Source organism: Escherichia sp. WS338, from assembly GCF_046486405.1.
Lineage (GTDB): Bacteria > Pseudomonadota > Gammaproteobacteria > Enterobacterales > Enterobacteriaceae > Escherichia > Escherichia coli.
The window spans coordinates 1-86,318 of sequence record NZ_JBJQLL010000018.1; the positions used below are offsets into that span (position 1 = coordinate 1).

Annotated in this window: 103 protein-coding genes, 3 tRNA genes and 2 pseudogenes; 57 read left to right on the top strand and 51 right to left on the bottom strand. The window is 50.2% G+C overall.

Going from position 1 to position 86,318, the window contains the following annotated elements; all coding sequences use genetic code 11:
- Positions 1 to 190: 190 nt before the first annotated feature.
- The 20 genes from ACJHWT_RS16190 to ACJHWT_RS16285 form a co-directional block, all read right to left on the bottom strand.
- On the bottom strand, positions 191 to 343 hold the full coding sequence (locus tag ACJHWT_RS16190; RefSeq protein WP_001139678.1) for a hypothetical protein: 153 nt from the start codon (positions 341 to 343) through the stop codon (positions 191 to 193).
- Positions 331 to 798: a lysis protein gene (locus ACJHWT_RS16195; protein ID WP_072795874.1), complete on the bottom strand. Its 468-nt coding sequence runs from the start codon at positions 796 to 798 to the stop codon at positions 331 to 333. The genes ACJHWT_RS16190 and ACJHWT_RS16195 overlap by 13 nt, the downstream gene beginning before the upstream one ends.
- Positions 795 to 1,292: a lysozyme gene (locus ACJHWT_RS16200; RefSeq protein ID WP_410232340.1), complete on the bottom strand. Its 498-nt coding sequence runs from the start codon at positions 1,290 to 1,292 to the stop codon at positions 795 to 797. Before ACJHWT_RS16200 ends, ACJHWT_RS16195 begins: the two co-directional genes overlap by 4 nt.
- A complete protein-coding gene (locus ACJHWT_RS16205) occupies positions 1,270 to 1,473 on the bottom strand; it encodes a phage holin family protein (RefSeq protein ID WP_000286100.1) in 204 nt (67 codons plus the stop codon). Before ACJHWT_RS16205 ends, ACJHWT_RS16200 begins: the two co-directional genes overlap by 23 nt.
- Before the next feature lie 244 nt (positions 1,474 to 1,717).
- Positions 1,718 to 1,793: transfer RNA gene (locus ACJHWT_RS16210), tRNA-Thr, on the bottom strand.
- A 5-nt stretch (positions 1,794 to 1,798) separates the two neighbouring features.
- A tRNA-Asn gene (locus ACJHWT_RS16215) sits at positions 1,799 to 1,873 on the bottom strand.
- 54 nt (positions 1,874 to 1,927) lie between these two features.
- The gene (locus ACJHWT_RS16220; protein ID WP_000658765.1) at positions 1,928 to 2,440 is read right to left on the bottom strand and encodes an HNH endonuclease signature motif containing protein; all 513 of its coding nucleotides are present in this window, start codon (positions 2,438 to 2,440) and stop codon (positions 1,928 to 1,930) included.
- A 194-nt stretch (positions 2,441 to 2,634) separates the two neighbouring features.
- Positions 2,635 to 3,153, bottom strand: coding sequence for an antiterminator Q family protein (locus tag ACJHWT_RS16225; RefSeq protein ID WP_000512805.1), 519 nt, complete (start codon positions 3,151 to 3,153; stop codon positions 2,635 to 2,637).
- Positions 3,144 to 3,815, bottom strand: a complete 672-nt coding sequence (locus ACJHWT_RS16230) for a serine/threonine protein phosphatase (RefSeq protein ID WP_001028837.1) — start codon at positions 3,813 to 3,815, stop codon at positions 3,144 to 3,146. Before ACJHWT_RS16230 ends, ACJHWT_RS16225 begins: the two co-directional genes overlap by 10 nt.
- Entirely contained in the window at positions 3,812 to 4,423 is a 612-nt protein-coding gene (locus ACJHWT_RS16235; RefSeq protein ID WP_001108028.1) for a recombination protein NinG, read from the bottom strand. The genes ACJHWT_RS16230 and ACJHWT_RS16235 overlap by 4 nt, the downstream gene beginning before the upstream one ends.
- Positions 4,416 to 4,586, bottom strand: coding sequence for a protein NinF (locus ACJHWT_RS16240; RefSeq protein WP_000567007.1), 171 nt, complete (start codon positions 4,584 to 4,586; stop codon positions 4,416 to 4,418). Before ACJHWT_RS16240 ends, ACJHWT_RS16235 begins: the two co-directional genes overlap by 8 nt.
- A complete protein-coding gene (locus ACJHWT_RS16245) occupies positions 4,583 to 4,765 on the bottom strand; it encodes a NinE family protein (RefSeq protein WP_000113771.1) in 183 nt (60 codons plus the stop codon). Before ACJHWT_RS16245 ends, ACJHWT_RS16240 begins: the two co-directional genes overlap by 4 nt.
- A complete protein-coding gene (ninD, locus tag ACJHWT_RS16250; RefSeq protein WP_000984218.1) occupies positions 4,732 to 4,905 on the bottom strand; it encodes a protein NinD in 174 nt (57 codons plus the stop codon). The genes ACJHWT_RS16245 and ninD overlap by 34 nt, the downstream gene beginning before the upstream one ends.
- A complete protein-coding gene (locus ACJHWT_RS16255; RefSeq protein ID WP_000611491.1) occupies positions 4,902 to 5,774 on the bottom strand; it encodes a phosphoadenosine phosphosulfate reductase family protein in 873 nt (290 codons plus the stop codon). Before ACJHWT_RS16255 ends, ninD begins: the two co-directional genes overlap by 4 nt.
- Positions 5,771 to 6,211 (bottom strand): recombination protein NinB, encoded by a 441-nt coding sequence (locus ACJHWT_RS16260; protein WP_000736913.1) that lies wholly within the window; start codon positions 6,209 to 6,211, stop codon positions 5,771 to 5,773. The genes ACJHWT_RS16255 and ACJHWT_RS16260 overlap by 4 nt, the downstream gene beginning before the upstream one ends.
- Positions 6,212 to 6,284: 73 nt before the next feature.
- Entirely contained in the window at positions 6,285 to 6,575 is a 291-nt protein-coding gene (locus tag ACJHWT_RS16265) for a protein ren (protein ID WP_000145926.1), read from the bottom strand.
- On the bottom strand, positions 6,572 to 7,273 hold the full coding sequence (locus ACJHWT_RS16270) for a replication protein P (protein ID WP_410232336.1): 702 nt from the start codon (positions 7,271 to 7,273) through the stop codon (positions 6,572 to 6,574). The genes ACJHWT_RS16265 and ACJHWT_RS16270 overlap by 4 nt, the downstream gene beginning before the upstream one ends.
- A complete protein-coding gene (locus tag ACJHWT_RS16275; RefSeq protein ID WP_410232337.1) occupies positions 7,270 to 8,169 on the bottom strand; it encodes a replication protein in 900 nt (299 codons plus the stop codon). Before ACJHWT_RS16275 ends, ACJHWT_RS16270 begins: the two co-directional genes overlap by 4 nt.
- A gap of 32 nt (positions 8,170 to 8,201) precedes the next feature.
- A complete protein-coding gene (locus ACJHWT_RS16280) occupies positions 8,202 to 8,498 on the bottom strand; it encodes a CII family transcriptional regulator (RefSeq protein WP_410232338.1) in 297 nt (98 codons plus the stop codon).
- 138 nt (positions 8,499 to 8,636) lie between these two features.
- Positions 8,637 to 8,870, bottom strand: a complete 234-nt coding sequence (locus ACJHWT_RS16285; protein ID WP_000064149.1) for a hypothetical protein — start codon at positions 8,868 to 8,870, stop codon at positions 8,637 to 8,639.
- Between the two features lie 113 nt (positions 8,871 to 8,983).
- On the opposite strand from ACJHWT_RS16285, the gene ACJHWT_RS16290 reads away from it, so the two are divergent.
- The 26 genes and pseudogenes from ACJHWT_RS16290 to ACJHWT_RS16415 all read left to right on the top strand — a co-directional run bounded on the left by ACJHWT_RS16290 (position 8,984) and on the right by ACJHWT_RS16415 (position 22,537).
- Positions 8,984 to 9,688, top strand: a complete 705-nt coding sequence (locus ACJHWT_RS16290) for a helix-turn-helix transcriptional regulator (RefSeq protein WP_112844291.1) — start codon at positions 8,984 to 8,986, stop codon at positions 9,686 to 9,688.
- Between the two features lie 123 nt (positions 9,689 to 9,811).
- Complete coding sequence (locus ACJHWT_RS16295) at positions 9,812 to 10,132, top strand: hypothetical protein (RefSeq protein WP_000433877.1); 321 nt, start codon at positions 9,812 to 9,814, stop codon at positions 10,130 to 10,132.
- The gene (locus tag ACJHWT_RS16300) at positions 10,132 to 10,815 is read left to right on the top strand and encodes a hypothetical protein (protein WP_001187007.1); all 684 of its coding nucleotides are present in this window, start codon (positions 10,132 to 10,134) and stop codon (positions 10,813 to 10,815) included. The genes ACJHWT_RS16295 and ACJHWT_RS16300 overlap by 1 nt, the downstream gene beginning before the upstream one ends.
- Before the next feature lie 250 nt (positions 10,816 to 11,065).
- A pseudogene (locus tag ACJHWT_RS16305) lies at positions 11,066 to 11,252 on the top strand (hypothetical protein).
- A gap of 10 nt (positions 11,253 to 11,262) precedes the next feature.
- The gene (locus tag ACJHWT_RS16310) at positions 11,263 to 11,535 is read left to right on the top strand and encodes a hypothetical protein (protein ID WP_000088201.1); all 273 of its coding nucleotides are present in this window, start codon (positions 11,263 to 11,265) and stop codon (positions 11,533 to 11,535) included.
- A 154-nt stretch (positions 11,536 to 11,689) separates the two neighbouring features.
- The gene (locus ACJHWT_RS16315; protein WP_231706837.1) at positions 11,690 to 11,761 is read left to right on the top strand and encodes an antirestriction Ral family protein; all 72 of its coding nucleotides are present in this window, start codon (positions 11,690 to 11,692) and stop codon (positions 11,759 to 11,761) included.
- 182 nt (positions 11,762 to 11,943) lie between these two features.
- Positions 11,944 to 12,312 (top strand): DUF2528 family protein, encoded by a 369-nt coding sequence (locus ACJHWT_RS16320; RefSeq protein ID WP_089571453.1) that lies wholly within the window; start codon positions 11,944 to 11,946, stop codon positions 12,310 to 12,312.
- 72 nt (positions 12,313 to 12,384) lie between these two features.
- Positions 12,385 to 12,549, top strand: a complete 165-nt coding sequence (locus tag ACJHWT_RS16325) for a protease FtsH-inhibitory lysogeny factor CIII (RefSeq protein WP_001198861.1) — start codon at positions 12,385 to 12,387, stop codon at positions 12,547 to 12,549.
- On the top strand, positions 12,518 to 12,682 hold the full coding sequence (gene kil / locus ACJHWT_RS16330; RefSeq protein ID WP_001702774.1) for a host cell division inhibitory peptide Kil: 165 nt from the start codon (positions 12,518 to 12,520) through the stop codon (positions 12,680 to 12,682). Before ACJHWT_RS16325 ends, kil begins: the two co-directional genes overlap by 32 nt.
- 53 nt (positions 12,683 to 12,735) lie before the next feature.
- Positions 12,736 to 13,032 carry a host-nuclease inhibitor Gam family protein gene (locus ACJHWT_RS16335; protein WP_000995441.1) on the top strand — a complete coding sequence of 99 codons (297 nt, stop codon included), beginning with the start codon at positions 12,736 to 12,738 and terminating at the stop codon, positions 13,030 to 13,032.
- A gap of 5 nt (positions 13,033 to 13,037) precedes the next feature.
- Positions 13,038 to 13,823 (top strand): phage recombination protein Bet, encoded by a 786-nt coding sequence (gene bet, locus ACJHWT_RS16340; protein ID WP_000100845.1) that lies wholly within the window; start codon positions 13,038 to 13,040, stop codon positions 13,821 to 13,823.
- A complete protein-coding gene (locus ACJHWT_RS16345; RefSeq protein WP_233337172.1) occupies positions 13,820 to 14,500 on the top strand; it encodes a lambda exonuclease family protein in 681 nt (226 codons plus the stop codon). Before bet ends, ACJHWT_RS16345 begins: the two co-directional genes overlap by 4 nt.
- Positions 14,497 to 14,679 carry a DUF1317 domain-containing protein gene (locus ACJHWT_RS16350; protein ID WP_000682318.1) on the top strand — a complete coding sequence of 61 codons (183 nt, stop codon included), beginning with the start codon at positions 14,497 to 14,499 and terminating at the stop codon, positions 14,677 to 14,679. Before ACJHWT_RS16345 ends, ACJHWT_RS16350 begins: the two co-directional genes overlap by 4 nt.
- A complete protein-coding gene (locus tag ACJHWT_RS16355) occupies positions 14,652 to 14,843 on the top strand; it encodes a DUF1382 family protein (RefSeq protein WP_000548531.1) in 192 nt (63 codons plus the stop codon). Before ACJHWT_RS16350 ends, ACJHWT_RS16355 begins: the two co-directional genes overlap by 28 nt.
- A gap of 76 nt (positions 14,844 to 14,919) precedes the next feature.
- Entirely contained in the window at positions 14,920 to 15,135 is a 216-nt protein-coding gene (locus tag ACJHWT_RS16360; RefSeq protein WP_000188870.1) for a hypothetical protein, read from the top strand.
- A 98-nt stretch (positions 15,136 to 15,233) separates the two neighbouring features.
- Positions 15,234 to 15,455: a TraR/DksA family transcriptional regulator gene (locus ACJHWT_RS16365; protein ID WP_000763378.1), complete on the top strand. Its 222-nt coding sequence runs from the start codon at positions 15,234 to 15,236 to the stop codon at positions 15,453 to 15,455.
- Entirely contained in the window at positions 15,452 to 15,859 is a 408-nt protein-coding gene (locus ACJHWT_RS16370; RefSeq protein ID WP_332129437.1) for an ead/Ea22-like family protein, read from the top strand. The genes ACJHWT_RS16365 and ACJHWT_RS16370 overlap by 4 nt, the downstream gene beginning before the upstream one ends.
- A gap of 1 nt (position 15,860) precedes the next feature.
- A complete protein-coding gene (locus ACJHWT_RS16375; protein ID WP_001014289.1) occupies positions 15,861 to 16,052 on the top strand; it encodes a hypothetical protein in 192 nt (63 codons plus the stop codon).
- A 1-nt stretch (position 16,053) separates the two neighbouring features.
- Positions 16,054 to 16,179 (top strand): annotated as a pseudogene (locus tag ACJHWT_RS16380) (DUF550 domain-containing protein); the annotation flags it as partial.
- 51 nt (positions 16,180 to 16,230) lie between these two features.
- Positions 16,231 to 16,692, top strand: a complete 462-nt coding sequence (locus tag ACJHWT_RS16385; RefSeq protein ID WP_241363819.1) for a dATP/dGTP pyrophosphohydrolase domain-containing protein — start codon at positions 16,231 to 16,233, stop codon at positions 16,690 to 16,692.
- The gene (locus ACJHWT_RS16390) at positions 16,692 to 16,976 is read left to right on the top strand and encodes a DUF4752 family protein (RefSeq protein ID WP_020231265.1); all 285 of its coding nucleotides are present in this window, start codon (positions 16,692 to 16,694) and stop codon (positions 16,974 to 16,976) included. Before ACJHWT_RS16385 ends, ACJHWT_RS16390 begins: the two co-directional genes overlap by 1 nt.
- Before the next feature lie 100 nt (positions 16,977 to 17,076).
- Positions 17,077 to 17,244 carry a hypothetical protein gene (locus ACJHWT_RS16395; RefSeq protein WP_000545733.1) on the top strand — a complete coding sequence of 56 codons (168 nt, stop codon included), beginning with the start codon at positions 17,077 to 17,079 and terminating at the stop codon, positions 17,242 to 17,244.
- Positions 17,245 to 17,283: 39 nt separating this feature from the next.
- On the top strand, positions 17,284 to 17,502 hold the full coding sequence (locus ACJHWT_RS16400) for an excisionase (protein WP_001303849.1): 219 nt from the start codon (positions 17,284 to 17,286) through the stop codon (positions 17,500 to 17,502).
- Entirely contained in the window at positions 17,480 to 18,553 is a 1,074-nt protein-coding gene (locus tag ACJHWT_RS16405; protein ID WP_000533666.1) for a tyrosine-type recombinase/integrase, read from the top strand. Before ACJHWT_RS16400 ends, ACJHWT_RS16405 begins: the two co-directional genes overlap by 23 nt.
- 94 nt (positions 18,554 to 18,647) lie before the next feature.
- Positions 18,648 to 21,392, top strand: a complete 2,745-nt coding sequence (gene torS, locus ACJHWT_RS16410; RefSeq protein ID WP_001054732.1) for a TMAO reductase system sensor histidine kinase/response regulator TorS — start codon at positions 18,648 to 18,650, stop codon at positions 21,390 to 21,392.
- Between the two features lie 71 nt (positions 21,393 to 21,463).
- Positions 21,464 to 22,537, top strand: a complete 1,074-nt coding sequence (locus ACJHWT_RS16415; RefSeq protein WP_000137002.1) for a 4Fe-4S binding protein — start codon at positions 21,464 to 21,466, stop codon at positions 22,535 to 22,537.
- Positions 22,538 to 22,585: 48 nt separating this feature from the next.
- Here ACJHWT_RS16415 and ACJHWT_RS16420 read toward each other — a convergent pair whose 3' ends face one another.
- Genes ACJHWT_RS16420 through cspG form a run of 4 tightly spaced genes read right to left on the bottom strand, consistent with a single transcriptional unit; the run spans position 22,586 to position 23,365 of the window.
- A complete protein-coding gene (locus ACJHWT_RS16420; RefSeq protein ID WP_001019197.1) occupies positions 22,586 to 22,759 on the bottom strand; it encodes a GnsA/GnsB family addiction module toxin in 174 nt (57 codons plus the stop codon).
- Positions 22,749 to 22,979, bottom strand: a complete 231-nt coding sequence (gene ymcE, locus ACJHWT_RS16425; RefSeq protein WP_001309400.1) for a protein YmcE — start codon at positions 22,977 to 22,979, stop codon at positions 22,749 to 22,751. The genes ACJHWT_RS16420 and ymcE overlap by 11 nt, the downstream gene beginning before the upstream one ends.
- The gene (locus tag ACJHWT_RS16430) at positions 22,954 to 23,142 is read right to left on the bottom strand and encodes a cold-shock protein (RefSeq protein WP_071524879.1); all 189 of its coding nucleotides are present in this window, start codon (positions 23,140 to 23,142) and stop codon (positions 22,954 to 22,956) included. Before ACJHWT_RS16430 ends, ymcE begins: the two co-directional genes overlap by 26 nt.
- Positions 23,143 to 23,152: 10 nt before the next feature.
- A complete protein-coding gene (gene cspG, locus ACJHWT_RS16435) occupies positions 23,153 to 23,365 on the bottom strand; it encodes a cold shock protein CspG (RefSeq protein WP_000066490.1) in 213 nt (70 codons plus the stop codon).
- 285 nt (positions 23,366 to 23,650) lie between these two features.
- Here cspG and cspH point away from each other — a divergent pair, with 285 nt between their 5' ends.
- From cspH to etk, 8 genes are all read left to right on the top strand, one after another.
- Positions 23,651 to 23,863 (top strand): cold shock-like protein CspH, encoded by a 213-nt coding sequence (gene cspH / locus ACJHWT_RS16440; RefSeq protein WP_000087763.1) that lies wholly within the window; start codon positions 23,651 to 23,653, stop codon positions 23,861 to 23,863.
- Positions 23,864 to 24,303: 440 nt separating this feature from the next.
- Positions 24,304 to 24,609 carry a threonine-rich inner membrane protein GfcA gene (locus ACJHWT_RS16445; RefSeq protein ID WP_001299283.1) on the top strand — a complete coding sequence of 102 codons (306 nt, stop codon included), beginning with the start codon at positions 24,304 to 24,306 and terminating at the stop codon, positions 24,607 to 24,609.
- Between the two features lie 106 nt (positions 24,610 to 24,715).
- Entirely contained in the window at positions 24,716 to 25,360 is a 645-nt protein-coding gene (gene gfcB, locus ACJHWT_RS16450) for a lipoprotein GfcB (protein WP_001316256.1), read from the top strand.
- Complete coding sequence (locus ACJHWT_RS16455) at positions 25,357 to 26,103, top strand: capsule biosynthesis GfcC family protein (protein WP_001038084.1); 747 nt, start codon at positions 25,357 to 25,359, stop codon at positions 26,101 to 26,103. The genes gfcB and ACJHWT_RS16455 overlap by 4 nt, the downstream gene beginning before the upstream one ends.
- Entirely contained in the window at positions 26,103 to 28,199 is a 2,097-nt protein-coding gene (locus ACJHWT_RS16460) for a YjbH domain-containing protein (protein ID WP_410232339.1), read from the top strand. Before ACJHWT_RS16455 ends, ACJHWT_RS16460 begins: the two co-directional genes overlap by 1 nt.
- 45 nt (positions 28,200 to 28,244) lie before the next feature.
- Entirely contained in the window at positions 28,245 to 29,384 is a 1,140-nt protein-coding gene (locus ACJHWT_RS16465; protein ID WP_001295357.1) for a polysaccharide export protein, read from the top strand.
- Positions 29,372 to 29,818 carry a protein-tyrosine-phosphatase Etp gene (gene etp, locus ACJHWT_RS16470; RefSeq protein ID WP_000057871.1) on the top strand — a complete coding sequence of 149 codons (447 nt, stop codon included), beginning with the start codon at positions 29,372 to 29,374 and terminating at the stop codon, positions 29,816 to 29,818. Before ACJHWT_RS16465 ends, etp begins: the two co-directional genes overlap by 13 nt.
- 19 nt (positions 29,819 to 29,837) lie before the next feature.
- Positions 29,838 to 32,018, top strand: coding sequence for a tyrosine-protein kinase (etk, locus tag ACJHWT_RS16475; RefSeq protein ID WP_000208682.1), 2,181 nt, complete (start codon positions 29,838 to 29,840; stop codon positions 32,016 to 32,018).
- 120 nt (positions 32,019 to 32,138) lie between these two features.
- On the opposite strand, the gene appA is transcribed toward etk, so the two are convergent.
- The 10 genes from appA to hyaA form a co-directional block, all read right to left on the bottom strand.
- On the bottom strand, positions 32,139 to 33,437 hold the full coding sequence (gene appA, locus ACJHWT_RS16480; protein WP_001317753.1) for a bifunctional acid phosphatase/4-phytase: 1,299 nt from the start codon (positions 33,435 to 33,437) through the stop codon (positions 32,139 to 32,141).
- Positions 33,438 to 33,516: 79 nt separating this feature from the next.
- On the bottom strand, positions 33,517 to 33,609 hold the full coding sequence (cbdX, locus tag ACJHWT_RS16485) for a cytochrome bd-II oxidase subunit CbdX (RefSeq protein WP_000270305.1): 93 nt from the start codon (positions 33,607 to 33,609) through the stop codon (positions 33,517 to 33,519).
- Positions 33,610 to 33,621: 12 nt separating this feature from the next.
- The gene (gene appB / locus ACJHWT_RS16490; RefSeq protein WP_000460803.1) at positions 33,622 to 34,758 is read right to left on the bottom strand and encodes a cytochrome d ubiquinol oxidase subunit II; all 1,137 of its coding nucleotides are present in this window, start codon (positions 34,756 to 34,758) and stop codon (positions 33,622 to 33,624) included.
- 11 nt (positions 34,759 to 34,769) lie between these two features.
- Positions 34,770 to 36,314: a cytochrome bd-II oxidase subunit 1 gene (gene appC / locus ACJHWT_RS16495; protein WP_000263563.1), complete on the bottom strand. Its 1,545-nt coding sequence runs from the start codon at positions 36,312 to 36,314 to the stop codon at positions 34,770 to 34,772.
- Between the two features lie 133 nt (positions 36,315 to 36,447).
- Positions 36,448 to 37,305 (bottom strand): hydrogenase expression/formation protein, encoded by an 858-nt coding sequence (locus ACJHWT_RS16500; protein WP_000004921.1) that lies wholly within the window; start codon positions 37,303 to 37,305, stop codon positions 36,448 to 36,450.
- Positions 37,302 to 37,700 (bottom strand): hydrogenase-1 operon protein HyaE, encoded by a 399-nt coding sequence (gene hyaE, locus ACJHWT_RS16505; RefSeq protein ID WP_000063991.1) that lies wholly within the window; start codon positions 37,698 to 37,700, stop codon positions 37,302 to 37,304. Before hyaE ends, ACJHWT_RS16500 begins: the two co-directional genes overlap by 4 nt.
- A complete protein-coding gene (hyaD, locus tag ACJHWT_RS16510) occupies positions 37,697 to 38,284 on the bottom strand; it encodes a hydrogenase 1 maturation protease (RefSeq protein ID WP_000003332.1) in 588 nt (195 codons plus the stop codon). The genes hyaE and hyaD overlap by 4 nt, the downstream gene beginning before the upstream one ends.
- The gene (gene hyaC / locus ACJHWT_RS16515) at positions 38,281 to 38,988 is read right to left on the bottom strand and encodes a Ni/Fe-hydrogenase b-type cytochrome subunit (protein ID WP_001186417.1); all 708 of its coding nucleotides are present in this window, start codon (positions 38,986 to 38,988) and stop codon (positions 38,281 to 38,283) included. The genes hyaD and hyaC overlap by 4 nt, the downstream gene beginning before the upstream one ends.
- An 18-nt stretch (positions 38,989 to 39,006) precedes the next feature.
- Positions 39,007 to 40,800: a Ni/Fe-hydrogenase large subunit gene (gene hyaB, locus ACJHWT_RS16520; protein WP_000107368.1), complete on the bottom strand. Its 1,794-nt coding sequence runs from the start codon at positions 40,798 to 40,800 to the stop codon at positions 39,007 to 39,009.
- Positions 40,797 to 41,915, bottom strand: coding sequence for a hydrogenase 1 small subunit (gene hyaA / locus ACJHWT_RS16525; protein ID WP_001058323.1), 1,119 nt, complete (start codon positions 41,913 to 41,915; stop codon positions 40,797 to 40,799). The genes hyaB and hyaA overlap by 4 nt, the downstream gene beginning before the upstream one ends.
- A gap of 426 nt (positions 41,916 to 42,341) precedes the next feature.
- On the opposite strand from hyaA, the gene ACJHWT_RS16530 reads away from it, so the two are divergent.
- From ACJHWT_RS16530 to tusE, 3 genes are all read left to right on the top strand, one after another.
- Positions 42,342 to 42,429: transfer RNA gene (locus tag ACJHWT_RS16530), tRNA-Ser, on the top strand.
- Positions 42,430 to 42,635: 206 nt separating this feature from the next.
- Positions 42,636 to 43,295 carry an FtsH protease modulator YccA gene (gene yccA, locus ACJHWT_RS16535; protein ID WP_000375136.1) on the top strand — a complete coding sequence of 220 codons (660 nt, stop codon included), beginning with the start codon at positions 42,636 to 42,638 and terminating at the stop codon, positions 43,293 to 43,295.
- Positions 43,296 to 43,386: 91 nt separating this feature from the next.
- A complete protein-coding gene (gene tusE, locus ACJHWT_RS16540) occupies positions 43,387 to 43,716 on the top strand; it encodes a sulfurtransferase TusE (protein WP_000904439.1) in 330 nt (109 codons plus the stop codon).
- Here tusE and yccX read toward each other — a convergent pair.
- Complete coding sequence (yccX, locus tag ACJHWT_RS16545; protein WP_000048228.1) at positions 43,713 to 43,991, bottom strand: acylphosphatase; 279 nt, start codon at positions 43,989 to 43,991, stop codon at positions 43,713 to 43,715. The genes tusE and yccX overlap by 4 nt on opposite strands.
- Positions 43,992 to 44,085: 94 nt before the next feature.
- Between yccX and rlmI the strand changes: the two genes are divergently transcribed.
- Together rlmI and hspQ are read left to right on the top strand one after the other, a co-directional pair.
- Positions 44,086 to 45,276, top strand: coding sequence for a 23S rRNA (cytosine(1962)-C(5))-methyltransferase RlmI (gene rlmI / locus ACJHWT_RS16550; protein ID WP_000116279.1), 1,191 nt, complete (start codon positions 44,086 to 44,088; stop codon positions 45,274 to 45,276).
- Positions 45,277 to 45,333: 57 nt separating this feature from the next.
- Complete coding sequence (hspQ, locus tag ACJHWT_RS16555) at positions 45,334 to 45,651, top strand: heat shock protein HspQ (RefSeq protein ID WP_001295356.1); 318 nt, start codon at positions 45,334 to 45,336, stop codon at positions 45,649 to 45,651.
- A 44-nt stretch (positions 45,652 to 45,695) separates the two neighbouring features.
- Here hspQ and ACJHWT_RS16560 read toward each other — a convergent pair whose 3' ends face one another.
- Positions 45,696 to 46,109: a CoA-binding protein gene (locus ACJHWT_RS16560; RefSeq protein ID WP_000665218.1), complete on the bottom strand. Its 414-nt coding sequence runs from the start codon at positions 46,107 to 46,109 to the stop codon at positions 45,696 to 45,698.
- 172 nt (positions 46,110 to 46,281) lie between these two features.
- On the opposite strand from ACJHWT_RS16560, the gene ACJHWT_RS16565 reads away from it, so the two are divergent.
- Together ACJHWT_RS16565 and mgsA are read left to right on the top strand one after the other, a co-directional pair.
- Positions 46,282 to 46,944, top strand: a complete 663-nt coding sequence (locus ACJHWT_RS16565) for a DUF2057 family protein (protein ID WP_000847791.1) — start codon at positions 46,282 to 46,284, stop codon at positions 46,942 to 46,944.
- Positions 46,945 to 47,039: 95 nt separating this feature from the next.
- Positions 47,040 to 47,498 (top strand): methylglyoxal synthase, encoded by a 459-nt coding sequence (mgsA, locus tag ACJHWT_RS16570; protein WP_000424181.1) that lies wholly within the window; start codon positions 47,040 to 47,042, stop codon positions 47,496 to 47,498.
- 31 nt (positions 47,499 to 47,529) lie between these two features.
- Here mgsA and helD read toward each other — a convergent pair whose 3' ends face one another.
- Positions 47,530 to 49,584, bottom strand: coding sequence for a DNA helicase IV (gene helD / locus ACJHWT_RS16575; protein WP_001317751.1), 2,055 nt, complete (start codon positions 49,582 to 49,584; stop codon positions 47,530 to 47,532).
- 122 nt (positions 49,585 to 49,706) lie between these two features.
- Here helD and ACJHWT_RS16580 point away from each other — a divergent pair, with 122 nt between their 5' ends.
- Together ACJHWT_RS16580 and yccS are read left to right on the top strand one after the other, a co-directional pair.
- The gene (locus ACJHWT_RS16580; RefSeq protein ID WP_001261236.1) at positions 49,707 to 50,153 is read left to right on the top strand and encodes a YccF domain-containing protein; all 447 of its coding nucleotides are present in this window, start codon (positions 49,707 to 49,709) and stop codon (positions 50,151 to 50,153) included.
- Positions 50,154 to 50,162: 9 nt separating this feature from the next.
- Positions 50,163 to 52,325, top strand: a complete 2,163-nt coding sequence (gene yccS, locus ACJHWT_RS16585; RefSeq protein WP_074413612.1) for a YccS family putative transporter — start codon at positions 50,163 to 50,165, stop codon at positions 52,323 to 52,325.
- Here yccS and sxy read toward each other — a convergent pair.
- Positions 52,288 to 52,917, bottom strand: a complete 630-nt coding sequence (sxy, locus tag ACJHWT_RS16590; RefSeq protein ID WP_000839153.1) for a CRP-S regulon transcriptional coactivator Sxy — start codon at positions 52,915 to 52,917, stop codon at positions 52,288 to 52,290. The two genes, yccS and sxy, sit on opposite strands and share 38 nt — an antisense overlap.
- Positions 52,918 to 53,135: 218 nt before the next feature.
- On the opposite strand from sxy, the gene sulA reads away from it, so the two are divergent.
- Positions 53,136 to 53,645, top strand: coding sequence for an SOS-induced cell division inhibitor SulA (gene sulA / locus ACJHWT_RS16595; protein WP_000288705.1), 510 nt, complete (start codon positions 53,136 to 53,138; stop codon positions 53,643 to 53,645).
- Between the two features lie 356 nt (positions 53,646 to 54,001).
- Positions 54,002 to 55,042 carry a porin OmpA gene (ompA, locus tag ACJHWT_RS16600; protein ID WP_001314606.1) on the top strand — a complete coding sequence of 347 codons (1,041 nt, stop codon included), beginning with the start codon at positions 54,002 to 54,004 and terminating at the stop codon, positions 55,040 to 55,042.
- 75 nt (positions 55,043 to 55,117) lie between these two features.
- On the opposite strand, the gene matP is transcribed toward ompA, so the two are convergent.
- Entirely contained in the window at positions 55,118 to 55,570 is a 453-nt protein-coding gene (gene matP / locus ACJHWT_RS16605; RefSeq protein ID WP_000877161.1) for a macrodomain Ter protein MatP, read from the bottom strand.
- Between the two features lie 185 nt (positions 55,571 to 55,755).
- Between matP and ACJHWT_RS16610 the strand changes: the two genes are divergently transcribed.
- On the top strand, positions 55,756 to 57,516 hold the full coding sequence (locus ACJHWT_RS16610) for a Lon protease family protein (protein WP_000156476.1): 1,761 nt from the start codon (positions 55,756 to 55,758) through the stop codon (positions 57,514 to 57,516).
- Between the two features lie 68 nt (positions 57,517 to 57,584).
- Entirely contained in the window at positions 57,585 to 58,103 is a 519-nt protein-coding gene (fabA, locus tag ACJHWT_RS16615; RefSeq protein ID WP_000227927.1) for a bifunctional 3-hydroxydecanoyl-ACP dehydratase/trans-2-decenoyl-ACP isomerase, read from the top strand.
- Positions 58,104 to 58,172: 69 nt separating this feature from the next.
- Here the strand turns inward: fabA and rmf are convergent, their stop codons facing one another.
- From rmf to rlmKL, 6 genes are all read right to left on the bottom strand, one after another.
- Entirely contained in the window at positions 58,173 to 58,340 is a 168-nt protein-coding gene (rmf, locus tag ACJHWT_RS16620; RefSeq protein WP_000828648.1) for a ribosome modulation factor, read from the bottom strand.
- A gap of 255 nt (positions 58,341 to 58,595) precedes the next feature.
- A complete protein-coding gene (gene pqiC / locus ACJHWT_RS16625; protein ID WP_000759110.1) occupies positions 58,596 to 59,159 on the bottom strand; it encodes a membrane integrity-associated transporter subunit PqiC in 564 nt (187 codons plus the stop codon).
- Positions 59,156 to 60,796, bottom strand: a complete 1,641-nt coding sequence (pqiB, locus tag ACJHWT_RS16630) for an intermembrane transport protein PqiB (RefSeq protein ID WP_000445541.1) — start codon at positions 60,794 to 60,796, stop codon at positions 59,156 to 59,158. Before pqiB ends, pqiC begins: the two co-directional genes overlap by 4 nt.
- Before the next feature lie 4 nt (positions 60,797 to 60,800).
- Positions 60,801 to 62,054 carry a membrane integrity-associated transporter subunit PqiA gene (gene pqiA, locus ACJHWT_RS16635; protein ID WP_000333176.1) on the bottom strand — a complete coding sequence of 418 codons (1,254 nt, stop codon included), beginning with the start codon at positions 62,052 to 62,054 and terminating at the stop codon, positions 60,801 to 60,803.
- A gap of 129 nt (positions 62,055 to 62,183) precedes the next feature.
- Positions 62,184 to 64,091, bottom strand: a complete 1,908-nt coding sequence (locus ACJHWT_RS16640) for an ABC transporter ATP-binding protein (protein ID WP_000053080.1) — start codon at positions 64,089 to 64,091, stop codon at positions 62,184 to 62,186.
- A gap of 11 nt (positions 64,092 to 64,102) precedes the next feature.
- Positions 64,103 to 66,211, bottom strand: a complete 2,109-nt coding sequence (gene rlmKL, locus ACJHWT_RS16645; protein ID WP_001086527.1) for a bifunctional 23S rRNA (guanine(2069)-N(7))-methyltransferase RlmK/23S rRNA (guanine(2445)-N(2))-methyltransferase RlmL — start codon at positions 66,209 to 66,211, stop codon at positions 64,103 to 64,105.
- A 243-nt stretch (positions 66,212 to 66,454) separates the two neighbouring features.
- Here rlmKL and ycbX point away from each other — a divergent pair, with 243 nt between their 5' ends.
- The gene (gene ycbX, locus ACJHWT_RS16650; RefSeq protein ID WP_000224263.1) at positions 66,455 to 67,564 is read left to right on the top strand and encodes a 6-N-hydroxylaminopurine resistance protein YcbX; all 1,110 of its coding nucleotides are present in this window, start codon (positions 66,455 to 66,457) and stop codon (positions 67,562 to 67,564) included.
- On the opposite strand, the gene zapC is transcribed toward ycbX, so the two are convergent.
- Both zapC and pyrD read right to left on the bottom strand, forming a co-directional pair.
- Positions 67,561 to 68,103, bottom strand: a complete 543-nt coding sequence (zapC, locus tag ACJHWT_RS16655; protein ID WP_001295353.1) for a cell division protein ZapC — start codon at positions 68,101 to 68,103, stop codon at positions 67,561 to 67,563. The genes ycbX and zapC overlap by 4 nt on opposite strands.
- A gap of 173 nt (positions 68,104 to 68,276) precedes the next feature.
- On the bottom strand, positions 68,277 to 69,287 hold the full coding sequence (pyrD, locus tag ACJHWT_RS16660) for a quinone-dependent dihydroorotate dehydrogenase (RefSeq protein ID WP_065203456.1): 1,011 nt from the start codon (positions 69,285 to 69,287) through the stop codon (positions 68,277 to 68,279).
- 236 nt (positions 69,288 to 69,523) lie between these two features.
- On the opposite strand from pyrD, the gene ssuE reads away from it, so the two are divergent.
- Genes ssuE through ssuB form a run of 5 tightly spaced genes read left to right on the top strand, consistent with a single transcriptional unit; the run spans position 69,524 to position 73,760 of the window.
- The gene (gene ssuE, locus ACJHWT_RS16665) at positions 69,524 to 70,099 is read left to right on the top strand and encodes an NADPH-dependent FMN reductase (RefSeq protein ID WP_001263945.1); all 576 of its coding nucleotides are present in this window, start codon (positions 69,524 to 69,526) and stop codon (positions 70,097 to 70,099) included.
- Entirely contained in the window at positions 70,092 to 71,051 is a 960-nt protein-coding gene (ssuA, locus tag ACJHWT_RS16670) for an aliphatic sulfonate ABC transporter substrate-binding protein SsuA (RefSeq protein ID WP_001226260.1), read from the top strand. The genes ssuE and ssuA overlap by 8 nt, the downstream gene beginning before the upstream one ends.
- Positions 71,048 to 72,193: an FMNH2-dependent alkanesulfonate monooxygenase gene (gene ssuD, locus ACJHWT_RS16675; RefSeq protein ID WP_000055997.1), complete on the top strand. Its 1,146-nt coding sequence runs from the start codon at positions 71,048 to 71,050 to the stop codon at positions 72,191 to 72,193. Before ssuA ends, ssuD begins: the two co-directional genes overlap by 4 nt.
- Before the next feature lie 11 nt (positions 72,194 to 72,204).
- Entirely contained in the window at positions 72,205 to 72,996 is a 792-nt protein-coding gene (ssuC, locus tag ACJHWT_RS16680) for an aliphatic sulfonate ABC transporter permease SsuC (RefSeq protein WP_000235189.1), read from the top strand.
- Positions 72,993 to 73,760 (top strand): aliphatic sulfonates ABC transporter ATP-binding protein, encoded by a 768-nt coding sequence (ssuB, locus tag ACJHWT_RS16685; RefSeq protein WP_001090524.1) that lies wholly within the window; start codon positions 72,993 to 72,995, stop codon positions 73,758 to 73,760. Before ssuC ends, ssuB begins: the two co-directional genes overlap by 4 nt.
- 205 nt (positions 73,761 to 73,965) lie before the next feature.
- Here ssuB and pepN read toward each other — a convergent pair whose 3' ends face one another.
- Positions 73,966 to 76,578 (bottom strand): aminopeptidase N, encoded by a 2,613-nt coding sequence (gene pepN / locus ACJHWT_RS16690; RefSeq protein WP_000193870.1) that lies wholly within the window; start codon positions 76,576 to 76,578, stop codon positions 73,966 to 73,968.
- 265 nt (positions 76,579 to 76,843) lie between these two features.
- On the opposite strand from pepN, the gene pncB reads away from it, so the two are divergent.
- From pncB to aspC, 4 genes are all read left to right on the top strand, one after another.
- A complete protein-coding gene (pncB, locus tag ACJHWT_RS16695; protein WP_001317750.1) occupies positions 76,844 to 78,046 on the top strand; it encodes a nicotinate phosphoribosyltransferase in 1,203 nt (400 codons plus the stop codon).
- A gap of 168 nt (positions 78,047 to 78,214) precedes the next feature.
- The gene (gene asnS / locus ACJHWT_RS16700; RefSeq protein ID WP_000117881.1) at positions 78,215 to 79,615 is read left to right on the top strand and encodes an asparagine--tRNA ligase; all 1,401 of its coding nucleotides are present in this window, start codon (positions 78,215 to 78,217) and stop codon (positions 79,613 to 79,615) included.
- 601 nt (positions 79,616 to 80,216) lie between these two features.
- Positions 80,217 to 81,305: a porin OmpF gene (ompF, locus tag ACJHWT_RS16705; protein WP_000977917.1), complete on the top strand. Its 1,089-nt coding sequence runs from the start codon at positions 80,217 to 80,219 to the stop codon at positions 81,303 to 81,305.
- Positions 81,306 to 81,489: 184 nt separating this feature from the next.
- The gene (gene aspC, locus ACJHWT_RS16710) at positions 81,490 to 82,680 is read left to right on the top strand and encodes an aspartate transaminase (RefSeq protein WP_000462684.1); all 1,191 of its coding nucleotides are present in this window, start codon (positions 81,490 to 81,492) and stop codon (positions 82,678 to 82,680) included.
- Positions 82,681 to 82,730: 50 nt separating this feature from the next.
- Here the strand turns inward: aspC and gloC are convergent, their stop codons facing one another.
- The 3 genes from gloC to ldtD form a co-directional block, all read right to left on the bottom strand.
- Positions 82,731 to 83,378 carry a hydroxyacylglutathione hydrolase GloC gene (gene gloC, locus ACJHWT_RS16715; protein ID WP_001109449.1) on the bottom strand — a complete coding sequence of 216 codons (648 nt, stop codon included), beginning with the start codon at positions 83,376 to 83,378 and terminating at the stop codon, positions 82,731 to 82,733.
- 26 nt (positions 83,379 to 83,404) lie between these two features.
- Positions 83,405 to 83,953, bottom strand: coding sequence for a YcbK family protein (locus ACJHWT_RS16720; protein ID WP_001295932.1), 549 nt, complete (start codon positions 83,951 to 83,953; stop codon positions 83,405 to 83,407).
- 180 nt (positions 83,954 to 84,133) lie between these two features.
- Entirely contained in the window at positions 84,134 to 85,981 is a 1,848-nt protein-coding gene (ldtD, locus tag ACJHWT_RS16725; RefSeq protein WP_000926012.1) for a L,D-transpeptidase, read from the bottom strand.
- Positions 85,982 to 86,318: the final 337 nt, after the last annotated feature.

The following is an 86,318-nucleotide window of genomic DNA, read 5'->3' on the forward strand; positions in this document are numbered from 1 at the left end:
CGACGATACAGCGCATGATGTGTCAGGCTTGAATACCTTTATCCTTTAAAAGGGATATCAGTTAAGTTATCCCGTGTAGGGTATAAGCCATTATCAAAGCCACTCTGTAGGAAGTGGCTTTTGTAATGGCAATAAAAAGCCCCGCGAATGCGAGGCTAAATCCTGGTATTTGTAATGACTGGCTCTTATCTCAACGCAGCCCCTTACCGCGCGCAAAATGCTCAATATCAAGCATCAGCAATGAGATGTTTAATCTGGATTCACTCCAGAAGTGAGCACCACCCTGTCTACAGAGCCAGATGTGAAGGATGATGAGTAAAATTATCGCTATCATCGAAGGCATTGCGTCCTGATGTATTCCTGAAGCGTTCTCAGTGCTGTTTGGTCGCGGATAATTCCGTCCCGGATACCGAGAACGTTTCGTCCAGCAACTGGAGAGAGTTCGACGGTGGCATCATTGCCCATGCCGGAGGCGCTGGAGGTTTCGTCTGAGGATGGCACAGGGCATTTTCCTTTGACGAGCACCCTGCCACCATTATCAAGCTTGCGCCGAAGAGCATCATTTTCAGCTTTCGCATCAGCTAACTCCTTCGTGTATTTATCATCGAGTGCATCAGCATCACGCTGGCGCTGCTGCATGTCAGTAATGGTGGCGTTCGCCTTCTCCAGTTCACTGGCCTTGTTATCGCGCTGTTCTTTGTAGGCGATTGCATTATCACGGTAATGATTAACAGCCCATGACAGGCAGACGATGATGCAGATAACCAGAGCGGAGATAATCGCGGTTACCCTGCTCATTGTTGCCCCCACAAACAGACCTCACGCTCAATCTCACGACGAGTCATCAGGCCTTTCCATTGCTTACCGCCAGCGTATGCCCAGCGACGTAGCTGGTCACATGCGCCCTTGATATCGCCCTGGTTTATTTTGCGAAGAAGAGTAGATGTTCTGAAATTGCCTGCGCCCACGTTATAGACGAACGAGTAAAGAGCGCCGCGCGTTGTTTCCGGTATATCGACTTTGATGTACGGGTTAATTTGTCTGGCTACCGTGGCAAGGTCTTTATTCAGGAGGGCTTTGCATTCTGCTTCGGTATACGTTTTACCGGGAATGATGTCTTTTCCTGTATGCCCGTAACATACAGTCCATACACCAACAATATCTTTGTATGGTATGTAGCTGACACCTTCCAGACCATCGTTACCACTTGGGCCAGTGATTAACACAGATGCTATAGCAATAGCCCCGCCACTTATCGCCGCTATTACGCTATTTCGTAGTGCCGGTGACATTGCCATTCAATCTGTCCTCGCGCTCTTTGCGCTTGTAGTACCAGTTGATGCCAAATGTGCCGACAGTACAAAGAATACCAATGATGACAGCCCAGTCATTCAGGGAGAGAATGCCACCCATCGCAGTCAGTCCTCCGAAGCTGTAACTGAACCATTCTCTGATTTTGTCCATACGGTACATGCTCTACCCCTTCATTGAGGGGATTTGCTCTATTTAATTAGGAATAAGGTCGATTACTGATAGAACAAATCCAGGCTACTGTATTTAGTAATCAGATTTGTTCGTGACCGATATGCACGGGCAAAACGGCAGGATGTTGTTAGCGCGACCTCCTGCCACCCGCTTTCACGAAGGTCATGTGTAGAAGGCCGCAGCGTAACTATCACTGATGAATTCAGGATAGCCAGTGGCTACGGCTCAGTTATGGTGCTGGTTAACGGACTTGAACCGCTACCCATTCGCTTACAAGGCGACTGCTCTACCATTGGAGCTAAACCAGCATGTTTGGCGGGACAGCGTGGACTCGAACCACGATAAGAAGGTTAACAGCCTTCCGTAATGACCTTTATACGACTGACCCAAATAAAAAAAGCCACCGTTGCAACTTAAGAGTCACTAACGGCAGCTTACATCTTTAAACGGTATGATATTTCATTCTGGCTGCCTCAAAAGCCGCAGCGGCAAGTTCGGCAGTGTCATGGTATCCAAGGTTAATACACTTTCCAGACGCATTAATTCTTGCTCTCCATTTCCCGTACTTAGCATCCCAAGACACGCCACGGTATCCAGATTTATTATTCTTCTGAATTTTCCTGTTTTGCATATTTTCGGAATGAGTGACAAGACGAAGATTTGATATCCGGTTATCTGTTCTTACCCTGTTGATGTGATCAATAAAACCATCGGGCATGGTGCCATAAACAATCAACCATGCCAGTCTGTGAGCAGGGTATGCTTTACCATTAATCATAATCATTAAATACCCATCAGAATTTATTGATGAGCATTTCTTGAAAGCAAAACGAGAGTTCCATGTCAAAGTGGTCCTCTCTCTCCCCTGCCTCCATCTCCAGTGAAAGTCGCCTGACGATGGATTGTAATCAACAACAGAAAGCACCATTTCTGGCGTTAATTTTATTTCTTTCATCGCTTTACCTTAGGGATAGAGCCTGTTCGCGTAGATATGACAGCCAAGAGCGGAGCGATGTTTCCACCACCATATCTCAGGCCCATATCACTAAGACTCTTGTTTTGATTGCACGCGAATGCAAAAAAGCCCACAGGAGGTGGGCTTGTGATGGTTGCTGAATGCAAAAGCAGCAGCATATGTGAATATTATGGCTAAATGGATAATTGCATGTCAAGGCTTTTAACAGCAACATGCTTAACTTTCTCAACACGTTTACGCATTTTGAAAGCATTTTGCATTGGCTGGTACAAAACAAATAACGATGCTTTCAGGATGTCGTCAATTTCGTTTCTACAGGTTGCCAGTGAAGGTTTTCTCCATCCCTCGCCACCACGTCCACACATCTTGCGTGGCTTTGCAGTCGCGTGATAGTAGGATGCAATTGCTCGCTTAGATGAACCATGAGCGTAGTAGCTGAGGAGGATGCCAAAGGCTTTCTTGTCAATGCACATGACGGAATCGACGACCTGAGAAATCAACATTCCATCATCATCATTGCACATTGGCCTTGTCATAACTCTTCCCGGCTCTACGCTCTCCATGAACTTCGCTATTACGCTGCTCATGCGCTTTTCCAGACGACCTGAATAAACCCATGCGCCCCACAGTTCAAGCCAGCCATTCAGCCACTCATGCTGTTCTTTGGTGAGGTTTAGTTCTCTTATGCCCACGCGCCTTCTCCCTGTACCTGAATCAATGTGAGGTTTCCGCAGAACACTGCGCCGGTATCGATATACATTTGGTTGGCAAATTTAAGTGGTTTCACTGCTGGCGTATGACCAAAGATAAACGTGTCCGCGCCTTTAATTTCTTTCACGATCCCGTCTTGTGAGTTGCTGATTCGTTCGCGGTTCCAGATTACCTGCTGATGATCAACTGGCTTTCCAAATTCGTATTCGTCACAAGGATAATCGGCGTGGCAGATGACATATTTTTTACCTTTGCTCACCAGTTCGATGATTAACGGAAGTTCTTCTGCTTTATGGGCAAGAGCTTTAGCCAGAATTTCTTTGTCGTAATCGAGATTAAAGAACCAGACACCGCCATTAAGCAGCCAGTGATTGACGTTTCCACGCTCTGATAAGCCATCAATCATCATGTGCTCATGGTTTCCACGTACAGCTCTGAACCAGGGGAATGTGATTAATTCCAGGCATTCAACGTTCTCTGCACCACGATCAACCAAATCGCCCACCGAGATAAGCAGGTCTTTTTTGTTGTCGAATCCAATCGTATCCAGTTTGTTCATAAGGTTCGTGTAGCATCCGTGCAGGTCGCCAGCTACCCAAATATTTCGGTATTTGCTGCCATCAATTCTTTCGTAGATATTCATGCAGCCTCACTTCTGCTGTTTCGCAGTTTTTTAAGTTTCTGTTGATACTCCGCCTTGATGGTCCTGCACTCTTCGACAGTCCAGCGATGGCGGTTATGGTTTGATTCGATTTCGTCTACTGCTTCCTGCCCGATGCGGTTAATCAGTTCGACGCGATACGGAACGAGATTTCCGCTTTTGTGCTGGTTGCACACCACGCATTGCTTGTGAATATTGCGTTCATCAAATCGGAGTTGAGGCGCCGCAGCAGTTGTCCGGTAATGCCCGGCATCCCACTGAGCAGACGTGAGCGTTCCGCACGAGATACATGGTAAGTCGCGGTCTCTTTCTCTGATGAAGGCGTTTACGGCTTGTTGGGCTTGTTTAATCCAGTAACTGCGGGGCTTTAAGGCGAGTTTTCGAATCTTAAGTTTATCTTTCTGTTTCTGATCCTCTCGTCGTCGTTTCTTCTCTGCTGCTTTTTCCGCTTTTTCGCGTTCTTTACTTCGTCGTTCGAGTGCTATCTTGGTTCCACACTCTGGAGAGCACCACCACTGATTAGCGAATGCAGGGTGAAACCATTCCCGGCATTCATCGTTTTTACATCGTCTTCGCGCTGGTTTAGCCATCATCTTCTTCCTCGTGCATCGAGCTATTCGGATCGCTCATCAGTTCTGCGCAGCAGTGCTCACACACGTGAACTTCCAGCACATGCAGCTTCTGACCGCAGTTAGCGCACGTTAAAGCTCGCTCGACACTTCCTTGTTCGTAACTTCGATTTTGGTCAATCACCTTGTTTTCCTCGCACGTTCTCTAAGCCACCGGATATCCCACAGGTGAGCCGTGTAGTTGAAGGTTTTTACGTCAGATTCTTTTGGGATTGGCTTGCGTTTATTTCTGGAGCGCTTCGTTGGAAGGTATTTGCAGTTTTCGCAGATTATGTCGGTGATACTTCGTCGCTGTCTCGCCACACGTCCTCCTTTTCCTGCGGTAGTGGTAACACCCCTGTTGGTGTTCTTTCACATCGGAGACACCATCGATTCCAGTAAGGTTGATTTGGTCGGAAGCGGTTATCTTCTTTGCATTCACCGCACCGATAACATCGCATCATGCAGCCTCCCTCCCGAAGTCGAAATCAAGCTGCCCTCCAAATATTTCGCATGACTCAGAACAAGAGCCGGTATCGAATCTTTTAGCTCGTACCATGTCCTGATACAGGGCTTGATAATCATTTTCTGAATACATTTTCGCGATACCGTCCAGCGACATTCTTCCTCGGTACATAATCTCCTTTGGCGTTTCCCGATGTCCGTCACGCACATGGGATCCCGTGATGACCTCATTAAAAACACGCTGCAATCCCTCCTCATCTTTGCAGGCAAGTCCGATTTTTTGCGTTGATTTTTTAATGCAGAATATGCAGTTACCGAGATGTTCCGGTATTTGCAAATCGAATGGTTGTTGCTTCCACCATGCGAGGATATCTTCCTTCTCAAAGTCTGACAGTTCAGCAAGATATCTGATTCCAGGCTTTGGCTTTAGCCGCTTCGGTTCATCAGCTCTGATGCCAATCCACGTGGTGTAATTCCCTCGCCCGAAATGGTCATCACAGTATTTGGTGAAGGGAACGAGTTTTAATCTGTCAGTGCAGAACGCGCCGCCGACGTATGGAGTGCCATATTTCTTTACCATATCGATAAATGGCTTCAGAACAGGCATTCGAGTCTGAATATCCTTTGGTTCCCATACCGTATAACCATTTGGCTGTCCAAGCTCCGGGTTGATATCAACCTGCAATACGGTGAGCGGTATATCCCAGAACTTCACAACTTCCCTGACAAACCGATATGTCATTGGATGTTCACAACCTGTATCCATGAAAACGTAATGCACGTCTTTACCTGCCCGTCGCTTTTGCTCCATTAGCCAGAGCAAATATGCTGACGTCCTGCCACCGGAGAAACTAACGACATTTATCATGCAGCCCTGTCTCCCCATCTCGCTTTCCACTCCAGAGCCAGTCGCGCTTCGTCTGACCACTTAACGCCACGCTCTGTACCGAATGCCTGTATAAGCTCTAATAGCTCCGCAAATTCGCTTACACGCATCCTGCTGGTTGACTGGCCTATTACCACAAAGCCATTCCCGGCAAGGTTAGGAACAACGTCCTGCTGCTTTAATGCTGCGGTAAACACACACTTCCAGCTTTCTGCATCCAGCCAGCGACCATGCCATTCAACCTGACGAGAGACGTCACCAAGGCAAGCCCAAAGCTTTCGGTTTTGGTCTAAGCTGCGGTTGCGTTCCTGAATGGTTACTACGATTGGTTTGGTTGGGTCTGGAAGAATTTGCTGTACTGCGTGAATAGCGTTTTGCTGATGTGCTGGAGATCGAATTTCAAAGGTTAGTTTTTTCATGACTTCCCTCTCCCCCAAATAAAAAGGCCTGCGATTACCAGCAGGCCTGTTATTAGCTCAGTAATGTAGATGGTCATCTTTTAACTCCATATACCGCCAATACCCGTTTCATCGCGGCACTCTGGCGACACTCCTTAAAAATCAGGTTCGTGCTCATCTTTCCTTCCCGTTCTTCCTTGGTAGCAAACCGGTAATACACCGTTCGCCAGACCTTACCTTCGATAACCAGAAGACCTGCCCGTGCCATTTTAGCCGCGGCCTGATTTATGCTGGTTACTGTTGCGCCTGTTAGCGCGGCAACGTCCGGCGCACAGAAGCTATTATGCGTCCCCAGGTAATGAATAATTGCCTCTTTGCCCGTCATACACTTGCTCCTTTCAGTCCGAACTTAGCTTTGATTTCTGCGATCTTCGCCAGAGCCTGTGCATGATTTAGAGGTCTACCGCCCATGACAGGAAGTTGTTTTACTGGTTCAGGGATCGCCTCACCACGGTTAATTCTCGCAGTCATATGGACAAGCTCATCTGCGGCCTTACGGCGTAATTCCGCATCAGTAAGCGCATTGGCCCGCATGTTCTGATACAGGTTGGTAATCAGCCAGTAGTGCGCGTTTGATTTCCACGGATAAGACTCCGCATCCGGATACAGGCCTCGCTTCCGGCAATACTCGTAAACCATATCAACCAGCTCGCTGACGTTTGGCAGTCCGGCGGTAACGGATGCTTCTTCCCGGCACCATGCAACAAACTGCCCGGGTGATGGCAGAAATGGTCGATTCTGCCGACGGGCTACGCGCATTCCTGCGTTAACCTGTTCCATTGTGGTGATCCCGTTTTCCCGGAAAGCCAGAACCCACTGGCGGCGGATTTCGTTCAGTTCGTTCTGGTCACGGTTAGCCAGGCTCGCCGGGAAAGTTGCCAGTAACTGGCTGAACACACCGTTGATGATCTGCGCTACCTGCTGTACCTGCGGCTTTTCGTCGTACTGTTCCGGCATGTTGTTGGCGATCCGACGCATCTGCTCACGGTCAAAGTTAACCATCTGTGCGGCGATGTTTTTCATAGATCCACCCCGTAAATCCAGTCTGTGTTTGTCAGGTCGAGTTTTGGTTTGCTGGCTGTCACGACTGCCTGTTGCTTGTTACGGTTGATTTCGAGCTGGGTCCACTTGTCGCGGAGTTTGGCCGGGCTAAGCACGTTACCGGACCAGAAGTTGTCCTGGCATGCCCAGCGGAACAGCACGCACATGTCGCGGTGGTTACGTCCGTCACGTTCACGCATCAGGCGGATATCGTTAGCCCACCCTGCAAAATTCGGTTTTCTGGCTGATGGCGCGATGGTCTTCACCATGTCAAACATCCACTCTGCGGCGGTCAGGTCTTCTGCTGTCCCCCACTTGCTGCCGCTCTGAATTGCAGCATCCGGTTTCACCACAGAAAGGTCGTTTTCTGGCTGGTCAGAGGATTCGCCAGAATTCTCTGACGAATAATCTTTTCTTTTTTCTTTTGTAATAGTGTCTTTTGTGTCCCCCTGTTTTGAGGGATAGCAATCCCCTAATTTGAGGGATGTTTTATCCCTCGTTTTAGGGGATTTTCCCTCGTTTTGAGGGATGCACCATTCTGAGATGTTTTTGTTTGGTCCAAACATGCCGCCTTGCTGCTTGATAATATTCATTCTGACGAGTTCTAACTTGGCTTCATTGCACCGTTTGACGGGTAACTTTGTAATCTCGCTAAGTTGAGAATCGGTGATTCTGTCTATTGGTTTATTCCACCCATAGGTTTTACGCAGAATGGCAAGCAGCACTTTAAACTGTCGCTTGGTCAGATCTGCGCCCGAATAAGCCTCAAGCAGCATATTTGATAGTCTGGCGTAACCATCATCGAGATCTGCCACATTACGCTCCTGTCCGGCAAAGTTACCTCTGCCGAAGTTGAGTATTTTTGCTGTATTTGTCATAATGACTCCTGTTGATAGATCCAGTAATTCCCTCAGAATTGCATATCAATTTGCTTAAAATCCTCGGTGGCGGCCGGGGATTTTTTCTTTGTGATTTCAGCAAGCGCATACTTAAAAGCCCTGCTAATCGGACTGATGTCTGATGCCATTCCGAAAGCACACAAGACCGAAGCAATAAATCTCCAGTCCGTTCTGCTTATCTTCGATTCATGACAGCCAATCATCTTTGCCAGACCGCGCTGGGTAATAGCTGACAGATTGATAAGTAAATCTGTTTCTGCGCGATCAACGTCACGCTGTGATAGTTTGCTGTAACTTGTTCTTTCCATTTCTTAAGATTTCCAATAGTGAATAGTTAGTTGAAAGGTATGCGTGGAAACGCATATGGCCTTAGTTGATCAGATATTCTGGGATTCGCTTTTCAGCGACGTAGGACGAATGTCCGTTGTTACAAAGAGCGGGGTTACTTATGCTGCTGATGCTCTACGCGATACGAACACCAGATTTTCCTTTTTCACAGGTTTATAACCCGTGAAATTACGAGTGGCTTCTTCGATTGCATTCGCTTTATCTGGGGAAGCTCTTCGAAACCCATATGCAATCTGATCAAGATAGCCAACTGAAGTATTCGCTAATGCGGCGAGTCGCTTCCATTCCTCACTAGAAGCCTCTTTTCGCCAGCGTAGTAGTTCATTACTCATTAGTGCCTCCGTTTATCACACAGAGCAACTTTACCATTTTGATAAATAAACTGCAATGGAGATTTATCAAAATGCGTATTTATCCATTTGCTAAATAGAGGGAGAATCGTGGGATGGAAAACAAAGATATTCGCAAATCGAATCTGGCGTTTTTGCTAGATGAGCATAAAAAAATCGCGGGTAACACTAATGCAAGCTTTGCCGATAAGCTTGGAGTTAGCCCTTCTCAACTCACGCAAGTCTCCGGTGAAAAAAGCACTCGAAACATAGGGGATAAACTAGCAAGAAAATTCGAAGCCGCACTTGGGTTACCTAATGGGTGGCTTGATTTGGTACATGATGTAACACCAATTGCATCATGCTCAGATTCTTTAACTTTTGTCGGTCAGGTAAGAAAAGGGTTAGTGCGCGTGGTTGGTGAGGCAATTCTTGGTGTTGATGGTGCCATCGAGATGACCGAAGAGCGCGATGGGTGGCTCAAGATTTATAGCGATGATCCAGATGCCTTTGGTCTTCGTGTGAAAGGAGACAGCATGTGGCCTAGAATAAAATCAGGAGAATATGTACTCATTGAGCCTAACACCAAAGTATTCCCGGGTGATGAGGTGTTTGTCAGAACCGTTGAAGGACACAACATGATCAAAGTTCTTGGCTATGACAGAGACGGAGAATACCAGTTTACAAGCATCAACCAGGACCATAGGCCAATAACGTTGCCTTATCATCAAGTAGCAAAGGTGGAGTATGTGGCTGGTATTCTGAAGCAATCTCGCCATCTGGATGACATCGAGGCAAGGGAGTGGCTGAAAAGTTTGTGACTTCAAGTACGCGACAAGCCCCGTCCTTCAGGGCGTGGAGGATGTCAAAATAACTTTAAATAACACACCACCAACATTTAACACATTGAATTAAAAAACCTACAATATTTGATGAGAGGCGTTATGGAACCGGTCAAAATTAAACCATCTGTGGATTATATTGAAACCTATGCGGACTTCGCTAGTTTTGCTCCACTACCGGGAGCGGAAAAAAATCTCATTTGTATACATTTTATCGCAAACAAGTCAATACCTGCGGTACTATCCCAAAATGATATACCAGATCAACCAGGTAGAGCGAATATGCAGATAGGCTCTGTAAATGAACTCAATCAGCAATGCACTGTGATAATGCCAATGGCACAACTAAAGGCTCTTCAAGAGAATATAGTTCTTCTTTTCGAACAATTAGAGGCACAAAACTCTAATGGAGCGAAGTCGTAATGCAACAACCGGAAGAAGTAGGTGATTTAACTATTACTTACAAAACATCAAGTATTGTTAAACCACTGCAAGTTTCCCTGAATAACGTTAATACTCGCGATTTCATGATGTTCATGGAAACAGCAAAAGGTAATCTGTTTTCTACGCCTATTTCCTCTTATTCACCAAAAAACATGGTGGATGATGCGACCAATTCCCAGCTAACTGCTACAATCGTAGATAAAGGAGGGGTTGCCGATTGTAAAGGACAATCTAATGTTATCCCACCGTACGAGGAAACTCCTATACAGGGAACCGCAATGTCCGATTTGAGCAGAAACGAAATACAGGCACTTCTGAAGGCAAATAAAGCTGAAGTGGATGCAGTGGCCTCAAAAATGCAGGCTGATATGGCCAAATGGCGTGAACTAATGGCTTCAGATATAAAGGAGATGAAGCATTTAGTTGTTACTCAGCACGAACAAATCAACAGTCGTCTGGACATACAATCGAGTAGAATTGAGAGTGCCCTTGACTCCCAATCAAAAAAGATCGATGCAGCTCTTTCTGTTCAAGAGGCAAAGTTAGAAGGTAAGCTTAGTGATGTTAAGCTTGATATAATCAAATGGGCCCTTGGCTTGCCAGCATTAGCATTTGCTGTATATAAAATCTACGGATTGCTCTCTGGAGTCTCAACCCCCTAATACACACCCGGCCTCAGCGCCGGGTTTTCTTTGCCTCACGATCCCCACACCTAATAACACCATAACCAATTGTATTTGTTGAAAAATAAACAGATACAACTCACTAAAACGCGCAATTCTGATCCCCCTCAAGTCTCTTTATTCCTTCTGATAAAGTCCTGCAATCAAATAAAAAACCATAATAATCAACAGGATATTTGAAAACCAAAACAATTTATCATTTTGCTATTGCCATTAATTTATCATTTCGATAAAGTTAACTCATCAGCAGGACGCTGTAAGCCAAACGGAACAGACTGGCAGGCTCTTTAAACAACGTCGAACACTCGACTACGTGGCTGAAAAGCCAGCTCACCCAACCACATGAGCTGTGGGATGAAATCCAGAAGCAACCGTCTCAGGAGTAGCTTCGGGATTGCATCACCAGAGTTTATTAGGGAGGAATCTATGTCCAGAAAAACAGAATTTAAAGGCACTGCAGCTTCTCGACGTAGAGCTCGTCGAGCAAACCTGCAAAGTCAGGAGGCGATCAGCTCCGACAAGCTACACAGGCCAACCCCTTCACGAGTGGTCTTGCAATGCAAGCGCAAACCAGCAATGAGAGCAGAAGTAATAACACTGACAACGCTGACCAGAAAATATGAAGGTTCAACTTGTCTTCCGAACGTAGCCATTTACGCGGCAGGCTACCGGAAATCCAAACAACTGACAGCAAGATGACTTGTGTTGGTCGCCAGAAAATGAAATTAGGCAGCAAACCACTTATTTGAGGTGATATATGGAAGAAGAATTTGAAGAGTTCGAAGAGCATCCTCAGGATGCGATGGAACAATACCAGGACTATCCGTATGACTACGACTATTGATAAAAATCAATGGTGTGGACAATACGAACGACGGCAATGATTTCCAGAGAACTTGGTAAACAGAACAACAAGGCTGCCTGATGGCAGCTTTTATTTTTGCCATAAAAAACAGAATAAACACTGCTCTGTGTATTCATTCCAACGAGTGAATACACGGAGCAATGTCGCTCGTAACTAAACAGGAGCCGACTTGTTCTGATTATTGGAAATCTTCTTTGCCCTCCAGTGTGAGGGCGATTTTTTATCTATGAGGATATGAATAGATGTCAAACATCAAAAAATACATCATTGATTACGACTGGAAAGCATCAATAGAAATTGAAGTCGACCATGACGTAATGACAGAGGAAAAACTTCACCAGATTAATAATTTCTGGTCAGACTCTGAACACCGACTCAATAAACACGGCTCTGTATTAAATGCTGTATTAATCATGCTGGCGCAACATGCTCTGCTTATAGCAATTTCAAGCGACTTAAATGCATATGGTGTTGTGTGTGAGTTCGACTGGAATGATGGAAATGGTCAGGAAGGATGGCCTCCAATGGATGGTAGCGAAGGAATAAGAATTATCGATATCGATACATCAGGAATATTTGATTCAGATGATATGACTATCAAAGCCGCCTGAGCGCGGCGTTACCGCATACCAATAACGCTTCACTCGAGGCGTTTTTCGTTATGTATAAATAAGGAGCACACCATGCAATATGCCATTGCAGGGTGGCCTGTTGCTGGCTGCCCTTCCGAATCTTTACTTGAACGAATCACCCGTAAATTACGTGACGGATGGAAACGCCTTATCGACATACTTAATCAGCCAGGAGTCCCAAAAAATGGATCAAACACTTATGGCTATCCAGACTAAATTCACTATCGCCACTTTTATTGGCGATGAAAAGATGTTTCGTGAGGCCGTCGACGCTTATAAAAAATGGATATTAATACTGAAACTGAGATCAAGCAAAAGCATTCACTACCCCCCTTCCCTGTTTTCCTAATCAGCCCGACATTTCGCGGACGATATTTTCACAGCTATTTCAGGAGTTCAGCCATGAACGCTTATTACATTCAGGATCGTCTTGAGGCTCAGAGCTGGGCGCGTCACTACCAGCAGATCGCCCGTGAAGAGAAAGAGGCAGAACTGGCAGACGACATGGAAAAAGGCCTGCCCCAGCACCTGTTTGAATCGCTATGCATCGATCATTTGCAACGCCACGGGGCCAGCAAAAAAGCCATTACCCGTGCGTTTGATGACGATGTTGAGTTTCAGGAACGCATGGCAGAACACATCCGGTACATGGTTGAAACTATTGCCCGCCACCAGGTTGATATTGATTCAGAGGTATAAAACGGATGAGTACAGCACTCGCAACGCTGGCAGGGAAGCTGGCTGAACGTGTCGGCATGGATTCTGTCGACCCACAGGAACTGATCACCACTCTTCGCCAGACGGCATTTAAAGGTGATGCCAGCGATGCGCAGTTCATCGCATTGTTGATCGTTGCCAACCAGTACGGCCTTAATCCGTGGACGAAAGAAATTTACGCCTTTCCTGATAAGCAGAATGGCATCGTTCCGGTGGTGGGCGTTGATGGCTGGTCCCGCATCATCAATGAAAACCAGCAGTTTGATGGCATGGACTTTGAGCAGGACAATGAATCCTGTACATGCCGGATTTACCGCAAGGACCGTAATCATCCGATCTGCGTTACCGAGTGGATGGATGAATGCCGCCGCGAACCATTCAAAACCCGCGAAGGCAGAGAAATTACGGGGCCGTGGCAGTCGCATCCCAAACGGATGTTACGGCATAAAGCCATGATTCAGTGTGCCCGTCTGGCCTTCGGATTTGCGGGTATCTATGACAAGGATGAAGCCGAGCGCATTGTCGAAAATACCGCATACACTGCAGAACGTCAGCCGGAACGCGACATCACTCCGGTTAACGATGAAACCATGCAGGAGATTAACACTCTGCTGATTGCCCTGGACAAAACATGGGATGACGACTTATTGCCGCTCTGTTCCCAGATATTTCGCCGCGACATTCGCGCATCGTCGGAACTGACACAGGCCGAAGCAGTGAAAGCTCTTGGATTCCTGAAACAGAAAGCCTCTGAACAGAAGGTGGCTGCATGACACCGGACATTATCCTGCAGCGTACCGGGATCGACGTGAGAGCTGTCGAACAGGGGGATCATGCGTGGCACAAATTACGGCTCGGCGTCATCACCGCTTCAGAAGTTCACAATGTGATAGCAAAACCCCGCTCCGGAAAGAAATGGCCTGACATGAAAATGTCCTACTTCCACACCCTGCTTGCCGAGGTTTGCACCGGTGTGGCTCCGGAAGTTAACGCTAAGGCGCTGGCCTGGGGAAAACAGTACGAGAACGACGCCAGAGCCCTCTTTGAGTTCACTTCCGGCGTGAATGTTACTGAATCCCCGATCATCTATCGCGACGAAAGTATGCGCACCGCCTGCTCTCCCGATGGTTTATGCAGTGACGGCAATGGCCTTGAGCTGAAATGCCCGTTTACCTCCCGGGATTTCATGAAATTCCGGCTCGGTGGTTTCGAGGCCATAAAGTCGGCTTACATGGCCCAGGTGCAGTACAGCATGTGGGTGACGCGAAAAGATGCCTGGTACTTTGCCAACTATGACCCGCGTATGAAGCGTGAAGGCCTGCATTATGTCGTGATTGAGCGGAATGAAAAGTATATAGCGAGTTTTGACGAGATGGTGCCGGAGTTCATCGAAAAAATGGACGAGGCACTGGCTGAAATTGGTTTTGTATTTGGGGAGCAATGGCGATGAAACATCCTCACGATAATATCCGCGTAGGCACGATCACTTTCGTCTACTCCGTTACGAAGCGAGGCTGGGTATTTCCAGGCCTTTCTGTTATCCGAAATCCCCTGAAAGCACAGCGGCTGGCTGAGGAGATAAATAATAAACGGGGAGCTGTATGCACAAAGCATCTCCCGTTGAGTTAAGAACGAGTATCGAGATGGCACATAGCCTCGCTCAAATTGGAGTCAGGTTTGTGCCAATACCAGTAGAAACAGACGAAGAATTTCATACGTTAGCCGCATCCCTTTCACAAAAGCTGGAAATGATGGTGGCGAAAGCAGAAGCAGATGAGAGAGACCAGGTATGACAACCACGGAATGCATTTTTCTGGCAGCGGGCTTCATATTCTGTGTGCTTATGTTTGCCGACATGGGACTTGTTCAATGACACCTCAGCAGGAAAACGCCCTTCGCAGTATTGCCCGTCAGGCTAATTCTGAAATCAAAAAAGCCAGACAGCAGTTTCCGGATAAAAACGTCGATGACATTTGCCGTAGCGTACTGAAGAAGCACCGCGAAACGGTAACGCTGATGGGATTCACACCGACTCATTTAAGCCTGGCGATCGGCATGTTAAACGGCGTCTTTAAGGAACGGTGAGCATGAAAAACAAAATCATCATGGAGCTACAGGCTCCTTTTTTATTATTCGCATTCACCCCCAAGCGTATTAACCAACAATTCAGGGATTAATGAAAGATGGCAGACATCATTGATTCAGCATCAGAAATTGAAGAATTACAGCGCAATACAGCAATAAAAATGCGTCGTCTGAACTACCAGACTATATCCGCCACTCATTGTTGTGAGTGTGGCGATCCCATAGATGAACGAAGACGCCTGGTCGTTCAGGGTTGTCGGACTTGTGCAAGTTGCCAGGAGGATCTGGAGCTTATCAGTAAACAGAGAGGTTCGAAGTGAGCGAAATTAACTCTCAGGCACTGCGTGAAGCGGCAGAGAAAGCCGGTGAAGATAAGTGGCAGGCTAAAAAAATAAATGGTGATTTTTTCGTTATTCGTCACGGTAGTTATACAAGACAGCATGGCTACACATCGTATCAACCCATTGCGGAGATTGATTGTAAGCCAGTCCGGGATTTTGTTGCCAAGGCTAATCCGGCTACCGTGCTGGAATTACTGGATGAACTGGAAGCAGCAAAAAAGCGCATTGCAGAACTGGAAGCGCGGGAAATACTGCTCCCGGAACGTAGCAGCATGCTTCATCGAACAGATTTTCACGATGATTACCAAACGGTAATGGCATACAAAGTTTCTGAAGTCATCGATGCAATCCGCGCCGCTGGCATTCGCATCAAAGGAGAGTGAGATGAATGGACAAATATCAATTGTTCGACCTGGAGCATGTGACGATTGCGAGATACGAATGATTATTCGTCTGGCAATGGGGAAAACAATAACTGCTCTCATTACTCCAGAAAATCTCGCATTGGCATTAACCGGAAAGTCAGACCTGCCAGTAGAGCTAAAGCTGCGAAATGTTGAGATTAAGGTGAAATAGCATGAATTCTATTACCAAAGAACGTATTGAATTGTTCATTAAAAATCCGCTTGAAAACGGACTTACCCGTGGCGAACAAATGGAACTGGCACGGATTGCACTGGCATCACTGGAACGCGAACAGATTCGCCACGAGCATGCCAAATGGTCTGACTCCACATTTGGCTGCGTTGGCCCCATTGGTCCACTGAAACACCTCTCAAAAGAGGCTCTGGAAGCCGCAGCCAAACCTGACGATCTCAGCGAGTGGGCTGATATGCAGTTCCTGTTGTGGGATGCACAGCGCCGTGCTGGTATCAGTGATGCTGAAATTACCGCTGCTATGGAAAATAAATTGAAGATCAACATGGAACGCCAGTGGCCTGAACCAAAAGATGGTGAGCCTCGCTTGCACATTAAAGAACCCGGCAACTCTCCGGTAATTCCGGATGGTTGGATAAGCTGTAGTGATCGAATGCCGGAAGACACCAAAATGTTACTGGCATTTAGTCAAGGTGAAATCGTGGCCGCATATTGGAACTGGGTTGTAAATCCAATTGATTACAAAAAATATAGAGCTTTCACGTATTTATCAGGAAATATCTTGGATGACGTAACTCACTGGATGCCACTACCAGAACCGCCGCAGGAGGTGAAGTGATGGACTCCTTCGCGAAATATACGATTATTGACTGGATAGCATTCCTTCAGGTTTTGCTCATCTGGTTTTATATGGCTTACAGGAGTGGACAGTGGATTGTCAGTGTAGCCTGTAGCAAGGGATGGCGTTGGTGGAACCGAAAGAATAAAAAAGCACTGGCATTGGATTCGTTTTACGAAGCATTCAATCTTAACAGCCTTCAGCCTGGTTCTGTCATTGTAGTCACCACTCAAAGCGGCATGACGATACAAATTCACAAGCCAAAGGAGGAAGGTCGTGGCTAACCTGCAACTTGCCGTTAAAGGTGAATAACAATCCTCGCACTCGCGGGGATTTCTTTTATCTGAACTCGCTACGGCGAGTTTTGTTTTATGGAGATGATAAATGCACTTCCGAGTCACAGGTGAATGGAATGGAGAACCATTCAACAGAGTTATCGAAGCGGAGAACATCAACGACTGCTACGACCACTGGATGATATGGGCGCAGATAGCACATGCAGACGTAACCAATATTCGAATTGAAGAACTGAAAGAACACCAAGCCGCCTGATGGCGGTTTTTTCTTGCGTGTAATTGCGGAGACTTTGCGATGTACTTGACACTTCAGGAGTGGAACGCACGCCAGCGACGCCCAAGAAGCCTTGAAACAGTTCGTCGATGGGTACGCGAGTGCAGGATATTCCCTCCTCCGGTTAAGGATGGAAGAGAGTATCTGTTCCACGAATCAGCGGTAAAGGTTGACTTAAATCGACCAGTAACAGGTAGCCTTTTGAAGAGGATCAGAAATGGGAAGAAGGCGAAGTCATGAGCGCCGGGATTTACCCCCTAACCTTTATATAAGAAACAATGGATATTACTGCTACAGGGACCCAAGGACGGGTAAAGAGTTTGGATTAGGCCGAGACAGGAGGATAGCAATCACTGAAGCAATACAGGCCAATATTGAGTTACTCTCAGACAGCGGACGCAAATCACTGATAGACAGAATTAAAGGCGGTGACGCAATCACTCTTCATGTGTGGCTTGACCGATATGAAACAATCCTCACCGAAAGGGGGATCAGGCCGAAAACTCTACTCGACTACGCCAGCAAAATCAGGGCAATCCGAAGAAAATTGCCGGACAAACCGCTCACTGACATATCAACGAAAGAAGTGGCAGCAATGCTAAACACCTACGTAGCAGAAGGTAAAGCAGCTTCCGCAAAATTAATCAGGTCAACCCTTGTTGACGTTTTTCGTGAAGCAATAGCCGAGGGGCATGTGGCAACGAATCCGGTAACAGCAACCCGTACAGCAAAGTCAGAAGTAAGGCGCTCAAGGCTGACAGCTAATGAGTATGTCGAGATTTACCATGCAGCCGAACCTCTCCCTATCTGGCTAAGGCTGGCGATGGATTTGGCCGTCGTTACAGGGCAGAGAGTCGGCGATTTGTGCAGAATGAAATGGTCAGACATAAACGACAACCATCTTCACATTAAACAGAGTAAAACAGGGGCTAAACTCGCCATTCCGCTAACGCTAACGATTGACGCGCTCAATATCTCATTGGCTGATACACTACAGAAATGCAGGGAGGCCAGCAGCAGTGAAACTATAATCGCATCAAAGCATCACGATCCGCTTTCCCCGAAAACAGTATCAAAGTATTTTACAAAGGCGAGAAATGCATCTGGCCTCTCATTTGATGGAAACCCGCCAACATTCCATGAACTGCGTAGCCTGTCAGCGAGGCTATACCGGAACCAGATTGGCGATAAGTTTGCTCAACGTCTTCTCGGGCATAAATCAGATTCAATGGCGGCGCGGTATAGGGACAGCCGTGGACGGGAATGGGACAAAATTGAAATCGACAAATGATTTTATTTTGACTAATAATGACCTACTTACATTAATTTACTGATAATTAAAGAGATTTTAAATATACAACTTATTCACCTAAAGTGCACCGACCGTGAATTTAACCCTGACCCGAAGACTCTGGATGGGCTTTGCCCTGATGGCGCTGTTAACCCTGACCAGTACCCTGGTGGGATGGTACAACCTGCGCTTTATCAGCCAGGTGGAAAAAGACAACACTCAGGCATTGATTCCTACCATGAATATGGCGCGCCAGTTGAGCGAAGCCAGCGCCTGGGAACTTTTCGCCGCGCAGAACCTGACCAGTGCCGATAACGAAAAGATGTGGCAGGCGCAGGGGCGAATGCTCACCGCACAAAGCCTGAAGATTAATGCGTTGCTGCAAGCGTTACGGGAACAAGGTTTTGATACCACCGCTATTGAACAACAGGAGCAGGAGATTTCCCGTTCGTTACGTCAACAAGGAGAGCTGGTGGGGCAGCGTTTGCAACTGCGCCAGCAACAACAGCAACTCAGTCAGCAGATAGTCGCCGCCGCTGATGAAATCGCACGCCTGGCGCAAGGTCAGGCGAATAATGCGGCAACCTCCGCCGGAGCGACCCAGGCCGGGATTTACGATTTGATCGAACAACATCAGCGTCAGGCCGCAGAAAGTGCACTCGATCGGCTGATTGATATCGATCTTGAGTATGTTAACCAGATGAATGAACTGCGCCTTAGCGCCCTGCGGGTGCAGCAAATGGTGATGAATCTGGGGTTGGAACAGATCCAGAAAAATGCGCCAACGCTGGAAAAGCAGCTCAATAATGCGGTGAAAATTCTGCAACGTCGGCAAATACGCATTGAAGATCCGGGAGTTCGTTCGCAGGTCGCAACAACGTTAACTACCGTTAGCCAATATAACGATTTGCTGGCGCTGTATCAGCAGGACAGTGAAATCAGCAATCGCCTGCAAACTCTCGCCCAAAATAACATCGCCCAATTCGCGCAGTTTAGTAGCGAAGTCAGTCAGCTGGTCGACACCATTGAGCTGCGTAATCAGCACGGACTGGCGCATCTGGAAAAAGCCAGTGCACGCGGGCAATACAGCCTGTTATTGCTGGGGATGGTTTCACTTTGCGCACTGATACTGATCCTCTGGCGCGTGGTTTATCGCTCAGTCACGCGTCCACTTGCCGAACAAACACAGGCACTGCAACGACTGCTGGACGGTGATATTGACTCCCCTTTCCCGGAAACCGCTGGCGTACGGGAGCTGGATACCATCGGGCGGCTGATGGATGCGTTTCGCAGCAGTGTTCATGCACTGAATCGCCACCGTGAACAGTTGGCGGCGCAGGTCAAAGCGCGTACAGCTGAATTGCAGGAACTGGTGATAGAACACCGACAGGCACGGGCGGAAGCAGAAAAAGCCAACCAGGCAAAATCAGCGTTTCTGGCGGCGATGAGCCATGAGATCCGCACACCGCTGTACGGTATTCTCGGTACCGCACAGCTACTGGCAGATAACCCCGCACTTAACGCTCAGCGTGATGATTTGCGGGCAATTACCGACTCTGGCGAATCGTTGCTGACCATCCTCAACGATATTCTCGATTATTCGGCTATCGAAGCAGGCGGCAAGAATGTTTCGGTCAGCGATGAACCCTTTGAACCGCGCCCGTTGCTGGAAAGTACCCTGCAATTAATGAGCGGACGGGTGAAAGGTCGCCCGATTCGCCTGGCAACGGCAATTGCCGACGATGTACCGACTGCGTTAATGGGCGATCCGCGGCGTATTCGTCAGGTCATTACCAACCTGTTGAGCAACGCCCTGCGTTTCACCGACGAAGGGCACATTATCCTGCGTAGTCGCACTGATGGCGAACAATGGCTGGTCGAAGTGGAAGACAGCGGCTGCGGTATTGATCCCGCGAAACTGGCTGAAATCTTCCAGCCATTTGTTCAGGTTAGCGGCAAACGCGGCGGCACCGGGCTGGGGCTGACTATCAGTAGCCGTCTGGCCCAGGCGATGGGTGGCGAACTGAGCGCCACCAGCACGCCGGAGGTTGGAAGCTGTTTTTGTTTACGCTTGCTGTTACGTATTGCCACTGCACCCGTGCCAAAAACAGTCAATCAGGCGGTGCGTCTGGACGGTTTACGTTTGCTGTTAATTGAAGATAACCCGCTAACCCAGCGGATTACCGTTGAGATGTTGAACAGCAGTGGGGCGCAGGTCGTTGCCGTAGGAAATGCCGCGCAGGCTTTAGAGACACTGCAAAATAGTGAACCATTTGCTGTCGCACTGGTGGATTTTGATCTGCCGGATATCGACGGCATTACGCTTGCCCGGCAACTGGCACAGCAATATCCGTCGCTGGTTTTGATTGGCTTTAGCGCCCATGTCATCGACGAAACGTTGCGCCAGCGTACCAGTTCGCTATTTCGCGGGATTATCCCTAAACCGGTGCCGCGTGAAGTGCTCGGTCAGTTACTGGCGCACTATCTCCAACTGCAAGTCAATAACGATCAACCGCTGGATGTATCGCAACTCAATGAAGATGCTCAGTTAATGGGGACGGAGAAGATCCACGAATGGCTGGTATTATTTACACAACATGCCCTGCCGCTTCTCGATGAAATCGACATTGCCCGCGCCAGTCAGGATAACGAGAAAATAAAGTGTGCCGCACATCAGCTAAAAAGCAGTTGCTCGAGTCTGGGAATGCGTAGCGCCAGCCAGCTATGCGCACAACTGGAGCAGCAGCCATTATCTGCCCCCCTTCCACACGAAGAAATTACACGCAGTGTTGCCGCTCTGGAAGCATGGTTGCATAAGAAAGACCTGAACGCGATTTGAATCAATATCAGCCAGTTAAGAACAACTAGAATAGTGGCATTTGGTATGCAACTTAACGGACTGGCAAAATCATGACAGAGAAAAGAAGAACCCGCTGGCAGCGGCGGCCAGGCACGACGGGCGGCAAATTACCGTGGAATGACTGGCGCAATGCCACGACCTGGCGTAAAGCGACGCAATTATTACTGTTGGCAATGAATATTTATATTGCCATCACGTTCTGGTATTGGGTGCGCTATTACGAAACGGCAGGTAGTACGACATTTGTCACCAGACCGGGAGGTATCGAAGGCTGGCTACCGATTGCCGGTCTGATGAATCTGAAATATAGCCTTGCAACAGGCCAGTTACCGTCCGTCCACGCCGCCGCGATGCTGTTATTGGTCGCTTTTATCGTCATCAGTCTATTATTAAAAAAGGCCTTTTGTTCATGGTTATGCCCGGTTGGTACGCTTTCTGAATTAATCGGCGATCTCGGTAACAAACTGTTTGGTCGGCAATTTGTCCTTCCCCGCTGGCTGGATACTCCTCTGCGCGGCGTGAAGTATTTGCTGTTGAGTTTTTTTCTTTATATTGCGTTATTGATGCCCGCTCAGGCGATTCACTATTTTATGTTGTCGCCCTACAGCGTGGTGATGGACGTTAAAATGCTCGATTTCTTTCGTCATATGGGGACCGCGACATTAATCAGCGTGACCGTTTTGCTGATTGCCAGCCTGTTTATTCGCCATGCCTGGTGTCGTTATCTTTGCCCATATGGCGCGCTGATGGGCGTGGTTTCGCTATTATCGCCGTTTAAGATTCGTCGCAATGCCGAAAGTTGTATCGACTGTGGCAAATGCGCAAAAAGTTGCCCATCACGGATCCCGGTCGATAAATTAATTCAGGTACGAAGCGTGGAATGTACCGGCTGTATGACTTGCGTAGAGTCATGTCCGGTAGCCTCAACATTGACCTTTTCACTGCAAAAACCTGCGGCAAATAAAAAAGCCTTTGCGTTGTCTGGCTGGTTAATGACGCTACTGGTTCTGGGGATTATGTTTGCGGTGATTGGTTACGCAATGTATGCGGGAGTATGGCAAAGCCCGGTGCCGGAGGAATTGTACCAACGCTTAATTCCGCAATCGCCAATGATTGGGCACTAAATTAGCAACAAGCGGAACATCACCTCGCACGGGGTGATGTTCACAAAATCACATTATTTTGATTTTGACATCATAACTTTCAAGCCCGGTCATTTTTTCTCGTGCGGTGAAGCGAATTTCAGAGACTTCTTTCCCTGTATTCTTGTTCAGCTCGGCGATTTTTTGCGCGATAAAGTCGGCGATTTCCGTTTCGGCTTGTTTTTTTAACTCTTCAATATTCACTGTTAACCTCTTCTGGTCTTAAAAGACAGCAACACGCCAGTAAGGTGTTGGTTCCCGGTACCCTGGTCAGGTAAGAAATGTTATAAGCCATCTCCCCGAAAGATTCAATAATCAACAGGTTATCGCTTACTATACATACAGCGTTGAAGAAAAATAAGGCAGATATAAAAAAGGCTCCACGAGGGAGCCTGATATTATTTTGTGAAATCCAGCGGCGCATGGTCAGTGCGTATTTGCAGCGCGACGTTATCAAAGGTGATCATCGTCGATTTACAAAAAATACACTTAGCGCCCAAAGGGTTTCGCTCCGTCACATCGAATGCCGATGTGCGGTACTGTGAACCATGACAACATGGACAGCGGAAATGGAGATGTTGAGTAATAACGGCAACCTTAGAGCGTAACAACGTTCGCTGCCGCGGGGCCACGTTGCCCCTGCTCAATAGAAAATTCAACTTTCTGATTTTCGTTCAGTGTGCGGAATTCATTGCTCTGAATGGCGGTGAAATGGACGAAAACGTCTTTGCTGCCATCATCAGGAGTGATAAAGCCAAAACCTTTATCTGCGTTAAACCATTTTACTAAACCAGTCATTTTATTAGACATATTTTACTTCCTTCATTTTGGGCCTTTCGGCAAACAGGGCTTTAATACAGAAACTACTTAGTGTTCAGGAGAGAGACTCAAAAGAAGGGGATAATGCCTGATAATGAGAACTGCTTTAGTAAACTACTTTGTATGCTGTCTGTCTTTCAAACCGACGCAGCTATTAACGCATGATAATTGAGATTAAGCAAATTTTATTTTAGCCGTCCGGCGGTCTTAAATATCGCTGGCTTTATTTTATTAACCCCGTATAGTGCAGCGCAGTATTTTCAGTAAGGAATTTGTTTGTCCCGTAAAATGACAGGAATTGTCAAAACCTTTGATCGCAAAAGCGGCAAAGGATTCATTATCCCCTCCGACGGTCGTAAAGAAGTCCAGGTCCATATTTCCGCATTCACTCCCCGCGACGCAGAAGTGCTTATACCAGGATTACGCGTGGAATTTTGCCGCGTAAATGGCCTGCGAGGACCAACAGCGGCAAATGTATATCTCTCTTAATATGAGTTGCTTGTTTAAAGCTGACTGGTTTTATTGGAATAGCTCAATAGTCAACACTACACATTATAACGCAAGTTACTTTTTCACAAAGAAACTAATCCATTTAAGCGAATATCTCTGCACCTAATAGTTATAAATGCCACTTAACAGCCAGTTATAGTACCACATGAAACTATATTACCAACAATAGTTAATAGCTTTCTTAACAATTTTCTTATCTTTAATTTGTATTTTGCTAAGATTTATCTTATGCTCACAAGTCGTATTTCCAGAGGGGAATAGTTAACAATCTTATATTTCCCTCTGCGCGCCTTTCCCACCCGCAGTATATAGTGCTGGCGGTATGAGGAAAGGGAGATTTCACAAGGATGTTATACTCAAAGTAGATAATCCTGATCTCAAGCGTACGTATTGTCCATGCGATGAATAAAGGAAAAGTTATGAAACACAAGCTTTCTGCAATCCTTATGGCCTTCATGTTGACGACGCCAGCTGCATTTGCTGCCCCTGAAGCAGCAAACGGGACCGAGGCAACGACGGGTACTACTGGCACCACAACGACCACTACAGGTGCAACCACGACTGCTGCTACCACTGGTGGCGTGGCTGCTGGCGCTGTCGGCACGGCGACGGTTGTCGGTGTGGCAACGGCTGTTGGTGTGGCGACGTTGGCAGTTGTTGCAGCAAATGACAGTGGCGATGGCGGTTCTCATAACACCTCAACCACCACGTCCACTACACGCTAATACTGCTTTAACGCGTCGAAATTAAAGTTAAATGATACCCGGTTGCGATATTCGTACCGGGCTTTAGAGATTTGCATTTTTTTAATTAACCTTTCAAGGATTAAAGGTGCGCCCTCTTATTTTATCGATTTTCGCACTATTTCTTGCGGGATGTACACACAGCCAGCAAAGTATGGTCGATACATTTCGCGCCAGCCTTTTCGATAATCAGGATATCACCGTAGCGGATCAGCAGATCCAGGCGTTGCCTTATTCCACGATGTATTTACGCCTTAATGAAGGGCAACGAATCTTTGTGGTACTGGGATATATAGAACAAGAACAAAGCAAATGGTTATCCCAGGATAACGCCATGCTGGTTACCCACAATGGACGTCTTTTAAAGACCGTCAAACTTAATAATAATCTGCTGGAAGTGACAAATTCCGGGCAGGACCCTCTGCGTAACGCGCTGGCAATAAAAGACGGCAGCCGTTGGACGCGCGATATTCTCTGGAGTGAAGACAACCATTTTCGCTCTGCGACCCTGAGTTCCACTTTTTCCTTTGCTGGATTAGAGACGCTGAATATTGCGGGTCGCGATGTGCTGTGTAATGTCTGGCAGGAAGAGGTGACTTCCACGCTGCCAGAAAAACAGTGGCAAAACACATTCTGGGTCGATTCGGCTACTGGCCAGGTTCGTCAAAGTCGGCAAATGTTAGGCGCAGGGGTTATTCCCGTAGAAATGACGTTTCTTAAACCCGCACCATGAATAAATTACAGTCGTATTTCATTGCCAGCGTACTTTACGTAATGACACCCCATGCCTTTGCGCAAGGAACGGTGACTATTTATCTGCCTGGCGAACAACAGACACTTTCCGTTGGCCCCGTGGAAAATGTTGTCCAGTTGGTGACACAACCGCAACTGCGCGATCGCCTCTGGTGGCCTGGTGCCTTGCTGACCGACTCTGCGGCGAAAGCTAAAGCGCTTAAAGACTACCAACATGTCATGGCACAGCTTGCTTCCTGGGAAGCAGAAGCTGACGACGATGTGGTGGCAACGATTAAATCCGTGCGCCAGCAGTTACTCAATCTCAAAATCACTGGTCGCTTACCGGTCAAACTGGACCCTGATTTTGTACGAGTGGATGAGAACAGCAATCCCCCGCTGGTCGGGGACTATACGCTCTATACCGTACAGCGTCCGGTGACTATTACTCTGCTGGGTGCGGTTTCTGGGACTGGGCAATTGCCCTGGCAGGCAGGCCGTAGCGTTACCGATTATCTGCAAGATCACCCCCGCCTTGCAGGCGCGGACAAGAATAACGTTATGGTGATTACGCCTGAGGGTGAGACTGTCGTCGCCCCTGTTGCCCTGTGGAATAAAAGACATGTGGAACCACCGCCTGGCAGCCAGCTTTGGTTGGGCTTTTCTGCGCATGTACTGCCCGAAAAATATGCTGATTTAAATGACCAGATTGTGTCTGTTTTAACGCAACGTGTTCCTGACTGATGAAGAAGAACTCTTATCTTTTAAGCTGCCTGGCCATTGCCGTCTCCAGTGCCTGTCATGCTGAAGTATTAACCTATCCGGATCCGCTGGGTTCGTCGCAATCAGACTTTGGCGGCACAGGATTGTTGCAGATGCCAAATGCGCGCATCGCACCGGAAGGTGAATTCAGCGTAAACTACCGGGATAACGATCAATACCGTTTCTACTCCACCTCCGTGGCGCTGTTCCCATGGCTGGAAGGCACCATTCGTTATACGGATGTGCGCACACGCAAATATAGCCAGTGGGAAGATTTCAGCGGCGATCAGTCATACAAAGACAAATCTTTCGATTTTAAACTTCGCCTGTGGGAAGAAGGTTACTGGCTACCGCAAGTGGCATTTGGTAAACGTGATATTGCTGGTACGGGTCTGTTCGACGGTGAATATCTGGTCGCCAGCAAGCAAGCGGGCCCGTTCGATTTCACCCTCGGGATGGCCTGGGGCTACGCCGGTAATGCGGGCAATATTACCAACCCGTTTTGTCGGGTAAGCGATAAATATTGCCATCGCGCAGAGTCTCACGATGCGGGAGATATCAGCTTTAGCGATATCTTTCGTGGTCCAGCCTCTATTTTTGGCGGTATTGAGTATCAAACGCCGTGGAATCCTCTGCGTCTGAAACTCGAATACGATGGCAACAATTACCAGAATGATTTCGCTGGCAAACTGCCTCAGGCAAGCCATTTCAACGTCGGCGCAGTCTATCGCGCTGCCAGCTGGGCAGATCTCAACCTGAGTTATGAACGCGGTAACACGTTGATGTTTGGCTTCACGTTACGGACCAATTTCAACGATCTGCGCCCTGCCCTGCGCGATACGCCAAAACCGGCATATCAACCTGCGCCGGAATCTGAAGGATTGCAGTACACCACGGTAGCAAACCAACTTACCGCCCTGAAGTATAACGCGGGCTTTGACGCGCCAGAAATTCAGCTACGCGATAAGACGCTGTATATGTCTGGTCAGCAATACAAATACCGTGACTCTCGCGAAGCGGTCGATCGTGCCAACCGGATTCTGGTGAATAGCCTGCCGCAAGGCGTTGAGAAGATTAGCGTGACGCAAAAGCGCGAGCATATGGCGATGGTGACTACCGAAACCGACGTAGCCAGCCTGCGCAAACAACTGGCCGGTACAGCGCCTGGTCAATCAGAGCCACTGCAACAACAACGTGTTGAAGCTGAAGATCTTTCTGCCTTTGGTCGGGGCTACCGTATTCGTGAAGATCGCTTTAGCTACTCTTTCAACCCAACACTTTCACAGTCGCTGGGCGGCCCGGAAGATTTCTATATGTTCCAGTTAGGGCTGATGTCCAGCGCCCGCTACTGGTTTACCGACCACCTGCTGCTTGATGGCGGTATTTTCACCAATATTTACAATAACTACGACAAGTTTAAGTCTTCGCTATTACCCGCGGACTCTACCCTGCCCCGCGTGCGCACGCATATCCGTGATTACGTTCGCAATGACGTCTATCTCAACAACTTGCAAGCGAACTACTTTGCCGACTTAGGCAACGGTTTCTATGGCCAGGTGTATGGCGGTTATCTGGAAACGATGTATGCCGGTGTCGGTTCCGAGCTGCTTTATCGCCCGCTAGATGCCAGCTGGGCGCTGGGTGTGGACGTTAACTACGTGAAGCAGCGTGACTGGGACAACATGATGCGCTTCACCGATTATTCCACGCCAACAGGTTTCGTGACGGCTTACTGGAACCCGCCGACGCTCAATGGCGTACTGATGAAACTTAGCGTTGGGCAATATCTGGCAAAAGATAAAGGTGCAACGATCGACGTCGCCAAACGCTTTGACAGCGGCGTGGCAGTAGGGGTATGGGCGGCAATCAGTAACGTATCAAAAGATGACTACGGCGAAGGCGGCTTTAGTAAAGGTTTTTATATCTCGATTCCGTTCGACTTGATGACCATTGGACCTAACCGCAACCGCGCGGTGGTTTCGTGGACACCATTGACGCGTGATGGTGGACAAATGCTGTCACGTAAATACCAGCTCTATCCAATGACGGCAGAGCGAGAAGTACCGGTTGGACAATAACCTGACGTAATTCATAACATTACATTGACTGATAAATATAAACCAATGAAAAAGAACATTTTTAAGTTTTCGGTACTGACATTGGCTGTTCTGTCTTTGACAGCATGTACCCTTGTTCCTGGTCAGAATTTATCGACCAGTAACAAGGATGTCATTGAACTACCTGACAATCAGTATGACCTGGACAAAATGGTCAATATCTATCCCGTCACGCCAGGATTGATTGATCAGCTGCGCGCCAAACCGATTATGTCGCAGGCTAATCCGGAGCTGGAGCAGCAAATCGCGAACTATGAATATCGTATCGGCATTGGGGATGTGTTGATGGTTACGGTCTGGGATCACCCGGAACTAACCACACCCGCAGGGCAATATCGTAGCGCCAGTGATACCGGCAACTGGGTTAACGCTGATGGTGCAATTTTCTACCCTTATATTGGCCGCCTGAAAGTGGCCGGGAAAACGCTTACCCAGGTACGCAACGAGATTACAGCGCGTCTGGATTCAGTCATTGAAAGCCCGCAGGTCGATGTCAGCGTCGCGGCGTTCCGATCGCAAAAAGCGTACGTCACCGGCGAAGTCAGCAAATCGGGTCAGCAGCCGATTACCAATATTCCTCTGACCATCATGGATGCGATTAACGCCGCGGGCGGTCTGACCGCAGATGCAGACTGGCGCAACGTGGTGCTCACCCAGAATGGCGTAAAGACCAAAGTGAACCTCTATGCGCTGATGCAGCGTGGCGACTTGCGCCAGAACAAACTGCTGCACCCGGGCGATATTTTATTTATTCCGCGCAACGATGATCTGAAAGTCTTCGTGATGGGTGAAGTGGGTAAACAGAGCACGCTGAAAATGGACCGCAGCGGTATGACCCTGGCGGAAGCGCTGGGTAACGCTGAGGGTATGAATCAGGATGTCGCTGATGCGACGGGGATTTTTGTTATTCGTGCAACGCAAAACAAGCAGAATGGCAAAATCGCCAATATTTATCAGCTGAATGCGAAGGACGCATCGGCAATGATACTCGGAACGGAATTCCAGCTTGAACCTTACGACATTGTTTATGTCACTACCGCGCCGCTGGCTCGTTGGAACCGTGTGATTTCTCTGCTGGTACCGACGATTTCCGGGGTGCACGACCTGACAGAGACTTCACGGTGGATTCAAACATGGCCCAACTAAAATTTAACTCAATCCTGGTGGTTTGTACCGGCAACATTTGCCGTTCGCCCATTGGCGAGCGCTTGCTGCGTAAACGTCTGCCAGGCGTAAAAGTCAAATCGGCAGGTGTTCATGGTCTGGTAAAACACCCTGCAGATGCGACAGCAGCAGATGTTGCCGCAAATCATGGCGTATCTCTTGAAGGACATGCCGGACGTAAGCTCACTGCTGAGATGGCACGAAATTACGATCTGATTCTGGCAATGGAGTCGGAACATATTGCTCAGGTTACCGCAATCGCTCCCGAGGTCCGCGGGAAGACAATGCTGTTTGGGCAATGGCTGGAACAGAAAGAGATCCCGGATCCCTATCGTAAAAGTCAGGACGCATTTGAACATGTCTACGGTATGTTGGAGCGCGCCAGTCAGGAATGGGCGAAGCGCCTCAGCCGGTAATTTGAGTTTATAAAATACGATGACAACTAAAAATATGAATACGCCACCAGGCAGCACTCAGGAAAATGAGATCGATCTGCTTCGTCTGGTCGGCGAGTTATGGGATCACCGTAAGTTTATTGTCAGCGTGACTGCGTTATTCACGCTGATCGCTGTCGCTTACTCGCTGTTAAGCACACCAATTTATCAGGCAGATACTCTGGTCCAGGTTGAGCAGAAACAGGGCAACGCCATTCTCAGCGGCCTGAGCGATATGATCCCTAACTCATCGCCCGAGTCTGCACCGGAGATACAACTGCTGCAATCGCGCATGATTCTCGGTAAAACCATTGCTGAACTGAATCTGCGCGACATGGTTGAGCAGAAGTATTTTCCGATTGTGGGTCGCGGCTGGGCGAGATTAACCAAAGAGAAACCTGGTGAGCTGGCGATCAGCTGGATGCATATTCCACAACTGAATGGTCAGGATCAGCAACTGACACTCACGGTTGGGGAAAACGGCCACTATACGCTGGAAGGTGAAGAGTTCACCGTCAATGGTATGGTCGGTCAGCGTCTGGAAAAAGATGGCGTTGCGCTGACTATCGCGGACATTAAGGCCAAACCAGGAACACAGTTTGTCCTGAGCCAGCGTACCGAACTGGAAGCGATTAACGCGTTGCAGGAAACCTTTACCGTTAGCGAACGCAGTAAAGAAAGCGGGATGCTGGAACTTACCATGACCGGTGATGATCCCCAGTTGATTACCCGTATTCTGAACAGCATCGCTAACAACTATTTGCAACAGAATATCGCTCGCCAGGCGGCGCAGGATTCACAAAGCCTTGAATTCTTACAGCGCCAGTTGCCTGAAGTGCGCAGCGAGCTGGACCAGGCGGAAGAAAAACTCAACGTTTATCGCCAGCAGCGCGATTCGGTTGACCTTAACCTGGAAGCCAAAGCCGTTCTTGAGCAGATTGTTAACGTTGATAATCAACTCAATGAGCTGACCTTCCGCGAGGCAGAGATCTCCCAGCTGTATAAGAAAGATCACCCAACTTATCGTGCGCTGCTGGAAAAACGCCAGACGCTGGAGCAAGAACGCAAACGCCTGAATAAGCGGGTATCGGCAATGCCTTCCACCCAACAGGAAGTATTGCGTTTAAGCCGTGACGTAGAAGCGGGCCGTGCGGTATATCTGCAATTACTTAACCGCCAGCAGGAGTTGAGTATTTCGAAATCCAGTGCGATTGGTAACGTGCGGATTATCGACCCGGCAGTCACTCAGCCGCAGCCAGTGAAACCGAAAAAAGCGTTGAATGTGGTGCTTGGTTTTATTCTTGGCCTGTTTATTTCGGTGGGTGCCGTGCTGGCGCGTGCGATGTTGCGTCGTGGTGTAGAAGCACCAGAACAACTGGAAGAGCACGGCATCAGCGTTTATGCCACTATCCCGATGTCCGAGTGGCTGGATAAGCGTACCCGTCTGCGTAAGAAAAATTTATTTTCTAATCAGCAGCGCCATCGTACTAAAAATATCCCCTTCCTGGCGGTGGATAACCCGGCAGATTCTGCTGTGGAAGCCGTACGTGCGCTACGAACCAGTCTGCACTTCGCTATGATGGAGACAGAGAATAACATTCTGATGATCACCGGTGCGACGCCAGACAGTGGTAAAACGTTCGTCAGTTCAACTCTGGCGGCGGTGATCGCCCAGTCCGATCAAAAAGTGTTATTTATTGATGCCGACTTACGTCGTGGTTATTCGCATAACCTGTTTACCGTGAGTAATGAACATGGCTTGTCGGAATATCTGGCAGGGAAAGATGAGCTCAACAAAGTGATCCAGCATTTTGGCAAAGGAGGCTTTGATGTGATTACTCGCGGTCAGGTGCCACCTAACCCGTCTGAACTGCTGATGCGCGATCGGATGCGTCAATTACTGGAATGGGCGAACGACCATTACGATCTGGTGATTGTCGATACGCCGCCGATGCTGGCGGTGAGCGATGCTGCGGTCGTGGGGCGCTCTGTCGGCACCAGCCTGCTGGTTGCGCGTTTTGGCCTGAACACCGCCAAAGAGGTGAGCTTGTCAATGCAGCGTCTGGAACAGGCTGGCGTTAATATTAAAGGCGCAATCCTCAATGGTGTGATTAAACGCGCCAGCACCGCTTACAGTTACGGCTATAACTATTACGGTTATAGTTACTCCGAGAAAGAGTAAAACTGAAGGTAAGGTGGCCGGATGCGGCGTGAACGCCTTTTCCGGCCTACGCATCAGACAGTTCTTCGTTTGTCATCAGCTTCAGAGCATTCAGGTAACTGAATGCTCTTTTTTTATGCATTACAAACTGCACGCCGGTATGCGTGCTTCATTCACGATTTGCGTAAAACCGGCCAACGAACACATGCCCTGCGCATTTCGCTCTTCACATCCTGCCAGGGTCAGTTTCACCTCTCCGGGCGGCGTATTTAATGACAGCGGCGTTTTATCACGCATCTGCTGTAAAGTCTGGAAGACCAGCGAAACCTGAATCCACTGGCTGTTATCGCTTAGCCGACGCCAGCGTTCAAACACCAGTTCACCCCCTGGCGGCGTGTTATCCGGCTGAGCTGGAAGCGTCCAGTTGAGCTCCAGTGCGCCGCCGAGATTTGCCAGATTAGTATCGTGTCCGGCGATAAACAGCACTGAAGTGGGTAATGTCACACCATACGCCTGTTTTTGCGGTGGATGGGGCGTCAACGCTGTCTTGATCAAATCTAATAACGGGGTGGCGCGGCTGCGGGCAACCTCTGGCGTGCGTTGTAGCAAATAAAATTGCGCGTTATGCAAACTTAGCAAGGTGTTCCACTGGTGTGAATCGGTGATCCTTCCCCACCCCGGCTCCGGCATTCCCTGTGCCTGTTGCAGGAGAAATATCTCCGTCAGCATTGATGCGAGGCTTACCGCACCGGTTAATGAGACATTGTCGGCGCTCACCTTGAGTTCCGATGGTAATGCCTGCGTTAATGAACAACTTTTGTCCTGTTTCTCACGGTTAAGGCACAAGTTTGATTGTGGGAAATTAAGCACCTGTTCCAGTTCGCGAAACGCCGTTTGCCGATGCCCGGTAAAGTCAGCAATTGACCCTCCTGCCCTGCTGAGGATCGCGTCAGTCACGTTCGCATTATCCAGTTGGCAAACGCCAGTTTTTAGGGGATTAAATAACGGATCGGGACTGGACGTATCTGCCTGGGTATGTACGGTTATTGCACAGTCAGGTGCCAGCCCGGCGGCGAAGGCTTCGCCTGTTTTACGGGTACGCTCGTCGACATCAGCAATAATCGCGACCTGACCAGGCTGCGGGCAGCCCTTTTTCGCCAGCAATCCGTCAGCCACCAGACGCTGGCGTTGGTAATGTCCAAGATAAGCGATTAGCTCACCACCGCGCGGTGTCAGCCAACCCAGTTTTACCGGCCAGGTTGGCCATGCGTCTGGGGTGACATCCTGCATCAGTTGCGTGGCCTTGGTTGGAGCACGCACACCATGACGACTGACAATCACCACACTTTCCAGCTTCAGCTCCGGCTCACTCTGAGCGAATGCAGATTGCGGGGTTAACGGAATCAGAAGAGATAAAAATGGGATTAAGATCGCTTTCATCGATATGTTTCCGCTTTTCATATCTGACATTATTGATTGCCTGATGAGATGCTAATGCGCCACATCAGGCTTACGTTCGTTAACTTTTCAGACGCGGGTCCAGCCATACCAACACAAGGGTGGAGAGCGAACACATCAACAAAATGCCGACGAACCAAAGTAAATACCACATTGTTCCTGCTCCTTAGTACAGCTCGTTTTCGTTACGGCGGAGAGTTTCTGTCGTCATGCGCCCCCACATTTTGTAGTAGCTCCAGAGAGTGTAGAGCAACACAATGGGCAAAAATATCAGCACGATTACCAACATAATGCTCAGCGTCAGCTGACTGGAAGTGCTGTCCCACAACGTCAGGCTGGAGATCGGACTCACGCTTGACGGCATGACAAAGGGGAACAGCGTGATGCCTGCCGTGAAAATCACGCCAAATTGCATCAATGACGCCATCAAAAATCCCCAACCCGGGCGACCACGATAAATCGCCATCACCGTCAGCAATGGGCAGAAGAACCCCAGCAGCGGGAAGATCCACAAAACGGGCGATTCGACGAAATTATTCATCCAGGCACCAGGTAGCACTGCCACCAGTTTCATTAGCGGATTGGAAGGACCGTTAGCATCCTGGGCGAGCAGTACAAAGCCATCAATACCAACCCACAGCCAGTAACCCGCCAGCAAAAAGCACAGCATCACCAGTAGTGCGGCGCGTTTGGTCGCCAGCTGTGAACGCAGATGAATCACACCAACAGTTTTCAGTTGTAACCAGACGCCACCTTGCAAAATCACCATCCCAAGACTGAGCAATCCACACAATAAAGGGAATGGCGTCAGCAGTTGCCAGAAGCTGCCGAGATATTCCACGCGTAATTGCGGTGTGAAAGCAAACGGCACGCCGAGCAGCAAGTTGCCGAAGGCAATACCGAAGACTACCGGCGGCACCAGACTGCCGATGACCAGTCCGGCATCCCACATTTTACGCCAGCGTGCATCGGCGATTTTTCCGCGATAATCAAAGGCCAGCGGGCGGAAGAACAGCGAGCACAGCACCAGAATCATCGCCACATAAAAGCCGGAAAACGCCGCTGCATACACTCTGGGCCAGGCGGCAAATAATGCCCCACCTGCGAGGATCAACCAGACCTGATTGCCTTCCCAGTGCGCGCCAACGCTGTTTATCACTATCCGACGTTCATCATCATTACGCGCCACCAGCGGCAGCAAACAGCCAATCCCCATGTCAAATCCGTCGGAGATCATAAAGACCACCAGGATCACGCCAATCAGCAGCCACCAGATGAAGCGCAATGTTTCATAATCAAACATGATTTTCTCCTTTACCCCTGTTGCTGCGTCGGTTGTTCACTCTGCATCGCGCTCGGCCCCAGACGGGCATATTTCTGCATCAGGTAGACTTCGGCGATTAAGAACAGGGTGTAAAGCCCTACGATCATGATCAGTGAGAAAGCCAGTTGTCCTGTGGTTAAGGCGGAGTGCGCGGAGTATGTCGGTAAGATGTCCTGTATCGCCCACGGCTGACGACCAAACTCGGTCATAAACCACCCGGCTTCAATCGCAATCCACGGCAGCGGCAAACTCCAGAGCGCCATTTTCAGCACCCAGCGATGCTGGTCAATTTTGCCACGCAGCGTCTGGACAAGCGCAATCAGCATCACCAGTAGCAGCAGAGAACCACAGCCCACCATGATGCGGAAACTCCAGAATACCGGCGCAACCTGAGGTATCGCGCCACGCATCGCCGCCTGGTACTGTGCAGCTGTGACATGGTTCATATCCGGCGCATAGCGGGAGAGCAACATGCCGTAACCAAGGTCGCCTTCCAGCTCCCGAAATGCCTGCAACACATGCGGCTCACGATTGCCTTGCGATATTTCCTGCATTAACAGCCAGGCCATACGTCCGCGTTGCAAGCGTGGGTAGGTTTCAGCCATCAAATTCTTCAGACCCGGCACGGGTTTATCTAATGAGTGAGTGGCGAGGATCCCTAGCAGCGCGGGAATTTTGATAGCAAAGGCGTTACGCTCTTGATCCTGTTCCGGCCAGGCAACCACATGGAACGGTGCAGGTGCAGGTTCCGTTTGCCACTCCCCTTCCATCGCCGCCAGTTTTACCGGTTGTACTTGCGCGACTTCATACGCAGAACTGTCTCCGAGTTGCAGCGTGCCGATAATCGCCAGAGTACCGAAGACGGAACCGATGGCAAACGAGCGTAATGCAACATCGCGCTCCCGTCCGCGCAGTAAATACCAGGCGCTGATCGCCATAATAAACATGGCCCCGGTCACGTAGCCCGCCATTACGGTGTGCACAAATTTCACCTGGCTGACCGGGTTAAAGACCAACTCGCTGAAACTGGTCATCTCCATACGCAGGGTGTCGATATCAAAATGCGCACCGGTCGGGTATTGCATCCAACCGTTGGCATTCAATATCCACAATGCAGAGAGATTTGAACCGAACGCCACCAGCCACGTCACCAGCAGGTGCTGGTATTTATTCAGCCGCTGCCAGCCGAAGAAGAACAGCCCGACAAAGGTGGATTCGAGGAAGAAGGCCATTAATGCTTCCATCGCCAGCGGTGCGCCAAAAATATCGCCCACATAGTTGGAATAGAATGACCAGTTAGTACCAAACTGAAACTCCATGGTCAGGCCGGTAGCCACGCCAAGAGCAAAGTTGATACCGAAGAGCTTACCCCAGAAGCGCGTCATATCGCGGTAGATTGTTTTGCCGGTGACCACGTAAATGGTTTCCATGATAGCCAGCAAAAAAATCAGCCCCAGGGTAAGGGGTACAAATAAAAAGTGATACAGCGCGGTCAGAGCAAACTGCCAGCGCGATAAATCAATGACATCCCACATGCGCACTCCTGTAGGCGAAGAGAGAAAAATAACCCGTTAATGGTAGATCTCCCTCTTTATCCTGAAACTCTACGACCAGAGGTATTCGCCGATTGCGATATTCATAAGCCTGAAAGCGATACTTACCGTCTTTTTACGAAGGTGCCCCTTCCGCCAGCCACTGACATACCTCGCTAAGCCGCTGCGCTGAGTCGACCAAATCTTCTGGCGCTGCCAGCACCACTTCCGGTATTGGGCAGATTTCATAACTTTCCAGTAACGGGCCTTTTAAGGTGTCCGTGCAACGTAAATGCCAGACATGGCGTAACCCCGTGGCGTTGATATAGCTCTCGCCATAGCCAATGGTGCGAATCTGAATATTTCCCGGCCCACAGAGACGTGAGAGAAAAAGCCGATCAGCCTCGCTGATGGGTAATTGCGTCAGATTAATGCTGTGCGGCTGCGCGTCGGGGTTACGTACATGCGCCAGTAACTCATGCGCCAACGGTAGGCCATTCATCAGGCCATCAATGGGCGGCGGTAACAGCGAATCTGTCGGCAAGACGTTTTGCGTTGCCGCCTGCCACAATGCCAGCGGCGCGCAGCCAGCCTCCAGTTTGTCCTCCAGCAACTTGTCGCCGCGACGTCTGCGCACCCGCCATAATCCGCAGAAGATCGCCTCCTGTATTTCACTTTCACTACCATCAGCCTGCTGAATGCGCACTGACACTTCCCCTTCCCCGAGAAGCGTATTGATAAAGTGACGATCGTCGGCGTTGAGATTTAACAGATCGACTGCCAGCACCTCGCCCAACGGTGGCTGGCGTTCGCTTAGTTGTTGTTGTAACTCGTTTAACAGCGCAATCACCTGCGGGCTGTGAGCACATTGCTCCAGGGCCGCCATACTCGGTTCATCATTCACCTGACAGGTGATCGGCAGTGGATTCATGCTGAAACTGTCATCGTTCGGTTGCGTTCCTGGCCCCAACAGATGGAAAAAAGTTTCGCTCATGAGGCACGCTCCTGTTGTGGTTCGACAAGCCCACGCATCAGGTTTATCAGTTCCGCCCACGGGTGAATACCATTCAGCACGCCGCGATAGCTACCACCGGTAAACACCAGTGTGGCGGGAAAACGAAATACGCCAAAACGATCACCGATGGCTTCGCTCTGCTCAAGATCAGCAATCGCTACCTGCCATGTATAGTCGGGAAACTCGCGCAGTAATTCGCCAATCATTACCGGGTTATCGCTGACTTCTGGCGTGCGTTTCGGGTCACTACTTAATAACACCACGCCGTCTGGCGCTTGCGTAAGCCAGTCGTCAAGACGGCATTCACTGACCGGCGTCCAGCCGCGCGCCAGCATTCGTTGCCACAACGCATTAAATGGTGTGTCGTTGCTCATCCCTGTTCCTCCAGCCTCATCCTGTACTGACGCAAGCGAACGCCTTCGTAATTTTCCATCGACAGACAGTCATAATTGAGACAGCGCGATTCATTAGCCGGTTGCGGCACAATTCCCCACGCAGCCAGCTGCGCCAGCGCCGCCTGTTCCGCAGCGGGCAGTTGCTCCCGCGCCAGTTCGCTCAGGCTGCCGCCGTAGTCGTCGAGCATTGCGGGTTGCAGACCGACGAGGGCAATATGTGCTGGCAGATGTCCGCGGATATCTGCCAGCGCCAGCACTTCGGAGAAACTGTTCTGATGCAGGCTCATTTTCTTCGCGCTGAGATAAGCCGGAATGCGTTCTCCGGCATATGTTCGCAGCGTTCCAGGTTCCAGCCCGTAGTCAATGGCATCGAGAATCAACAGATGACTGGCGCTTTCGACATACCCCAGCAAGTTCAGTCCCTGAGTACCGCCATCGACAATCTCCACATACTCGGGCCAGTGGTAATGGGCATACAACCGTTCCGCCACCCGCACGCCGAAGCCTTCATCGGCCCACAGCAGGTTGCCCAGCCCCATTACCACCACGAGTTGCTCGCTCATGAACGCTCCTTGTTACTTATTTTGCCAAATTTGTGGCTACGGTAGCCGTTGACCATGGTGGAGATCACCGTGTCGTCGGACATGATGTCTTCACGCAGCGCCATGTAGACATGGCCGATCACAAATGCGCCAATCAGCCACATCCCCAGCCGATGCCAGCTGTGAATGTCCATTGAGTTGCCGCCCGTCCAGTAGAAAAATTCCACCACATAACGGAACGGCGCAAAAATAGCGTACTGGCTGTGTTCGCTGTATAGCGCAAAGCCGGTGATGATCATAAAAACTGACATCAGGAAATAGCCGAACATCGCCGCCTGGGCGATGGGGTTATGGCCAATATCGGCACTCGGACGTTTTGCCAGAAACAGATACCAGCGGACTTCATACCACACGCCCTGCCACCAGCTTTTACGCCATACTGGCACGATGAAAAGCTCGCGTGAGTAGCGATTGCCGACAAAAGCCCAGTAGATCCGCATCAGCAAGACCACGGTAAAAATCATCCCGGCGCTGAAGTGAATCAACCTGATATAGCCCATGTAAAACAGATACGTCGCCTCGCCGCTGACGGAAGGTAGCGGCTTGCCGATAAAGTATCCGGTGACCATCAACACCGCCATGCATAACACCGTCAGCCAGTGCCAGATACGCACTGGCGCTTCAAAGACATAGTGGCTGACAACGTTGTCGCTTTTCTGTTGCATGATGATTCTCCTTCGCTGTTAACGCACCTGCACGGAGATAAGCTCGCTACCGTCGTCGCCCAGCACGTGTGTTGAACAGGCGAGGCACGGATCAAAGCTGTGCAGAGTACGCAGGATCTCCAGCGGTTGCTCGGGGATCGCCATTTTGGTGTTCATCAGCGCCGCTTCATAAGCGCCAATTTGCCCTTTAGGATCGCGCGGGCTGGCGTTCCAGGTGGTCGGCACCACGCACTGGTAGAGATCAATCTTGCCATCGCGAATGGCGGCCCAGTGGCCTAACGCTCCGCGCGGCGCTTCGGTAAAGCCGACACCACGGCACTCTGTCGGCCAGGTTGCTGGTTCCCACTTCTCAGTGGAGGCGGTGGCGAGATTGCCGTTTTTGAGATTGGTCATCAGCTTGTCGAAGAAATATTGCAACTTGCCTGCGGCCCACTGCGCTTCGTGCGCGCGACACAAAATGCGGCCTAACGTTGACTGGATGCCGGAAAGCGGCAGGTTCAACGCCGACATCATGCGATCGACCGACTCAACGGTCGCAGCATCGCCTTTGTGATAAGCGATTAACGTGCGTGCCAGCGGCCCCACTTCCATCGCATTACCGCGCCAACGTGGCGCTTTGATCCACGAGTAGCGTTCCTGTTCATTCAGCTGCTGAATGTTGGTATCGCTGCCTTTGACATCGCCGGGGTTGTACCACGGGTCGGTAATGCCATCGAACGGATGACGCCCAACCTGATCGTTGGGATAACGATACCAGGCATGGTCAACAAACTCCTGCACCTGCTGCGGATCAACTAAATCCACTGGCAGCACATTTTTGAAGTCGCCGTTAATCACCGCGCCGCCAGGCATCAGCAGACTTTTCTCGCCAAAGTCGTTGGCAATATCCGGGAATGCGCCGTAGCTGAGAACGCATTTATCCGAAAGGCCAGTGCCGATTTCGCTCCACGGCTTGTTGAACTGACCGATGGCTAAGGCGTCGGGGATCATCACGTTGTTAATGAAATCCGCCGTACGGGTAATGATTGACTGCACCAGGTTCAGGCGTTCCATATTGACCGCCCCGACCGCGCCGCTTTCGTCAATGTTAATGGCACAAGGCATCCCGCCGACAATCCAGTTTGGATGCGGGTTTTTACCGCCAAAGACCGCGTGGATTTTGACAATTTCACGTTGGAAATCGAGAGCTTCAAGATAGTGGGCAAAGCCCATCAGGTTGGCTTCTGGCGGCAGTTTGTACTGCGGGTGCCCCCAGTAGCCATTGCGGAAGATCCCCAACTGCCCACCTTCAACGAATTTCTTCAGGCGGTTTTGTACGTCGAAGAAATAGCCAGGGGATGATTTCGGCCAAGAGGAGAGACTTTGCGCCAGTTCGGAGGTTTTCCGCGGATCGGCTTTCAGCGCATCTAACACATCGATCCAGTCCATCCCGGCAAGCTGATAGAAGTGCACCAGATGATCGTGGCACCAGAGCGTTGCCAGCATAATGTTGCGGATGATATTAGCGTTGTCCGGCACTTTAATACCGATGGCATCTTCGATGGCGTAAACCGAAGCCAGAGCGTGTACGCCAGTACAGACGCCGCAGATACGTTCAACGAACGCCCACGCATCGCGCGGGTCGCGCCCTTGCAGGATGATCTCCAGCCCGCGAAACATGGTGCCGCAGGAGACGGCATTGGTGATCACATTCTGATCGTTAATATTCACTTCGCAGCGCATGTGGCCTTCAATGCGCGTAATCGGGTCGACCACCAGGCGGCGTCCGGCATTATTGATGGTGTATCCCTGAGTTTCGTACTGAGTGCTCATGCCTGTTTATCCTCATTGCCTGGCTGATGTTCGGTTTCTGTAGGTTGCTGGTTATGGCGTCTGCGCTGGTCAACGGCGCTGGCGACTGCGTGCACACCAACAGCCGCTGCCACCACGCCAAGTGCGGTTAAACCGACGGTATCGGCGGTGGAATGGGTACCCATTTGCGGAATATCGACCACGCGGCTGTAGAACGAACCGCGATCCCAGAAACCATTTTCCGCACAACCCAGGCAGCCGTGACCTGACTGGATCGGGAAGGAAACGCCATCGTTCCAGCGTGTGGAGGAACAGGCGTTATAGGTGGTAGGCCCTTTGCAGCCCATTTTGTACAGGCAGTAACCTTTGCGGGCAGCGTCATCATCCCAACTCTGGACGAACTCTCCGGCGTCGAAGTGAGCGCGGCGATAGCATTTATCGTGGATACGCTGACCATAGAACATCAACGGACGGCCCATTCTGTCGACATCTGGCAGACGATCAAAGGTCACCATGTAAGTAATGATGGCGCTCATCACATCCGGGATCGGCGGGCAGCCAGGTACTTTGATAATAGGTTTGTCGGTGATGACTTTGTCGATAGGCGTTGCCTGCGTCGGATTGGGTCGCGCGGCCTGCACGCAGCCCCAGGACGCGCAGGTTCCCCAGGCGATAATCGCACTGGCTCCGGCAGCGGCACGTTTGAGTTTCTCAATAAACGGTCGTCCGCTGCTGATACAGAACATCCCCTGCTCGCCCAGCGGCGGATTACCTTCTACTGCGAGGATATATTTGCCATTGTATTGCGTGATGATGTCTTCAAAGACTTCTTCCGCCTGGGTTCCGGCGGCAGCCATCAAAGTATCGTCATAATCGAGGGAAATCAGGGAAAGGATGACGTCCTTCGCCAGTGGGTGAGCGGAGCGGATAAAAGATTCGGTACAGCAGGTGCATTCCAGACCGTGGATCCATACCACCGGAATGCGCGGTTTGTTCTCCAGCGCCCAGGCAATCTTTGGTGCCATTCCCGCGCCTAATCCCAGCGACGTGGCAGCCAGACTACAATATTTGAGAAAGCTGCGCCGGGTAACGCCCTGACGCCGCATGGCCTGGTAAAATGTTTCCTCGTTATTCATATCGCACGTCTCTTCTCCTTGCGACACCGGCAGGACACCGGGCGCTTATGGTCGGCAAGCGACGTCCCTGTAGCAAGGCAAACCATCGCTTCACGTGAGATGCTGAAAACGAAAGCTCATCCTTCTGCACTGGCGCACGTCGCCAGAAAGTAATGTTAATAAAGCGTAGTGAAACTTTTGCACAAAACAATACAAACTGTGTGGATTTATCTTTTAGCGATAAAAATGGACCTATTTTTCTTTTTGCCGGGCAGTGGGGATGTTTAGCCGGTTGCTAAACGAGTAAAAGAGAAGGAATTCATGGTGATGAAATGAGCAATCTGCTGTTATTTCACGCTAACAATGCACTTTTGGCTGTTTTTCAGGCAAACAAACAAATTAGGGGTTTACACGCCGCATCGGGATGTTTATAGTGCGCGTCATTCCGGAAGTGTGGCCGAGCGGTTGAAGGCACCGGTCTTGAAAACCGGCGACCCGAAAGGGTTCCAGAGTTCGAATCTCTGCGCTTCCGCCAAATAAGATAAGGGGTTAGCTAAATGCTAACCCCTTTTTCTTTTGTCTGTCGAAATTCTCAGAGCGTTATATTTGCTTAATGACCTGATAATCCGCTGTTAAACCTGTTCCAGATCAAATGCGTAAAGATGGGTAAAACTTCTGGGTGCCCTTACGCATTATCATTATGCTGCTTAATTAATTACATCTGTCATAGAGAGTGACTCAATGGATCGTATTGTTAGTTCTTCACATGACCGTACATCACTGCTTAGCACCCATAAGGTGCTGCGTAATACCTATTTTCTGCTGAGCCTGACGCTGGCCTTTTCGGCGATTACCGCAACTGCCAGTACGGTGCTGATGCTGCCATCTCCGGGTCTGATTCTGACGCTGGTGGGTATGTATGGTTTGATGTTCCTGACCTATAAAACGGCGAATAAGCCGACCGGGATTATCTCCGCATTCGCCTTTACCGGTTTTCTGGGATATATCCTCGGACCAATTCTGAACACCTACCTGTCTGCCGGAATGGGTGACGTAATCGCTATGGCACTGGGCGGAACGGCGTTAGTGTTCTTCTGCTGCTCTGCGTATGTGCTGACCACCCGCAAAGATATGTCGTTCCTTGGCGGTATGCTGATGGCGGGTATTGTGGTGGTGCTGATTGGTATGGTTGCTAATATCTTCCTGCAACTGCCTGCTCTGCATCTGGCGATCAGCGCGGTCTTCATTCTGATCTCCTCTGGCGCTATTTTGTTTGAAACCAGCAACATCATTCATGGCGGTGAAACGAACTATATTCGTGCCACGGTTAGCCTGTATGTTTCGCTGTACAACATCTTCGTCAGCCTGCTGAGCATTCTGGGCTTCGCCAGCCGCGATTAATCTCACCCGCTAACACTTTCATAGCCTCGCTTTATGCGGGGCTTTGTTTTTTGTTACACTGCCGCCAGTCTGATTAAGGTAGTAAAGAATTATGCTGATCTTCGAAGGTAAAGAGATAGAAACGGATACCGAAGGCTATCTCAAAGAAAGCAGCCAGTGGAGTGAGCCACTGGCGGTGGTGATTGCAGAGAACGAAGGGATTGCGCTGTCGCCAGAACACTGGGAAGTGGTGCGTTTTGTGCGTGATTTCTATCTGGAATTCAATACTTCTCCGGCGATTCGTATGCTGGTAAAAGCGATGGCGAATAAATTTGGCGAAGAGAAAGGCAATAGCCGCTATCTGTACCGACTGTTCCCGAAAGGTCCGGCAAAGCAAGCCACCAAAATTGCTGGCCTGCCTAAACCGGTAAAATGCATTTAACGGATACGAAAATCCGTTAACTCCCCGGAGGGATGATGCGGCTCGCTAAGCACCCGTTCCACACGCGCTGAACGCGGGCCGCCACTTTTTAACCACTGCATTAATTTTTCCACCTGCCCTTCTTCACCGCAGGCAACCACTTCCACGCTGCCATCGTCAAGATTTTTGGCGTAGCCGCTTAACCCGAGTTTTTTCGCTTCGTACTGCGTGGTATAGCGAAATCCTACGCCCTGAACTCGCCCGTAAACCCAGGCAATTATGCAGACTTTCGACATTGCTGCTCTCCTTATCCTTAATGGACGCGTTGCAAATCCATGGAAAACTCCGGACAATGACGCCCATTTCTTTGCATCGACAGAAAAGTAAATTATGAGTGTACGTTTAGTGTTAGCCAAAGGGCGCGAAAAATCATTACTTCGTCGCCATCCGTGGGTCTTTTCCGGGGCCGTTGCCCGCATGGAAGGTAAAGCCAGCCTCGGTGAAACCATCGATATTGTTGATCATCAGGGAAAATGGTTAGCACGCGGCGCTTATTCGCCAGCTTCGCAAATCCGGGCGCGCGTCTGGACGTTTGACCCGAATGAATCTATCGACATTGCTTTTTTTACCCGCCGTTTACAGCAAGCACAAAAATGGCGTGACTGGCTGGCGCAAAAAGATGGCCTCGACAGCTATCGTTTAATCGCCGGAGAATCTGATGGCCTGCCGGGTATTACTATCGATCGTTTCGGTAATTTTCTGGTGCTGCAACTGCTGAGTGCTGGCGCAGAGTATCAGCGCGCGGCATTAATTAGTGCCCTGCAAACGCTGTACCCGGAATGTGCTATTTACGATCGCAGCGACGTCGCGGTACGTAAAAAAGAAGGGATGGAGCTGACTCAGGGCCCCATCACCGGCGAGTTGCCGCCTGCCCTGCTGCCGATTGAAGAACACGGCATGAAGCTGCTGGTGGATATTCAGCACGGACACAAAACGGGCTACTACCTGGATCAGCGTGATAGCCGCCTGGCTACCCGCCGCTACGTTGAAAATAAACGCGTACTGAACTGTTTCTCCTATACCGGTGGTTTCGCCGTATCGGCACTGATGGGCGGTTGCAGCCAGGTTGTCAGCGTTGATACCTCCCAGGAAGCCCTGGATATTGCACGGCAGAACGTTGAGCTGAACAAACTGGATCTGAGCAAGGCTGAGTTTGTCCGTGATGATGTCTTTAAATTGCTGCGTACTTATCGCGATCGCGGTGAAAAATTTGACGTTATCGTGATGGACCCGCCGAAGTTTGTTGAGAATAAAAGCCAGTTGATGGGCGCGTGTCGTGGTTATAAAGACATCAACATGCTGGCGATTCAGCTGCTGAATGAAGGCGGTATTCTCCTGACTTTCTCCTGTTCCGGTCTGATGACCAGCGATTTATTTCAGAAAATCATCGCGGATGCCGCAATTGATGCCGGTCGTGATGTACAATTTATAGAGCAGTTCCGTCAGGCAGCCGATCATCCGGTGATCGCTACCTACCCGGAAGGGCTATATCTGAAAGGGTTTGCCTGTCGCGTCATGTAACTTGAAATGTGGAATTTTACCCTTATATCAAAGGTAAAGATTTCCCGGGAGGTGACTATGATTGCCAGCAAATTCGGTATCGGCCAGCAGGTCCGCCATTCCCTGTTAGGTTATCTCGGAGTGGTCGTGGATATCGACCCGGTTTATTCGCTCTCTGAACCGTCGCCTGATGAGCTGGCGGTGAATGACGAGCTTCGCGCCGCTCCGTGGTATCACGTGGTGATGGAGGACGATAACGGCCTACCGGTTCATACCTACCTGGCTGAAGCCCAGCTAAGTAGCGAATTGCAGGATGAACATCCTGAACAGCCATCCATGGATGAGCTGGCGCAGACCATCCGCAAACAACTCCAGGCCCCGCGTCTGCGTAACTAATCCCTGAACAAATCCCCGGAAGGTTTTTGCCTTCCGGGGATTTTTTATTTGGCCAGGCCCAGGCGAGGGATCTCAATAGCCGGGCAGCGATCCATCACTACATTTAATCCGGCATCCCGAGCCAGTACTGCCGCTTGCTCATTAATCACCCCCAGTTGCATCCAGAGGGTTTTCGCGCCGATGGCGATCGCTTCCTGCGCTACGCCCCACGCTGCTTCTGAATTCCGGAAAACATCGACCATATCGACTTTTTCAGGAACTTCTGCCAGCGTGCCATACCCCTGCTGGCCCAGCAGTGTTTTGCCGGCAACTTTTGGCGAAACCGGAATGACGTGATACCCCTGGTCGAGTAGATATTTCATCACGCGATAGCTGGGACGATCGGGTTTGTCGCTTGCCCCCACCAGCGCAATGGTGTGAGTGGACGTTAAAATGCCTGCAATATCGGTTTCTTTCATTATTTCCTCCAGACTGTTTAACAAAGTGTACGACAAAGCCGACATGCCAACCATGCAGCTAATACGAATGAATGAGAGCAAAAGCGGGAAATATGTCTATATGTTAGTAAGTATGATTAAAGAAAAATTTTGACACATTATTATTCGGGCGGTCTTTTGACAGGAGCTACCTATGAAAACCGGCATCGTGACCACCTTGATTGCATTATGTTTGCCGGTATCCGTTTTTGCCACCACGCTGCGGCTTTCAACCGATGTCGATCTTCTGGTGCTCGACGGCAAGAAGGTTTCCAGCTCTCTGCTGCGCGGTGCGGACAGCATTGAACTGGATAACGGACCGCATCAGTTAGTGTTTCGCGTTGAGAAGACGATTCATCTTTCCAATAGTGAAGAACGGCTGTATATCTCCCCACCGCTGGTGGTCAGTTTTAATACCCAGCTCATCAACCAGGTCAATTTTCGCCTGCCTCGTCTGGAGAATGAGCGGGAAGCTAACCATTTTGATGCCGCGCCGCGCCTTGAATTGTTGGATGGCGATGCGACGCCGATTCCGGTAAAGCTGGATATTCTCGCCATTACCTCAACGGCAAAAACGATTGATTATGAGGTCGAGGTTGAACGCTATAACAAATCCGCGAAACGCGCTTCACTACCGCAATTTGCCACGATGATGGCAGATGATAGTACGCTGCTTTCGGGTGTTTCCGAGCTGGATGCTATTCCACCGCAGTCTCAGGTGCTCACAGAACAACGGCTGAAGTATTGGTTTAAACTGGCTGACCCACAAACGCGAAATACTTTCCTGCAATGGGCGGAAAAACAACCATCTTCCTGAGATTTTTGTGCCTGTGCGCAGGCTTTTTCGGTCTTTATCTTGCAGCGATAAGTGCTTACAGTAATCTGTAGGAAAGTTAACTACGGATGTACATTATGGAACTGACGACACGCACTTTACCTGCGCGGAAACATATTGCGCTGGTGGCACACGATCACTGCAAACAAATGCTGATGAGCTGGGTGGAACGGCATCAACCGTTACTGGAACAACACGTACTGTATGCAACAGGCACTACCGGTAACTTAATTTCCCGCGCGACCGGCATGAACGTCAACGCGATGTTGAGTGGCCCAATGGGGGGTGACCAGCAGGTTGGCGCATTGATCTCAGAAGGGAAAATTGATGTATTGATTTTCTTCTGGGACCCACTAAACGCCGTGCCGCACGATCCTGACGTGAAAGCCTTGCTGCGTCTGGCAACGGTATGGAACATTCCGGTCGCCACCAACGTGGCAACGGCAGACTTCATTATCCAGTCACCGCATTTTAACGACGCGGTCGATATTCTGATCCCCGATTATCAGCGTTATCTCGCGGACCGTCTGAAGTAATATTGCACAGGTGGCAAACGCCACCTGTTTCTTACGGTTTTCTCGCCACCGGCACATCAAGATTTTTCAGTATTTCGACAAATGGAGAGGGATTCTCTTTGTTAAACAGTGCCCATACCCGATGGCGTGCCCGGGTCAGCGCCACGTACATTAACCGCCGTTCTTCAGCGTCCGGGAAATCCTCAACCGATGGCAGTAGCGCCTCTTCCATAATCGACTCCCGCGCCGCAGCCGGAAAACCATCACTTCCCTCCTGCAAGCCAACGATGATGACGTAATCCGCCTGTTGCCCTTTGCTGGCATGAATGGTCATAAAGTCGATTTGCAACTTCGGCCAGCGTGTTGCCGCTTTTTCCAGGCTGGCAGGCCTCATGTGATGGTAACGCGCCAGGATCAGAATGCGCTCTTCCGGTTTGGCATAACCAGAGAGCTTATCCAGCAAAGCGTCAAGATGGCTCTCATCCAATAACGTGACGGCTTTTTTGTCTCCATTGGTTAAGCTGTTTAGCGGCTTTTTCAGCTGGCCTGGGTTCTGCTGAATAAACCGGTTTGCCACCTCACCGATACGACTGTTAAAACGGTAAGTCGTGTCTAAATCGCAGCGATCACCTTCACCAAAGTTTTCATGGAAAGCGGTGGTGAGCGACATTTGCGCACCGCTGAAGCGATAAATCGCCTGCCAGTCATCACCAACGGCGAACAACGTCGTCTGACTGTTTTGCTTGCGTAATGCCGCTAACAACGCTGCACGCTGCGGCGAGATATCCTGAAATTCATCAACCAGAATATGCTTCCACGGGCTGATAAAGCGACCTTTCTCCAGAATCACAATCGCCTGGTGAATAAGGCCCGAAAAATCGACAGCGTTTTCTGCCTTCAGCGCACCTTTCCAGGCTTTTAATAACGGAGCCATCAACTTGATACGTTTACTGAACAGATCGCGAATCACTTCGGGTGCACTGGCAATCATTTCTGCCTGTGCACCACCGTGCATCCGCATCAGACTTACCCAGCGATCGAGGCGAGAGGCAAGACGACGCTGTAATTTTTCATCATCCCAGAAATTACCTTCTGGCACTGACCACTGCATTTCTTCCGTCAGCCATTGCCGCCAGCCCTTCGCCTGCGCTTTCTTTTCGCTGCATTGCTTGCGCCACTCAGCAATAAAAAGTTCATGACGGGCAGCGGTATCATTTTCCAGTTTGCTGACTATCGGAACTTTTTTGCTGCCCTGCTGAATAATATGCAGCGCCAGCGCATGAAATGTGCGTGCGGTAATGTCTTCGGTATGTAGTCGTTCTCGAATACGCTCGTCCATCTCTTCAGCGGCTTTGCGACCAAACGCCAGCAATAAAATTTGCTCAGGGGACGCTTCACCACGCGCCAGCAACCAGCCTGCACGGGCCACCAGCACCGACGTTTTTCCGCTTCCTGCACCAGCCAGCACTAACAGAGAATGCTCGCCATTAACGACTGCCCGGGCCTGCGCCGGATTCAGCGGTGAAGACTCGACCTGGCGGAAAAAATCCGCATACTCGGTAAGCATGGCTTCGGTATACGCCTGATTATGCTGCAACCGAGCGCTTTCAATATCTTTCAACCAGGCCTGACATTTACGCCACGCCTCACGGCAGTTATCGAATTCTTCCAGTCGGTTAACCGGCAACGGCAACGCCGACAAAGCCTGGCGGATTTGTTGCTGCACGCCAGAGGTTTGCTCACGCGTCAGCCATTTATTTTCTCCGGTGCGCGTGGCAATTAAATCCAGTTGCTGCTGTAAAACACCAGATGCAATTTCGCTCATCTCGCTACTCCACCGCCGCCAGTGAGCATCAAGATGATGGTAAAAACGCTGCGTCTCGCCCCATTCGGTGCCGTGCAGACGCACCACTTTTTCGTCCGGCAGTACAAACTCCAGTTCGCCCCATACCAGACCGCGCTTACAGTGAATCGCCAGTAATTGATTGAAAGGAATAAGGTATTCGTGGCGATCGCCGGAGACTTTAATCCCGGCATTGAGGATCACCGCCCGATCGTAAGGGTGCTGTGCCAGACGTTTTCCAAGCGTTGTCGCTTTCAGTTCCATGACTCTGTAGATCCACACGAAATTATTTCTTATCAGTGTAACCGTCAGAGAAAACGTGCTCCAGCCCAAAAAAACGTTACAATTGCCGCCCATTACTGAAAACCACAGTAAAGCGAGGTTTTATGCGTACCGTTTTGAACATTCTGAACTTTGTGCTTGGCGGATTTGCCACCACTCTGGGCTGGCTGTTGGCGACTCTGGTCAGTATTGTGCTGATTTTTACCTTACCACTGACACGATCCTGCTGGGAGATCACCAAACTGTCTCTGGTGCCTTATGGCAATGAAGCTATTCATGTCGATGAACTGAACCCGGCTGGCAAAAATGTGCTGCTAAATACTGGCGGTACGGTATTGAATATTTTCTGGCTGATTTTCTTTGGCTGGTGGTTATGCCTGATGCACATTGCAACGGGCATCGCACAATGTATTTCCATCATTGGCATTCCTGTCGGTATTGCGAACTTTAAAATTGCCGCTATTGCACTATGGCCGGTCGGTCGTCGCGTGGTATCGGTAGAAACAGCGCAAGCTGCGCGCGAAGCCAATGCACGTCGTCGTTTCCAATAATCCACTAATATGGCCTTTATGCTAAGTCCTTTGCTCAAACGCTATACCTGGAACAGCGCCTGGCTGTATTACGCGCGTATTTTTATTGCGCTTTGTGGAACCACAGCGTTTCCGTGGTGGCTGGGTAATGTAAAACTGACGATTCCGCTGACGCTTGGGATGGTGGCAGCGGCGCTGACCGATCTCGATGACCGACTGGCGGGACGTTTGCGTAACCTCATCATTACGCTGTTCTGCTTTTTTATCGCCTCGGCCTCAGTAGAATTGCTGTTTCCCTGGCCCTGGCTATTTGCGATTGGCTTAACGCTCTCTACCAGCGGCTTCATTTTGCTCGGCGGTCTGGGTCAACGCTATGCAACAATTGCCTTCGGTGCATTGCTGATCGCCATTTACACTATGTTGGGAACATCACTGTATGAGCACTGGTATCAGCAGCCGATGTATCTTCTGGCCGGTGCCGTCTGGTACAACGTCCTGACACTTATTGGTCATCTGCTGTTCCCGGTCCGCCCGCTGCAGGACAACCTGGCGCGTTGCTATGAACAACTGGCGCGTTATCTTGAGCTCAAGTCGCGCATGTTTGATCCTGATATTGAAGATGAAAGCCAGGCACCGCTGTACGATTTGGCTCTCGCCAACGGTCAGCTGATGGCGACATTGAATCAGACGAAACTCTCGCTGCTGACCCGCTTACGTGGCGATCGTGGTCAACGAGGAACGCGTCGCACACTGCATTATTACTTTGTCGCACAGGATATTCACGAGCGTGCCAGCTCTTCTCATATTCAATATCAAACATTGCGTGAACATTTTCGCCACAGCGACGTGCTGTTCCGTTTTCAGCGGCTGATGTCGATGCAGGGCCAGGCGTGCCAGCAACTGTCACGCTGTATTTTGCTGCGTCAGCCTTATCAACATGATCCGCATTTTGAGCGCGCTTTTACGCATATTGATGCTGCGCTGGAGCGGATGCGCGATAACGGCGCTCCTGCTGATTTACTCAAAACACTGGGATTTTTACTGAACAATTTACGTGCCATTGATGCCCAACTGGCAACAATTGAATCAGAACAGGCCCAGGCACTGCCCCATAATAATGACGAAAATGAGCTCGCTGATGACAGCCCGCACGGATTGAGTGATATCTGGCTGCGTCTTAGCCGTCACTTCACGCCGGAATCCGCCCTCTTCCGTCATGCGGTAAGAATGTCGCTGGTGTTGTGCTTCGGCTACGCCATCATTCAGATAACCGGAATGCATCACGGGTATTGGATCTTGCTGACAAGTTTGTTTGTCTGCCAGCCAAACTATAACGCCACGCGCCACCGCCTGAAGTTAAGGATTATTGGTACGCTGGTAGGTATCGCGATTGGTATTCCTGTGCTGTGGTTTGTGCCATCACTGGAAGGGCAGCTGGTGCTGCTGGTTATTACCGGCGTGCTCTTTTTTGCCTTCCGTAACGTGCAATACGCCCATGCAACGATGTTCATCACACTTTTGGTGCTACTGTGTTTCAACTTGCTGGGTGAAGGTTTTGAAGTGGCGTTACCTCGCGTAATCGATACGCTGATTGGTTGTGCCATTGCGTGGGCGGCAGTGAGCTACATCTGGCCTGACTGGAAGTTTCGCAATCTGCCGCGAATGCTCGAACGCGCCACCGAGGCCAACTGCCGGTATCTCGATGCCATACTGGAGCAATACCATCAGGGGCGTGATAACCGTCTGGCGTATCGTATTGCCCGCCGCGATGCACACAACCGTGATGCTGAACTGGCGTCGGTGGTATCAAATATGTCCAGCGAACCGAACGTTACCCCGCAAATTCGCGAAGCCGCGTTTCGGTTGCTGTGCCTTAACCATACGTTTACCAGCTATATCTCAGCCCTCGGTGCTCACCGGGAGCAGTTAACTAATCCTGAAATTCTGGCGTTTCTTGATGACGCAGTTTGCTATGTTGATGACGCGTTACATCATCAACCTGCTGATGAAGAACGCGTCAATCAGGCATTAGCTGGCCTGAAACAGCGGATGCAGCAACTTGAACCACGGGCAGACAGCAAAGAACCTCTGGTCGTACAACAAGTTGGGTTATTGATTGCATTACTGCCAGAGATTGGTCGTCTGCAACGCCAGATTACTCAAGTTCCGCAGGAAACTCCTGTTTCGGCGTAAGAGAGTCAGCCCATTCTGCAAGCTCCTGGCGGCGTGCCACCGGGAGCGCAGCTTCATGAATGCCGATAATGGCCCCTTCAAGCATAAACAGAATCTTTTCTGTCACCAGACTGTTTTGCTGCCGCAGTCGCAACCAACACATTTTTGCCCCAAGTATACGTAACGCCCGTACATCCTTAATCCCCACCTCCCCGAGAATCGCTTCCAGATGAAAAGACATATTGGGCAAATCTTTCAGTCTTTCCCGGGTATTGCGCGTGCTTTTCTCTTTCAGCGCAGCATCGAGAGAATATTTCGACAGACGCACCAGCTTCAGTTGATTTCGCCATAGACTTTCATCAACCCGATAGTAATTGAGGGTAACGGATCGGCCACACTTTTTATATGTCAGCCAGACAGGCGGATGTTTTACACAGTACTGTGCACTTTGCTCACAAGCCCGAAGATACAACTCACCATCAGAAACCATCGCAAACACCGTGTCGTCAACGGTCAGGCTGTAACTGCCAAACAATGATCGGTATTCAATTGTGCCCAACGTTGCCAGGTATTCTTGTGATTTATAGATCCGCTTATAGGAGAGGCTTTTCATAAAATTCCTTTTAAAATCATAACATAAAAGAATGATTCACATTAACGGATCCGTTAACTACGAAAATAGGCAACTTATTCTTAAGGGGCAAGATTAATTTATGTTTTCCCGTCACTAACGACAAAATTTGCGAGGCTCTTTCCGAAAATAGGGTTGATCTTTGTCGTCACTGGATGTACTGTACATCCATACAGTAACTCACAGGGGCTGGATTGATTATGTACACTTCAGGCTATGCACATCGTTCTTCGTCGTTCTCATCCGCAGCAAGTAAAATTGCGCGTGTCTCTACGGAAAACACTACAGCCGGGCTTATCAGTGAAGTTGTCTATCGCGAAGATCAGCCCATGATGACGCAACTTCTACTGTTGCCATTGTTACAGCAACTCGGTCAGCAATCGCGCTGGCAACTCTGGTTAACACCGCAACAAAAACTGAGTCGGGAATGGGTTCAGGCATCTGGGCTACCCTTAACGAAAGTAATGCAGATTAACCAGCTCTCCCCTTGCCACACCGTGGAGTCAATGGTTCGCGCTTTACGCACGGGCAATTACAGTGTGGTGATCGGTTGGTTGGCAGATGATTTGACTGAAGAAGAGCATGCTGAACTTGTTGATGCGGCAAATGAAGGTAACGCTATGGGGTTTATTATGCGTCCGGTAAGCGCTTCCTCTCACGCAACGAGACAACTTTCCGGGCTAAAAATTCACTCTAATTTGTATCATTAAGTAAATTTAGGATTAATCCTGGAACTTTTTTTGTCGCCCAGCCAATGCTTTCAGTCGTGACTAATTTTCCTTGCGGAGGCTTGTCTGAAGCGGTTTCCGCGATTTTTTTCTGTAAATTGTCGCTGACAAAAAAGATTAAACGTACCTTATACAAGACTTTTTTTTCATATGCCTGACGGAGTTCACACTTGTAAGTTTTCAACTACGTTGTAGACTTTACATCGCCAGGGGTGCTCGGCATAAGCCGAAGATATCGGTAGAGTTAATATTGAGCAGATCCCCCGGTGAAGGATTTAACCGTGTTATCTCGTTGGAGATATTCATGGCGTATTTTGGATGATAACGAGGCGCAAAAAATGAAAAAGACAGCTATCGCGATTGCAGTGGCACTGGCTGGTTTCGCTACCGTAGCGCAGGCCGCTCCGAAAGATAACACCTGGTACACTGGTGCTAAACTGGGCTGGTCCCAGTACCATGACACTGGTTTCATCAACAACAATGGTCCGACCCATGAAAACCAACTGGGCGCTGGTGCTTTTGGTGGTTACCAGGTTAACCCGTATGTTGGCTTTGAAATGGGTTATGACTGGTTAGGTCGTATGCCATACAAAGGCAGCGTTGAAAACGGTGCATATAAAGCTCAGGGCGTTCAGCTGACCGCTAAACTGGGTTACCCAATCACTGACGATCTGGACGTATACACTCGTCTGGGTGGTATGGTATGGCGTGCAGACACTAAATCCAACTTTGATGGTAAAAACCACGATACCGGCGTTTCTCCGGTCTTCGCTGGCGGTGTTGAGTATGCGATCACTCCTGAAATCGCTACCCGTCTGGAATACCAGTGGACCAACAACATCGGTGACGCACACACCATCGGTACTCGTCCGGACAACGGCATGCTGAGCCTGGGTGTTTCCTACCGTTTCGGTCAGGGCGAAGCAGCTCCAGTAGTTGCTCCGGCTCCAGCTCCGGCACCGGAAGTACAGACCAAGCACTTCACTCTGAAGTCTGACGTTCTGTTCACCTTCAACAAAGCAACCCTGAAACCGGAAGGTCAGGCTGCTCTGGATCAGCTGTACAGCCAGCTGAGCAACCTGGATCCGAAAGACGGTTCCGTAGTTGTTCTGGGTTACACTGACCGCATCGGTTCTGACGCTTACAACCAGGGTCTGTCCGAGCGCCGTGCTCAGTCTGTTGTTGATTACCTGATCTCCAAAGGTATCCCGGCAGACAAGATCTCCGCACGTGGTATGGGCGAATCCAACCCGGTTACTGGCAACACCTGTGACAACGTGAAACAGCGTGCTGCACTGATCGACTGCCTGGCTCCGGATCGTCGCGTAGAGATCGAAGTTAAAGGCATCAAAGACGTTGTAACTCAGCCGCAGGCTTAAGTTCTCGTCTGGTAAAAAACCCCGCTGCTGCGGGGTTTTTTTTCGTCTTTAGAAAATTGAACTGACTTTCGTCAGTTATTCCTTACCCAGCAATGCCTGCAGATCCTGCTTCAAAGAAGACATTTTATTCGCGTATTTCTCTTTGTTTTCCGCATCTTCAATCAGCTGAACAATCGTTTCAGAAAGCGTTTTACCGCGACGCTGCGCAAGACCAGCCAGACGTTGCCAGACAATAAATTCCAGATCGATCGATTTTTTGCGCGTATGCTGGTGTTCCGCATTAAAATGGCGCTTCCGTCTGGCCCGAATGGTTTGCTTCATGCGATTGACCAGTTCCGGATTCATATGCTTGTCAATCCAGCCATTTACCAGCACGGGTTCATTTTCCAGCGAGAGCAACACATCGACGGCTTCCTGGGCGGCACTGGCTTCTATGTAACGGGTGATTAACTCCCCTTCGCGGTGCTTCTTCACCAGATACTTCCATTTCCAACCGCTTTCAAGATTTTCAAGTTGTTGATATTTCATAGCGATCTCAATGTTACCGTGTAACTCTTTACAGAATATCAGCTTTTTGGGCCAGTGAAGAAAAGAATCTCCATCCTGTGAGCTTTAACGCCCATGCCAGGAGTATTGTCGGTGCTTTCTACGTGTGCTGTAGTGCCGGTTACGGTATAATCGCGGCTTTGACAACAGACTAAAAAACATCAACTTTGACCATTACGAAACTTGCATGGCGTGACCTGGTTCCTGATACCGATAGCTATCAGGAAATATTTGCTCAGCCACATTTGATTGACGAAAACGATCCTTTATTCAGTGATACTCAACCGCGACTGCAATTTGCGCTGGAGCAGTTGCTGCATACGCGAGCATCCTCCTCTTTTATGCTGGCGAAGGCCCCGGAAGAGTCTGAGTATCTGAATCTTATTGCCGATGCCGCGCGTGCGCTACAAAGCGATGCAGGCCAACTGGTGGGCGGTCACTATGAGGTTTCCGGGCACACCATCCGCTTACGTAACGCAGTGAGTGCAGATGATAATTTTGCGACTTTAACGCAAGTTGTCGCTGCCGACTGGGTAGAAGCGGAACAACTCTTTGGCTGCCTGCGCCAGTTTAATGGCGACATTACCCTGCAGCCAGGTCTGGTGCATCAGGCAAATGGCGGTATTCTCATCATCTCTTTGCGTACACTGCTGGCGCAACCTCTGCTGTGGATGCGGCTGAAAAATATCGTTAACCGCGAGCGTTTTGACTGGGTTGCGTTTGATGAGTCGCGCCCTCTCCCCGTCTCTGTGCCTTCGATGCCATTGAAGCTGAAAGTCATTCTGGTAGGCGAACGCGAATCATTGGCTGATTTCCAGGAGATGGAACCAGAGCTTTCAGAGCAGGCTATTTATAGCGAATTTGAAGATACTCTGCAGATTGTCGATGCGGAGTCAGTAAGCCAGTGGTGTCGCTGGGTAACATTGACCGCAAGACATAATCACTTACCTGCACCGGGAGCGGATGCCTGGCCGGTACTTATCCGCGAAGCAGCCCGCTACACCGGTGAACAAGAAACACTTCCGCTTAGCCCGCAGTGGATCCTCCGCCAGTGTAAAGAGGTCGCCTCCCTGTGCGATGGCGACACCTTCTCCGGCGAGCAGCTAAACTTAATGCTGCAGCAGCGTGAATGGCGTGAAGGTTTCCTCGCTGAACGCATGCAGGATGAGATCCTTCAGGAGCAAATCCTGATTGAAACCGAAGGCGAACGCATCGGGCAAATTAACGCCCTTTCGGTCATTGAATTTCCGGGTCATCCACGCGCTTTTGGCGAACCTTCTCGCATTAGCTGCGTTGTGCATATTGGCGATGGTGAGTTCACCGACATCGAACGCAAAGCGGAGCTTGGCGGCAATATCCATGCGAAAGGGATGATGATCATGCAGGCGTTCCTGATGTCGGAACTACAGCTTGAGCAACAGATCCCCTTCTCAGCATCGCTGACATTTGAGCAGTCATACAGTGAAGTGGATGGCGATAGTGCCTCGATGGCTGAACTCTGCGCCCTGATAAGCGCCCTCGCCGATGTGCCGGTGAATCAGAGTATCGCTATCACAGGTTCAGTCGATCAGTTCGGTCGTGCCCAGCCGGTCGGTGGTTTAAATGAGAAAATCGAAGGCTTCTTTGCTATTTGCCAGCAACGTGAGTTAACCGGGAAACAAGGTGTCATTATCCCCACTGCTAACATTCGCCATTTAAGTCTTCACAGTGAACTGGTGAAAGCGGTAGAAGAAGGCAAATTCACCATCTGGGCAGTAGACGATGTGACTGACGCACTGCCGTTATTATTAAATCTGGTGTGGGATGGCGAAGGCCAAACGACGCTGATGCAAACCATCCAGGAACGTATCGCGCAAGCATCGCAACAGGAAGGACGTCACCGTTTTCCATGGCCATTGCGTTGGCTGAACTGGTTTATTCCGAACTGATCGGACTTGTTCAGCGTACACGTGTTAGCTATCCTGCGTGCTTCAATAAAATAAGGCTTACAGAGAACATGGTAGATAAACGCGAATCCTATACAAAAGAAGACCTTCTTGCCTCTGGTCGCGGTGAACTGTTTGGCGCTAAAGGCCCGCAATTGCCAGCACCGAACATGCTGATGATGGACCGTGTGGTCAAAATGACCGAAACGGGTGGTAACTTCGACAAAGGGTATGTTGAAGCAGAACTGGATATCAATCCGGATCTGTGGTTCTTCGGATGCCACTTCATTGGCGATCCGGTTATGCCGGGATGCCTGGGCCTGGACGCAATGTGGCAGCTGGTAGGGTTCTACCTCGGCTGGCTGGGCGGCGAAGGTAAAGGCCGCGCGCTGGGCGTTGGCGAAGTGAAATTCACCGGTCAGGTACTGCCGACAGCGAAAAAAGTGACCTACCGTATTCACTTTAAACGCATTGTTAATCGACGTCTGATTATGGGTCTGGCAGATGGCGAAGTGCTGGTTGATGGTCGTCTGATCTATACCGCCAGCGACCTGAAAGTCGGTCTGTTCCAGGATACGTCTGCCTTCTGATTATAATCAGACAGAGTATCAAAAGGCGAAACCTCCGCAATGCGGAGGTTTCTTTTTAAAGAGACAGAATCAGGCCATTACTACCCTGTCCGCCATGGCTTCTCGCCAGCCTCCCAGCCATTGTGACCTTTGATTCAGCGTCTGATAGGGACACATTTCTTTTGAGCGTCCGGCGATGCCGGCCTGATAACCACGTTGATGTGCCCGTTCCAGGCGATCTCGTTTTTGTCTCTTCATGCCTCGTTTCCCTCATACTGGTTTCTGGTGGAAAAGAAAACAGTGATTACTAAATGTGCAATCACAGTTAAGCAATACCGCGAATCATAACTGCCGTCAATGCGCAAAATTCACGCCACTGTCATATTTGTGAGCTACACGGGCATGTCAGTTGTACAAAAAATGTGAAGAGGAACAACTTTTTCCGCACCTTAGAAACAAAAAAACCGCCTCAGGCAACATACCGGAGACGGTTATATTTACAAATCTTTATGATTACGGTAGACGCTTTATCTCTTGCGCAATAGAAGCGGCTTCCTGACTCCAGACACTAGCCAGCACTTTAACCATTTCATCGTAACCATCCTGAGTTTGCACCCCTTCCAGACGGAACGGACGTTTGATCAGTTGTCCCTGGTGGTTCAACAGCCACTCACCACTGACAATGACCTTGCCATCATATCGCCCGTTAAACTCCGTTACGGTAACATTGAGCGTATCCTGGGCGCTTCCCAGAGGCTGGGAGGCAACCACCCAGCCGGGCAGTTGCGTGCTCAGGTTGGCAACCAGAGTGTTGCGCAACTGTTGATCCAACGGGCTGGCCCACAGGTTGTTGTTGGCAATCACATACTTCACATCACTGGTTTGATAAACCACACCATTCCCCGCCAGATAGTCAGGAACAGCGACCTGCTCAACCCATAACAGGCGATTACCCTGGCTGGCGGTGCTTTGTGTACCGCTCTGCACCACAGGTAACTGGTAATAGTTTTTATTAATTTCGCCGGAGCTGCATCCGGCCAGCCACAGTGCCGCAATCGTCACTAGCCACTTTTTCATTGTTTCGCCCTCTTCGGCTCTGGATCTTTTTTGTCCTTCGCTTCAAATACCAGCGCGTTACTCTTCTCGTTGAGCGTTTTCAGCACCGGTTGCAGTTCTCGCAACACCTGATCAAGGCGCTGCATATCCGCCACCATCTTGTTGTAGGCTGCGGAACCAGGCTGGAAGCCCTGCATGCTGCGATTCAATTCACGCAACGTTGACTGCATATCCGTCGGTAACTGCTGCATCGACTGGCTGGCAAGGATCTTGTTCATGCTATCCAGCGTCGTTTGCAGGTTTTTCATTGTGCGCTGACTTTCAGAAAGCGTACTGGTTGCCTGTTCAATCATCGGATTCAGTGGCAGTTTGTTGATCTTATCCAACGCTTCCATCAGTCGTTGCTGGATTTGCGCTAGGCCGCCGCTGACGGTCGGGATAATCTGATAACCATTAAATTCACGAATACCGGTTATTGCAGGCGTATTTGGATAGAAATCGAGATCAACATACAGTGCGCCAGTGACCAGGTTTCCGGTTTTCAGCGATCCGCGTAAACCACGTTTCAACAATTCGCCAAGGTGCTCAACAACATCCGCATTTTCGCCAAGCTGCATTTTCAGCCGCTCTGGCTCGATACGAATCAGTACCGGAATACGATAATCATCGTTAAATGTCTGACGCATATTCGGCGCAAAGAATGGCACTTTGCTTACGGTACCCAGGCGAATACCCCGGAATTCTACCGGAGCTCCCGGTTGCAGACCGCGTACCGAATCTTTAAAGAACATCAGATAATCAATGTGATCGGTGTACAACGAATCCTGAATGCTCTTCTGATCATCATACAAAACGAAAGCTGTTTTCGGTGCCACTGGCTGCCCTAAATCCAGACCTTCCGGCACATCAAAGCTGACACCGCCACTAAGCAGCGTTGTCAATGAGCCCATCTCCACACGCATTCCCGCTGACGTCAAATCAACCGCAATGCCACTATCTTTCCAGAAGCGAACATTGCTGGTCACCAGTCGGTCATAAGGTGCATTGATGAACAGTTGATAGCTGATATTGCGTTTTTGCGTATCGAAGGTGCTGGTTTCAACCGAACCTACCCGATAGCCACGGAACAGCACGGGATCTCCTGGCGAGAGCTGCCCGGCTTTTTTGCTATCGAGAATCACACGGATACCTTTCGCATCAGGCGGGGCCAACGGTGGCGAGTCCAGCAAATCGTATTTATCCATTTTGCTGCCTTTCGCGCCTGGCTGCAGTTCGATATAAACCCCAGACAGCAGCGTTCCCAGGCCGCTAATCCCTTCTCGACCAATCTGCGGTTTCACCACCCAAAAGACGGTATCTTTATGCAGCAATTTTTCCATACCGGAATTCAGCCGCGCTTTGATTTCAACGTGCGTCAAATCATCAGCCAGTGTGGCGCTTTCAACCACGCCGACGTCAACGCTACGGCTTTTAATGGTGGTTTTACCACCTTCAATTCCTTCCGCATTCGCGGTGATCAGGGTCACTTCCGGCCCCTGATGGCTGTAATGATAAAATAGAACCCAGGCCCCAATGAGCGCCGTGACGATAGGAAATATCCACACGGGAGACCAGTTCTTCACTTTCTGGATTTTGGCTTCCCCATTATTAGATTCCATACTGTCAGGACTCCTCATGCTCTGATTCAGGTTGACGATCCCACGACAAACGCGGGTCAAACGTCATAGCAGAAAACATTGTCATTATGACGACTAAAGCAAACATTAATGCACCCATTGCCGGATAAATACTCATTAAACCTCCCATACGCACCAGCGCCGAGAGCACCGCGATAACGAAAACGTCAATCATCGACCAGCGGCCTACAAACTCAACAACTTCATAAATCAAATGCATTCTTTCACTGTCGCGCTTGCCATGCCCTTTGGCATCCCAACACAACCACGCTATGGCGATCATCTTTAACGTTGGCACCATAATACTGGCCAGAAAGATAACCGCAGCGACGGGATAAGATCCTTCGCTCCATAACAGAATGACCCCAGCGAGAATCGTCGACGGCATCTTCGAGCCTAATAAATCCGTCACCATAATGGGCAAAATATTAGCCGGAAGATACAACATGATGGACGTTACAAGCAGCGCGAGTGTCCACTGCAGGCTGTTTCTACGCCGAACGTACCCTTTGGTACTACAACGCGGGCACACGGGTTCATCAGCAGGAAGGATTGCCGTACAACAGGAGCACGAACGCAGCCCCTGACGTATCCCCGTGACGCCTGGTTTTAGCGGCTGGCGCAGTTCTGGCATCGGGGCGATGTCGTCCCATAACCAGCGACGATCAACGCACTGAAAAGCGCGCAGTTGCAGGACACAAAATAAACACCAGGGGAGAAAGCTGCTGCCTACCCCAATGCTGCCGTAGGCCATCAGTTTAACGAAACTGACCAGCACACCCGCGAGGAAAATCTCCGCCATTCCCCAGGTTTTGAGTTGAAAAAGCACCCGTGCCAGTTGCTCTTTTAAACGGACCGGTAATTCTGCGCGATTCACCAGTAACAGAATGGTTATCAGACAAAACGCGGGAACCAGTTGCACAAACAACAGGAAAAAGGTGCCGAGGCTGGCGTAGTCCTCAGAAAAAAGCACGCCGGGAATTTCCAGTAATGTAATTTCACTGGTGACTCCTGCAACGTTCATATTCACAAAAGGAAACAAGTTGGACAGCAACAGCATGAACAGTGCAGCCAACGCATAGGCGGTGGGACGCTGCCGAGGGGCATCCCACGCCACGGTTAACGTTGTGCCACACCGGGGACATGCCGCTTTCTGACCATGCTCAAGGCGCGGTAACGCCACCAGCATGTCACACTGCGAGCACAGGATGTGCTTCGCGGCATGATGATGTTCGCACATTGGTACTCCTTAATGATGCGCTATTTTACAGATGACTAACAAAGTGTTGGTTTTCATGCCTGATAAACCCAGTTCATCAGGCAATTTTACCGTTGTCAGCTGTCTCTGTTTAAATCGACTATTTTGCGATCAGCCACCATTTTTTAACGCTTCAAGATACTCCCAGCGTTCAAAGGCTTGCTCCAGCTCCTGCTCTGCAGCAGCCATATCGGCGAGCACTTTTTGCGTCTGCTCATGCGGCTGACTGAAGAAGGAAGCATCCGCCACCTGCGTCTGTAGGGCTTCCAGCTTCGCCTCCAGATCTTCGAGCAATTGCGGTAGCTGCTCCAGTTCGCGCTGCAATTTATAGCTTAGTTTGCTACTGCTGCGTTTTACAGTTTCTGCTTTTGGCGCGGCGGCTTCTTCGATTTTTTTCACCGCAGGCTGTTTGAGCGCCACATACTGTTCTTGCTGACCACGGGCATCATGATAACCGCCGACATAACGACCAATTTTACCGCCGCCTTCGAAGATCCAGCATTCTGTAACGGTGTTATCGACAAACTGACGATCGTGGCTCACCAGCAATACCGTGCCCTGGTAGCTGTCGATCAGTTCTTCCAGCAGTTCCAGCGTTTCAACATCAAGATCGTTGGTCGGTTCGTCAAGAATCAATAAGTTGCTTGGTTTGAGGAACAAACGCGCCAACAGCAAGCGGTTACGCTCACCGCCAGAAAGCGCACGTACCGGCGTCATCGCCCGTTTCGGATGGAACAGGAAGTCCTGCAAATAGCCCAAAACATGACGTGGCTTGCCGTTAACCATCACCTCTTGCTTACCTTCAGCAAGGTTATCCATCACCGTTTTATCGGGATCCAGTTCCGCACGGTGCTGATCGAAATAAGCCACTTCCAGTTTGGTGCCAACGTGAATACGCCCGCTGTCCGCCTGAAGCTGACCGAGCATCAGTTTCAGCAGCGTGGTTTTGCCGCATCCATTCGGACCAATCAGGGCAATTTTGTCGCCACGTAGAACCTGGGCAGAAAAATCTTTCACCAGTTGCTTACCGTCGACCTGGTAGCAAACGTCTTCCATTTCGAAAACGATCTTACCGGAGCGGCTGGCCTCTTCCACCTGCATCTTTGCGGTACCCATCACTTCGCGACGTTCGCCACGCTCGCGACGCATTGCTTTCAGGGCGCGTACGCGGCCTTCATTACGGGTACGGCGTGCTTTGATCCCCTGGCGGATCCACACCTCTTCCTGCGCCAGTTTGCGATCGAACTCGGCATTTTGTAGTTCTTCCACACGCAAAGCTTCTTCTTTTTCCAGCAGGTACTGGTCGTAATTCCCTGGATAGGTCACAAGTTTGCCGCGATCGAGATCAACAATGCGCGTCGCCATATTGCGGATAAACGAACGGTCGTGGGAGATGAAAATTATCGTCCCATTGAAGGTTTTAAGGAATCCTTCCAGCCAGTCGATGGTTTCGATATCCAGGTGGTTAGTCGGTTCGTCGAGCAGCAATACGCGCGGATTGCTCACCAGCGCGCGTCCTAATGCCGCTTTACGCAACCAGCCGCCGGAAAGCGACGACAGCGCAACGTTAGGATCTAACCCCAGTTGCGCCAGCACTTCGTTAATGCGGTTTTCCAGCTGCCACAGGTTGTGGTGATCCAACTGTTCCTGAACCTTCGCCAGTTCGTTGAGATTTTTCTCGCTCGGGTCGTTCATCACCAGGCGCGAAATATCGTGATAGCGTTTCAGGTATTCCGCTTGTTCTTCAATGCCTTCGGCAACGAAATCATAAACACTCCCCTCAACGTTACGCGGCGGATCCTGTTGCAGACGAGCTACAATCAAATCTTGCTCGTAAATAATGCGACCGTCATCCAGCCCTTGTTCACGGTTGAGGATTTTCATTAACGTCGATTTGCCTGCGCCGTTACGGCCTACCAGACAAACACGTTCGTTATCTTCGATATGCAGTTCTGCGTTATCGAGAAGCGGCGCGTCGCTGAACGACAGCCATGCGCCATGCATACTGATTAATGACATTACTATTCCTTTCAGGCTGCGGTAATCAGCCAGCAGTTGTGGATCTGGCGGTTACGGGCAAAATCCTGGGAGAGCGTTTTTTGCGTAATTTCTTGTGCTTTCAGTCCCAGTTTTGCCAGTCCGTCAAGATCCATACGGAAGCCACGTTTGTTGTTCGAGAACATGATCGTCCCACCAGCACGTAGCAGACGTTTCAAATCTTTCATCAGCGCCAGATGATCGCGCTGAACATCAAACGCATCTTCCATTCGTTTTGAGTTAGAGAAGGTTGGCGGATCGATAAAGATCAGATCAAACTGTTCATTTGCCTCACGCAGCCACGCCAGGCAATCGGCCTGAATCAGGCGATGCGCACGCCCGGTTAGGCCATTCAGACGCAGGTTGCGTTCTGCCCACTCCAGATAAGTACGCGACATATCCACGGTGGTGGTGCTGCGTGCACCGCCTAATCCCGCATGCACGGTGGCACTGCCGGTATAAGAGAACAGGTTGAGAAAATCTTTGCCTTTGCTCATCTGACCGAGCATACGACGGGCGATGCGGTGATCGAGGAACAGACCAGTATCGAGATAATCCGTCAGGTTCACCCACAAGTGAGCGTTATATTCGGTAACTTCCAGAAACTCGCCCTTCTCGCCCAGTTTCTGGTACTGATTTTTGCCCTTCTGACGTTCACGGGTTTTCAGCACCAGTTTGTTTGGCGCAATCCCCAGTACCGAAATGGTTGCAGCGATAATATCGAACAGACGCTGACGCGCTTTGTGCGCATCAATAGTTTTTGGCGGCGCATACTCCTGCACCACCACCCAGTCGGCATAACGATCAACGGCAACGTTATATTCCGGCAGATCGGCGTCATACAGGCGGTAACATTCAATCCCTTCCTGGCGAGCCCACTTCTCGAATTTTTTGAGGTTCTTACGCAGGCGGTTAGCGTAGTCTTCCGCTACCATCGCCGGTTTGCTGTCTGGAGTGCTTTCGGCAACGTGGTAATTTTTCTGTACGCAGTCCAGCGGGCCGTTTTTCGCCTTGTACTGTTTGTCTGCACGCAGCTGCAGGCAGCTGAGCAGATCCGGCGAGGCACTAAACAAAGAGAGATTCCAGCCACCGAACTGGTTTTTCATGATTCGGCCCAGCAGACTATGTAGCGCAATCAGCGCCGGTTCGCTGTCCAGACGTTCACCGTATGGCGGGTTGCTCAACACTGTACCGTACGGCCCTTTCGGCAGCGGATTGGTCAGTTGCGCGACATCTTTCACCTCAAAGGTGATCAGTTCACCAATCCCCGCAAGACGGGCGTTAGTGCGCGCACGTTGAATCACCCGTGCGTCGCTGTCCGAACCGTAAAAATGAGAGCTATACTCAGCCAGGCCTTTACGGGCGCGAGTTTGCGCTTCCGCTTTCACTTCCTGCCAGATAGCTTCATCATGCTGCGCCCAGCCGCTAAAGCCCCAACGCCCACGGTGCAAACCTGGTGCGCGATCGGTCGCCAGCATCGCAGCTTCAATCAGCAACGTACCAGAACCACACATTGGATCGAGCAGCGGTGTTCCTGGCTGCCAGCCGGATCGCATCACAATAGCGGCTGCCAGGGTTTCTTTGATCGGCGCAATACCAGCACGATCGCGATAGCCACGCAGATGTAAACCATCACCACTGAGATCAAGGGCGATACTGGCAGTTTCTTTATGCAGCCAGACGTTAACGCGGATATCCGGCGCATCGCGATCAACATTTGGACGCGGCAGATTTTTCCGCGTGAAAGCATCGACGATCGCGTCTTTCACTTTCATCGCACCGTACTGACTGTTGCGGATGGTGTCATTCAAACCACTGAAGTGGACAGCGAAGGTCGCACCAGGATTAAACATCTCTGTCCAGTTGATCGCCTGAACACCGAGATAGAGGTCTAAATCGCTGTAAACCTTACACTCGCCCAGCGGCAACATAATACGCGAGGCCAGGCGGCTCCACATCAGGCTCTGGTAAACAAGCCGTGTGTCGCCCTTGAAATGGACCCCACCCTGAACCACCTGGCATTCAACGGCCCCCAGGTTTTCCAGTTCAGTTTTTAACAGCTCTTCCAGCCCACGGGCCGTACTGGCAAACAGAGAATTCATATCGTCACTTTTACTCTAAGAGCCTACCGCAGTAGGCGTAATTGTTGCAGTCAGTCTGGACATGGACAGCGCGGAGAAACCGGAGCGTACACAAGTACGTGAGGATTTCGAGCACAACCCAGGGCCAAACTGACAAATAAAATAGCCTAATGGGACAGGCGCTAAGAAAATTGTTGCGCATTATAGCTAATAAGCGCGTCATGTCATAAAGTTGAGGGCTTATTTTCATTTGAGGACCGCACCGTGGCGACATTAACCCGGCTTTTTATTCATCCTGTTAAATCGATGCGCGGCATTGGTCTTACACATGCTCTGGCTGATGTCAGTGGTCTGGCCTTCGATCGCATCTTTATGATCACGGAACCTGACGGTACGTTTATTACCGCTCGCCAGTTTCCCCAGATGGTACGGTTTACTCCTTCACCTGTGCATGATGGCTTGCATCTCACCGCACCAGATGGCAGTAGCGCATATGTTCGTTTTGCTGATTTCGCCATACAAGACGCACCAACCGAAGTTTGGGGCACACATTTTACCGCGCGAATTGCGCCAGACGCGATCAACAAATGGCTAAGTGGATTTTTCTCCCGCGAAGTGCAGTTGCGCTGGGTGGGGCCACAAATGACGCGGCGCGTGAAACGCCACAACACTGTACCCCTGTCATTTGCTGATGGCTATCCTTACCTTCTTGCTAACGAAGCTTCCTTACGTGACCTCCAACAACGTTGTCCGGCCAGTGTAAAAATGGAGCAATTCCGCCCTAATCTGGTGGTTTCCGGCGCGTCCGCCTGGGAAGAAGATAGCTGGAAAGTGATTCGCATTGGTGATGTGGTATTTGATGTGGTTAAACCTTGTAGCCGCTGTATTTTCACCACCGTCAGCCCAGAAAAAGGGCAAAAACATCCGGCAGGCGAACCATTAAAAACATTGCAATCTTTCCGCACTGCCCAGGATAACGGCGATGTCGATTTTGGTCAGAATTTAATTGCCCGTAATAGCGGCGTGATTCGCGTTGGCGATGAGGTAGAAATACTGGCAACGGCTCCGGCTAAAATTTACGGCGCAGCTGCCGCTGATGATACTGCCAACATCACGCAACAACCGGACGCAAACGTAGATATTGACTGGCAGGGACAGGCATTTCGTGGAAATAACCAACAGGTGTTGCTGGAGCAATTAGAAAATCAGGGAATTCGTATCCCTTATTCTTGCCGCGCGGGCATTTGTGGAAGTTGCCGTGTTCAGCTTTTAGAAGGCGAAGTCACGCCGCTGAAAAAATCAGCAATGGGCGATGATGGCACCATTCTTTGCTGTAGCTGTGTACCGAAGACTGCACTTAAGTTGGCGCGTTAGACTGCCTGTTCGAGGCTGAAGCTGTCAACATTCACCTGCGGTTTCAGCCTGTCGTTCATGATTTTAATGGCGTCGCCCAGCTGCATCGCGCGACCCGCAATAACAACGCAGGGTTGGGCTAGCAGACATAGCGCGGCATTTTCGCCAGATTCAACGACCAGCAAATTGACTTGCTCGTGAGTGTCGCTCAACCAAACGCAGGCCGCATCGCCCGGCATGGGCACCCACATTTCACCATGGGAAACAAAATGCCAGCTTTTCGGCATTTGCGGTTTGAGATAACGAATTGCTACCAGTGCATTAAGCACCAGTTCGGCTTTTTGTTCTTTAGATAAATTAAAATCGCGGCATTTTTCTTCAAATGAGAAATAGAGCGCGGCGTCGTCAACGCAAAAGCCTGCGGGAGAAAAGGCATCTGGAGTCAACATTTTGCGCGCAAAACGTGAGCGAAATAGCATACCATTGGCTAAATCGAGCATCATTCGATCGTGCTCTTCATCGTAATACCAACGCCAGTTATCGTCTGGTTTAATTCGCATTTGCCTCTCCCCTACCCTATAAAACCGCAGCAACACAATCCATTGTCGCTTCGCTTAATAACCTCAACAATAAAAGTACAAAATGTCTAAATAAGCAACAGCGATGAATATAAAACAACCAGGGCTTAAAATAAAGCCCTGATTATCTTATAAAGAGGAATTCGAAGAAATAATTAGATATGGGTAACGATTTCTTTAATCAGCGGCGGACCTTTAAAAATAAAACCAGAATAAATTTGCACCAGTGAGGCCCCCGCAGCAATCTTTTCACGCGCAGCGATAACCGAGTCAATGCCGCCAACACCGATGATCGGTAAGCGACCGTTTAATTCCTGTGACAAGCGGCGAATAATTTCTGTGCTTTTTAACCGAAGCGGACGACCACTTAAGCCACCGGTTTGATCGCAATTTTTCATTCCCTGAACCAGAGAACGATCGAGAGTGGTATTGGTTGCAATAACGCCATCAATATTATGGCGAACTAAACTATCGGCAACCTGGATCAATTCTTCTTCAGAAAGATCCGGCGCGATCTTCACTGCGATCGGCACATATTTATGGTGCATCGCTTGCAAATCATTTTGCTTATTTTTAATCGCGGTTAAGAGATCATCCAGCGCTTCGCCATATTGCAGTGTGCGTAGTCCTGGGGTATTCGGCGATGAAATATTGATGGCGATATATCCCGCATAAGCATAGATTTTTTCCATACAAATCAGATAGTCATCTTTACCCTGCTCCACCGGCGTATCTTTATTTTTGCCGATGTTAATACCCAGGACGCCATCATAATGGGCTTTTTTTACGTTCTCTACGAGGTTATCAACGCCAAGATTATTAAAGCCCATACGGTTGATCAAACCTTCGGCATCTACCAGACGAAAGAGACGCGGCTTGTCATTACCTGGCTGTGGACGTGGCGTGACGGTACCGATCTCGATCGATCCAAATCCCATCGCGCCTAACGCGTCAATGCACTCCCCGTCTTTATCAAGACCGGCTGCCAGACCAAGCGGATTTTTAAACGTCAGGCCCATGCAGTTAACAGGTTTCGCAGGCACTTTCTGCCGCACCAGTGCTTCAAACGGCGTTCCTGTAATACGGCGTAATTGCTGAAAAGTAAACTCATGAGCGCGCTCTGGATCGAGCTGGAAAAGGGCTTTACGAACGAAGGGGTAGTACATGAACTCTCCTGGATTCCCGGTGTGCAAACCGGGGGCGTATTATGTGCGAGTTCGGACCAAAAGGGAATTGACCTGCGGCAATAAATAGCAAACGTTTTCTTATTGCGCTTTTTTTATGCTTTTTTTGGCTTTTCTTCCTCAGATAAATCATTTCGACTCGCGGACGCCCTCTGTCAGACTGACCGAATTGTTATCAATGTTAACAAAACAAGAACAATTGGTTATAAGGAGAGAGTATGCGTGTCATCACCCTGGCGGGTAGTCCTCGCTTTCCTTCTCGCTCCAGCTCCTTGCTGGAATATGCGCGGGAAAAACTAAATGGCCTGGATGTAGAGGTTTATCACTGGAATTTGCAAAACTTCGTCCCGGAAGATCTGCTTTATGCTCGTTTCGATAGTCCGGCACTCAAGACCTTCACCGAACAGCTGCAACAGGCCGATGGGCTGATTGTCGCCACGCCTGTGTATAAAGCCGCCTATTCCGGCGCGCTGAAAACCCTGCTCGACCTGCTGCCAGAACGTGCGTTGCAAGGCAAAGTGGTGCTGCCGCTGGCGACAGGCGGCACCGTGGCCCATCTGCTGGCGGTCGATTATGCCCTTAAGCCAGTTTTAAGTACGCTGAAAGCCCAGGAGATCCTGCACGGCGTGTTTGCCGATGACTCGCAAGTAATTGATTACCAACACAAACCCCAGTTCACGCCAAATCTGCAAACTCGTCTTGATACCGCGCTAGAAACTTTCTGGCAGGCGTTGCACCGCCGCGATGTTCAGGTTCCTGACCTTCTGTCTCTGCGAGGTAATGCCCATGCGTAAGATCATTAAACTGGCGCTGGCGGGTTTACTTAGCGTCTCTACACTTGCTGTTGCCGCGGAGTCTTCGCCAGAGGCGTTACGTATAGGCTATCAAAAAGGCAGTATTGGTATGGTGCTGGCAAAAAGCCACCAGTTACTGGAAAAACGCTATCCGCAAACAAAAATCTCCTGGGTGGAGTTCCCCGCTGGCCCACAGATGCTGGAGGCGTTAAACGTTGGCAGTATCGATCTCGGCAGTACCGGGGATATTCCGCCAATCTTTGCCCAGGCTGCCGGGGCTGATTTGGTATACGTGGGCGTCGAGCCACCGAAACCCAAAGCCGAAGTGATTCTGGTGGCAGAAAACAGCCCGATCAAAACCGTAGCCGATCTTAAAGGTCACAAAGTTGCCTTTCAGAAAGGTTCCAGTTCGCACAATCTTTTACTGCGAGCCCTTCGCCAGGCCGGGCTTAAATTCACGGATATTCAGCCCACTTACCTGACGCCTGCCGATGCCCGCGCCGCGTTCCAGCAAGGTAACGTTGACGCCTGGGCTATCTGGGATCCCTACTACTCCGCTGCATTATTACAGGGCGGCGTGCGGGTGCTGAAAGACGGCACCGATCTCAATCAAACTGGATCGTTTTATCTGGCAGCTCGTCCGTATGCAGAAAAAAACGGCGCTTTTATTCAGGGTGTGCTGACAACCTTTAGTGAGGCCGATGCGTTAACCCGCAGCCAGCGCGAACAAAGCATCGCTTTACTGGCAAAAACGATGGGCTTACCGGCACCGGTTATTGCCTCATATCTGGATCATCGTCCTCCCACCACCATCAAACCGTTGAGCGCTGAAGTTGCCGCCTTACAGCAGCAAACGGCAGATCTGTTTTATGAAAACCGTCTGGTGCCGAAAAAAGTCGATATTCGCCAGCGCATCTGGCAGCCCACTCAACTGGAAGGAAAACAATTATGAGTCTGAATATGTTCTGGTTTTTACCGACCCATGGTGACGGGCACTATCTGGGAACGGAAGAAGGTTCACGTCCGGTTGATCACGGTTATCTGCAACAAATTGCGCAAGCGGCGGATCGTCTGGGTTATACCGGTGTGCTGATCCCAACAGGACGATCGTGTGAAGATGCGTGGCTGGTTGCCGCGTCGATGATCCCGGTGACGCAACGGCTGAAGTTTCTTGTCGCCCTGCGTCCCAGCGTAACCTCACCTACCGTTGCCGCCCGCCAGGCCGCCACGCTTGACCGTCTCTCGAATGGTCGTGCGTTGTTTAATCTGGTCACAGGCAGCGATCCACAAGAGCTGGCAGGCGACGGCGTGTTCCTTGATCATAGCGAGCGCTACGAAGCCTCGGCGGAATTTACCCAGGTCTGGCGGCGCTTATTGCTGGGGGAAACCGTCAATTTCAACGGTAAACATATTCATGTGCGCGGAGCCAAACTGCTCTTCCCGCCGATTCAACAGCCGTATCCTCCGCTTTACTTTGGCGGATCGTCAGATGTCGCCCAGGAGCTGGCGGCAGAACAAGTTGATCTCTACCTCACCTGGGGCGAACCGCCGGAACTGGTTAAAGAGAAAATCGAACAAGTGCGGGCGAAAGCTGCCGCGCATGGACGCAAAATTCGTTTCGGTATTCGTCTGCATGTGATTGTTCGTGAAACCAACGACGAAGCGTGGCAGGCCGCCGAGCGGTTAATCTCGCATCTTGATGATGAGACTATCGCCAAAGCACAAGCCGCATTCGCCCGGACGGATTCCGTAGGACAACAGCGAATGGCGGCGCTACATAACGGCAAGCGCGACAATCTGGAGATCAGCCCCAATTTATGGGCGGGCGTTGGCTTAGTGCGCGGCGGTGCCGGGACGGCACTGGTGGGCGATGGTCCGACGGTCGCTGCGCGAATCAACGAATACGCCGCGCTTGGCATCGACAGCTTTGTGCTTTCGGGCTACCCGCATCTGGAAGAAGCGTATCGGGTTGGCGAGTTGCTGTTCCCGCATCTGGATGTCGCCATCCCGGAAATTCCCCAGCCGCAGCCGCTGAATCCGCAAGGCGAAGCGGTGGCAAATGATTTTATCCCCCGTAACGTCGCGCAAAGCTAAGGAATACGATAATGGCAACGCCAGTGAAAAAGTGGTTATTGCGCGTTGCCCCCTGGTTTTTACCGGTGGGCATCGTGGCGGTGTGGCAACTGGCCTCCTCAGTTGGCTGGCTGTCAACGCGTATTTTGCCCTCACCGGAAGGAGTGGTGATGGCGTTCTGGACGCTCTCCGCCAGCGGCGAATTGTGGCAGCATCTGGCGATCAGCTCCTGGCGGGCGCTCATTGGCTTTTCAATTGGCGGATCGCTGGGGTTGATTTTGGGACTGATTAGCGGGCTATCTCGCTGGGGAGAACGACTGCTGGATACCTCCATTCAGATGTTGCGTAACGTGCCGCATCTGGCGCTGATCCCGCTGGTGATTTTGTGGTTTGGCATTGATGAATCCGCAAAAATCTTTCTGGTGGCGCTCGGCACGCTATTCCCCATTTATATCAACACCTGGCACGGCATCCGTAATATCGATCGCGGTCTGGTGGAAATGGCGCGTAGCTATGGATTATCCGGCATACCGCTGTTTATCCATGTGATCCTGCCTGGCGCCCTGCCCTCAATTATGGTCGGCGTGCGTTTTGCTTTGGGCCTGATGTGGCTGACGCTGATCGTTGCCGAAACTATTTCTGCCAATTCCGGCATTGGTTATCTGGCGATGAATGCGCGGGAGTTTCTGCAAACGGACGTGGTGGTAGTCGCTATTATTCTTTACGCCCTGCTCGGCAAACTTGCTGACGTCAGCGCGCAGCTGTTAGAGCGTCTCTGGTTGCGCTGGAACCCGGCTTATCATTTGAAGGAGGCCACGGTATGAATACTGCTCGTCTGAACCAGGGCACACCATTGTTGCTCAATGCAGTAAGCAAACAATACGCGGAAAATATCGTCCTGAACCAACTGGATTTACATATTCCGGCAGGTCAGTTTGTGGCGGTGGTGGGCCGCAGCGGTGGTGGCAAAAGTACCCTGCTGCGCCTGCTGGCAGGTCTGGAAACGCCAACCGCAGGCGACGTGTTAGCGGGCACCACACCGCTGGCTGAGATTCAGGAAGACACGCGAATGATGTTTCAGGATGCGCGTCTGCTACCGTGGAAATCGGTGATTGATAACGTTGGGTTAGGCCTTAAAGGCCAGTGGCGCGATGCCGCGCGTCGGGCGTTGGCTGCAGTAGGACTGGAGAACCGCGCAGGGGAATGGCCTGCCGCACTTTCTGGCGGGCAGAAACAGCGTGTGGCGCTGGCAAGAGCGTTAATTCATCGACCGGGTTTATTATTGCTTGATGAACCGCTCGGGGCGCTGGACGCCCTGACTCGGCTCGAGATGCAGGATTTGATTGTGTCACTTTGGCAGGAGCACGGCTTTACCGTACTGTTGGTGACGCATGATGTGAGCGAAGCGGTAGCAATGGCTGACCGGGTATTGTTAATTGAAGAGGGAAAAATTGGTCTGGATTTGACGGTGGATATCCCCCGTCCGCGCCGGTTAGGGTCGGTGCGATTAGCGGAGCTGGAAGCGGAAGTTTTGCAACGGGTGATGCAGCGTGGGCACTCTGAACAACCGATTCGGCGTCATGGTTAATATGCCGGATGTGGCACACAAAACCAGCAGTTTCAACGGATTGTAGGCCTGATAAGACGCGTCAAGCGTCGCATCAGGCATTTGGGCACGGCTGCCGGATGCGGCGTGAACGCCTTATCCAGCCTACAAAACCAGCATTTTCAACGGACTTGTAGGCCTGATAAGACGCGTCAAGCGTCGCATCCGGCATTTTGGCTCAAAAGTATCAAGCCAGTGCTTTAGTTATCTTCTCGTACAGATCGCCAGAGAGATTTTCCAGCCCTTTCAACTGCTCCAGCGCCGCGCGCATTTTCTCCTGACGTTTGGCATCGTAACGTTTCAGGCGAATCAGCGGCTCAATCAGGCGTGAAGCCACCTGCGGGTTACGGCTGTTGAGGTCGGTAAGCATTTCCACCAGGAACTGGTAACCGCTGCCATCTTCGGCATGGAACGCTGCCGGGTTGCTGCCCGCAAACGCACCAATCAACGAACGAATACGGTTCGGGTTGCTCATGGTAAATGAGCGATGCTGCAACAGGCCACGCACCGTCTCCAGCACATTCGCCGCCGGGCTGGTGGCTTGCAGGATAAACCATTTATCCATCACCAGACCATCCTGATGCCACTTGTCGTCGTACTCCTGCATCAGCGCGTCACGGCAAGGCAGCTGTGCAGCAACCGCCGCAGAAAGCGCTGCCAGCGCATCGGTCATATTGTTTGCTTCATGGTATTGCTTGCTCACCAGCACGTCAGCCAGATGCGTTTCACCAAAAGCAAGGAAGCGCAGGCAGGCATTACGCAGAGTGCGTTTTGCAATATCTTCATGCTCAACACGGTACTCGCTCTGGTAATTCGCGTTGTAAATAGCCAGTAGCTCATCCGCCAGTTCAGTCGCCAGAGTACGAGTGAGTGCTTCGCGTACTTCGGCAATAGCAATCGGGTCGATGATATCGAACAGTTCAGCCATTTCATTGACAGAAGGCAGCGTCAGGATTTCTGCCGCCAGCGCTGGATCAATCTTCTCATCGAGCAGCACCGCGCGGAAAGCGTCAGCCACATGCACCGGCAGAGACAGCAGCTGCCCTTGCTGATGACGGGCGACGTTTAGCTTGATGTAGGTTGCCAGCAGGCTTTGCGCCGCATCCCAACGGGAGAAATCATTACGCGCATGACGCATCAGGAAGGTCAGTTGCTGATCGCTCCACTTATATTCCAGTTTCACTGGCGCAGAGAATTCGCACAGCAGCGCAGGCACCGGCTGGAAGTAGACATTATCAAAAACAAAGGTCTGTTCAGCCTGGGTGACGTTCAGCACCGAATTCACCGGATGACCGCCTTTCTGCAACGGGATCACTTTGCCTTCGTTATCATACAGTTCGATGGCAAACGGAATATGCAGCGGCTGTTTTTCTGCCTGATCCGGCGTAGCTGGCGTGCGCTGGCTGATGGTCAGGGTGTACTGCTCAGTTTCCGGATTGTAGTCGTCTTTGACAGTCACAACCGGCGTGCCGGATTGGCTGTACCAACGGCGGAAATGGGAAAGATCGACATTCGACGCATCTTCCATCGCCTGCACAAAGTCGTCACAGGTCGCTGCGCTACCATCATGACGCTCGAAATAGAGCTGCATCCCTTTCTGGAAGTTTTCTTCGCCAAGCAGAGTGTGGATCATACGAATCACTTCCGCGCCCTTCTCGTAAACGGTCAGGGTGTAGAAGTTGTTCATTTCAATGACCATATCCGGGCGAATTGGGTGCGCCATCGGGCTGGCGTCTTCTGCAAACTGCAATCCGCGCATGGTGCGCACGTTGTTGATACGGTTTACCGCGCGAGAACCAAGGTCAGAGCTGAATTCCTGATCGCGGAAGACGGTTAAACCTTCTTTCAGGCTGAGCTGGAACCAGTCGCGGCAGGTCACACGGTTACCGGTCCAGTTGTGGAAATATTCGTGACCAATAACACGCTCAATATCGAGGTAATCTTTATCGGTGGCGGTGTCGGTACGGGCCAGCACATATTTGGAGTTAAAGATATTCAGACCTTTATTCTCCATTGCGCCCATATTGAAGAAGTCCACCGCGACGATCATATAGATGTCGAGGTCATACTCCAGGCCGAAGCGTTCTTCATCCCATTTCATGGAGTTTTTCAGCGAGGTCATCGCCCACGGCGCGCGGTCGAGGTTGCCGCGATCGACGTACAGCTCCAGCGCCACTTCGCGACCAGAACGCGTGGTGAAGGTGTCGCGCAGCACGTCGAAGTCGCCTGCCACCAGCGCAAACAGGTAGCACGGTTTCGGGAACGGGTCCTGCCACTGTACCCAGTGACGTCCGTTTTCCAGTTCGCCTTGCGCAACGCGGTTACCGTTGGAAAGCAGGAAGGGATATTTGGTTTTATCGGCAATAATTTTGGTGGTAAAACGCGCCAGCACATCCGGGCGGTCGAGATAATACGTAATATGGCGGAAACCTTCGGCTTCACACTGGGTGCAAAGCGCATCGCCTGACTGATAAAGCCCTTCCAGCGCAGTATTCGCCGCCGGGCTAATTTCATTAACGATCTTAAGCGTAAAACGCTCCGGCAAATTACTGATGACCAGTGCGCCCTCTTCTTCTTTCCAGGCGGTCCACGGCTCATCATTAATATAAACAGAAACCAGTTTGAGGTCTTCGCCGTTGAGACGAAGCGGAACATCTGATGCACCATGACGGACAGCCTGGCTGACCGCGGTAACGACCGTCTTTTGCGCGTCCAGGTCAAAGGTCAAGTCAATATCAGTAATCTGGTAATCCGGCGCACGATAATCGTGACGGTATTTGGCTTGTGGCTGTTGAGTCATAAATAACCTTTAGCATCTTTTATAGAGTCTGGTGTTCAGTCTATTCCTGTTGCGTAAATCGCGCTATGCAGAATCTTCATCTTTTCAGGTACAAACGCCTTTATTGCTACATTTTTATAACATACACCGCGTAATGCCATCGACCAGAAAGGTGGCATATGGTGTGATCGGGGTTCAATAAATTGCGAAACAAGGTATACTCCAGCAGTTCCTGAAGATGTTTATTGTACTAAACGCTCCTGTACGAGGACGCTACTGCGCACCTATGACACAATTCGCTTCTCCTGTTCTGCACTCGTTGCTGGATACAGATGCTTATAAGTTGCATATGCAGCAAGCCGTGTTTCATCACTATTACGATGTGCATGTCGCGGCGGAGTTTCGTTGCCGAGGTGACGATCTGCTGGGTATTTATGCCGATGCTATTCGTGAACAGGTTCAGGCGATGCAGTACCTGCGCCTGCAGGATGATGAATATCAGTGGCTCTCTGCCCTGCCTTTCTTTAAGGCCGACTATCTTAACTGGCTACGCGAGTTCCGCTTTAACCCGGAACAAGTCACCGTGTCCAACGATAATGGCAAGCTGGATATTCGTTTAAGCGGCCCGTGGCGTGAAGTCATCCTCTGGGAAGTTCCTTTGCTGGCGGTTATCAGTGAAATGGTACATCGCTATCGCTCACCGCAGGCCGACGTTGCGCAAGCCCTCGACACGCTGGAAAGCAAATTAGCCGACTTCTCGGCATTAACCGCCGGTCTTGATATGTCGCGCTTCCATCTGATGGATTTTGGCACCCGCCGACGTTTTTCTCGTGAAGTACAAGAAACCATCGTGAAACGTCTGCAACAGGAATCCTGGTTCGTGGGCACCAGCAACTACGATCTGGCGCGTCGGCTTTCCCTCACGCCGATGGGAACACAGGCACACGAATGGTTCCAGGCGCATCAGCAAATCAGCCCGGATCTAGCCAACAGCCAGCGAGCTGCACTTGCTGCCTGGCTGGAAGAGTATCCCGACCAACTTGGCATTGCGTTAACCGACTGCATCACTATGGATGCTTTCCTGCGAGATTTCGGTGTCGAGTTCGCCAGTCGCTATCAGGGCCTGCGCCATGACTCTGGTGACCCGGTTGAATGGGGTGAAAAAGCCATTGCACATTATGAAAAGCTGGGAATTGATCCACAGAGTAAAACGCTGGTTTTCTCTGACAATCTGGATTTACGCAAAGCGGTTGAGCTATACCGCCACTTCTCTTCCCGCGTGCAATTAAGTTTTGGTATTGGGACTCGCCTGACCTGCGATATCCCCCAGGTAAAACCCCTGAATATTGTCATTAAGTTGGTAGAGTGTAACGGTAAACCAGTGGCGAAACTTTCTGACAGCCCAGGCAAAACTATCTGCCACGATAAAGCGTTTGTTCGGGCGCTACGCAAAGCGTTCGACCTTCCGCATATTAAAAAAGCCAGTTAATATCATCAGGGAGCTAATCGGCTCCCTTTTTTTACCTTTAATTCCGAAATCTTTCGCTGCATTTGCGAATTCTGCTTGTCTGATTGCAGATGCCAGGTAACATAGGTATCCCCCCATTTACGGGTGGACAAGTGTTTATTTTTTCCGACTATTAACAGAGAGAATATTATGAGCGTTGTGCCTGTAGCCGACGTACTCCAGGGCCGCGTAGCCGTTGACAGCGAAGTCACCGTGCGCGGATGGGTACGTACCCGCCGAGATTCAAAAGCTGGCATCTCCTTCCTCGCCGTTTATGACGGTTCCTGCTTTGATCCTGTACAGGCTGTCATCAATAATTCTCTGCCCAATTACAATGAAGACGTCTTGCGTCTGACCACCGGCTGCTCGGTCATTGTGACGGGTAAAGTCGTGGCGTCGCCGGGCCAGGGGCAACAATTTGAAATTCAGGCCAGCAAGGTTGAAGTTGCTGGTTGGGTTGAAGATCCAGACACTTACCCGATGGCGGCAAAACGCCACAGCATTGAGTATCTGCGTGAAGTCGCTCACCTGCGTCCGCGCACAAACCTGATTGGTGCCGTCGCGCGCGTTCGCCATACGCTGGCGCAGGCGCTGCATCGCTTCTTTAACGAGCAGGGATTTTTCTGGGTTTCAACGCCACTGATTACCGCATCTGATACCGAAGGTGCAGGCGAAATGTTCCGTGTTTCTACGCTGGATCTGGAAAACCTGCCGCGTAACGATCAGGGCAAAGTGGATTTCGACAAAGACTTCTTTGGTAAAGAGTCTTTCCTGACCGTATCTGGCCAGTTGAACGGCGAAACCTACGCTTGCGCATTGTCCAAAATTTATACCTTCGGCCCGACTTTCCGTGCTGAAAACTCCAACACCAGCCGTCACCTGGCGGAATTCTGGATGCTGGAGCCGGAAGTGGCGTTTGCTAACCTGAACGATATCGCGGGTCTGGCTGAAGCCATGCTGAAATATGTCTTCAAAGCGGTTCTCGAAGAACGCGCTGACGACATGAAATTCTTCGCTGAACGCGTAGATAAAGATGCCGTTTCACGTCTGGAACGCTTCATTGAGGCCGATTTCGCGCAGGTGGATTACACCGACGCAGTGACCATTCTCGAAAACTGCGGCAGGAAGTTTGAAAACCCGGTTTACTGGGGCGTCGATCTCTCTTCTGAGCATGAGCGTTATCTGGCGGAAGAACACTTTAAAGCACCGGTAGTGGTTAAAAACTATCCGAAAGATATTAAAGCGTTCTATATGCGCCTTAACGAAGACGGTAAAACCGTTGCGGCTATGGACGTTCTGGCTCCGGGCATCGGTGAGATCATTGGTGGCTCCCAGCGTGAAGAACGTCTGGACGTGCTGGACGAGCGTATGCTGGAAATGGGCCTGAATAAAGAAGATTACTGGTGGTATCGCGATCTGCGTCGCTACGGTACTGTTCCGCATTCAGGTTTCGGTCTTGGTTTTGAACGCCTGATTGCTTACGTAACTGGTGTGCAAAACGTGCGTGATGTGATTCCGTTCCCACGTACTCCGCGTAACGCCAGCTTCTAATTTAGCGTCTTCAAGAGCCAGCACCCGCTGGCTCTTTTTTTATCCTTTCTGTCAAGTTATCTGTTTGTTAAGTCAAGCAATCTATTTGCAACCCCGCCATAACGATCATCCTGTTACGGAATATTACATTGCAACATTTACGCACAAAAAATAACCCGCATTCTTATTGCGGATTAGTTTTTTCTTAGCTGATAGCACAATTTTCATACTATTTTTTGGCATTCTGGATGTCTGAAAGAGGATTTTGTGCCAGGTCGATAAAGTTTCCATCAGAAACAAAATTTCCGTTTAGTTAATTTAAATATAAGGAAATCATATAAATAGATAAAAATTGCTGTAAATATCATCACGCCTATATGGAAATATGACGATGTTCACAAAGTTCCTTAAATTTTACTTTTGGTTACATATTTTTTCTTTTTGAAACCAAATCTTTATCTTTGTAGCACTTTCACGGTAGCGAAACGTTAGTTTGAATGGAAAGATGCCTGCAGACACATAAAGACACCAAACTCTCATCAATAGTTCCGTAAATTTTTATTGACAGAACTTATTGACGGCAGTGGCAGGTGTCATAAAAAAACCATGAGGGTAATAAATAATGATGAAGCGCAATATTCTGGCAGTGATCGTCCCTGCTCTGTTAGTAGCAGGTACTGCAAACGCTGCAGAAATCTATAACAAAGATGGCAACAAAGTAGATCTGTACGGTAAAGCTGTCGGTCTGCATTATTTCTCCAAGGGTAACGGTGAAAACAGTTACGGTGGCAATGGTGACATGACCTATGCCCGTCTTGGTTTTAAAGGGGAAACTCAAATCAATTCCGATCTGACCGGTTATGGTCAGTGGGAATATAACTTCCAGGGTAACAACTCTGAAGGCGCTGACGCTCAAACTGGTAACAAAACGCGTCTGGCATTCGCGGGTCTTAAATACGCTGACGTTGGTTCTTTCGATTACGGCCGTAACTACGGTGTGGTTTATGATGCACTGGGTTACACCGATATGCTGCCTGAGTTTGGCGGTGACACGGCATACAGCGATGACTTCTTCGTTGGTCGTGTTGGCGGCGTTGCTACCTATCGTAACTCCAACTTCTTTGGTCTGGTTGATGGCCTGAACTTCGCTGTTCAGTACCTGGGTAAAAACGAGCGTGACACTGCACGCCGCTCTAACGGCGACGGTGTTGGCGGTTCTATCAGCTACGAATACGAAGGCTTTGGTATCGTTGGTGCTTATGGCGCCGCTGACCGTACCAACCTGCAAGAAGCTCAACCTCTTGGCAACGGTAAAAAAGCTGAACAGTGGGCTACTGGTCTGAAGTATGACGCGAACAACATCTACCTGGCAGCGAACTACGGTGAAACCCGTAACGCTACGCCGATCACTAATAAATTTACAAACATCAGCGGCTTCGCCAACAAAACGCAAGACGTTCTGTTAGTTGCGCAATACCAGTTCGATTTCGGTCTGCGTCCGTCCATCGCTTACACCAAATCTAAAGCGAAAGACGTAGAAGGTATCGGTGATGTTGATCTGGTTAACTACTTTGAAGTGGGCGCAACCTACTACTTCAACAAAAACATGTCCACCTATGTTGACTACATCATCAACCAGATCGATTCTGACAACAAACTGGGCGTAGGTTCTGACGACACCGTTGCTGTGGGTATCGTTTACCAGTTCTAATAGCACACCTCTTTGTTAAATGCCGAAAAAACAGGACTTTGGTCCTGTTTTTTTTATGCCTTCCAGAGCAATCTCACGTCTTGCAAAAACAGCCTGCGTTTTCATCAGTAATAGTTGGAATTTTGTAAATCTCCCGTTACCCTGATAGCGGACTTCCCTTCTGTAACCATAATGGAACCTCGTCATGTTTGAGAACATTACCGCCGCTCCTGCCGACCCGATTCTGGGCCTGGCCGATCTGTTTCGTGCCGATGAACGTCCCGGCAAAATTAACCTCGGGATTGGTGTCTATAAAGATGAGACGGGCAAAACCCCGGTACTGACCAGTGTGAAAAAGGCTGAACAGTATCTGCTCGAAAATGAAACCACCAAAAATTACCTCGGCATTGACGGCATCCCTGAATTTGGTCGCTGCACTCAGGAACTGCTGTTTGGTAAAGGTAGCGCCCTGATCAATGACAAACGTGCTCGCACGGCACAGACTCCGGGTGGCACTGGCGCACTACGCGTGGCTGCCGATTTCCTGGCAAAAAATACCAGCGTTAAGCGTGTGTGGGTGAGCAACCCAAGCTGGCCGAACCATAAGAGCGTCTTTAACTCTGCAGGTCTGGAAGTTCGTGAATACGCTTATTATGATGCGGAAAATCACACCCTTGACTTCGATGCACTGATTAACAGCCTGAACGAAGCTCAGGCTGGCGACGTGGTGCTGTTCCATGGCTGCTGCCATAACCCAACCGGTATCGACCCTACGCTGGAACAATGGCAGACACTGGCACAACTTTCCGTTGAGAAAGGCTGGTTACCGCTGTTTGACTTCGCTTACCAGGGGTTTGCCCGTGGTCTGGAAGAAGATGCTGAAGGACTGCGCGCTTTCGCGGCTATGCATAAAGAGCTGATTGTTGCCAGTTCCTACTCTAAAAACTTTGGCCTGTACAACGAGCGTGTTGGCGCTTGTACTCTGGTTGCTGCTGACAGTGAAACCATTGATCGCGCATTCAGCCAAATGAAAGCGGCGATTCGCGCTAACTACTCTAACCCACCAGCACACGGCGCTTCTGTTGTTGCCACCATCCTGAGCAACGATGCGTTACGTGCGATTTGGGAACAAGAACTGACTGATATGCGCCAGCGTATTCAGCGTATGCGTCAGTTGTTCGTCAATACGCTGCAGGAAAAAGGCGCAAATCGCGACTTCAGCTTTATCATCAAACAGAACGGCATGTTCTCCTTCAGTGGCCTGACAAAAGAACAAGTGCTGCGTCTGCGCGAAGAGTTTGGCGTATATGCTGTTGCTTCTGGTCGCGTAAACGTGGCCGGGATGACACCAGATAATATGGCTCCGCTGTGCGAAGCGATTGTGGCAGTGCTGTAAGCGTTAAAAACAATGAAGCCCGCTTAAAAAGCGGGCTTTTTTATGCGCCTTTACCAGACGGGCATTTCGTCTTGCAGGAAGGGATTATGCAGGCGCTCATAACCAAGTGTGGATAATGGTCCGTGACCCGGAATAAATGTCACGTCATCCCCCAGTGGCAGCAACTTATCTTTGATTGAAGAAATCAGTTGATTATGATCGCCACGCGGGAAGTCACTGCGCCCTACTCCGCCTTTGAAAATAACGTCGCCAGAAATCAGCAGCTTTGCCCGATCATCAAAAAACACGACATGACCCGGCGTATGCCCAGGGCAATGTAACACCTGTAAAGCCACATTCCCTATGCTGATGGTATCGCCTTCGTTCAGCCAACGATCCGGCGTCAGCGGCTGGCACTCTTCCAGACCAAACATACGACTTTGCGCAGGCAAGCCTTGCAGCCAGAACTCATCTTCTTTTTCCGGGCCAAAAACCGGCACGCCGTAATGTTGCGCCAGTTCCGCCGCTGCACCAACGTGGTCCAGATGACCATGCGTCAGCAGGATCTGCATCAGTGTCAGGCCGCTGGCGTCAACTTCCTGTTTGATTTTTTCCGCATCGCCGCCAGGATCGACCAGTGCGGCCAGGCGGGTTTGTTCACACCAGATCAATGAACAGTTCTGGGAGAATGCGGTGACCGGAATAATACGATAGTTCATACTGCCCCTGTTTCGTTAAGCAATTGCTACCAGTGCCGTGCTGGCCCGGTATCAATATGCACAAAGTTACTACGTGGGTAATATCCTACACCACCTGCGCGCATAGATAACGCGGCTTTGCGAATATTGCTTAACGCGATACCTTCAATATGGAAATCCATCGCCTGCCCTTTCGTGTGATAGCTTTTCTTCGCTACTCCACGGCTGCGGGCGCGTAGTTCATTGTTGGTATCAATGGAACGATAACCGGAAATGAGTTGCACCGGTTTGCGGGTACCTAACAACCCTTGCAGGCGATACAACTGGTCGAATAATCCTGGGTCGATGGACTTTATTTTGTTCGCGCGGTAATCGCGGAAAAAATGGTTAAGTTTTGCCAATTCTTCCTGAATATAGCCTCTGCCATCGAAAAACTCCGCTTTGATTGACTCTCCGGTATGAAGATTATTGAGTGTCAAAATGCGCGGGCGTGGGGTAGAGAGTGTTGCAAACGCAGGGGTCGGCAGGATGGCGGCACCGAGTGCAACGCCACCAAGCGCCAGCAATTTGCGGCGATTAGCGTCGAATTTGTCCATGATAATCAAGTCTACAGGTCAATGTTATCGTTTATATGCACTTCTGGCGCACAAGAGGCACCTTAACCGCCCGTAAAGCAGACGTCAAGATGACTCAACCCCAGCAGTGACGGGGGCTGCAGAGAATTGCCCCCAATCATGCTAATTATTACGACAACTGATTTCCCCGAACTGCTTCATTTACCTGATTAATTGTTCCGCTTTCGATACAATTTGCGAGCTGGATCGCGCAGGCAGATCATAATTGTAAATATCTGTACGATACTGGGTACGACCATCTGCACCAACAAAGGCCGTCAGATAGTAGAGATTCACCGGAATCGACTGCCGAATATTGACGTAACGCGTATCGCCCTGCTTCAGCGCATCAGAAATACGTTTGTCATTCCAGCCTGCATCCTGCAACAGCATATTCGCCAGATCGGAAGCTTTATTCACTCGTACACAGCCTGAGCTCAATGCGCGTGTATCACGCTTGAACAGATTGTGGTTCGGCGTGTCATGCAAATAAATGGCCTCTGAACTCGGCATATTGAATTTATAGCGCCCCAGCGAGTTCCGTGGGCCTGGAGCCTGCTGGAAGCGGAACGGTAAATTCGAGGCCGTGATTGTAGACCAGTCAACCTGCCATGGGTCAATCGCTTCTCTGCTGTTCCAGCCGCGCATCACCGTATAGCCATGGCTTTCGAGATATCCCGGATCGTTGCGCACTTTCGGCAGAATATCTTTGCGTGCCAGAGTTGGTGGTACGTTCCACGGCGGGTTTACCACTACGTTGTTAAGTGCACTGCTCATCATCGGCGTTTTGCGATCGGGGCGACCGACAATGACTCGCGAATCCAGCACCTGATTGCCGTTCTGATAGTAGACCAGCGAATAGGCTGGAATGTTAACCATGATCCCGGTAGAAAGCTCTGTTGGCAGCAAGCGCAATCGCTGGATGTTGAGTGCCAACACGCCAGCACGCTGGGCGGGCGTTACGTTTAACCAGTCACGCGTTGCCGGGCCAATAGCACCATCTGCCCCCAATCCTTGCCATGCCTGAAAACGTTTAACGGCTTCCACCAGTTCATTATCGTAGGCGGCACGAACGACAGGCGCAGGTTTACTACGAGACGTAGTTTGCTTGTCCATCGGCTTAGTTTCTGCTGTTTCAATAGTAACAGCGGATGGGCTGACTACCGCGTCAGTTGGCGTGTCATCGCCAGGTAGCGTAATTTTCGGTCCCCCGTCCAACATGCCTGTACGTTGCAATATTTCGCGCAACGCCGGTACGTCGTTACTCCACTGTCCTGGGCGCAACGTTGCTTTGCCGGTCAGTTGGGGCCACGGTTTGGTGTCACTGAGTAAGGCCAGTAACGATTCATGCATCGCCGCATATTGCGGATGCTGCGGTGCCAATCCTACAACAAACGTAGGCAATTGACCTTTATCCAGCGCCAGCTGCCATTGGTTAATCACCGAAAGCGGCGGCGTTGAAAGCGCATAAGGTTTACTGCTATATAGCCAGCGAGTGCCTTTGACCGGAATATTTGCAATGAAATGGAGATAGCCCATCATCGCATCAGAGAGCACCACGTCGCGTGCCATCCCGTTAACACCAGGATCGGTCAGTAACTCTACCCATTTATTAAACTGCGGCTGGAAACCGGCAATCGCCACCTCTGCCAGCTGTTGCTGGAAGGCTTTAACAGCATCACGGTTTTCCCACATGGGTTGCATATCGCGTGCGGCATACAACAATTGAAGCTGGTTAAGATAAACCGGCTTATAACCTGCGGGTAATTGAGATTCGATTTGCGTGCGGGCTTTTTCAGCCGCACCTTCAGGCAATGGCTGGATCCCCGCCATTATTGCCGTGGCTTGCGCCTGCGGCAGTGCCTCGCCCTGTTCACTGACAGCCACCGGGCTGTCGCCAGGGATTACTTCAGGCTCATCGGCCTGCGCATTGAACAGTGGAGCGAATGTTACGGCCAGGCACAAACTGATTGCCGACAGCCGACGACCACACATCATATTAAGCAACATCCCTTGCCCCCTGTTTTTATCATACTCTGAATAGCCAGGCTGTTATTTTACGACTTGCCTGTACAACGCCAATACTCACGAAAGTATGACGAGCAAGCCTGTTACTCATCAGGCTTATCTTCAGTATATAAACGCCGATACGTTTTTACATAACCTAATGTAAAGAAGTTTAAAGAAAAGCGCGCCGTAATGTGCCACTTTTTTAGTGCAGAAACGGAGTTTTCGGAAAATAAATATCCTCCGGCATAGCCGGAGGTTTTTCAAATGCGCCTATAAGGCTCTCTTACCAGCCGCGCCCTAACAGGCGCACACGATCTGACATTTGCATCCAACTTCG

Coding starts and splice junctions, on each gene's coding strand:
- ACJHWT_RS16190 (WP_001139678.1), bottom strand. CDS start 343: ATGCCTTCGATGATAGCGATAATTTTACTCATCATCCTTCACATCTGG.
- ACJHWT_RS16195 (WP_072795874.1), bottom strand. CDS start 798: ATGAGCAGGGTAACCGCGATTATCTCCGCTCTGGTTATCTGCATCATC.
- ACJHWT_RS16200 (WP_410232340.1), bottom strand. CDS start 1,292: ATGTCACCGGCACTACGAAATAGCGTAATAGCGGCGATAAGTGGCGGG.
- ACJHWT_RS16205 (WP_000286100.1), bottom strand. CDS start 1,473: ATGTACCGTATGGACAAAATCAGAGAATGGTTCAGTTACAGCTTCGGA.
- ACJHWT_RS16220 (WP_000658765.1), bottom strand. CDS start 2,440: ATGAAAGAAATAAAATTAACGCCAGAAATGGTGCTTTCTGTTGTTGAT.
- ACJHWT_RS16230 (WP_001028837.1), bottom strand. CDS start 3,815: ATGAATATCTACGAAAGAATTGATGGCAGCAAATACCGAAATATTTGG.
- ACJHWT_RS16235 (WP_001108028.1), bottom strand. CDS start 4,423: ATGGCTAAACCAGCGCGAAGACGATGTAAAAACGATGAATGCCGGGAA.
- ninD (WP_000984218.1), bottom strand. CDS start 4,905: ATGATGCGATGTTATCGGTGCGGTGAATGCAAAGAAGATAACCGCTTC.
- ACJHWT_RS16255 (WP_000611491.1), bottom strand. CDS start 5,774: ATGATAAATGTCGTTAGTTTCTCCGGTGGCAGGACGTCAGCATATTTG.
- ACJHWT_RS16260 (WP_000736913.1), bottom strand. CDS start 6,211: ATGAAAAAACTAACCTTTGAAATTCGATCTCCAGCACATCAGCAAAAC.
- ACJHWT_RS16265 (WP_000145926.1), bottom strand. CDS start 6,575: ATGACGGGCAAAGAGGCAATTATTCATTACCTGGGGACGCATAATAGC.
- ACJHWT_RS16270 (WP_410232336.1), bottom strand. CDS start 7,273: ATGAAAAACATCGCCGCACAGATGGTTAACTTTGACCGTGAGCAGATG.
- ACJHWT_RS16275 (WP_410232337.1), bottom strand. CDS start 8,169: ATGACAAATACAGCAAAAATACTCAACTTCGGCAGAGGTAACTTTGCC.
- ACJHWT_RS16280 (WP_410232338.1), bottom strand. CDS start 8,498: ATGGAAAGAACAAGTTACAGCAAACTATCACAGCGTGACGTTGATCGC.
- ACJHWT_RS16285 (WP_000064149.1), bottom strand. CDS start 8,870: ATGAGTAATGAACTACTACGCTGGCGAAAAGAGGCTTCTAGTGAGGAA.
- ACJHWT_RS16290 (WP_112844291.1), top strand. CDS start 8,984: ATGGAAAACAAAGATATTCGCAAATCGAATCTGGCGTTTTTGCTAGAT.
- ACJHWT_RS16295 (WP_000433877.1), top strand. CDS start 9,812: ATGGAACCGGTCAAAATTAAACCATCTGTGGATTATATTGAAACCTAT.
- ACJHWT_RS16300 (WP_001187007.1), top strand. CDS start 10,132: ATGCAACAACCGGAAGAAGTAGGTGATTTAACTATTACTTACAAAACA.
- ACJHWT_RS16310 (WP_000088201.1), top strand. CDS start 11,263: ATGTCCAGAAAAACAGAATTTAAAGGCACTGCAGCTTCTCGACGTAGA.
- ACJHWT_RS16320 (WP_089571453.1), top strand. CDS start 11,944: ATGTCAAACATCAAAAAATACATCATTGATTACGACTGGAAAGCATCA.
- ACJHWT_RS16325 (WP_001198861.1), top strand. CDS start 12,385: ATGCAATATGCCATTGCAGGGTGGCCTGTTGCTGGCTGCCCTTCCGAA.
- kil (WP_001702774.1), top strand. CDS start 12,518: ATGGATCAAACACTTATGGCTATCCAGACTAAATTCACTATCGCCACT.
- ACJHWT_RS16335 (WP_000995441.1), top strand. CDS start 12,736: ATGAACGCTTATTACATTCAGGATCGTCTTGAGGCTCAGAGCTGGGCG.
- bet (WP_000100845.1), top strand. CDS start 13,038: ATGAGTACAGCACTCGCAACGCTGGCAGGGAAGCTGGCTGAACGTGTC.
- ACJHWT_RS16345 (WP_233337172.1), top strand. CDS start 13,820: ATGACACCGGACATTATCCTGCAGCGTACCGGGATCGACGTGAGAGCT.
- ACJHWT_RS16350 (WP_000682318.1), top strand. CDS start 14,497: ATGAAACATCCTCACGATAATATCCGCGTAGGCACGATCACTTTCGTC.
- ACJHWT_RS16355 (WP_000548531.1), top strand. CDS start 14,652: ATGCACAAAGCATCTCCCGTTGAGTTAAGAACGAGTATCGAGATGGCA.
- ACJHWT_RS16360 (WP_000188870.1), top strand. CDS start 14,920: ATGACACCTCAGCAGGAAAACGCCCTTCGCAGTATTGCCCGTCAGGCT.
- ACJHWT_RS16365 (WP_000763378.1), top strand. CDS start 15,234: ATGGCAGACATCATTGATTCAGCATCAGAAATTGAAGAATTACAGCGC.
- ACJHWT_RS16375 (WP_001014289.1), top strand. CDS start 15,861: ATGAATGGACAAATATCAATTGTTCGACCTGGAGCATGTGACGATTGC.
- ACJHWT_RS16390 (WP_020231265.1), top strand. CDS start 16,692: ATGGACTCCTTCGCGAAATATACGATTATTGACTGGATAGCATTCCTT.
- ACJHWT_RS16395 (WP_000545733.1), top strand. CDS start 17,077: ATGCACTTCCGAGTCACAGGTGAATGGAATGGAGAACCATTCAACAGA.
- ACJHWT_RS16400 (WP_001303849.1), top strand. CDS start 17,284: ATGTACTTGACACTTCAGGAGTGGAACGCACGCCAGCGACGCCCAAGA.
- ACJHWT_RS16405 (WP_000533666.1), top strand. CDS start 17,480: ATGGGAAGAAGGCGAAGTCATGAGCGCCGGGATTTACCCCCTAACCTT.
- ACJHWT_RS16415 (WP_000137002.1), top strand. CDS start 21,464: ATGACAGAGAAAAGAAGAACCCGCTGGCAGCGGCGGCCAGGCACGACG.
- ymcE (WP_001309400.1), bottom strand. CDS start 22,979: ATGCGCCGCTGGATTTCACAAAATAATATCAGGCTCCCTCGTGGAGCC.
- cspG (WP_000066490.1), bottom strand. CDS start 23,365: ATGTCTAATAAAATGACTGGTTTAGTAAAATGGTTTAACGCAGATAAA.
- ACJHWT_RS16445 (WP_001299283.1), top strand. CDS start 24,304: ATGAAACACAAGCTTTCTGCAATCCTTATGGCCTTCATGTTGACGACG.
- ACJHWT_RS16455 (WP_001038084.1), top strand. CDS start 25,357: ATGAATAAATTACAGTCGTATTTCATTGCCAGCGTACTTTACGTAATG.
- ACJHWT_RS16460 (WP_410232339.1), top strand. CDS start 26,103: ATGAAGAAGAACTCTTATCTTTTAAGCTGCCTGGCCATTGCCGTCTCC.
- ACJHWT_RS16465 (WP_001295357.1), top strand. CDS start 28,245: ATGAAAAAGAACATTTTTAAGTTTTCGGTACTGACATTGGCTGTTCTG.
- etp (WP_000057871.1), top strand. CDS start 29,372: ATGGCCCAACTAAAATTTAACTCAATCCTGGTGGTTTGTACCGGCAAC.
- etk (WP_000208682.1), top strand. CDS start 29,838: ATGACAACTAAAAATATGAATACGCCACCAGGCAGCACTCAGGAAAAT.
- appA (WP_001317753.1), bottom strand. CDS start 33,437: ATGAAAGCGATCTTAATCCCATTTTTATCTCTTCTGATTCCGTTAACC.
- cbdX (WP_000270305.1), bottom strand. CDS start 33,609: ATGTGGTATTTACTTTGGTTCGTCGGCATTTTGTTGATGTGTTCGCTC.
- appB (WP_000460803.1), bottom strand. CDS start 34,758: ATGTTTGATTATGAAACATTGCGCTTCATCTGGTGGCTGCTGATTGGC.
- appC (WP_000263563.1), bottom strand. CDS start 36,314: ATGTGGGATGTCATTGATTTATCGCGCTGGCAGTTTGCTCTGACCGCG.
- ACJHWT_RS16500 (WP_000004921.1), bottom strand. CDS start 37,305: ATGAGCGAAACTTTTTTCCATCTGTTGGGGCCAGGAACGCAACCGAAC.
- hyaE (WP_000063991.1), bottom strand. CDS start 37,700: ATGAGCAACGACACACCATTTAATGCGTTGTGGCAACGAATGCTGGCG.
- hyaD (WP_000003332.1), bottom strand. CDS start 38,284: ATGAGCGAGCAACTCGTGGTGGTAATGGGGCTGGGCAACCTGCTGTGG.
- hyaC (WP_001186417.1), bottom strand. CDS start 38,988: ATGCAACAGAAAAGCGACAACGTTGTCAGCCACTATGTCTTTGAAGCG.
- hyaB (WP_000107368.1), bottom strand. CDS start 40,800: ATGAGCACTCAGTACGAAACTCAGGGATACACCATCAATAATGCCGGA.
- hyaA (WP_001058323.1), bottom strand. CDS start 41,915: ATGAATAACGAGGAAACATTTTACCAGGCCATGCGGCGTCAGGGCGTT.
- yccA (WP_000375136.1), top strand. CDS start 42,636: ATGGATCGTATTGTTAGTTCTTCACATGACCGTACATCACTGCTTAGC.
- tusE (WP_000904439.1), top strand. CDS start 43,387: ATGCTGATCTTCGAAGGTAAAGAGATAGAAACGGATACCGAAGGCTAT.
- yccX (WP_000048228.1), bottom strand. CDS start 43,991: ATGTCGAAAGTCTGCATAATTGCCTGGGTTTACGGGCGAGTTCAGGGC.
- rlmI (WP_000116279.1), top strand. CDS start 44,086: ATGAGTGTACGTTTAGTGTTAGCCAAAGGGCGCGAAAAATCATTACTT.
- hspQ (WP_001295356.1), top strand. CDS start 45,334: ATGATTGCCAGCAAATTCGGTATCGGCCAGCAGGTCCGCCATTCCCTG.
- ACJHWT_RS16560 (WP_000665218.1), bottom strand. CDS start 46,109: ATGAAAGAAACCGATATTGCAGGCATTTTAACGTCCACTCACACCATT.
- ACJHWT_RS16565 (WP_000847791.1), top strand. CDS start 46,282: ATGAAAACCGGCATCGTGACCACCTTGATTGCATTATGTTTGCCGGTA.
- mgsA (WP_000424181.1), top strand. CDS start 47,040: ATGGAACTGACGACACGCACTTTACCTGCGCGGAAACATATTGCGCTG.
- helD (WP_001317751.1), bottom strand. CDS start 49,584: ATGGAACTGAAAGCGACAACGCTTGGAAAACGTCTGGCACAGCACCCT.
- ACJHWT_RS16580 (WP_001261236.1), top strand. CDS start 49,707: ATGCGTACCGTTTTGAACATTCTGAACTTTGTGCTTGGCGGATTTGCC.
- yccS (WP_074413612.1), top strand. CDS start 50,163: ATGGCCTTTATGCTAAGTCCTTTGCTCAAACGCTATACCTGGAACAGC.
- sxy (WP_000839153.1), bottom strand. CDS start 52,917: ATGAAAAGCCTCTCCTATAAGCGGATCTATAAATCACAAGAATACCTG.
- sulA (WP_000288705.1), top strand. CDS start 53,136: ATGTACACTTCAGGCTATGCACATCGTTCTTCGTCGTTCTCATCCGCA.
- ompA (WP_001314606.1), top strand. CDS start 54,002: ATGAAAAAGACAGCTATCGCGATTGCAGTGGCACTGGCTGGTTTCGCT.
- matP (WP_000877161.1), bottom strand. CDS start 55,570: ATGAAATATCAACAACTTGAAAATCTTGAAAGCGGTTGGAAATGGAAG.
- fabA (WP_000227927.1), top strand. CDS start 57,585: ATGGTAGATAAACGCGAATCCTATACAAAAGAAGACCTTCTTGCCTCT.
- rmf (WP_000828648.1), bottom strand. CDS start 58,340: ATGAAGAGACAAAAACGAGATCGCCTGGAACGGGCACATCAACGTGGT.
- pqiC (WP_000759110.1), bottom strand. CDS start 59,159: ATGAAAAAGTGGCTAGTGACGATTGCGGCACTGTGGCTGGCCGGATGC.
- pqiB (WP_000445541.1), bottom strand. CDS start 60,796: ATGGAATCTAATAATGGGGAAGCCAAAATCCAGAAAGTGAAGAACTGG.
- pqiA (WP_000333176.1), bottom strand. CDS start 62,054: ATGTGCGAACATCATCATGCCGCGAAGCACATCCTGTGCTCGCAGTGT.
- ACJHWT_RS16640 (WP_000053080.1), bottom strand. CDS start 64,091: ATGTCATTAATCAGTATGCATGGCGCATGGCTGTCGTTCAGCGACGCG.
- rlmKL (WP_001086527.1), bottom strand. CDS start 66,211: ATGAATTCTCTGTTTGCCAGTACGGCCCGTGGGCTGGAAGAGCTGTTA.
- zapC (WP_001295353.1), bottom strand. CDS start 68,103: ATGCGAATTAAACCAGACGATAACTGGCGTTGGTATTACGATGAAGAG.
- pyrD (WP_065203456.1), bottom strand. CDS start 69,287: ATGTACTACCCCTTCGTTCGTAAAGCCCTTTTCCAGCTCGATCCAGAG.
- ssuE (WP_001263945.1), top strand. CDS start 69,524: ATGCGTGTCATCACCCTGGCGGGTAGTCCTCGCTTTCCTTCTCGCTCC.
- ssuA (WP_001226260.1), top strand. CDS start 70,092: ATGCGTAAGATCATTAAACTGGCGCTGGCGGGTTTACTTAGCGTCTCT.
- ssuD (WP_000055997.1), top strand. CDS start 71,048: ATGAGTCTGAATATGTTCTGGTTTTTACCGACCCATGGTGACGGGCAC.
- ssuC (WP_000235189.1), top strand. CDS start 72,205: ATGGCAACGCCAGTGAAAAAGTGGTTATTGCGCGTTGCCCCCTGGTTT.
- ssuB (WP_001090524.1), top strand. CDS start 72,993: ATGAATACTGCTCGTCTGAACCAGGGCACACCATTGTTGCTCAATGCA.
- pepN (WP_000193870.1), bottom strand. CDS start 76,578: ATGACTCAACAGCCACAAGCCAAATACCGTCACGATTATCGTGCGCCG.
- pncB (WP_001317750.1), top strand. CDS start 76,844: ATGACACAATTCGCTTCTCCTGTTCTGCACTCGTTGCTGGATACAGAT.
- asnS (WP_000117881.1), top strand. CDS start 78,215: ATGAGCGTTGTGCCTGTAGCCGACGTACTCCAGGGCCGCGTAGCCGTT.
- ompF (WP_000977917.1), top strand. CDS start 80,217: ATGATGAAGCGCAATATTCTGGCAGTGATCGTCCCTGCTCTGTTAGTA.
- aspC (WP_000462684.1), top strand. CDS start 81,490: ATGTTTGAGAACATTACCGCCGCTCCTGCCGACCCGATTCTGGGCCTG.
- gloC (WP_001109449.1), bottom strand. CDS start 83,378: ATGAACTATCGTATTATTCCGGTCACCGCATTCTCCCAGAACTGTTCA.
- ACJHWT_RS16720 (WP_001295932.1), bottom strand. CDS start 83,953: ATGGACAAATTCGACGCTAATCGCCGCAAATTGCTGGCGCTTGGTGGC.
- ldtD (WP_000926012.1), bottom strand. CDS start 85,981: ATGTTGCTTAATATGATGTGTGGTCGTCGGCTGTCGGCAATCAGTTTG.